The following is a 115,343-nucleotide window of genomic DNA, read 5'->3' on the forward strand; positions in this document are numbered from 1 at the left end:
AATAGTTGTATAAACCGGAGGTGTGTGACAACAGATTATGAACTGTAATTTCTGGGTGTACCTGTAAGTCTGAAGGCAGATAGAGGTTCGCTTTTTCATTGAGTTTTAACTGGCCTCTGTCGTATAGAAGCATTATTGCAAATGCTGTAAATTGCTTTGTGACAGAAGCAACATTGAAACGAGTATTCATGTTATTTTGTATATCATACTCAACATTTGCATAACCACGGCTAATTTCAAATAATGTTTTGCCGTTTTTTCGTATTCTTATTACTCCGGAAAAATCCCATAAATCAATTTCATGGTTGATATATGTATTTAATGTAGATGGAATATCCATTCTAACCCTCCTTAAATTCTGCTTTGATAAAGAGTTACATAAGCTTTGATAAAATTATTTGTAGTACCGGTCTAATCCATAGAAGTACCGGTAAAACATTATGGATTAACTCCAAGGAATAAATTCCCTCTGCAAGAATTATACCAGTAAGTAAAGGTTGAGTATACATCAAATTTAGTGTACAATGTAACGGAAGTTCACCGAAGGAGGAAGCCCGTGAGATACAAGATACGAAACAAAAAGGCAGTTCAATGTATACTAACGGTATTATTTTGCCTTGCGTTATTAACAGCAGAAATAAATATATCCGTTACCAGCAAGATTCATTCTGCTTCCTCCCATACTACGAAGGCAGGAGCTTTTACAAAAGCACCCTCCCATAAAACCGATTCCATATTCGAAGTAAAAGAAGTTGCTGGAGATGAGTTTACAGCCGGTATTTCTGCCGGGACCTTAAATACTTTTTCTCTTAAGGTTCTCCATTTAAAATATATTTTCTTAAGAGCAGTTCTCTTATTTATTCCCCTTATATTATTTACCCGCTTAACGGTCTTATTACAGGACGGTTACATAGGCAGAAGATTTCTGATGCAATTTATACACAATTCGGACGGCGAGAAAGGAGCAGCAGGTATTTAAACGGCAAAAAAAATTAAATAGGAAAAGAGGATAACAACCTATGAAGCCAGGTAAGAAAATGCTTGCTGCTATTTTTATAACCATAGCAGTGTTTATTTATATTGCAATTTTTGGAATCGGAAGTGGAGTCAAAGGTGTATTTGACATGCGCTACGGTATTGATATCAGGGGAGGCGTGGAAGCGATATTTGAACCACAGGGACTTAAGCGCAGCCCTACGGAGCAGGAACTGGAAACTGCCAGAGAGGTTATTGAGACCAGACTGGACAATCAGAATATTTCCGATCGTGAAGTTACCGTGGATAAGAGCGGTGGTTATTTGATTGTTCAGTTTCCCTGGAAATCCGACGAGAAGAACTTTAATCCGGAGGACGCCATTGCTGAGTTAGGTGAAATGGCAGAACTGACCTTTAAAGACCCTTCGGGGAATGTCCTCATTGAAGGCAAGAACGTGGAAAGTGCAGCACCGGAGAATGTTACCTCCGGAGTGACCAGAGGCTATCAGGTAGCACTGAAATTCGATGCTAAAGGTGCCAAGCTCTTTGAAGAAGCCACAGGAAAATTGTTAGGACAGAGGATGAGCATCTACATGGATGACGACCTGATCTCAAGTCCTATGGTACAGGTGAAAATAACCGGAGGAGAGGCTGCTATCACTAATCTTGGAAGTTATGCAGAGGCGAAGGAATTAGCCGGAAAGATCAATGCAGGGGCCCTTCCTTTCTCCCTGGCAACCACCAATTTCTCCACCATCAGTCCCACTTTAGGCAGTAATGCCTTAAACATCATGGTGGCAGCAGGAATAATAGCCTTCTTTGCAATCTGTGTATTCATGATAACCTTCTACAAGCTGCCGGGTGTACTGGCCTGTATTACCTTGGTATTACAAATGGTGATACAGTTGCTGGCCATATCTATTCCTCAATATACGCTGACGCTGCCAGGAATAGCAGGGATTATATTAACCCTGGGGATGGCAGTGGATACGAATATTATCATAGCAGAACGTATTTCCGATGAGCGAAAGAAAGGTATCTCAGTCAGAAGTTCGATTATTTATGGCTATAAACATGCCTTTTCCTCTGTACTGGACGGAAATATCACCACAGCCATAGTGGCAGTTATACTTATGATTTTTGGTTCCGGTTCCATGTTAAGTTTTGGTTATACCCTTTTAATTGGTATGTTGGTTAATCTCCTGATAGGGGTCACCATCTCAAAACATCTTATACAATCCTTTGTGGTATATGACAGGTGGAATAAGGATAAATGGTTCAGAATAAGAAAAGATAAGAAGGTCATTCCCTTCTACCAGAAAAAATATATTTTTGCCATAATCTCGGGTATAATAATTCTGGCAGGAGTTGCAGGATGTTTTACAAAAGGAATCAGACTGGATACCCAGTTTACCGGAGGTGCAGTATTAAGCTACTCTGTATCCTCAGAAGCCGATACAGAGTTGATTCAGCAGGCGGTTGAAAAACAGACCAACAGGCCGGTGACGGTTCAGATCAAAGAGGATAACCTGACCGGGCGTAAGAGACTTTCCGTAACCCTGGCTGGTAACGACGGAATGTCACCAGAGCAACAGGCAGAGGTGACGGAGGCTATTAACGGTACAATGGAAAAAGCAGACGCCAAATTGTCTGAAACCTTTGTAGTGGAGCCTTATATCGGTGCAAAAGCCCTTAAGAATGCAGGGATAGCAATAGCTCTGTCTACTCTATTCATTGTAATCTACGTGTGGATAAGATTTTCAGCCATATCGGGCTTGTCGGCAGGAATAACAGCCATGATTGCACTGCTTCATGATGCACTGGTAGTATTCTTTGCTTTTGTACTGTTTGGAATACCCCTTAATGATGCCTTTGTGGCAGTAGTACTTACGGTTATCGGGTATTCAATTAACGATACCATTGTTATTTACGACAGAATCCGTGAGAACAGAAAGCTCGACCAGAAACTGCCAGTTGTTAATCTGGTAAATGAAAGTACCACACAGACGTTGGGAAGATCCATCAATACGTCCTTTACCACAGGACTATGTGTCCTGATTATCTTGATAGCGTCCGTTGTGTTCCATATAGAGTCTATTATAGATTTCTCACTGCCGATGTTCTTTGGTATTTTAACAGGCGGGTATTCTTCAATCTGTGTTGCCGGAACCTTATGGGCGGCCTGGGAAAAACGTAAGGAAAAATAAATCTATCTTGACGGTAAAATCTGGTTGTGATATTATGTACAGAAATAGAAAAAGGCATGGAAGAGAATTAGTATATGTTGAAGGCGGTTCACAGAGAGAAGACAGAGGGTACCCTCAGGCTGAGAGTCTTTACCGAAGCAATATAGAAGAGGTCTTGGAGCTGTGGACTGAACAGGTTATCTCAGTAGGTTGCACCGGAATTTCCACCGTTAGAAGGAAAGCAGTATCGATTGTTATATCCGTACTGAGTGAGAGCAAGGAGTAATCCTTGAATTTAGGTGGTAACACGGACTATAGTTCGCCCTAAGCTGATTGTTTAATTGGCTTAGGGTTTTTTTATGTCTGAATTTCTTTGAAAGGACACATTAGTAATTCCAACAGCAAAACTTTAAAACTGTACTACGAAAGGAGTAAGCTATGTTAAACAAATTATTAGCTGATTTACTATTTCCACAAGTTACTTTTACATCAGAGGACATGGAAAGACGTTACCCGGAAAGAGGGGTTTCTGATGAGAATATAATAACCCGAATAGGACCAAGCCCTACCGGCTTTATCCATCTTGGAAATCTATACAATGCAGTAATAGCAGAGAGACTGGCTCATCAGAGCGGTGGCAGCTTTTATCTGAGAATCGAAGATACAGACAATAAGAGAGAGGTAGAAGGAGCTGTTGATATAATCATTTCAGCCATGAAGTACTTTGGTATTTATTTTGATGAAGGTGCTGTCATGGAGGGGGATAATGGCCAGTACGGACCTTACAGACAGCGCCAGCGAAAGGAAATCTATCAGGTGTTTGCAAAGCGGCTTGTGGCGGCAGGAATGGCATATCCCTGCTTTTGCCGGGAAGAAGAGCTGGAAGAAATAAGAGAAAAACAGAAAGAGTTAAAACAGAACATAGGATATTATGGAGAATGGGCAGTCAGCAGGAAATTATCCTATGAGGATATCAAGGGCAGGATTGAGAAAGGAGATTCTTATGTACTGCGGTTTAAGTCGAATCCAGACGCTAAGGATACTGTTACTGCTTATGACGCCATTCGGGGAGAGCTGAAATTTCCTGAGAACATCATGGATTTTGTACTCCTGAAATCCGATGGCATACCTACCTATCATTTTGCACATGTAGTAGACGATCATCTGATGAGAACCACCCATGTAATCAGGGGAGAAGAATGGCTGCCTTCCTTACCCATGCATATACAACTTTTTGATACCTTGGGGTGGAAAAGACCTGTTTACTGCCATACAGCCACACTGATGAAAATGGACGGGAATTCCAAAAGAAAACTATCGAAACGTAAAGATCCCGAACTGGCACTGGCCTATTACCAGGAGGAGGGTTATATACCGGAGGCTATGTGGAATTATCTGCTGACAATTCTTAATTCCAATTATGAAGAATGGAGAGCTGCTAATCAGGACAAGAATCATTTGGAGTTTCCCTTTACACTGAACAAAATGAGCGGCTCCGGGGCTCTGTTTGATATGGATAAGATGAAGGATATCAGTAAGGAGGTCTTAAGCCGTATGACGGCTGAGGATTTGTATAGCAGTTTTCTGGAATGGGCGAAAGTCTGGAATGAGGATTATGCGAAGGTGTTGATGAATAACAGAGAGCTCGCACTGAAAGCACTTGCCATAGGCAGAAATACTGCAAAGGTAAGAAAGGATCTGACTAATTGGAAACAGACCTGTGAGTTTATGAGCATGTACTTTGATGAAACGTTCAAAAGGGAAGAGGAACTTCCGGCAAATATACCGGCAGATGAAAGAGCGCAATTCCTGCGTCTGTATCTGGAGCAGATAGATTTTACCGAAGAGAAAGAGGAATGGTTCAATAAAGTAAAAGACATAACCCGGCAAATGGGTTATGCTACTGACAGAAAGGCATATAAGAAACAGCCGGAGGATTATAAAGGAAGCATTGTGGAGCTTACCAATCTGCTAAGGGTTGCTATAACTGGCAGAACGAATGCACCGGATATATGGGAAGTCAGTAGCGTATTAGGGAAAGAATGTGTAGTACAAAGAATAAAGACCGTAATTTGACGATTGAAATATGAAATTCGTTTCGTCATGTAGCTATATTAAGTTATTCGTAGCAGGATAAGGAAAGGTAAATTCATATTAATAAAGGAATAGGTGAAAATATCTGAAAAGGCTATTTTATCATACTGTAAATGATTGAAAGAGGGTATAGAACGGATTAGTGACATTCTTGGAATTGTTATTGGTTTGTATTAGTGTATAATTTATATATTAACTGCTTGCAGTAAACCAATGAAAAATAGTCAATATCAATTCGGCTTCAGAAAAGAGGTAAATATGGATTATAATAATATAATAGACAGAGATTTTCGTGGTTGTGTCTCCATATGCAAAGGAAATGAGTTATTATTCAGGAAAGCTTATGGCTACAGGGACCTTGCCAATGAAATACCAAATACAACAGAAACAAGCTTTGCCACAGCTTCAGCAGGTAAGGTATTCATAGGAACAGGTATCCTGCAGCTGATAGAGAAAGGGGAACTTAGTTTCCAGGATACCATCGGTGAACTCCTCGCGTTTGACTTAAAGCAAATTGATACCGGAATCACTGTGAAACAGCTGCTGACACATACTTCCGGAATTCCGGATTACTTTGATGAAAGTATAATGGAGGAATATGAAGAGCTCTGGCGGGATTATCCAAATTACAAAATACGAACATCTGCCGATTTGCTGCCTCTGTTTATAGACAAACCCATGATGTATGAAAAAGGTGAAAGATTTCAATACAACAATACGGGGTTTGTAGTATTAGGATTAATAATAGAGAAAGTAACGGGGAAACCTTTTGACATTTATTTGAAAGAATATATTTTTACCCCCAGCGGCATGGAGAGGACAGGCTATTTTGAACTGGACAGACTGCCTGCTAATTGTGCCGGCAATTATATCTGGGACGAGGAAAGAAAAGAGTATTATACTAATATCTATAGCGTAGATGTAAAAGGAACCGGTGCAGGCGGCGTTTTTACTACAGTAGCAGATGTTGAACTTTTCTGGAAGGCCCTGTTATCCGGAAAGCTTTTATCGCCGGAGATGACGGATGAAATGCTGCGTATTCAGAGTTCCAGTGAAGATGAGGATAACTATGGCTATGGAATCTGGATAAGTAAGAAATACGGTGACTGCATCCTCCCATATTTTACAGGAATGGATCCGGGTGTAACATTTATAAGTACTTATAAAAGAGATGAGGATCTGAATATAACCGTTGTGAGCAATTTTGGAGACGATGTCTGGAAGATTAAGAATGATATCCTGAATGCCATGACAGAAAAGATGTGAATAGTTTTTAGCTATGCAACCTGCTGGCAGGAAAGGGTATCATGATTCGCTATGAAACCTGTTGACAGAAAGGGATGAGAAATTGCTGCCAGCCCTGTTATTTCAAAGAAAAATATGTACTCCGCTTTGCCTTGGCTGCGGAGTATTTTTTGTGAATAAGGCTGCTGTCAAACCATTCGATAAAAGAGATTTATAAACTAATTACCCGCGTTTTATAAGATTTATAACTATATAGTACCGATTTGTTATGCTACAATACAAATAATTCCAACTCTGGAAAGAGTTTTCAAAAATAGTGATAATAAAATGAACCAAACTTGATCCTGTTACAATAAATAAATGAGAAGGTCAGATACTTCCGAATTTCATAGACAAAGGGGTACAGGTATGACAACAGAAGAACTGAATCAATTGATAACAGAACATGGGAAGCATGTTTACAGTTTTTGCTGTAATCTTACCGGGAATTCCGCTGAAGCAGAGGATTTGTATCAGGACACTATCTTAAAAGCTGTTGAGTTAGGCCACAGACTTAACAGCAGTGGCAATCCCAAAAGTTTTCTTATGGGTATCTCGGTAAAGATATGGCAGAATCATAAAAGGAAATTCGCAATAAGACAGAAAATAATACATCTGGAAGAATATGATGATAACCTTATGGAGTCGGAATCCCCAGATTACCAACCGGAGAAGGAGCTGCTCCGGAAGGAAACAATAGCTGCAGTACGTATTGCAGTTCAGGAACTGCCGGATAAATTAAAAACGGTATTGTATATGTATTATACGGCAGAAATGTCTATAGAAGAGATAGCCGCAGCCTTACATATACCCAAAGGTACCGTTAAAAGCAGACTGCATAAGGGGAGGACTTTATTAAAACAATGCCTGGAGGTATGGAATCATGAATGATATTGATAAACTCCTAAGAACTGCCCTTTCTCCTGCCAGATACCCTTCGGAGGAATTAAATAATAAGATTGTAAAGAAGGTTAAGGAGAGTGGCAATATGAAGAACAATTATAAGAAGATGATGATAGCAGCAGCCATAACCATGGTTCTATTGATACTGCCGGTAACTGTATATGCAGCATATCGGTATTTAAGCCCGAAAGAGGCGGCAAAAGAAATGGATGACAAGAAGTTAGGTGATGCCTTTGACAAAGAGGGCAAAGAGGTCATAAAGACTGTAACAGATGGAATGTATAAGATTACCTATCTGGGACATGTAACCGGAAAATCCATCAGTGAAAGAACCGGTTCTGCCTGGGAACTTCATCCGGATAGAATTTATGTGGCAGTTGCCATTGAAAGGGCGGATGGAGCTGATATCAAAGAGGATGATGGACACAGTATTTTAGTTACACCGTTGATACAAGGATTAAATCCCTGGAAATATAATATTGTAACCATGAACGGCGGTTATATGGAAAAGATTATCGATGGTATTCTCTACCGTATCACAGAGTGTGATAATATTGGTATTTTTGCAGATAAGGAGCTTTACCTGGCTGTATCGGATACTAACTTTTATAGTACAGAAGCCTTTGATTATGACGAAGAGACAGGTTTGATCACAGAAAAGGACAGTTATCAGGGGACGAATGTACTCTTTAAACTGGAGCTTGATCCGAAGGGAGCAAATAAAGAGAAAGCAGCTGAATATATAGAGAAATTTGAAAAGGAATGGGAATCAGGTGGAGACACGGAGAAATCTTCCGGAGAAAATCAGGAATTAAATAGTAACACGGAGGAAGATCCAAGGGTTCAGCAAGAGGAATTTTATGATAAGGAAAATAATCTGACTATCCGGATCAAAGATAATGATTCCGCTGCCTGGTCTGCCAGTGGGGAGAGCTCTAATAATATATTGAGTTATTCACTGGAGGTGGAAGGAGAAGGGGTAGAGAACCTGGATTTTTCTCTTAATAAAGGACAATTTTGCAATTATACGGAGGAGTATAAGCTTGGAGAACGCGATTATTATGGAAATACCTTAAGTGTTCCGTATAAAGAACAGAAAGAAAGAGCGTACAAGTATGCTATTGCAATTAAGGCAAAGTACACAGATTATGGGTATGAGGAGGAGTATCTGAAAGAACTGGGAGAAAAAGATATAGAACAGAGAAACAAATTATACTATGAGGTTTTAAATGAGGAGATCAACGCAACCATTATCGGGCTTGACATTAAGATGGAAGACGGCAGAGTTCTTCATAAGGAGATTAAACTGAAAAATGTATTGGAGAAAACAGAGAGATCTATCTGGATTGCTTTAACTGTTAACTAATAAAAAGAAAGACATTGGCAGATTCAAGCTGTCAATGTCTTTTCTGTAGCGCCCCTTTTTATTTATTCATTTCGGCAGGATCTAAAAAAAGTACTTTTGGTTAGGAAAGCATCGGAAGCACCGCCGCCATATGCAGTTTGAAATGCATCGGATGAAACTGGAAAATCGCTGGAAGAAGTAGTACCAACTACATAAAATGTTCCATTGCAGCCTACTGTTATTTTATTACCTGCATCTTCGTTACTTCCACCAAGATAATAGGATAAAACCAACTGATTCAGATCAGGTGTGAGTATCGTAACAAACGCATCGGAACTACCGCTTAAATGGGATGGCAATATCTCAGGCGTGATGGGGAAATCATCTGAGAGTGTAATTCCTGTAACATATACATTTCTCTGGGAATCGACATCAATACTATTACCATTTTCGATGTTACTCCCTCCTAAATACGTAGACCTTTTAAGTCTTCTTCCATCAGCTGAAAGGATTGAAACAAAGACATTCACATCACCGCGTAAAGTTGTTTGAAAAGCACCAGCTGTCACTGGAAAATTGCTGGACGCAGTAGCGCCAATTACTGCCGCTGTTCCATCTTCATTAACTTGAATGCCTACTACCATATCCACCAGAGAGCCTCCGAGATAAGTTGAATAGATAAGAGACGAGCCATCGCAGGCAAATTTGGCAATATATCCATCATCTACACCGCCACCATATTGGGTTTGAAAAGCTCCTGGAGTTACAGGTAATTCAATTGAATTTGTACCTCCGGCTATATATGCATGGTTCAAATCATCTAAACCAATAGTGGAACCAGATGTAAAATTATCTCCACCAAAATAAGAGGAGTATATTAAATATCTGCCATCTGGGGAAATTTTCGTTAAAAATGCGCTTGAGACTCCGTTTAACTTTGTTTGAAATGCATAGGGCGTAACAGGAAAATCAGTTGCATAGGTTGTTCCGGTTACATAAGCACAACCACAATCATCTACTTTGATACCTGCGGCTAGCGTAAATTTTCCCCCACCTAAATAGGAGGAATACACCAGGTAACTGCCGTCTGAAGATAATTTAGAAATATAGCCAATATCATCGTCACTGCTATTCTGTGTCTGAAATGCACAGGGTGTAACTGGAAAGTCCTTGGAAGTTGTATATCCTGTAATATAAGCACAACCACATTTGTCTAAACTAATATCAAAGCCTACATTTCTTTCGGAGCCACCCAGATAGGTTGAGTATATTAATCCAATTCCATCCGGAGCAAACTTTGTTACAAACACATTACTGGTTCCAATTGGGAAGGTCTGAAAAGCACCATCAGTTACTGGAAAATTATTGGAGAGGGTAGTACCAATGACATAAATATATCCGTGGCAATCAACAGCAATAGAACTGGCAGTATCAATACCATTGCCTCCTAAGAAGGTTGCATATTGAATTAGCGGATCAATAATTAACGGTGCTTCACAGTCATATTCACCCAAAATCTTGAAACCAATTTCTCCCTGACTATTCATTTGATATTCGCAGGTCACAGGTATATTTTCACCATTTAACTCTTGCCAGGCAACAGGAGAAGGATCAATCCATGAACCTTCTGCATGCTTAATGCATAAACCTTTATCATGGGTAAATGTAATACTTTGGACACCTGTCCATTTAAACCGTATTTTCTCAAGAAGTTCCGGTGAACGAAGCAGCCAATTATATTTAAGTCCATGTTCATCACCATAAAGCTCTAAGTCAATACCCTCCCACAGGTTCTTGTACTGTAACTTATCATAATTGGGTATATTTATATGATTTTTTTCTTGTAAACCACTATAAATATAGTTGAAATAACCATCGTTCTGATTCAGACCTATCGGTGTACTAAGAGCATCGGCATCTATAAAAGTTAGATCCAAAACCACCTTGTGGATAGAGGCTGCCTTTTCTTTTTTGCTATAAAATTGTGTTGTTATTTTATTATTCTGAAAGTAAAAATGGCTTCCATACATGGTTGTATAGAAATCAACACAAGGATCTATCTGCCCCATATTTGGTATAAATCTCAGTTTTTCATTATCTTTTTTTTGAATTGAAGATATCACAATATTAACCATACCTTTCTCAGAACATGCAAACATAAGCAGCAAGCACCGTATCAGGCAAGTGTGAGAAATACATATTTTTCATACTTATCCCAATAAATATTAAATTTAGTTGAAGCATCTATATTATTCAACTAATTAATTATATGCAGGTGGGATTGTTATGGATAATGGAATCAGATATACGGGTGTTTCTATTTTGCATTTCTACACAGGCGAAAAAAGCCTCTGCCAGGGGGTTTTAAGCGTAATTCCTTTTTTGAGTGTTGCAGGAAATTGAAGACTGGAATATACTGGTGTAGTAGCAATGTTATTGGAAAGGGGGAGATGAAGCATTTATACAATTTTATTTTTTACGATAGCCATCGTTTCTGAAATTGTCCTTTTATCACTACATGTAAATACAGTTTTGTCTATATTTATTATTGCGCTGCTATTACTGGCATGTGAAATTATAGTTGTTCTTATTAGAAATGTTAGGTTTCAAAGGGTCCTGGATTGGGATTGTGAGCCGGAGAAATATCTCAATATGATTGACCGGCTGGAGAGAAAATACAGGAGGAATAGAAGGGCAGCAGTGATACTGGATATAAACCGTGCAACAGCTTATCTTATAATGGGTGATTCTAACAAAGCACTGGAATATCTGAACAGTATAGAAGAGGCAGATTTATCTGAGAAGAATGACTCCTATTATGTCTATACCATTAACCGTATCCTGTGTTATTACGAATTGGGAGAGATAGAAAAGGCGGAAGCTTTATATGAGACGGAGTTGGTGCGATTGTGTCCATATGGTAAAAGGTTAAAGAAATCGGCAGAAATTCTTGTAGGTGAAAGATTTTACTTCTTACATAGGTATAAGGAAAGCTATGCCTGCCTAAAAAAGCTTCTGAATACGGACCTGCCTAAACGACAGTATTTAGGTGTTCTGTATCTCCTTGCACGAATGGATGATATCAACGGAGAGCAGGAACAGGCAATGACAAAATACAGGAAAATATCCAAACTGGGCAATAAGTTATGGATTGCTAAGGATGCTGGTGAAAGGCTAAAGAAATTGGAGGAAATAGTATAAAAATAGGTGGGGCTGTTAAAACAACCCCACTTCAAATTACATTTACTTGACCGTCAGATTCTTATATACTTTAACAACTTCAGATTTCATCTCATCCTGTTTGTTCTTAACTTTAGCATAGATGGCTAAAGCATCCATAATACGCTTCTGATCCGCTGGAGTAAACATACCGATAGCTCTGCCAAGCCCATCCAGGCTATTGACATTGACTTTAAGAGAGCCTCCTCCTGACAGAGGAATTGTCAGTACCTGTGATTCGTCACTCATATCCCCTAAACATAATGCATTATTCCTGTTATCACACTGAAAAGTTACACCATTATAAGTTATCTGTCCACTGGCATCCGCCAGATCCATATAAGGGGCTTTCCCTGCACCATTTATAAATGCTGGCATGGTTTTTTCTGAAGCTTCAATTTTTGTGCCTGCTGTTATTAGACTTTCAAAGGATTCTGCTGTTGAGGGTGTTTCTGCCCCTGCCGTCTCTCTTTTGGAAAAATAACTTGTAATTTTTCCATTTGTAGTTATGGTGTTTCCAAGTTGTGTTAATACATCCATCCTGATATCTCCTTTATCTCAAGTGTTTTTATAACAATGACGTTTTTTGTAAAACATACAAAAAAAGGCACTGCTATTATGAAATAAACAATACCTTCCGTGGTTAAGTAAAAGAAATTCATCCTATAATTTCCATATAATATATCGGACAGTAAAGTATATTACTTTATGTTTATCATGATGTTTCTTGTTTTTTTCTTTCAATCAGCAGAGGCCAGAGTAACGAAGAAAACTGTTGGCAGGCAGAATTATAAAACCAGTGTAAATAGTTTATTATATTTATTGTAAGTGTTGATGGGTGGCTTTTAATCATTGTTGCAGGGTTGGTGATTTTAATTGTTGCAACTAGGGTGTGTCTGAAAACTCATTGCACCATTCTGAATGCCCCACTTTGCGGTATTCTGCGTTGCAATATTGGGAACGTAGCACCACTACGCACCCAAAATCACGCCTTGTCTCCCACAAAGTGGAACATCCAGCCCGGCACAAGCAGTTTTCAGACACACCCTAGTTGAAATGAAAATATTTATATAATAAAATAAGCCTTATAAAAAAAGTGTAAGGGCTATCATTTGGGGTTACTAATTTAACAGGAAAGCTGGAATAAGATGAAAATACTAATAACGGCAGGGGGTACTACAGAGCCGATTGACAGTGTCAGAAGTATAACCAATACATCTACCGGAAAACTCGGGAGTCTGATTGCAGAGAAGTTTGATGCCATGCCGGAAGTAACAGGCATTTATTTTATTTGCGGCAGAAAAGCCCTTATCCCACAAGGAACCCGGGCAGAGATTACCTATGTAGATACTGTGGCAAGTCTGGAGAGTGCTATAAAAAGCATCCTTAAGAAAAAGGATATAGATATTATAGTCCATAGCATGGCGGTTAGTGATTATCGGATTAATAAGGTAACCTCAGCAGCAGCTCTTGCAAACTCTCTGAATGCCGGCTTAAAGGCATCGCTGTCCGGCTTGCCGGATATAACAGAGGAATATATGGTATCCTTAATGGAGACCTCTGATACCATATTAAATACTGACGGTAAAATCCGTTCAGATATAAATAATCTTATCTTAACCATGGAGCAAACTCCTAAAATCATTTCATTGTTTAAGGACTTAGCACCCAATGCAATTCTCACAGGCTTCAAGTTATTGGACCATGTAAGTCACAAGGAATTAATTGATACTGCCTATGGATTATTGGAAAAGAACAAATGCAGCTTCGTCCTGGCTAATGATTTAAAGGATATAACGGAAATGGGACATGTAGGTTATCTGATAGACCGTAAGAAGAACTATGGAACTTTCTTGACGAAAGAAGCGATAGCGGAAGCAATTGCACAAACGACGGTGAAACGTCTGGCAGTTATTCGAGAACTGTAAAAGGTCACTGATATATACGAGCTGCTTATAGCAGCTGCCCTTATAAGAAAGGAAGAAGGGTGGATTAATGAAAGAGATTATACTTGGAATAACCGGGAGTATTGCGGCCTATAAAGCTGCAGACATTGCCAGTCAGCTTACCAAGAAAAGTATTACGGTTAATACCATCATGACAAGATCTGCAACTCAGTTTATAACACCTCTGACGCTGCAGACTTTGACAAAGAATAAGGTCTATGTTGATATGTTTGAGGAAATAGCTTATCCGGATGTAAGGCATATTTCCCTGGCACAAAGAGCGGATTGTTGTGTTATTGCACCGGCTACCGCTAATATTATCGGGAAATTAGCTTCGGGCATTGCAGATGATATGCTCTCAACAGTAGTTATGGCAATAAAAAATAAACCCGTCATTATATGCCCCGCTATGAATACTGCCATGTATGAAAATCCCATAACCCAGGATAATATAAGGAAATTGATTTCTTATGGCTATCAATTTGTAGAACCAAAGGAAGCGCTGCTCGCCTGCGGAGATGTGGGGAGGGGTGCCCTTGCTGATATCGACACCATAATAGAGTCAATTTTAAAATCAGAGATATAAGGAAAGTCTGAGAATCAATGGATAAAAAGCAATGGATAAAAAGCAATGGATAAAAAGCAATGGATAAAAAACAATGGATAAAAAACAATATTAACGATATAGAAGATTTTAGGGGATTTGTTGCACTGTGCAGCCTAATATTAAATGGATTTTTACAGCCATAACAAGGAATATAAAGCAGTTTAAATTTTAAATAAACAAAGCAGAAAGAAAACAGGAATAAGAATAAAAATACCTGTATAATGGAGGAGGTAATGATTATGCAGATAAATATCGGTATAATTGGAGATTACGACGGGCGTCCTTCTCATTTGGCCACCCAGGAGGCATTAAAACATTGTGCCAGTCAGCTGGGGTTAGAAGCAGTATATACCTGGCTGCCGACGACGGAACTGGAGGACAGCTGCAAGGAGCTTAAGAAATATGACGGCCTTTGGTGTGCACCGGGAAGTCCCTATAAGAGTATGAACGGAGCTATTAAAGCCATAAAATTTGCCAGAGAAGAGGATTATCCCTTTATTGGAACCTGCGGCGGGTTTCAGCATGTAGCCATTGAATACGGCAAAAACGTATTAGAGATAGAGGCACTGCAGGATAAGGACTTTAACCTGTATGAGCCTAATGAGTACATAACCGCCTTGTCCTGCTCTCTTGTCGGACAGGCAAAGAATTTAAAGGTAGAGAAAGCTTCCATACTTTCTGACATTTATGAAAGTTCAGAAATAATTGAAAAGTATAATTGCAGTATGGAGTTGAATAAAGAATTTCAGAATCAGCTGGACCGAAACGGCTTTCGTGTAATTGGGGTGGATGATAAGGGGGAAGCCAGGATCATCACTATTCCCGGTAAAAGATTTTATCTGGCCACACTGTTCCAGCCTCAATTAAGCTCCTCAGCAGAGTCTCCTCATCCCATGTTATTGGCTTATTTAAGAGCAGTTATAAAATTTAAAGGTTAAACTGTTCTTTGGTAAGCGCATAACAGAGGTCGCCCTCAGGGGCTTTGAGAAGGTGAGAAAAGCGCTGCACATTTGTAACGGGGGATAAACCTGACTTTTGAAGAACACGTCCGGAGCCGGGATTGTTAAACCTGTGATAAGCTTCTACTTTTGTGATGGAAGTATTTTCAAAGGTATGCTTGATGAAAGCATCCAGAGCTTCTGTTACAATGCCCCTGCCCCAAAAATCTTTTCCGATGCAGTATTCTATTTCTGCGGTACTGATATCTTCATACATTCGGCAGAAGCTGATGTGTCCTATATTTTCATTGGATGATTTTAATATAATTGCCCATCGGTATTGTTGTTTCCAGGTGTCTAATAAATTACTTACTTCTTCTTCGGTAGTGAATGGAGGTTCTCCGTAGCCGCTCTGTACTTCCGGGTCAGCAATCCAGTTCTTAAGCATATCAGGTATATCTGTATTGGCAAAGCTTCGGAGGAGCAGTCTGTCCGTCAGTAGCTGAATCTTTTTGTCAAAATGAAAACTCATAATATACCTCTCCTTTTTCTTTTGTAACTTAATATTGAATCTAAATGCTGTTTAATATTGAAGCTTAATACCGGAAGCTTACTACTGGGAATAAAAACAGCTTTCAAAAAATACTGTACATTTTCAAACTATTATCTCATATCAGCTGGCGTTTAACAAGGAATTTACAATTTGCTTTAGCGAATAAATATTGTAATAAGCTTTACCAACCCCAAACACAATTTATTAAAAGGGCAAATATGTAATTGCGCAAAGTGGCGCAAAAATTAGAATTAAGAGGTCTAAATTTGAAGTATAGATAAAAAAATATAAAATTTGTTTCATAAAAAGAGAAAGTAATTTCCAGAAGTTATAGCAGTAATAACTATAAGAAAAAGTAATTGCGCAACATAAATTGCGCTTAAATGGAGATAAAACTGTGTATATTGCATAAAAAAATAAGCATAAAATATATAAATGTGACAATTGAATTAAGGGTAAATAATGATATAATAAAAACAGAACAACCGATTGAGCAAATTATATCGGGGAGGGACAAATGTCATTTCAAAATCAAGATGAGAAAGCAAATAGAAACTTATTATCCGGCAGTAAATTAACCATTGCCGATATTGCAGCAGAACTAGGAGTCTCAAAAACCACGGTATCCCGCGCCATATCAGGAAAAGGGAGGATTGGAAAGGAGACCATACAACGGGTTACCGAATGTATCGAGAAATATAATTATAGGCCCAGCGCCATAGCAAAAGGCCTAGCAAATTCCAAAACCTATAATATCGGAGTAGCTTTTCCGGCTGATGCCAATTTGAGCAGTACCCCTTTCTTTCAGGTCTGTCTTTTAGGCGTGTGTGAAGTGGCAGCAGCAATGGATTATGATGTGGTAGTGACCACTGTGAAAGAGACGGATATCAACCTTTTAAAGAGAATTGTTGATCATCATAAGATAGACGGAATGATCCTGACCCGAAATTTTATGAATGATATTGCAACAGAGTACTTAAAACAGAAAGGCATCCCGTTTGTACTGGTGGGTTCCAGTGCTGACGATACCATCGTACAGATTGATAACAATCATATGGAGGCCTGTGAAAAGCTTGTTTCCTTACTGCTGGCAGATGGAGTGAAGAAGGTTGCCCTCATAGCCGGAGATAAAAAACATATGGTTAACAAGTACCGCTGTGAAGGATATTTTAATGCTCTAAGAGCCCGGCAGGTGCCAATAGAACAGGAACTGGTATTTACGGACTGTGACAGTCCGGTGTTTATAGAACAAGCCGTGCGCAACATCTTAAAACGTCAGGTGGAATGCATTGTATGCACTGATGATGTAATCTGCACAAGGGTATTATCCTTATTGCGGGAGGAGGGGCTATCAGTTCCGGGAGATATAAAAGTGGCTTCTTTTTATGACAGCATGCATTTAGAGACCAATAATCCGCCTGTAACTGCTGTTGGAATTGATGTGAAGGGGTTGGGTACAATTGCAGGCAAACGTCTGATTGAAATTATAAACGGGGACACAAGTACACATAAGACTATACTGGATTACGAAATCCACTTAAGGCGTTCAACGCAGTAAGAGTCAGACAAGGACTGGAGGTACATAAGTTGTGAATAAGAACGGGTTTTTGCATAAGCTGAAGAAATACAGGGTATTTTTGTTGATGATACTTCCGGCGGTAATCTATACTCTGGTATTTAGTTATATCCCTATGGCAGGGATTGTCATGGCCTTTAAGAAGTATACTTACGCAGGAGGGATTTTCAACAGCCCCTGGAACGGACTGAAAAATTTTGAATTTTTCTTTAAATCAGGACAAGCCTTCCTGGTAACAAAGAATACGGTGTTGTACAACCTGATGTTCATTGCGTTTAATACGGTGCTTCAGATGACAGTAGCCATACTGTTGACGGAAATGAAAAACAAACATTTTCGTAAGATATCCCAGTCAGTTATGTTTCTGCCTTACTTTATTTCCTGGGTAATCGTATCCGTAATCGCATTTAACCTTTTAAGCTATGACTATGGCTTTATCAATGGAATACTTACAAAGCTCGGTTTGGGGAAAATTAATTTTTATACAACCGGTGCGTTATGGCCATTCATCCTGATCTTATTCAATGCCTGGAAGAGCGTGGGCTACGGCTCGGTAATGTATCTTGCGGCTATTATGGGAATCGATACTTCTATCTATGAGGCGGCTTCCATTGACGGGGCAAATGTCTTTCAGCGTATCTTTAAGATAACCATACCCCTTATGATGCCGACGGTAATCATACTTTTATTGCTTTCGGTAGGCGGAATCTTCAGAGGCAACTTTGATATGTTCTACAACCTGGTGGGTAAAAACGGTACCTTATACAACTATACAGATGTTATAGACACCCTGACCTTCCGAGCCTTAATTGCAAACAATGATTTCGGTATGGCGGCGGCAGCCGGTTTCTATCAGTCGGTATTATGTTTTATTACAATCTTGCTGGTAAATAAACTGGTTAGCGTTTACAACAAAGATTACAGCTTATTCTAGGAGGGACAGTATATGAATGAAAATACAACTGCCAGGGCAAAGAGAATAAAACGAGGACTGGATTCTAGAGTTCTTGCCTTCCTTTCCTACTTTATTAATGGTGTGGTTGCGTTATTTTGCCTGGTACCGTTTATTATGGTTATATCAGCTTCCTTCTCTTCGGAAGAAGCAATTAAATTAAACGGCTTTTCCTTATTGCCGCAGAACTTTACCTTAGAGGCGTATAGTACAGTATTTAAAGAACCCAGTGTTATATTAAGAGCTTATGGAGTAACCATTTTTCTTACGATTTTCGGAACAGTTGCAGGGTTATTCCTGCAGACTATGACAGCCTATGTATTATCCAGAAAAGAGTTCGAATGGCGAAATAAATTTTCCTTTTTCTTTTACTTCACCACTTTGTTCAACGGCGGTCTGGTTCCGTATTTCGTATTGATGACCAGGTATTTAGGGCTTAAGGATAATTATCTGGCCCTGGTGCTGCCCCTGCTGTTCAGTGTCTACAATCTGCTGATTATGAAAAGCTATATTATGGGGATACCGGAATCTTTAATAGATGCCGCGAAGATAGATGGCTGCGGGGAATTTGGTACCATGGTAAAGGTTGTAATGCCACTGCTTAAGCCCGCTATGGCCACGGTAGGTCTTTTTATCGCACTGGCCTATTGGAATGACTGGTATAATGCCATGCTCTATATCGGGAAGGATGAAATGCAGCCCTTGCAATACTTTTTATACGAGCAGGTTAATAATATAGAGGCCTATAAGCGGCTGGTGGAATCAATGGGCGGCGGCAGTACGGCAGCGGTATCTGCAATGTCAATGCCTACGCAGTCCTTAAAGATGGCACTGACAGTAGTAGTAACCGGACCGATTATTTTATTATACCCTTTTGTACAGAGATATTTTGTTCAGGGTATTACCATCGGAGCGGTAAAAGGATAATATAGATCCGTTTTGGATTTATATAGAAGGTATACAAGAAACTTATTAATGCAGAGGAGGATTACTATGAAAAAAAGAGTTTTATCCCTTATCATGATACTGACTTTAATTACAGCACTCTTTGCGGGCTGTGGTAAGAATGGTAATGCAGTGGGTACAGGCAAAGGAACAGAAACAGGCGGGAAAGATGCGGCAGAGAAGACATTTAACGGGGTGGATATTTCCAAGCCGGTTACATTAAAGATGTACCTGTTAGGTGACAGGACAGCGGACTTTGATAAGGTATATGCAGAAATCAATAAGAGGTTACAGGAAAAGCTAAATGCTACAGTAGAAGTAGAATTCCTTTCCTGGAGCGAACATGATAAGAAGTATTCTCTGTTATTCTCAGGCGGTGAGGATTTTGATCTGATCTTTACGGCAGCCGGCTGGGGACATTATGAGAATACAGTAGCCATGGGCGGTTTCTATGCGCTTACAAAAGACTTTATAAGTACTTATGCACCGGATATCATGAAGGTTGTTCCTGAAGTAGCCTGGAGCCAGGCAACAATAGATGACAGCATCTATATGGTACCCAATTATCAGAATGAATTTGGTAACAACGTAGTGGGGCTTCGCGGAGATTTACTTCAGAAGTATGGCTACAATGATATAACAAGCTTTGACCAGCTGCTGGAGTTCTACGGAAAGGTTGCGGCAGGTGAACCTTCTGTATCACCTTTAGGCACCCAGGCAGGTGGATTATATTACCAGTACCTGCTGGATAAAGGAATGGATACAGTAAGCGGTACTTCCACCAAGGAATTGTTCCTTTACAATACGGTAAATCCTGAGGATAAAACGATTACTTATGCACTTGACTGGGCTGGTTTTACGGATTACTGTAAGTTAGCCAAAGATTTATATGACAAAGGTTATTGGTCTGCGGATTCCCTGGCAACTACAGAGGAAAGACAGGACGGTTTCTTAAGCGGAACCTCTGCCTCTTTAATCTGGAATATCGGTACTACTGAGACTTATGTAGACCAGGCCAATAAAGAACATCCTGAATGGAAAGCACAGATTTTCGATACTTCACCCAGTGTTGCCAAAGCAGTTAATGCTTACATAAACAATGGTATGGCAATCAATGCAACCAGTAAGAACAAAGAACGTGCCATGATGGTATTAAATGAGTTCTATACTAATCCTGAAATTCAGGACCTTACTTCTTTAGGTATTGAAGGAACTCACTGGAAAGCAGAAGCGGATAACCAGTACAGTGTACTTGATGCAGAGTCTAATTATGGTGTAGATGCAAACTGTAACTGGGGATGGGTGAACATGACCATCAAGCGTTTAGAATACAAAGCAAATCCTGATGAGGTAGATAATAAAGTTAAGGCTATTAAAGATTCCTGGAATGCAAATATCAAACCAGAGCACATTTACGATGGATTTACCTTTAATAATGCAAATGTAAGTTCACAGGCTGCGGCTGTTGAAACGGTCTTAGACCAGTACTATACCCCTCTGGTATTGGGTATGGCCGGAGATGTGGATGCTGCCATCGCTGAACTTCGAAAACAACTTGATAATGCAGGAATACAATCAGTTTATGATGAAATCAAGAAACAGGCTGAAAGCTATGCAGCCGGCAATTAATTAAGGATTTGCTAAAAGTATAATGGGGACTGTAATTGCTCAGTCCCCATTTATACTATGGAAGGCAATAACAGCATCAATTTCTCAGAGTAACTTAAGTTCAGGAAAGCTGACACAAAAATATAAGAGTAAGTATCATTAGAGAGGGACTGGTTATGGACTTTATAAAAGGAATGGATATCTCTTTTTTGCCGGAGCTAAAGGAACTTGAAGCGAAATTTTATGATGAAGAGGGAAATAGGATAGAAGTTTTAAAATTATTACAAGAAAATGGAGTGAATTCCATTCGCCTTCGTCTCTGGAATGAACCTGAAAATGTACCTGAGTCTGGGGGTTACTGCAGCCTGGAACAGACCATTGCAATGGCGAAACAGATAAAACAGAATGGAATGAGTTTTTTTCTGGATTTCCATTATTCCGACTGGTGGGCAGATCCGGGAAAACAAGTTAAACCTAAGACCTGGGAGAAGCTTGGATTTCATGAACTGGTACAGGCAGTATATGAGTATACCAGAAATGTACTTCTTAAAATGCAGGAAGAAGGGGTACTGCCGGATATGGTTCAGATAGGTAACGAAATCAGAAGCGGAATGTTATTTCCGGAAGGAGAAGTACCAAATTACAGACAGCTGGCTCTGCTGGTGAATTCCGGAATACGGGCTGTCAGAGAAATAAACAAGGAAATAAAAATTGTGATTCATTTAGACCAGGGAGGCAGATATTATTATCTGCAAGAGTGGTTTGATGCCGTAATGGCTGAGGGACTTGAGCATTTTGATATTATCGGTGTGTCTTATTATCCTTTCTGGCATGGAAGCTTTACGGATCTTAAAGATTCCCTTGTAAAGCTGGTTAAACGTTATGGAAAACCCATTGTGGTTGCTGAAACAGCCCATGCCTGGAGAAATGCAGGGGATGGATTCTTTGGAGAACAGCAGGAGAGAATCGCTGGTTTTCCTGCAAGTCCCTGGGGACAGAAACAAGTATTGGATTTGGTGATGAATATAACCGCCTCATTGGAACATGAGATGGGGCTTGGCATATATTATTGGGAACCGGTGGTACTGCCTGTTGAAGGGAAAGGTGGCTGGTGGAGCAATATGGGAGTGTTTAATGAGAAGGGAGTAGCGTTGCCTGCCCTTGGCAGTTTTCGCTTTATCAGAGAGGATTTCAGACAGAAGGAAATTGCTAAAATATATGAACCGGAGAAAATACTTCATAAGCTTGGTGAAGAGGTAAAGTTACCGGAGAGTATCAAGGTGCTGTATTATGATGGTGAGAGTAATGAAGTGAAAGTCGCATGGGAGAAGTTTTACGCAGACCAGACAGGGGATTTTAGAATTAGGGGTAATATGGACTCAATTGGAAAAACAGTGGAAGCAGATATACAAGTTGTGGAATATTTTCAAACCAGTCATAATTACATAGGAAATGCAGACTTTGAAGACGGACTTCGGGGCTGGGAGATAAAGTGTGAGGACAGCCGGGTCAAAGTGGAACTGTTGCAGGAATTTGATGAGCCTTTTCCGGCTCCGCCTTCCAATTATATTTATGTGGAAAGCCCTGTAAATTTCAACTGGAAGCTGGAAAGAAAGGTGGAAGGGCTGACGCCTGGTAACTATAGTCTGTCGGTAGAATACAGAGGAACGAATACGACAGGTGTAGACGTAAGGCTATATGCCGGAGAGACAGGTTGTAATGATAAGGAACTGGTTATATATCCGACGGATGAAAATTGGGTAACCTATGAGCTGCCTGATATTAAGATAGAGAAAGACAGTGTAAAGCTTGGTATGAAAATGGTATCGCCTCCGGTATTTGGAAAAATACGAAAGCTGAAGCTAAGAAAAATGCAGATGAAATAGGATTAGGGTTGAAGGAAAATATGACTACAGAAAGGATGCCACGATTATGATTCCTTCAGCCTATATTACAGTGGCGGTACCGCAGGACAGCCTGAGGTATGCAAGGTAAGAAAAATGAGTAAAATTGAGTATGGATTTACTTCTAAGTATATGACGAAGGACGGTAATCCCTGGTTTCCGATTATGGGAGAATTTCATTATAGCCGTTATCCAAGAAAGTACTGGAAGGAGTCCCTTTACAAAATGAAAGCGGGAGGGGTTGAAACCGTATCGACCTACGCATTCTGGCTTCATCACGAAGAAGTAGAGGGAGAATATGATTTTACCGGACAGAGGGATTTAAGAGCTTTTGTAGAAATGGTAAAAGAGACCGGACTGTCATTATTCTTAAGAATCGGACCCTGGTGCCATGGAGAGGCAAGAAACGGAGGAATGCCAGACTGGCTTCTTAAGAAACCCTTTGAACTGCGTACCAACAACGAAGAATACTTTTCTGAAGTAAGTCGTTATTATGCAAAATTAGCGGAACAGGTTAAAGGACTTCTATATCAGGATGACGGTCCGATTATCGGGATACAGATAGAGAATGAATACGGTCATTGTGGCGGTTTACAAGGTGAGGCAGGAGAGGAACACATGAGACGCCTTACCGCTATTGCAAAAGAAGTGGGACTTAAGGTGCCTTACTACACAGCAACGGGCTGGGGTGGAGCTGTTACGGGAGGTTTGCTTCCGGTAATGGGTGGATATTGTGAAGCACCCTGGGATCAGCGGCTTACGGAAATCGAACCCAGTGGAAACTATGTATTTACGACAGAACGAAACGATCATAATATTGGCAGCGATTATGGATTTGGAACGGGTATAACCTTTGATATCTCCCGGTTTCCTTTCCTTACAGCGGAATTAGGCGGAGGAATGCAGGTTACGCATCATAGGAGACCGGTAGCACATCCTAAGGATATCGGAGCAATGTCCATGGTTAAGCTTGGCTGTGGTGTTAATCTTCTGGGATATTATATGTATCATGGCGGAACAAATCCCAAAGGGAAAGTTACCACTCTTCAGGAATCCAGAGAAACCGGATATCCCAATGACCTTCCGGTTTACAGCTATGATTTCTCAGCTCCTATAAGAGAATACGGGCAGATGTCCGGTACTTTAAAGGAAATCAAGCTGCTTGCCATGTTCATAAAGGATTTTGGAGCTGCTTTATGTGAGATGGAAACCTATCTTCCTAAGAGTAATCCCTTATTCCAGACAAATTTTAAAGATTTAAGGACATCCGTACGAAGAAACGGAAAAAGTGGTTATTTGTTTGTTAGTAACTATCAAAGAAGATATGTAATGGCAGAGCATAAAGCTACGATACTTGAGGCAGATACCGGTGAAGGGATTCTTCGTTATCCGGTGCGTGATATTGTGAATGAAGACTTCTTCTTCCTGCCCTTTTATATGCCGGTGGGAGATGGAGAGCTGAAATCAGCTATGGCGACACCTTTATGTATATTACATAACAGTGAGAAAGAAAGTTATGTTTTCTATACAGATACCGCTCCTGCATACGACTGGGTGCGTAAGCCTGCGAAAGCGGAGATTCTTACTATTACCAGAGAAGATGCTCTTAACTCCTGGAAAATAACCCTGGATAAGGAATATCTTCTGCTTACAAAAGGAGAGGTAGTGGAATCGGAAAACGGATACGTAATCCTGAGTCGAAACAGTGACCAGTTAAGAGCATATCCTGCGCTACCAGCGGCACCTTCCGGCTACCAGTATTCAGGTGAAGAAGAAGGTTTTGCGGTCTATGAAAGCCTTACGAAACAACCTTCTGCTGCAGTAGAATATAAACTCCTGAAAGAAGAAGCAGGCAGTAAGACCAAGGTATATGAATTTACACTTGATTATCCAATGGGAGCAGCAGACTGTTTCCTGCAAGTTGATTTTGGAGGAGATACTGCAAAGCTCTATATTGACGGTGATTGGGTTGACGACTGGTACTATACCGGACAGACCTGGGAAATCGGATTGAAGCGCTACGGATTCCCGGAGAAACTGCAGATTGAAATAGAGGCATTAGAAGAAAATGCTGAACGCTATCTGGAAAAATGGCCAGTGTTCAGGAATGGAATTGCCTGTGATATTCATCAGGTAGCAGTTGAAACTGAGTATGTGTATACTTTGAAGAAATAATACTGGTGATATTCTGAAACCAAATGTTTGAGTGCCAGAAATTCGATTAACAATTTGATAATTCTGGACTGACTGTAATAATTTTTGTACACATACAGGAGCGAGACAATAATTCACTTGTCTTTAACGCAGCAACAGGAGTTCATAAATTCTGTTGCAAGCATTAAGTATGGTTAAACAGGAATATTTCGAATTGTGATACAAACAATACGTGAAGAAAGAGGGTTTGAGACATCTATATTCAGATGTAATCAAGCCCTTTTTCCATATCAACTGTTAGTTGAATAAAATTCAAGCATAAGTTTATTGTAGTCTTGGGATGAATTCTATATACTGGGGTACAAAGAAAGCTTTCTTCATCAGATATACAGCTGTAAAAAGATAAATGTAATATAAAGGTGTACAGAAAAAAACGTGTTAGGTAAAGTACAGACGGGAGGATATATGGAGTTTCAGGAAAACGTAAGGAATATGATTATTTCTTTAAGAAAAGAAAAGGGTATTACCCAGGAGGTATTGGCATCAGCACTTGACATTAGTGTACAGGCAGTATCCAAATGGGAGACGGGAGGTTCACTTCCAGATATCCTGCAATTGCCAAGAATTGCACAATTTTTTGGGGTATCCATCGATTATTTGTTTTATGGGGATATACAGATAAAGGAAATGATAGCAGAAGAATTGCCAGATGACAATATTCTGCGTATCCTTCAATTCCAGGGGAACCGTATGATGGATGCGAGACGTTGGAACAGAGAGGAATATATCTACCTTAGGATACCCGATGAATTAATAAAAGAACAGGTGCTTAATTTTGAAATATGGGGTAATGCAAACATTGATGGATCGGTAAGCGGTTATGTAGAATGTGAAGGTGCAGTATGCTGCGGTAATATATACGGTTATGCGGAGAGCAGTGGCACTGTAAATTGCGGTAATATCGGGGGATATGTTGAGTGCGAGGGATCGGTTAACTGCGGCAATATTGGTGGTTATTTAGAATGTGGAGGAGGAGTAAACTGCGGAGATGTCGGCAGTTATGTGGAATGTGAAAACGATATAAGCTGCGGCAATATAAGCAGTTATGCGGAGAGCGGTGGTACTATAAGCTGCGGAGATATCGCAAATAATGTGGAATGTGAGGGGGATTTAAAGTGCAGCAACATCCACGGAGGTGTAGAATGCCAGGGAGATATCCATTGTGAAACAATTCTGGGGAACGTGGAATGTGAAGGTGGCATAACTTATACAAAAGCATGATTTGAATTGGTACAATAAGAATAGTTGAGAAATAACGAGGCACTTTGCTGAAAAAGCAAAGTGTTTTGTTATATTGCGATAGTCTGCAATAAGAATGATGATTAATAATATAAAGGATGTAAGCATAAATGGGGTGTGCTATAATGGAAAAGAATGTATTATACAATTCAAGCAGCCAGGTCCTTTTTATAATAAGGTATCTCGGTAATTATATGAAAGCAATGGTTTTCCGTAAGGTGGCGTGAAAGGATGAGCATATAACGACTGGTTGTATGGTTATAAGTATCTAATTTTAAACCTGAAAAGGGAATAATAGAGGGGATAACTTATGGAGATAGGTATTGGGTTAAGAAAAAAAATTGTTTTAATTATTACAATTCTTGCAGGTTCTTTCATACTATTAACAGGAGTATTGCATTTGGTCATTCGCCTGATTGAGAATGGAATAAGAAAAACAAATGGAGCTATCGGCAGTGCTGATGGACCTGTCAGTATACTTATATCTGACATTGGGGCCTTTGATTTTGTCATGTTATTGTGTCTTGGTATCACAAGCATAGGAATAATATATCTGCTATTATCTAGGAATAAACAAAAATAATATATTGATCGATGTTTATGAGTTATCAAGAGAAAATGTCTGTTAAAAGTTCTGAAGGAGAACATATGCTGGAAATCGTTTTTAATAATAGTGTAAAAGGCGCCATGAAATTAGCAATGCATTATAATTCTACCAATGTTCTAGGTGGTGTTTCAGCCATCGCTATATTTGGAGATACCACAAAAAAGAGTATGAAAAGTTTTCTGAGAAACGAAGCTGAAAAAAGAAAAATGGGAAAGGCACTGGGGGGCAGTTCTCAGGATGTGATCAGTCTCCCTTTTCAATTAGATATAGGAGATATCTCAGGAGAAATCCTGGACGATAAGAGGAAAAAGCTTCTGAGCTTCTTAAATACACGGACAATCCCTGCACCACCAGGAATGGAGGAGTCCTTTCAGGAGTCATTAAAACAAGGACTTGAGGCGGAGGGTAAAGATGCAATTAAAGATTATAAACGTCTCCTTGACTATGCGCAAAATGGCGGGGATATCCGGATATGGTGGAGTGATGCACCGTATTCAGCCTGTGGATATTATAGCGCAATCTCAATTCTTGAGAGATATAATTGTAAGATAACAGCAGTTAAGTTACCGAAGTATCTAAGTCTTAGTAAGAAGAATGTAATGACCTACTCAAGCTGGAGTGAAGTAGATGTTGGGTTTTTCTATTATTTTCTGCCTCATGAAAAGGAAATACCGAAATGGCAGCTTAAGGAAATTAGCAATGAATGGCTGCAATTAAAGAAGGAGAATGCTCCTCTTCGAGCCGTGGTAAACGGTACGTTAAATAGTGTACCAGAAGATTTTTACGATGGGTTCTTAAAAGCTTTAATACCGGAAGAAGAATTTACTATGGCACATCTGATAAATGAAATCTTAGCCAAAAAGAAACTTGGAGTAAGTGACAGGTGGTATCAGATGAGGATATATAATATGATTGAGAGAAAAGAGTTATGCATCATAAAAGATGCTACTGATGATTTCAGTAAGATATTAAAAAGAGTTTGAGGTAGTTCATGGTTGAATTTAAATTGTATGATGTTTTGGTGAAAGAAACTAATCTATGCTTTGTAGACATAGTTGCCCGTTATGAAGAGAATTGGGTTCTTTGCAGAGTGAAAGAACGGGAGAACTGGGAGTGTCCAGGAGGTCATATTGAAGCAGGAGAGACTGCCTATGAGGCAGCAAAAAGGGAACTTTGGGAAGAAACGGGTGCCTGTGAATTTATACTAAAACCTGTAGGTTTCTATGGTGTTAAAGGAAATGATGGATTGCTACAAAGTGATATGGAAATATACGGACAAATTTATTATGCAGAAATTAAGAAGCTCGGAACATTACCTGAATTTGAAGTGGAGGAAATACAGTTATTTGCCGAATTACCTGATAATTGGACCTATCCCTACGCACATCCTCTTTTTTGCTCTTTGACAGAAAATTTATATGTAAAAGCAAGAAAAATATTAGATTTAGAATAATAAATAGTGAATAAAGTTAAAATTGAACTGACAGAAACCTAAAACTGGCCTTTGATTCTATCTATACTATTTAACTATAAGTAAGTATTCTTTGTAGAGAATAACGATAGAGTATGAAAGATAATTTAATGAAAGGATGCCAATTGAAGGTGGAAATATTCGGATTTATGTGTAATATCAAAGGGGGTAATATATGAATGAACCGGTTTTGCAAACAAAGAGGCTTATATTAAGACCACTTACAGCAGACGATGCAGAGACTGCTTATCTGTGGCTTAGTGATGAACGAGTTACAAAATATATGCCTTATACTACATATACAAGTATTTCTGATGTTAGAGATTGGCTGGATAGTCTGAAAGAAGAGGATAATTTTCACTTTGGTTTTGTATTAAAAGAGAACGGTGTGCTTATTGGCAGCGGAGATATAGGTCTTAACAAAGGTTTTTGGGATTTTGGTTACAATATCCGGTATGATTACTGGAATCAGGGGCTTACAACAGAGGCAGCCAAAGCTATGATAAAATATGCTTATGATTGCCATGGCGCAAGAGACTTCAGTTCGAACCATGCCATTGATAATGAAGCCTCCGGAAAAGTTATGGAAAAGTGTGGACTACAGTTTTATAAATATGGTGAGTATCGTAAATTTGATGGCAGTGCAGTATTTCGTTCTAAGTTATATCAGGCACATTTTGAGGAACTAAGATTTACCTTATAGGTATAAATTATGGATGAAAGATATAAACGGTACTATAGTAAACACAGATCAAACTACAAATGAGGAGAACGAAACATGAAAATATTAGTTACCGGTTTTGAAGCTTTTAACGGGGAAACCATAAATCCATCAGAAGAGATAATAAAGAGACTTAAGAAATCTTACGCAGGAAATACAGTAGATACAGTAAAGCTGCCAGTTGAATTCAAAGGCGCTAAAGAGAGACTGGAGGAAGCCATTCACATGCGAAAGCCGGAGGTGGTGATTTCCTTGGGAGAAGCTGGTGGCAGAGAGTGTATCACCTTTGAAAGAGTAGCAATTAATGTAAATGACGCAAGGATTCCGGACAACAGTGGTTACCAGCCGGTGGATGCCAGTATCTGCGAAGAGGGCCCGGCAGCTTATTTTTCTACCCTTCCCATCAGAGAACTGATGAAGCATTTAGAAGATAAAAGAACGGTAACCCGCATATCGAATACTGCCGGTACTTATGTATGTAATCATGTAATGTACACTGCTCTCAGGCTGGCAGAACAGGAATATAAGGGGATGAAGGCTGGTTTTATACATGTTCCTTATATGAAAGAGCAGACCGAAGGTAAAGGACAAGCACCTTCTATGGAACTTGAAGATATGGTTAAAGTAATAGAAGACATTGTTGAATTCTTATAAGCAGAGAATCAGAAAAGTATGCAGATAGGAGCGAAATATGACTATAAGGGAAGTTATTGAAAGAATTGAAGCCAATTATCCACCGGTTGCTAAGGATACGGTAGATAGCGTTGTATTTGGAAGTACTGAGCAAGAAGTAAAAGGAATAGTAACTACCTGCTGTGCAACGGTGGAAGTGATTAGAAAGACGATTGAACTAGGTTTTAATCTAATCATTACCCATGAGCCTACCTTTTATATCCATGAAGACAATACCGATTACTTGTCAGGAGATCCTGTTTACGAGGAAAAATGCAGCTTATTAAAGGAACATCATATTACTATATGGAGAGATCATGACCATATTCATGCTAATAACCCAGACCTGATTTTTCATTCAGTCATGCTGGAATTAGGGTGGGAAGATTATTGTGTAGCATATACGCCTGACAGTAAAGCACCACTGGTATATGAAATTCCTGAGACAACTGTAGAAAATCTCTGCGAACATCTAAAGAGCAGGCTGAATCTTAAGACTACAAGAGTAATAGGGGAAAAGGAAGCAGTCGTATCAAGGATACTGTTTGCCGGTGGTGGATACTTACCATTAGATGATATCCTTACGACGCTTTTTATAAAATATAAGGCAGATGTATTAGTGGCAGGTGAATTGGTGGATTGGACAATCGCCTCCTATATCCGGGATGCATCTTTTCTTGGAAAAAACAAGGCTGCAATACAGGTAGGGCACTTTAGCAGTGAAGAACCGGGAATGAAACACTATCCGGTTTGGCTGAAAAAACTTTTAAAGAATGAGATACCGGTCACCTTTGTAGCTTCAGGGGATCCGTTTCATTCTATTTAAATGAGGGAGGTGGAAGTTTATTCAATACCAGAGTGGATGTAGATAATCACCTAAGTATTATCAAAGTTGGATAGATAAGACGGATCAAATGTTATTCATGTGCGTCCTATTATAAGCATTACGGTATTGCTTGGGGGTGGTGCCTTCCATCCTCTTAAACAGCTTCATAAAGTATTTTTCATCTTTAAAGCCCAGAACTTCTGCGATTTCTCTGATATTTTTATCGGAATCACACAGGAGTTCTTTTGCTTTTGCAAGCTTGAGGTTATAGATATACTGCTGCATGCTCATGCCCATGTGCTTCTTAAAGTACCTGGCAAGGTATTCTCTGGAATAATTAAACTCATGGGAGACATCCTGCAAGGATATGTCCTGCAGGATATGAACACGAATCCATTCCAGGATTTTTGGCAGTTTATCCGCAGGAAGAGAGGCAGTCTGCTGTGGCTTTAACTGTGTGATATTTTCCTGCGTCAGCTCTATTAGCAGGGAGGTCAGCTGATAATGGATGGCGAGTCTGGAGTAATAGGCAGAGGCTGATAAATGCAGCAGCTGATGAAAAAGAATGGTTAACCTGTCCGGGTTATCTGCTCTGAATACAGCAGGCAGCAGGCAGATGTTACCCAATCCTTCAAAGAAGCTGTTGTTGTTAATCAGTGATATCATTGCCTCTGCTTTGGCAGAATCCAGTAGTTCGGCCTTACTGTTAAAGGAGAAATGAAACCAATAAAAAGAGGTGCCCTTTTCTGAATAGTGAAAGCCTTTATGGGTAAGCCCTGGCAGCAGGAGCAGAGAATCACCAGAATCTAAAGTATATTTTGTTTCTTCCTGTTGGATATAAATTGGGCTTTTCAGATTTATAATGATTTCATAGTCTGAAATTATCCGTTGAGAATGTATCCAACGGGCATCTGCAGTAAAGTGTCCTGCAGATATAAAATTAACTGGTGCCGTTATGTCTGCTTTTAGATAATACATAGGTCAATATTTACCACCTTTTGTTTGACTTAACTACCGACAAAGTAATCGAAATGTGTCATACTCTTATTATAACTTAAGTTAAACAGGTATGCAACGATATTACCCCATGTACAATAATTGATTCAGGAGGTCAATAAATGGATAATTTCTATTATACTAGCCCCTCGGAGTTAAAGGCGGTAACCTTAAAGGAGGGTTTTTTCAAGGAATATACAAAACTTGTTCAGGAAGTGGTAATTCCTTATCAGTGGGAAGCACTGAATGACAGAATACCGGAGGCAGAGAAAAGTCATGCTATCAATAATTTCAGGATTGCAGCCGGTGAAGCAGAAGGGGAATTTGAAGGATTGGTATTTCAAGACAGCGATCTTGCAAAATGGCTGGAGGCAGTAGGTTACAGCCTTGCCAGCAAACCTGACAGCCAGCTGGAAGCCTGGGCAGATGAAGTAATAGAGCTTATTGAGAAAGCACAGCAGAAAGACGGCTATTTAAATACTTTCTTCACATTGAAAAGACCAGGGGAGAGATGGACCAATCTGTTAGAATGCCATGAGCTCTACTGTGCAGGACATATGATGGAGGCTGCTGTTGCTTATTATGAAGCCACGGGAAAACGTAAACTTTTAGAGGTAATGTGCCGGTTTGCAGACCATATTGATTCAGTTTTTGGAACGGAGGAGGGCAAACTCCATGGTTATGATGGTCATGAGGAAGTGGAACTTGCCCTGGTTAAGCTTTATAAAGTTACCGGAAATGAGAAGTATCTAAACTTGTCCAGGTACTTCATTGATGAGAGAGGGCAGGAGCCAAGTTTCTTTATCGAAGAATGGGAAAAGAGAGGTCGTGTACCTTTTTGGAATGTATATGAAGACCGCAAACCGGAGCTTTCCTATTACCAGGCTCATATACCAGTAAGGGAACAGACAGAAGCTGTAGGGCATGCAGTCAGGGCCGTGTATTTATATGCCGGTATGGCTGATATTGCAGCGTTGACCAAAGATGAGGAGTTAAAACAAAGCTGCAGAAGGTTATGGGACAATATTGTCACCAGGCAGATGTACATTACCGGAGGAATTGGTTCCACGCACAGCGGAGAAGCCTTTACCTTTAATTTCGATCTGCCCAATGACACGGTATACCAGGAGACTTGTGCCTCTATCGGATTGTTTTTCTTTGCGCACAGGATGCTGTTGATGGAAAAAGACAGCAGCTTTGCTGACGTAATGGAAAAGGCTCTCTATAATTCTATTATCAGCGGTATGGGTTTTGATGGAAAGAGCTTTTTCTACGTAAATCCTATGGAAGTGTGGCCGGAAGCAAGCGCTAAAAATCCTGAAAGAAGGCATGTAATGCCTGTGAGACAGAAGTGGTATGGTTGTGCCTGCTGCCCTCCGAATCTTGCCAGACTGATTGTTTCTTTGAAACAATATATCTATACTTATAATAATGAAGCGCTCTACACGCATCTTTATATCCCCAGCAAAACAGAGGTTCTTACTGGAGAAGATGTGTTTACTCTTGAACAAAGCACTGCGTATCCCTGGAACGGTGATATACGAATTATAACAGAATTTAAGAAAGCCAGAAATTACACCCTTGCCTTTCGAATTCCTGGCTGGTGCAGACAAGTTAAAATTACTGTAAATGGTGAAAATTACCCGCTGGAAGGAAATGTTGCAGGTGGATATGTTTCTGTAACAAGACGGTGGAAGGAACAGGAGGAAATTCGTATCAGCTTTGAAATGCCTGTTGAATTGATCCAGTCCCATCCTGAAGTGCGTGCCAATGCAGGGAAGGTTGCCCTGCAGAGAGGACCTTTGGTGTACTGTCTGGAAGAAGCAGACAATGGTGAGAATTTATCGGCTCTCTCAATTGATACGGAGTCTGAATTTGAAATAAAGAAGGAACCTGATTTAATGAAGGGAGCTCTGTCTGTTACCGGAAAGGGAGTGCGTATTCCTGATGACAAATGGGAGAATAGCTTATATCAACCCTACAAGAAACAGGAAAAGGATGTTGTAATCAAAGCTATACCTTACTTTTTGTGGGGGAACAGAAAATCTGGTGAAATGCTTGTATGGATGAATCATAAATAAAAGAACTATAATAATAGCGATATTATAACAAAATAATAACAGCTCATACTATATGGAGGTATTCATCCCTATGGTATGAGCTTTCTTCATATGAAAATTGATAATTTGGTAAATGGTTTTAATAAAGTATTTATGTAGAAAAATAAATTTATAAAAAGAGAAATTAATAAAAAAGAGAAAATAATAGGAAAAAGAAAAAATATATAAAAATGGATTGACAGTTCGTGTTACCTAACGTATAATAAGTAACAGATGTTAGGTAACGATTGTTACATAATAATATTTAGTTGAAATGCAAGTTATTTGGTTATAGCCATTAAGCCATTAAGCCATTAAGCCATTAAGCCATTAAGCTATTAAGCCATTAAGCCATTAAGCCATTAAGCTATTAAGTCATTAAGTCATTAGGCCATCAAGCTATTAAGTCATTAAGCTATTAAGCAATTAAGTCATTAAATCATTTAGACATTATTGTTTTTTCTTAAGTTAGGAATACACAACTATTTATTAGTGCAAAGATGGATTGGAAAAGAGGTGAGTAAATGCCCCCCAAAGTTAAGATAACAGAAGAAGAAATTATCAGTACGGCTATAGCTATCATCCGTGAAAAAGGTGCTGCTTATCTCAATGCCAGAGAACTGGCTGGTAAGTTAGGGTGTTCCGTCCATCCGATATTTCGTACCTTCGGATCAATGGAAGGACTAAAAGAAGCAGTCTGTAAGCAGGCCGAAGCACTTTACAATGAGCAGATGTTAAAAGCCCAGGAAGATGAAGAAAATGGATTTCTGGCCATAGGATTGGCTTATATCGATTTTGCCAGACAGGAAAAGAATCTGTTCAAGCTACTCTTTATGTCAGAGGCATTTTCTGAAGCTAGCGTTATGGAAATCGTCGATACCTCACAAGGGGATGATGAGATTATAGCAATGTTAAGCCAAAGAACGGGATTGAGTATTCCCTTGGCCAGAGAGCTGTTTGCAGGGGTATGGCTTACAACCCATGGGATAGCTGCTATGTTCGCAACCAACAATTGCCGTTTTAACAATGATGAAATCAAGAGATTATTGGGAAATTCATTTATGGGATTAATAATGAAACTAAAATCAGAAGAGAAATAAGGAGACACTAAAATGAAGCAGAAATTCTCACAGAAACATCCATATTTTACAGTAGTATTAGCAGGATTACTTTGTACCTTTATGACAGCCCTGGGCGTGGCTTTCTCCCAAATCAGAGAACTCGATACATTAGATACATATCTTGCAATTACTGGGTTTCTGGCAGCTTCTGTAATAATCGGTCTTATCATTATGAAAAAATCAGGCAGTGGACTTGATGCATACGGTGTTTGCAGAGGCAAAGCAGGTACCGGTAAAAAGGTAGTCTGGTATCTTCCGATCTTTTTAATTGAGATATTACCTGTTGCTGTTTATGGTTTTCAGGAACTTGACTCCGTTGTAACAACCGCTATCCTTTTATTATATACATTGGCAGTTGGTATAAATGAAGAGATTTATTTCAGAGGAATAGCGTTAAAGGTTCTGAAGATTAAAGGTAAAAAGAAAGCTGTAATCGGTGCTTCCGTAATTTTTGGTGTATTTCATGTAGTTAACCTGTTAAATGGCAAAAATATTTTATATATTATTCTACAAGTTGCATTTGCTTTTCTGGTTGGCCTTGTCCTGGCGGAAATCGTCTGCATCACTGGAAGTTTGATTGGTGTAATTGCATGGCACACAACCCATGATTTTATTGCATATTCCACCGGAGATGTGCTGGATACCAAAGGGCTGATTATTCTTACTGTTCAGGTGGCCGTCCTTTTGGGATTTTCCGTATACTTATGGAAATCAGCCGTTAAGGATGAATAACAGTAATTTAAGGAAAATTAGATAGCAGTTATTTAATAAAGATTAGATAACAAATTGTTTATAAAAAGAATAAATGTTCAAGATCATCTAAAAGAAACAAAACAGAAAAATAGAATTATTAAAAGATATAGTATAAAAGATATTGAAATGTGTAGTATTAAACGTCTTTTGCAATATAAAAGTATTCATAAGTATGAAAATACAGAAAGAAATAATTGTAGTTTATAGATTGACAAATACTTCAAAAAATATAGGATAAAAGGGAAGGACACGAAGTTCTCCCCTTTTTTAATGTCATAATATGGTTGACAATAGTACCATATAGTACTATGCTAAATATAGTGAGAAAATCGAAGGAACGCTAACATTCTGACTCTCAGTGTAAGAAAAAGGAAGTGGCATTTCATCAGTATTCATTTTATAAAAAACAATCAGAGTAATAAAAGGGAGGACATTATGGAGAAAGAAGTAAGGGATAGTATAATCAAGTTAGTAGAAAATAGCCGTGACGCAATTGTTTCATCCATTGACGAGGCTGGTTATCCAAATGCCAAAGCAATGTTCCGTGTGAAGAATGAAGGATTAGAGACCTTTTGGTTTTCTACGAATACCTCCTCCATTCGTGTTTCACATTGGACTAAAAACTCGAAAGCTTCTATTTATTTTCTGGATTCTGAGGGATTTCATGGTTTAATGCTGACCGGTGAAATGGAAATATGTTCGGATGCTGAGACAAAACTTGCATTCTGGAAACCAGGTGATGAAAAGTATTATTCCAAGGGACCGACGGATCCTGATTACAGCATTCTTAAGTTTACTGCTGTAAAAGGGAATTACTATCACGGTTTGAGGAAATACCTTTTCAAAATAGATGAAGTAAAGGAGTAGAGAGGATGCCTTATTGTCAGGTAGATGACTGCAGGATTTTTTATGAAGATATCGGTATCGGAGAACCTATTTTATTTCTTCATAGCGGTTACAGCAGGGGAATAATTGCTTTCTCCGGTCAGATTCAGCCCTTTTTCCAGCATTATCGCCTTTTGCTGCCGGATTTTCGAGGCCATGGGCGCACAGTCAGTGAGAATTGTAACTGGGATACCGCTGTTATAGCGGAAGATATGGCTGGGTTTCTAACGAAGATGGGTATTCAGAAGGCTCATTTAATCGGTTATAGTCTTGGTGGCGGTGTAGCGCTCCACCTGGCTGCCAGTTATCCACAGATGGTAAGAAGTATCGTTACAATCGGCTGTGGAGGAACTGCCGACCCTGCAGGTTCGCAGGATTATGAACCGGAAGCATTGTTACAGAGAAATGAGACGGGATTTATTGAAAAAATCAAAGCCCTCCATGGGGAAGCTTCTGGGGGAGACTGGAAGCAGCATATGTACCAAAGTTTAAGAGATTGGCGCATGTATCCAGCCTTAGCAGCAGAGGATTGGAGTAAACTGGATATGCCAATATTTTGTATTGCGGGAGAAGAGGATAGTTATGCCAGTGCTGATCGATTAAGGGAGATGCAAAAGAAATGTCCTCAGATTAAGATCTGGATAGTTCCGGGGTATGGGCACAGACCTCATATGCCGACAGATAATGTGAAAGAAGTGAATGAACGGATTCTGAATTTCCTGGGTGAAGTTGAAATGAGTAAATTGTAAGTATTACTGATGAAGTTCAAAAGTCAGTTTATATAGTGAGAAAAGCATGGTGTAAATCAGAGCACCATGCTTTTTTTATGGATGTAAATTTAAGTGTATAAGGCAAAAAAATAAGCAATGTAACATCCATTGCTCCACAAAAGTCCTATTTTTGATACAACTTAACAAAAGTCAATTATTTCTCAAGTAAATTGTATTAATAGCATAGCATGCAAATGGCAAGTTGTCAAGAAAAAATTAGGAAAAAGGAGATAAAGACAGCTATGGATTCTAAGCCAGTAGGGGTAGCATAGGAGGCGTTTTTCACTTTTTGACACTTCCTTCCTCCTAATATAAAATTAGTAAGCTTATGGAGCAAACACGTTAAAAAGAGAAGGAGGCGTATTCATGTCACAGATTGAACTTCAGGGAATAAGAAAGACTTTCCGCATATCAAAACGGCCGGAGGGCAGGATGGGAGTGTTAAAAGGGGCCTTTGTCCGGGAAACGAAAACCATTGAGGCCCTTAAGGATATCAGCTTTTCCATAGAAGCGGGGGAGCTGGTAGGTTATATCGGTCCCAATGGAGCGGGGAAATCCACAACAGTTAAGATAATGGGGGGAATACTGACACCGGATGAAGGGGATTGCGCCATTCTGGGTAGGACGCCCTGGAAGAATCGCCAGGCTCACGTATCCAGGATTGGAGTGGTGTTCGGACAGAGAAGCCAGCTCTGGTGGGATCTTCCTGTAACCGATACTTTTAGACTTTTAAAGAATATATATCGAATTGGCAATGGAGATTATACAGAACGAATGACGGAACTGGTGGAGACTTTAAAAATACAGGATTTTATGAACACTCCGGTAAGACAGCTTTCACTGGGACAGAGGATGCGCTGTGAGATTGCAGCTTCCCTGCTGCACAGACCGGATATTCTTTTTCTGGATGAGCCAACCATAGGATTGGATGCAGTATCCAAACTATCTCTTCGGGATTTCTTAAAGAAGGAAAATAAAGATCACGGCGTTACTATGATACTTACCACCCATGATATGGATGATATAGAAACACTATGCAATAAAGTTATGGTAATCGGACATGGAGAACTTTTGTACAATGGGAATCTGCAGGCGCTGAAGAGCAAATATACACCACTTCGCAGGCTGCAGGCAACTTTATGGGAAGAAAGAGAGAGAATCCCCATTGAAGGAACGGAGCAGATAACTGTAAACGGCCCCGTCTGGACAGTGTTCTATGACGGAGAGAAAGTAGCTGCACATGTAATTATTGAAAGGCTGTCAAAGCAGCTTCCATTAAAGGATATCAGCACTACAGAAAGGGATATAGACGAAGTTATTGCTCAAATGTATGAGGAGATGTGTTTATGACAGAGAAAATGATAAATCGAGTATTTATGTTAAGAGCATGTTTTTCTCTTTTTCATATTAAGACGGCGGAAAGTTTTCAATACCGGTTAGCAGGAATCGCAGGAGCGACTACCAGTATCATATATGCTGTTATAGAGATATTGGTGTATGGAATATTTTATAAATATGCTGAAAACTCGGCAGGGCTTTTAGCTGCTATGGACTTAAAGCAGGTTATAACTTATATATGGCTGGCTCAGTTTTTGTTTCTGATGCAGCCAATGAATGTAGATAGTGAAATTTTGGGGAAAATTACAAACGGTGATGTGGGAATCGAATTATGCCGTCCGTTGGATTTGTATTTTCACTGGTTTGCCAAAATAGCAGCCGGAAGGCTGGCTCCTTTGATCTGGAGAGGTTCGGCAGTCCTGCTGGCAGGCTTTTTCATGCCTTCTTCTTATCGGATGGCATTGCCTGTATCACCATCAGGTTTTCTGCTTATGCTGGTGTCACTGTTCAGTGCTTTTCTTTTATGTACCTCCTACGGAATGTTAGCCTGCGCTATACGGCTTAACATAAACTGGGGAGAAGGACCGGTATATATGATACTGCTCATAGCAGGAGTATTATCGGGCTCTTACCTGCCCCTTGTTTTATGGCCGGATGTGATGCAGAATTTTCTGGTTCTGCAGCCCTTTGCCGGTTATCTCGATATTCCTGTACGCTTTTACTTAGGATTACTGACAGTTGAAAATGGATTATGGGCTATTGGTATTCAGCTATTCTGGATAGTGGTATTTATTGCGGCTGGCAGAAGCCTGATGAACAGACGACTAAAAAAGGTGATTGTACAGGGTGGATAATTTAATACAACGAAAAGGCAGTACTGAAAATTCCAGAAGTGTAATGAAAAGCAGTACTGTAACATGGTCGACAGAAGAGCATTTATGTAAAATAAGGTCAGCGTTAATGCATGGGTGAAAGGAGTAAAAGTTAAGTGGAGAATACACAGGGCAACAGGAATTATTTTAGTTATAAGAAAAGGAAAGAGCGTAGTATTGTCAATAATCTCAAAAAAGATCTGATTTTGTATTTTCATTTAATACATATGAATTTCCTGACGGGTTTGCAGTATAAGGGGTGGCCGCTAATGATTTTCCAAACCTTGCTGGTAGTTATTACAGACCCAATTGGTCTTATCTTTATGTTCGCAAGATTTGGAAGTATCGGTGAATGGTCGGTGTACAGGATACTGCTTATCTATGCCATTGCCGTCACAAGTTATGGACTTGCCGAGAGTTTCTGCCGGGGGTTTGATTATTTTCCCTGGAAGATGATAAGAAGTGGTGATTTTGACCGGTTGCTGCTAAGACCCAGATCCTTAATGGCTCAGGTGGCAGGAAGTTACTTTCATTTGCACCGTTTGGCCAGGGTTGCAAGCGGGCTGGTAACAACTATTTACTGTTTACAGGCCTTAAAGGTAAGCTTAAGATGGCTGGATATCTGTATGCTCATTATGGCATTTATGGGAGGTTTCTTTACCTATACGGGAGTTTTTGTAATAACCTCCGGGATAGCTTTCTTTTCTATCAAAGGGCTTGATTGGATTTATATCTTCACCAATGTAAGCTATCAGGTTACCCGATGCCCGATGGATTATATGCCTGCAGCCTTAAAATATCTGTTTACTTTCTTTATGCCAATGCTTCTAATAAGCTATTATCCGGCAGCTTCCATCTGTGGGTGGACAGAAGACAGTTATTTCAAAGGGTTCCTGGCTTTGCCTGGGGGAACTTTCTTCTTCTTGTTGGCTTCTTTCGTATGGAGGTTTGGAGTAAGGCATTATAAGAGTACCGGCAGTTGATTTATATTATGGAGATATGAATTCTAAAGCGATGGAAATGGTCGAAATAATCTACTAAAATGATGAAATAATGCTGGACAAATTACCTTTCTTTTCAGACAGCACCGCAGGCGGGCTTTCTATATCCATGGAAAATAGAGTGATAATAAAAGGTAGTTTCTCATATAGACTGAAGCGATTATAAAGCGAATGGAGGGATGGTATGTATATTAAAAAAATTGATACGTTTCGTGAAATCGATGAAATCAAAAATATGCTTGTTAAGGATTTATCCTTAGGAAAGACCTTTGAAAAAGTAATTGAGTCCGGCAGTGGTGAAATATACCTAAGCTATGAGGAAAATGAGATTGCAGGCTTTCTTATGTTAAAAAGGGTTACTGCATTACAGGCAGCGATATCTGTGTTTATCAATGAAAAACACAGATATAAAGGAATAGGAACAGAACTGCTTCGTTTCTCAGATAAGCTTATTGCTAAAAGCTCATATGAAAGTGTGACCTGTGAATTTACAAAGGATACGGGAGTGGCACATTTCTTTGAGAAGAACGGCTATGACCTCTATTGTCATATCATTGAGATGGAAAGAAGTAATACCTTGGTTGCCCTAGAGGAAGGAAGCAAGGAACTGCTGAAGGATACAGGTATTGTTATAAGAAATTACAGAGATTCTGATTATTTTGGCTGGCATACAGTAAGTGATATTGGTTTTTATCTGCTAAGAGAGAGCTTAGGTATGAAACCTTCCTATTACAATCAGCTTTCCAAATCAGAGAGGGAAAGACTGGCGTGTGATTCGTCCAACCGATATGTAATGGAAGTGAAGGGTGTAATTGCTGCTGTTGGGGTTATCTATGCCAATAAGATTCACCTGCTTGCAGTACGACCTGATTTGCACCGACAAGGGTATGGAAGGCTTATGGTTTCTTTTCTGATCAATAAAATCATAAAAGTAAACAGCCCGGAAAAAGTAACCATAGATGTTCTTTTTGGAAACCCTGCAAAATACCTTTATGAGCAGCTTGGTTTCCAGGAGGTTAGTTGCCATAGTACCTATATCAAGTGTTATAAACCGGACAGCAGAAGCAAAGCGCCGGAGGGCTGTCATACAGAGAATGAAATACTGGAGGAACTAAGAAAATATGGTATGCTCCGAAAAGAAAAAGCTGCGTACATAAATACCTTTATATAACAGTCATAGGCAATTGTTGATACAATCATGTCATAGTAAACAAAAGGTGGATAAGTTAAGCGCATTAAATATCGCAAGCCTGTTGAATTCAATTTGGCTATGCTGAAATAACTGTACCTTGCTGAAGGTTTTATATTGAAAGAGGTTTTATATTGAAAGAGCTTTAATAACAGAAAGGCTCTATAAAAAGCAGGATAACGAAACCGTTAAGACGCGGTGTATCTTTCACTTTGCTATAGAGCCAAATCATATTTATTATCTGTTAATGGGTAGTAAGGCTGGGTTCTACAGGATTTCCGTCTATAAATGTCTTTACAACGTTGGTAAGGGATTCAAAAATTTCACCATCTGCCAATACGATATCAGCATCTTTTCCAACTTCCAGAGTACCGACTCTTTCTTCAATACCAATGTGTTTTGCTGGATTTATGGTAATTGCTTTTAAGGCTTCAAAAGGTTCCATTCCGGATTTTACAGCCAGGCCTGCACACATGGCAAGGTACTGCTGGGGAATTACCGGGCTGTCAGTGATAATGGAGACAGAGAGGCCTGCTTTCGCTAAAATTCCGGGAGTTGTAAAGGATTTATTTCTCAGCTCATATTTTGTTGCATGACCCAGGGAAGGACCAACTGCAACAGGGATGTTTTCTTTCGCTAACTCATCAACAATAAGGTGCCCTTCCGTACAATGCTCAATCGTAAGCTTTACCTTGAACTCCTTTGCAATACGGATTGCAGTAAAGATGTCATCCGCTCTGTGAGCATGAGCTTTTAGAGGAATTTCACGATTTAAGACCGGCAGCAGTGCTTCTAATTTCATATTAAATGCTGGTTTTTTAGAAAGGTCGTCACCGGCACTTATAAGCTTGTCGCGATACTCCATTGCCTGGAATAACATCTCGCGGAGCTTCGCAGCAGTTGACATACGGGAAAAGTTGTTCTTATCTTTATAACAGCGTTTGGGATTCTCGCCAAAAGCACATTTCATAGCAACCTTTTCTTTCAGTATCATATTATCAATGCGTAATCCGCTTAATTTGATTGCAGTGAAGGTGCCTCCCAGCACATTAGAGCTTCCAGGCCCGGTTGCTACAGTGGTTACGCCGCCTAAAGCAGCCTGGTTCAAAGTAACATCCATGGGATTAATTGCGTCAATGGCACGCAGATGAGGTGTCAGGATATCGTTCATTTCGTTGAAATCACTGCCTTCAAAGCCAATACCGTATCCATCAAGGCCAATATGAGAATGGGCATCAACAAGACCGGGATATATGTACAGACCTTTTGCATCTACAACGCTGGTACCTTCTTCCGGATTGATATCTGGCTGTATCTTTGTAATCTTACCTCCTACTGCTAATATGTCTGCTATGTAAGGCGTTTCGTTTACGGCATCATGAATGAGACCGCCTTTAATCAGTAGAGTATCCATAATAATTATTTCTCCTTCTTTCATCGATATAAGCTGAGGCTTATAATGATTGCTTTAAAAATAATATCACACTTTATTATAGTAATACTTTCTATAAATGAAGTCAAATGATAGGAGAAATTAGAAATTATTAAATTGCCACACTTACTCCAATGGATTTTATATTGGACAGGTTCTGCATAGTTTCTGAAAGGAATTGCATAGATTCGGTTAGGGTGTTTCGGTACAATAAGGTCAATACATATGAGGTGGAAAAGATATTCCAGAAAGGAAATTGCAATGAAAAGAATGATTTACAGAGCACAGATCAAAGAAGAGTGTCTTGCGAAGGCTAAGGAAGCTTTAAAGGCTGCCAGTACACCAAAGAGGCTCGTAAAGGAAGGTCTGTTGATGACCATAGGTGCTTTCTGCTGGGAGCAGCAGCTGTTTCTTTATTATGAGTGCAAAAAAGAAATTATTCAACCGGACACATTTTTACAGGTTGTTGAGCAATACCTTGTTGACTGGCCGGGAGAAAATCAAATGAGAAAATGGATTCCCATGATAGAGGTATTTCATTTCAATGAACCGGACAGTGAAGAGCACTGGCGGAGAAAGGCTCCCGTTGAAAGCAGAAAGGGAAGGGTGGCACATCTTAAACCTGAGATGATGAGCAGCTATATCTATTACCACTACCAACTGCAGGAGGAGAGAGCTTTTTACGGGCCGAAATACGAAATTATAGCCATGCATGAGAATCTTCTCTTTGGCTATCAAGAGTTCCCGGCAGTTGTAGAAGAACCGGTAACAGCCGGGAAATTAAGGACAAAGGGAACGCCTGAAAATTGGAGTGATTCCAGAATGGATCTGCATTTTGATCCCTGGGAGGATGGTCACCTATATTTCAAACACATAGAACAGGTATTTTCCTATTATGAGGATGAACTGTCTGAAAATACCTAAAGTTTTATTATTTATACATAACGTATTCACTGGCGGGTTTACGGTAACCTCTGATACGAAAACTGGATTTATCCATTTTACCCATCGTTATCATAAGTACAGGAATTTCATTTTCGGGTATATTAAATATTTCTTTTACCTTATCCTGATCAAAATAAATCATAGGGCAGGTATCCCAATCAAGGTCTTTTGCCAACAGCATGAAAAGCATGGCAGAAAGAGAGGCATTGCGAATAGCTTCCTCTTTCTGAAAGGGTCCACCGCCGTTCTCATACAGGGAGTAAATAGAAGCCAGCATGCTGTCATACTCTTCCTGGTCGATGATATTAAGCAGTCTGGAGCTTTCATAGATCTCCGCTGCTTTTTTATATGCATCCAGATCACCGGTTACTATGATAACCGCAGAAGCGGTTGAGACTTTGTATTGCCGGTAAGCTGCCTGAAATAATTCTTCAATTACCTGGTCACTTTCACCTATGTAATAATGAGCATGCTGCAGGTTAAAGCAGGAGGGTGCCTGAGAAAGATTTTCAAAGATTGCTTCAAAATCCTGTCTTGGTATTTTTTCACCTTTTATAAATTTATTGGCAGATCTGCGTTGGGTAACTATTTTCAAAAATTCATTCATCTTTTGTTCCTTTCTAGGGTCTTAGAATTAATACCGTAATGGTTATTTGTTTACTTTAAAAATACCTATCATGCTATTTAGATTCTCAGTCATATCATGAAGCAAAGTAACACTGTCAGCTACATTTTTCATTACAAGATTGTGCTGTTCGGAAGAAGAAGTAATTTCTTCAATAGAACTTGATACCTCCTCTGTCTGTTTTGAAAGCTCCTGTAGGAGCAGGGAAAGGGTCTCCTTCTTCTGATCAATCGCACTATTGTATTCTGCGATGCTGTTGATATCGCATACCAGATTTTTAAGTTCTTCCGCAATACTGTAGAAGGCGGTTTCCGTTTGTTCAACGTTATCACTAATCTTAGCTGCGCTTATAGCGCTTATTTTTACAAAACTTTCTGCGTTCTCTGATTGCTCTTGTACCTCTGTTACCATTTTACTGATATTTTCTACAGCCGAGGCAGTTTCATTCGCCAGCTTTCTAATTTCACTGGCTACAACGGCAAACCCTTTTCCTTCTTCCCCTACCCTGGCAGCTTCAATGCTTGCATTCAAAGCCAGCAGGTTTGTCTGTCCAGCTATCTGGGCGATTACAGTTACGATGGTACCGATATCCTGAGCCTGCTTGTTCATGGCAGCGATGGCAGCCTCTAGCTGCAGGGAAGTTTGCTGGTTTTCAAGGCTTACTTCCTTTAAAGCACCAACGGAGGCTATACCTGATTCCTTTAAGGAAAGAGTCTTCTCGGCGCTGCTTCTGGCAGTTTTGCTTTCATTAGCAGTTTCCCTGATATGCTCTCCCAGTACATTCATTTCCATTACACCTTCATAGATATCTTTTACCTGTTCATCGCTGGAGGAAGCAATCTGTACGATGGAAGCCGCTATTGCGGAGCTTGCTTCTGTTGCAGCATCATAGGAAGCTTTTAATTCAGCAGAGAAGTTGCTTAAGCTGTTGCTGGACTGATTCAGAGAGGTTGCAATTCCATGGAATTTATCGATAAGCAGATTCACACTGTCTCCCAAAAGCTTGGTTTCATCATTGGATTTTACATGGATTTTGCTTACGGTAAGATCGCCTTCCGATACCAGGTGCAGTGATTTTGCAATGGATTTAATGGGAGCGGTAATTCTTCTTGCAATTAATACAATAATAGATATGGATACAAGCAGAATTACAGCTAAAGCAACCAGATTGCTCTGAAATATCCTGTCCGGTCCCCTGAGCAGATCCGAATCATAAATTACAGCGGTAACAACCCAGTCCCATTGGGGAAAATATTTGGCATAGACAGTTCTGCTCTCTGATACGCTGCTGCTCTCACTGTCAAGAGAGTATTTCAGTTCACCACCACCATTCTTGGCAAGGGTTATAAGCTCTTGTATAATCAGACGGCCGTCCTGGGATTTCAGGTTATATTGATTATCTTTCAGGAAAGGATGGAATACCACGTCTCCCTTGGAATTGGTGATAAAGAAATAACCATTTTTACCAAGGCTTAATATTGGTTCCATAGATTCTGTATCAACGGTAGCGCTTGAGGTTCCGTCGGTATCAGAGGTATTTGCTGTTGCAACACCTGTCATAAATTCGTTGATGGTCAGCAAAGCCGCTTTTTTTGCCTCTTCTTCGGTCATCCAGGCATCATCACTGGTGGCATAAGTATAATCCTTCTTAATCTCATACAGGGAGGTTTCGATTGCATTCTTTAGCAGAATATGATTCGAACGATTGATTTCATAGCTTGCTATTGCATAATCGATAAGTGAGATAATTAACAGAGAGGCTATAAGGGTAAGAGATACACCTAGAATTAATTTCTTTGTAATACTCGTCTTCTGTGCTTTCATATGTACTTCCTTTGCTTGCTCGTGGCAATTGATTTTAGGGTCGTTATAATTTATTACTACTTAGTATTATATAATTACAATTGGTTTTTGTCAGCCAATTTTCTTTAATTGATTCAATTTTATCATATTAAATCGTATAATCAACTACTTTTTTCGAGGCGCCTGCATTTTTGGAGATACGTTATAAAAATTCCGTGGATTTTTATAACGTTTACCTATAAAATTGAAACCAGGAGTTAATTCAGTATCTTCTGTGATTTAGATTTGTTATAATAGAAATAATTAGTAATAGTCTCAAACCCTTGTTGAAACCTACTTTGGGGGTATTCATATATAAACTTAAGCTTCGAATCAGGCAGATTAAATAAGAAGGAGGTACAGAGTAATGTCAAAGGAAGCCTTATCTGTCTTTCACCCTATAACGGAAGAATGGTTCACACAGAAAATAGGTGTTCCCACGAAGGTACAGGAGGGGGCCTGGCCTGCCATAGCAGCAGGCGAGAATACATTGGTTTCAGCACCTACCGGTACTGGTAAGACTCTGTCAGCTTTTCTGGTATTTATCGACCGGTTAAAGCAAAAGGCAAGAGAGGGTACCTTAAAACAGGAGCTTCATGTTATCTATATTTCTCCGCTTAAGTCTCTGGCGGGAGATATCAGAGAAAACTTAAATAGACCTTTAAATGGTATCTCAGAGGTGGAGAGAAAGTCAGGATACAAAGAGAGTGTCCCTTTTGACATTAAGGTAGCCATACGCACGGGAGATACTACTTCCGCTGAGCGAAAATCTATGATTAAGACACCGCCCCATATTCTAATTACTACCCCGGAATCACTGTATCTGCTGCTTACCAGCAAATCCGGTCAAAATCTTTTAAAGACAGCCAAAGCCATTATAATTGATGAACTCCATGCGATGATTGATTCGAAAAGAGGAGCACATCTTATGCTTTCCCTTGCAAGGCTTGACAAGTTATGTACAGAACCGCTGCAGCGCATCGGATTGTCGGCGACCATAGAACCTCTTAATCTGGCAGCAGAGTATCTCTCTCCCGATGCGGTTACCATAGTAGCCCCCAAAATGGAGAAAAAGGTTGAAATAGTCGTAACGAGTCCGTTACCTTACGGAAAGAAAAGCTCCAAGGACCCGATCTGGGAGGAAATAGCCTTAACCATATTTGATTATTGCAGAGGTACCAAAAGTGTGATTGCCTTTGTAGAAGGCAGACGGTATGCAGAGAAATTAGCCTATTATATCAATCAGCTGGGCGGTGACGGGTTTGCTAGAACCCATCATGGCAGTCTGTCGAAGGAACAGCGTCTTGCAGTAGAGCAGTCCTTAAGAGAGGGTTCATTACGGCTCCTTTGCGCAACCTCCTCTATGGAACTTGGAATCGATGTTGGTGAAATAGATGAAGTCTTTCAGATAGGCTGTCCCAGTTCCATCTCCGGAACGCTTCAAAGGCTTGGAAGAGCTGGCCATAATCCTGGACGGGTAAGTGTAATGCATATCTTTCCAAGAGCTTCTGCCGAAGGCGTGTATTGCGGACTTACAGCTGAGGTGGCAAGACATGGCATGGTGGAATACGCTAAACCTCCGAGACTTTGCCTGGATATACTGGCACAGCATCTGGTTTCCATGGCTTCGGGAGAAGGTTATGCAGTGGATGAGGTACTTGAAATAACGAGCAGGGCTTATCCTTTTCGGGAAGTGGGTAAAGAAGAGGTGCAGGCAGTTCTTGCCATGCTGGCAGGAGACTATGAACATGAGAGAGACCTGCCTGTCAGGCCAAGAATCCTGTATGACCGAATCCATGAAAGGGTGGAAGGAGATGCCTACAGCAGAATGCTTGCCATATCTGCCGGAGGAACCATTCCGGATAAAGGCTTATATACCGTAAAGTCGGAAAGCGGAGTAAAGCTGGGGGAATTGGATGAGGAGTTTATCTTTGAATCTCGTGTAGGGGACAGGTTCCTTCTTGGTACCTTTACCTGGCAGATTACCGGTATTCAAAAGGATACAGTTGTAGTAACACAGGTAAATGCTCCTGGTGGAAGACTTCCCTTCTGGAAGGGAGAAATCAAAGGCAGGGGGTTAAGGACAGGCCTGGCCTTTGGTAAAATATTAAGACAGCTTATGGAGAGTTACGAAGCAGGTAAGTTACTGGAGAAACTCTTAAGTCTTGGCCTTAACCAACCGGCCGCCAAAGGAGCGGAGGAATTCTTAAAACGACAGATTGATGCCACCGGAACACTTCCGGATGATAATACTATTATTGTAGAACATTTTAAGGATATAAATGGAGGCAGCCAGATCACCGTACATTCCGTATTTGGACGGAAAGTAAATGGGCCTCTCGCGATTCTTGCCCAGGAAACGGCAGCAAGAATAACGGGTATGACAATTAGCTATTGCGATGACGATGACGGCTTTATCCTCTTTCCCTACGGTGAGGAGGAGCTGCCGGAGGGCATCCTCCAGAATATTAACGTTGAGACGGCAAAAGAGGTGCTGGAAGCAATACTGCTTGCGACTCCCCTCTTTCAAATGAACTTTCGATACAACTCAGCCAGAGCCATGATGATGGGAGTTAAGAAGAGCGGACGTACTCCTTTATGGGTCCAGCGGATGAGAAGTGCCGATATGCTCAATAGTCTGGTAACACGAATGGATCACCCTCTTATCCGGGAGACGAAGCGGGAATGTCTGGAGGATTACTGGGATTTGGATGGTACGCAGTTTCTTCTTGAAGGTATACGTTCAGGTCAGATCAAGGTCATAGAACTCCATATGGAACTACCCTCCCCTATGTCTCTTCCCTTTCGGCAGCAGACAGAGGCAGCCATGATGTATGATTATTCTCCAACTACAAAGGGAATCTACGCTGCTGCAGAAGGTGCGCTGAAACAAGCCCAGATGATAGAACCTGCCAAGGAAGACCTGGATATGATCTCAGTCAGGGAGAAATTGCCGGAGGATGAGAAACAGCTTCATTCATTGCTTATGATAGAAGGAGATTTGATAGCCGGTGAATTAGAGGTTCCCATAGAATGGCTGTTAAAGCTTTCAGAAAGCGGTCTGGTGCTATATATTGAACCGGGTTTATGGATTGCCGCAGAACAGGCGGAGGACTATGAACAGGCTTTAGAGCACAAGGTTATGGATAAGCTGCTGCCGATTGTAAGGAGGCTTCTCCGTTACCGTGGTGCTCACTCAAGTGAAGAGGTGGCAGAAAGATATTTTCTCTCTCCCCGGGAAGGAGAGGAAATCCTGACTGCGTTGTGTGAAAAGGAAGAAGCAGTTAGCAGAGAGGGTTTGTATTATCATGCCAGGCTTTATGACAGAGCTCGAAGAGAAACCATTAAGAATAAAAGAGCACAGATCAGGACCCAGAAAGCAGAACGGTATGCAGCCCTGTTGGCAGAGCGGATCCTGCAGCCGGGGACGAAAGAAGAACAGACCTTTAAGGCAATAGAACAGTTAAAGAATCAGTCTTATGCACCGGCTCTATGGGAGAGCGTATTATTACCGGGGAGGATCATCGAGTACCGGGAGGAGCTTCTTGATAAGATACTGGGACAAGGGAATTACTTCTATCAACTGGAGGAAAAGGAAGGGTTGAATTTTCATGCCTATGAGGACATTGACTGGGAAGCGGATCTGGAAGAACAGGTTGATTTGTCTAAGCAGGAAGAGATTATTTATGATGCATTGCTTAAGAGAGGAGCCAGCTTTATGCAAAGGCTCCGGGATTTATTAAGCGGAGATTCACCCTTTGACTATCTGCTTAATTTAGCAGGAAAAGGACTTGTCTGTGCTGACAGCTTTATGCCGGTAAGATGGTGGCTTAACCGGGATAAGCTTCAAAAAGCTTCCCCCAGGCAAAGAGTCGGAGTCCATGCCAAGGCTATGACTACCGGCAGATGGGAATTAATCAGACCTTTGAAAAGATTGAGCAAAGAAGAGCAGCTTAACCGTCTCTTCGAGGGAAAGCTTATTCTCTGCAGAGAAACTGTTCAGGGAATGACCTGGAGTGAGGCACTGGAGGTCTTAAGAATCTGGGAATATACCGGACAGGTACGAAGGGGATATTTTATAGAAGGTATGTCAGGGGTTCAGTTTATCAGAGAGAAGGACTTTGCAGGGGTGATGTATGCCCTTGAGAATCCAAAGGAGCAGCTTATCTGGATACCGGCTATAGATCCCTGTCAGCCTTGGGGAAAGTGCCTTGCCCACAGGGAGGGCAGAAGTTTTATGAATGTTCCAGGGACAATCGTAGCTTTAAGAGGCGGTGCGACTGTTGCAGTAATGGAACGGCAGGGGAAGATTCTGCGGATATTTGATATGGAAGCTGCGGATAGTCTGTTAGAGGCTTTTTCCAGGGATTTTCATAAGAAGAGGCTGTTTCCGCAGATAAACCGTCTTATTGTGAAGGAATACCCGGAGGATATGACGGATATTTTTAAAAAGTATGGATATAAAAAAGAAATACAGGATTATGTGTTGTACAGAAGCTAGTGTGAATTACGAATGGCGCAATTCACATCACCCCATGATTTATAGGTGCCACACTTCAATGGAAACTGTGTGTATATTAGAAAGCAATGTCCGAGAGTGATTGGAACACGTAAGGTGTGCATGGTGGCTGATGTGAAATAAAGGAATTTCAATTTCTTATTTAGGCAGTACCTCTTGCAACAAGAGGTAGACATAAATTAAAAAAGGACAGAGTGGGTATGGAATTTATAATTGAAGCAGGAAAGTTATCTGACATCGATGAAATAGAGAGGCTTTACAATGAAATGAATGATGCCCTGGAGGCTGGTATAAATTATCCCGGCTTTAAGAAGGGGATATATCCGGTAAGAGAAAATGCTGTTGAAGGGGTAGAGGAAGGTTATCTCTATGTGATAAGATGTGACGGCAGGATTGCAGGCAGCGTCATATTAAGCCATAAACCGGAGGAAGCCTATATTGCTGTTGCCTGGAACATAGAGTGTTCTTATGACAAGATCATTGTCATCCACACCCTGGCGGTCCATCCGGACTTTGTCAGGAAAGGAATTGGACATTCACTCATGAATTTCGCAGAACAGCATGCCAGAAAACAGGGGATGAAGGCAATTCGGCTGGACGTATACGAGAAGAATTATCCGGCAATCCGTTTGTATGAACGGTGTGGTTATGAGTATGTGGAAACTGTAGATTTAGGTTATGCCGATTATGGACTGCCCTGGTATAAGTTATATGAAAAGGTGCTGTAGGAGTTCGTAGAAAAACAATAAAACATAAAATAAATGTAAGTTATCTCTGCCGGATATAAAACCCGGTAACAAAGGTTTATATCCGGCAGAGATAAGTTGAAACTCAGCATATACAGTGTCGCTGTTTTCCATAAATGTACCCTGTTAAAAACAGTTGAAAATATAAAACAATTAATAGGGCAAAACGATACTTTAGTGTAAGCAGGGATTTAAGAAGCAGCAGCTCTCTGGGATTAGGATCCAGATACTGCATCTGTTGGAACTGTTCTTTTAAGGTATCCGTGACCTTTGCCAGATAAGAGAAATCAGACCATCTGGTGGGAATGAATTTTCTGGCAAAGATAAGCGGATTACCAGTTTTGAAATAGAAAAAGAGTAACAGAGACAGGATTATAAAAGTTAGACCGATATAGGCAAGAAGTTGCTTCCTGTTTTTTTTTCTGTAAATAATACAATGGTGCAATGCAAAATGCAGAAAGCAGAGAAGTATCAGCCATAAGGGCAGGAGAAAGGATGAAGAAAGGAGATTTCCGTAAAAATATCCGTCTATCAACGAATAATTGTCTGTCAGGCTGCTGCCTGCAAGAAAGGCAGCAGCATACATTTCTTCTTTTCCTTTGCCTTTTTCGGTTATTTTCAGCTCAATATTAGAAAAAGTATCGGCTCTTTTTGAGCTTTGCACCAAAAACACAGGAACAGAGCTTTTCACCACACCTCTGACAATATAGGTGCTGTTTTTATATAACAGCTCATTGTTAACAGCAGTAATGGTACCAAACAATTCGTAAGCTGTACCTGAATCCAGAACACAGCCATAAGCATCCTCCTGATAGACATAATTGCCGGACAACAGTGACATGGGTACGGTATCCCTCATATTGCCCCAAAGAGTTACTGCCAGGACTTTAGCTTTGCGTCCAAGATAGAGATTTGTAAGTTCTGCTCCTTCTTCTGATTTCCAGGCTGTCAGGGAGAGCAGGGTGCGGCTGTTAAAGGTTGGGTCGGATTCCTTTTCCTGTTCCAGCGCTTCGATCAGAGCAGCTTTGCTTATTCCGGTTTTGTGATCCCGGATACTGACACTGGAAAAGAAATCTCTATCATAGGAAGTATCCATAATACATCGGCTCATAAACCAAAGAAGCAGAAGGCCTGTTAGTAAGAAAAGCATCAGCATTCTATTCCGTTTCATTTGCCATCACCCGGTCCCCTTCTGAAATATCTTTGCTGCTGCCGGTAATTATAATGTCCTCGGAGGTAAAAGAACCACTGATTGCAGCAGTATTCCGGTCTTTTTCTTCAACAGTTACGTCCATACGGAAAGCAGTCTGCTCTATTCCAAGAACAGTAGCCTTTTCCTTGACCATAAGTACATAGGTACGGCTGCCTGCATCCTGCCGGATAGCCTGGAGGGGAACACAGCTGGGATATTCCTGGGAGGCTTTCTTAAGACGGTAGGTTAAGCTTCCGCCTTCTTTGTAATTTCCATCAGGAAGAAGTGCAGTAAAGGTAACCAGGCCTTCTTCGTCAGGCAGCCCTAAGGTCTCTATGGTAGAGGTAAAGGGCGTGTTCGAGTCATAACTTTTGATTTCGATTTCGTCGCCTTCGGAAAAATACTTCAGATTATCCTTATTCCCTTTCATGACCAGCTCGAAGCCACCGGTAAGAATGACCAGCTTCTCACTGCCAGTTAAAGTAATACCATAATCCAATCCGGAATTGCCGATGATACCTTGAACAGGAGAGTATACCCTGCCTTTTTGCGCAATTATTTTATTAAGCTTTGCAATTTCTTCTTCTTTTGAGCTGATATCCAGCTGAAGCATTGATTGATCTAAACTTATGGTAAGTTTACTGGTTTCTTCGTTACTTTGCTTTACCGTTATTTCTGCTTCAAGCTTCTCTCTCTGAAGCTTTACCGTCTCAAGTGTTCTTCTGGCGGTTTCTTCTGCTTTTTTGGCATCTTTTATATCTTTGCTGTAATCATAGCTGCCTTTCTTGATTGCCTGTATATCGCTTTCCAGAGCTTCTGCTTGTATTCGGGCTTTCCTTATCTTTTCGCCCCATTCTTTTTCTGCAGCTTTTGCATCTTCCTGGGCTCTGTCTGCTTTTTCTTTTGCCAGGCGGATATCAGTTTCTTTTATCGCCAGATGATCATATAGAAGCCGGTAAAGGGACTGATAGGAATCTTTTTGGCGGTTAACATAGCCGCTCTCAAGATCGCCCTTGTAGGTTAGCAGGGCAGTATCGAGCTTGCTGTCTTCAGCCTGCAGTTTATCAAGAGTTTCCTGCGCATCTTCAATGGCACGATTACAGGCGGTAACCTCACTGTTTCTTGCAGAAATCTGCTGCTGGTAAGCCTTACGGACACTGTCCTCAGCAGAATACTGATCCTGATAATCGATGGTGGCCTCCCATTTACGGGTAGTACTGACCAGATCTTCTTTTAGCCGGTTCAGGTTCTTTGTGGCAGTTTCTATCTGCTGCTTATGTTCCTTGTATTTATTGTCATAATAAAATTCAAAGACTGCCGTATAAGCTGATTCTGCGGCTCCTTCTTTTTTGCTCTTAACGGCATTGGAGTATACTGTTATAATATCCTCTAATTTAAGAATCGGCTCTTTTGCCTGTGTCAGACTGCTCTCGGTATCGGTAATATCACGATTTAAAGGACGTAGTGCATTGGCTTTTCCGGTTTCCAGTTCTTTTAAGGCGGCAACGGACTCTTCGTATTCCTTTGTCTTTTTTTCCTTTACGGACTCTTTGATCGTATCAAGTTCTGCTATTGCATCAGCCAGATCCGACTGAGCATTTTCTTCTTGCAGCAGGGCCGCCTCCAAATCAAGGTGGCTGTCCGTATTTTTGGAGGATAAGCTGTTCTTATCATATTGCAGCTTCAATTTTTTCAGTTCCAGTTCCCTGGCACTTAAAAGTTCTTTTAATTGGCTCGTATCATAGGTAAATAAGAGTTCCTTTTTCTCGACACGATCCCCGGTTTTTTTATTTATTTTTAAAATTTTATAACCTGCTTCCAGTTTCATATATTTCTCTGCATTTTCCTTAATGGTACCGGTACCGGACTGTTCATAGATCAGATTACCCCTCTTTGGAGAGAACACGGTTACCTGGGCAAGTGTTACAGAGGCGGCTGCTCTTGAGACGAAAGTAAAAATCAGCATAAATATGAAAAAACCGATAAGCAGTTTTTTGAGTTTCTTTTCCATAAGACTTCTCGTTCCTTTGCTTGATTGTATGAAATAATTAGCCCTTTAATCCGGTTGCAGCAATTCCCTGTTCCAGATAGTTCTGTCCGTACAGAAACAGTAAAAGAGCAGGTACCAGCATAATAAAAGAGGCTGCAAAAGCAAGGCCTGCCTTATCTGTGGTAATATCCGGCAGATACAGGGACAGGGGCCATAAGTTTTTCTTTCGAATGAGAAAGGTCAGGGGCTGTTCAATGGCATTCCAATATTCGATGAAATCCAGCACGATGGCCGAGATGATGCCGGAAGCACCGAGAGGAATACCGATTCTGGTAAAGATATACCCTTCACCAGCACCATCGAGCCTTGCGGCTTCCATAAGTGCCTCCGGCAGTTCCTTAAAGAACTTTACCATAATAAAAACCGGAAAGGTGGAGAAGATATTCGGAAGAATAACCGCAAGATGAGTATCGGTAAGCTTCATCCGAAATAATACCAGATAACTGGATACCATGGTCACCTGAAAGGGCAGTATCATCAGCAGGATATAAAGGGTAAACAAAAGTTTTTTACCGGGGAAGCTATATCTGGCAAAAGCCCAGGCGGCAGGTACAGCAATTATGAGCTGCCCTGCTAGTACTGGCAGGACCTGAATGCAGGAATTCCAGAACATAACAAAGAACTTCGGGGAATCTAAGAGAAGCTCTGCAAAAGGCTGAAGAGTAGGATAGAGGGGAAGAATCCCCCAGGAAGCCATATCCTCTGATTGGCCAAGGATTGGTCCTATCTTCTGAAACAATTCTCCCCTTCCCATCAGGGAGCCGCTTAAGAGCATCCACAATGGCAGCCAGACGAGCAGGACAGCAAGGACCAATAATATTGTTATTAGCAAATTTTTTAATGTTTTCATGGTCTGATCTATTCCTTATCAAATCTTAATATCAACAGTATGATTGCCATAAACAAGAAAATACTGAGAACGGCGGCAGCACACATCTTCTGAATGTCGAGGGCAGCAAACCAGTTGTTAAAGATATGCTGCAGCATATAAATACTCTCCTGAGGATAATTGCCTGAGATCAAATAAGCTTCCCGGAAGACCTTAAAGGAATTGACAAAGGACAGGATACCGATCATGAAAAGTGCAGGGGACAGGAGGGGAAGAGTAATATAGCGAAAGCGCTGGAAAGCTCCCGCACCATCTGCACCTGCCGCTTCATAAAGTGAGGTATCTATTCCGTTTAAACCTGTAAGCCAGAGTATCATGTCATACCCTGCATTCTTCCAGAGGTAGCTGAACACCAATATAGAAAAGGCCATATCAGTGTTCATAAAATCTGTTTTATCACCGCCCAGCTGCAGAATTATTCCATTCATAAGCCCGTTTTCGTGAAAGATTAATTTCCATAGAATTACCATTGAGGCAGTAGGAATTGCCATAGGAATTAATAAGGACGTCTTATAAAAATCCCTGTATTTCTTCCTGCTGTGTATCAGTAAGGCTAATACCAGGGAAATGAATAACAGAAGCGGCAGGCATACCAGGATAAATCTTGCGGTATTAGAGATAGCCTGTCTGAAAGCGCTATTGGTAAGGACCGTCCTATAATTGGACAGTCCCACAAAGTTATTGTTCATAGCGTCGTAAAAGGAACGTCTTACAACATCTATGAAAGGAAGCAGTACAAAGACTGTTATACCGGTTAAGCTGGGTAAGAGGAACAGCCAGGGAGTTATATGTTTATTCCTTCTCATATTATTCGGATAAGTAGGTATTTACTTTTGATTTCACTGCGTTAACGGTTTCCGCTAATCCAGTATCACCCTTTAAGAAGGAAAGAATCTGCTCTTTCAGGATATCATTTAACTGCTGGTTGATAGTGATTGGTTTGTTAACCTGTGTAGCTATTTGATAGAGGTTGTGACGATCTTTTTTATCCGGCCAGACAGCAGTGAAATCATTTCCTTCCTGATCACTATAGCCAACCATGATATCATCATTAACCTCATCGGTCCATTTCTTTAAGGAGGTGCTGTTAACAGGAAGGCCGTCATAGAGGTTTGCTGACTGTACCTCTTCTGTAAACAAAAATTCCAGGAAGGCTTTTGCAGTTTCTGGATTCTTACTGGCTTTGTTAAGACCTATAATTCCGCTTGGCAGGAAAGTGTTGTTCAAGGAACTATAGGCAAGGTTCGTTTCTTTTGCCAAAGCAAAGGGCATCATTGAGTCAGTTATATCACTGATCTGAGCGTATACGGCAAGTGTTTTACCGGCTGTTAAAGGAACATAGTTCATGGAACTCCGGAAAAGGTAAGACTCCGGAGCAACCGTTTGATCATATTCCTCCTTGGAAATTTTTCCAATGTTGTCTGTCAGTCTTTTTATGTTTTCGAGGAATTCTTTGAAGTCGTCCTCAGAAAGTTTGTTGTCCTTAAAGAAATCTTCTCCATAAAGAGCCAGAAAGTCATTAACCAGCTTCTCAGGAATATAGGAATCCATAAAAGGTTTGCCGGAGCCCTCAGCAGTATCGATCAGTGTACTTAGGCTGGATATTGAAGTCAATACTTCGGGAGGACCTATTATCAAGGGAATGGCGAAACGAATAGGCATCTGATAGATGGCCCCATCTTTTGTATAGCTTTCTGCAATGTTTGAAAGAAGGCGTCCATCCTCTGTCAAGGGTTTCAGGACATCCGAAATATCTGCCAGTACTCCCTTATCGATGTAGGACTGTGCAGGCAAGCCGTCCAGCAGAATAATATCTGCACCGTTACCGGCTAATAATTCTGTATTAAGCGCACGTATGTAATCAGATAAATTTCCACCTTCATTTCCCATAGCAACTACATAATTAATTCTGCTGTCAGGATTCTTCTGTTGAAAAAGCGAGATAGCCTGCCGGATAGTTGCATTTTCTCTCAGGGAATATAGAGTAATCTGATTTTGGGGAACAGCGGAAGCTTCTTTGTCGTAGACGTAGTGAATAAGGCTTAAGCCTATATTGCTTTCTGAGAATACACAGTAGTAATCCTCTGGGTCCAACTCTCCCACATAGACGTTCTCTATATAACGAGAGGGCATACTCATGGAAGTTATGGAGCCATCAACAGGAATTTCCCAGAGGGTACCCTCAGAAAGCATCCGGTGAATTCCTTCGGAATCGCCTGTTAATAGGGTTCCGTCACTTCTTAGAGCATAGGCTACACCGTTGGGTTGAAAAGTATAATCAAGGGTTTTTGTTATTTTGCCGGTTAAGGCATCATAAAAAATAATCTGAGAACTGTTATCACTCGCAGCTATAATGGTATTATCAGCGGCTATAAAGCTTTTCTGGCTGTCTATAGGAACAGTTCCAAGGGCTTTACCTTCCTGAGAATATAGTAAAAGAGTATTGGATTTCCACATATCGGAGAGCACAAGGGTGCCGTCTTTTAGCACCTGCATTTTTTCTATATAGGGATAAAAGGTTTGGTCGTCACCTGTGTAAGCTGGTTCTGTCAGGTAGGTCAATGGTATTTCTGCAGAGGTTAAACCGTTATCGCTGGATTTGTAAAGCTTGCAGCTAGAAGGATCGTTGTTATAATTAGTTAAGGCAGCATATAGATTCCCATCTTCACCGATACATAATGTATTTAGAGTATACCCTTTTAAATCCTTACTATTTAACCAACCGGCTTCCCCGGTCTCCCAGGTCTGATCAGCTTTTAAAATGTAGCGCTTGTAGCTTGACTTCTCGGTATCATAGGAATAAGTTTCAAATTGTTTCTCCTTATTTCGAACTACCCTCGTAGGGGTTTCGGAGGAAGGCATTTCAGGTAAAGCAACAGGGTACTCAATATATCTGCCTTTTTCTTCTTCTGTGGTTGCATCGGCTGATTTCTTAATTGTCTTGTTGTCCTCCTGTTTTGTACTGCTGCAGCCATAAAGAGAGGAGACGGCAAGGACTAGCAGGAGGAGGTAAGCGAGTAATTTCTTCTTCATTTTCATATACCTTTCTTTCTATAAAAGCTGAATATAAAAATCTGTTTTTATTCAACCTTATAAATTATCCGTTTCACAGACAGGATAGCAGGCAAATCTCTAAATAATCTTTAAAATAAAAACACTGTTAAAATAATACCCTGTAAGCCGGTAATGGTAATACCGATTTACAGGGCTTTGTTGTAAGGTCAATAAGGGGGAAAGAGGGGAACTAGAAAGGAAGGGAGAGAAGAAAGGTAGCACCGCCTCCCGGGGTATCGTTAAGGGTCAGCGCACCATCCTGCATTTCTGCAAGCTCCTTTGCAATGCTCAGTCCCAGTCCGTAATGGCTTTTATCCTGTCTTGAGCTGTCACCTCGATAGAAACGTAAGAATACCTCTTTTTTCTTACCCTCCGGTATACCGCTGCCATGATCTTCGATTTCTATAAATAGCCTTTTTTTCTTCGTATAGGCTCTGATAATAACAGTGTCACCTTCTCTGGAATAAGCGGCAGCATTATCGATAAGAACGGCCAGAATCTGCATTATCCGTTCTTTGTCACCCTGGATTCCGGGAAGCATTTCATCTTCCAGCAACAGCTTCAGTTCCATGGATTTTTCTTTCAGAAAAGGGTAGAAGAGGTCATAGGTTTCTATTAACAGGGTATCCATATCCAGAAGTTCCCTCTTTAACTGCCAGTGTTTGGCATCTGATGCGGCAAGTAACAGCATGTCTTCTATCAAACCTGCCATACGGCTGCATTCCTTATCTATATTGCCCAGATAGTGGGGAGAATTCTCTTCATCGATTCTGGCGGCTGAGAGACTGGCGCGAATAACCGCAAGTGGTGATTTCAGCTCATGAGAGGCAGCAGCTATGAATTCTGTCTGTTGCCGTCTGCTCTCTTCCACGGGTTTTAAGGACTTGCCTACGATCCAATAACTAACGAGGAATAAGGCACCGATACCAAGAACATCCGTGAGGATAAGAAATATTATTTGCCCTGGATTAAGAAAGGCGGAGATATCCAGTGGCTGAAGCAGAACCAGACTTCGAACCCCCTTTCCAACGGGTACTACAAATACAGCACCCAGATAACGTTCTCTGGAATTTCCTTTTATTTCATAGGTCCTGCTTTCCACTTCGCTTAAAGACACGGGTCTTGAAGCGGTATCTATTGTATCCTCCTCCGCAGCTTTTTTCAGCTTCTGTATGAGGATATTTCGGTCAGTAAGCGGAGCAAAAGCGCCATGAAATAAAAGAGGAATTCCATTATCCTCTATATGTATGATAAAATGATTTTTCGTTTCCAGCTGAGACAGCCATAGGTGGCTGAAGCTGTTGTCCATCTGTACATTTTTGGATACAGTGGAAAAGTTGCTCCGAAAATTAAAGTACTTATCCTTTATTAACTGCTGATTATTATTCAGCATGACAAAGAGTAGAGTGGCCGTCAGAATAAATCCTGTTGAAGTCGTATAGAGTAATATCAGCTTCTTTTTCAATGAATTAAGCATGGGTTTGATACTCCAATCGGTAGCCGATTCCATGGACGGTCTTTATGGAAACAGTGGTGTCCAATGCTTTTAATCGCCTTCTAAGGAAATAGATGTAATTATCTAAGTTACCTTCTTCAACGAAATCATTTAAGCCCCAGACCCGGTTAAGAATCTGCTCTCGGGTTAGGATATTATCTTTATTGAGCAGCATAAATTCAAGGAGTGCACCTTCTCTTTTGGACAAGGAAAGCTTCTTCTCGCCCTTTGCCGCTACATAGGTGGAGGCGTCTAAACTCAGATCGCCACAGGTAAGACACTGGGAATTTTCAATTTTTCTGGGTCGTCTTAAGAGCGCACGTATTCTTGCCATCAATTCGTCCATGGCAAAAGGCTTCACCAGATAATCATCAGCACCTCCGTCAAGGCCATCAATCCGGTCATTGATACCATTCATAGCAGTAACCATGATAACAGGAGTAGTAATCCCCTGTTCTCGCAGATCATTTAGCAGTGAAAGGCCATCTCTGCCCGGAAGCATTCTGTCCAGTACAATAACATCATGGGTAAATTTCTCTATATAATACATAGCATCAGCGCCGCTATTGCAGATATCCGTCTGGTAGCATTCTTTTTTCAGATGAACTTCAATAGCCTTACAGAGCTCGGCATCGTCTTCTATTAATAAAATTCTCATAAAACAAAAACTCCTTTCGTTGCTTTTAATTACCTGTAAAGCGGAATATTGTAAAATAGAAAGTTTAATAGTACATATTCCACCAATATTCCTCTTTCTTTAAATGGTAGATATAATTAACCTTATATTAGCATAAACTGGGGGAGATGAAAAGGAAGATTAGGGTATAATTGCTTTTGGTGACTACGAATAACCTTATAATAATAGCTGCTATTTAAGGGTAATCTAATAGTGCCTGATGGAATTAAATGCACGATACGAAACCTTGGCAGGTATTGAATTCCTGTTGATGCTCCGGATACAAAACTTCCTGAAACCATCGAAAATGTATTGTCCAAAAACATTTGATAGAGTAAAATAGAAAAGAAAGGCATGTAACTTTTGGAAGAATAAAATAAGTTGAGTATAGTTAAATGTTCAGCTTATATCTCATACAGAAAGGAGAATGAACTGGCTTAAGCCGGTTCTATAGTAAGATGAAAGATTACAGAAACGAATATGAAAAATGGCTGGGAATATCCACTTTAGATGCAGATTTAAAAGAAGAACTTAACAGTATCAAAGATAAAGAGGAGGATATCAAGGACCGTTTCTACTGTGATTTATCCTTTGGTACCGCTGGTCTTAGAGGAATACTTGGGGCAGGTACCAATCGTATGAACCGCTACGTTGTAGGAAGAGCAACAAAAGCACTGGGTAAAGTTATTAAGAAACAAGGAGAAGAATTTGCAAAAAAGGGTGTTGCAATTGCACATGACTGCCGTATAATGTCCCCTGAGTTTGCTGAAATGTGTGCCCTGATATTTAACAGCATGGGAATCAAGGTGTACCTGTTCGATTCCTTAAGACCTACTCCGGAATTATCCTACGCAGTCCGTTATTACGGTTGTGCGGCAGGGATTAATATTACCGCGAGCCATAATCCTAAAATATATAACGGCTATAAAGTATATTGGGAAGAGGGTTCCCAGATAAAGTCCGGTATAGCCAATCAGATACTGGAAGAAATCGGTAAGATGGATTTGTTTGAAGAAACACAACTTCCTGCAAAAGAAGAAGCTATAAAAGCGGGCTTGTTAAATATTATTAATAAAGAAGTGGATGAGAGCTTTTACGAGAAGACCATGTCCATCTCCCTAAGAAAAGAAGAGGTGGATAAGAATATTGGTATCGTCTATACTCCCTTAAACGGTGCCGGTAACATTCCTGTCCGTACAGTCCTGGACAGAATGGGGTACACTAACGTTCATGTAGTAAAAGAACAGGAACTGCCCGATGGTACCTTCCCGACCATAGATTATCCCAATCCGGAAGATCATGCAGCCTTTGCCTTAAGCGAGAAACTGGCTCTTTCTGTTGGGGCGGACGTATTAATCGCTACGGATCCTGACTGTGACAGGCTTGCAGTTGAAGTGGTTCACAAGGGAGCAATCGAAGCCTTAAACGGAAACCAGGTAGGGGTCCTTATCATCAACTATATTTTGACCTCCAGGAAGGAGAAAGGAACGCTTCCTGCCAATGCAGCAATGGTTAAATCCATTGTAACCGGAGAAATGGGAAGTGCCATAGCAGAGGCATATGGCGTGAAGATGTTTAACGTACTTACTGGCTTTAAGAATATCTGCGCACTGGCAAATGACTGGGATAGTACGAAGGAATATACTTACGTATTTGGATATGAAGAAAGTATCGGTTATAACATCGGCAGCTACCTAAGAGACAAAGACGGTGTGGCAGCAACCCTGATTCTTGCAGAGATGGCAGGTTACTATAAACGCCAGGGAAAAACTTTAATCGATGTATTAAACGAATTGTATAAAGAATATGGTTATTACCGTGAAAATACCATTTCTATTGTCCTGGAAGGTATTGAAGGACAGGAAAGAATCAAGCGAATGATGGTAGAATACCGTAAGAAGAATGCAGGTTCTATTGGAAGCTCCAAGCTGGTACAGGTAACGGACTATGAACTCTCAGAAGCTACCAATGTACTTACAGGTGAGAAGACATCCATTGAAACAGAGAAGACAGATGCTGTCCAGTTTAAGTTTGAGGATGGCTGCTGGTATACTTTAAGGCCCTCTGGTACAGAACCAAAGATTAAACTATATATCTATACGAAATCAGATACGCTTGAAAAGTCAGAGAGTAAATTAAAAGAGATCGAAACAGCCGTACTGGGTGTATTACACAGTATAAAATAATAGAAAGAACTGGACTGCAGGATATGAATATTCTGCAGTTCAGTTCTTTTCCGGGCACAGATTGCTGGAATCATGACGATTGATTTCAGAAGCTCCCAGGTTTCTTTGTTGGACTATAGTTAGAGATAGGAAAGGAATTACAATGCAGGGATATAATTGTATCATGGTATTTAGCACAGACAGTAAGGAACTGTTGTTTTGCAAGAGGAAAAAAGACCCTTATAAGGGATTATATAATCTGGTTGGAGGCAAGATCGAACCAGGAGAAGAAGGAATGACAGCTGCCTACCGAGAGTTACTGGAGGAAACGGGTATAAGTGACAATGACATCGAACTTTCCCATATGATGGACTTTACTTATTATAACCAGAATTGTTATGTTGAAGTTTATGCCGGTACCCTGAAGCGGGATGTTGAGTTACGAGAAGAGGCGAATCCTCTTGTATGGCTTGGAATTACGGAGAATTATTTTGACCTGTCCCGTTTTGCAGGAGAAGGGAATATAGGGCATATGTTAGAACAGGTGCTGCTTTATGGAAGGGGAGACAAATAGAAAGGGAAAGGGGTTCCGCAAATAGGCAGAAAGCAGAGAAAAAAGAAAGGAATATATTAGAAAAGAAAAAGAAAGGAAATACTTGATATTTGTATTAATTTGGGTATAATGGAGTTATATGGTAATTATTTACCCTATTATGTCATTAAATTCTGATAAAACAGCATGAAAAAGGCAAATCCTTCGAAAGGTGGAGACGCAAAGCCACGGGCCTAAGACTTTTGTTATGGCAGCCGGGTTACCATGATTACAATCCATGGCCTTGCTATGGATTTTTTTGTATATTCATCATGGGACTACTTTCATGAAAATCTGCAAAGGAGAAATTGTATGGAGAAATTTAGTGTTACAGTATCAGGAAATTCCCTAAAAATCGTATTGGATGGTAAATTCGGAGACGAAGATATTGCAGCTTTTGGTGCTGCATACCAGCAGGCAGTAAGTAAAATAAATCCTGCCCAGGTGAATCTGGAGCTGGATGCAAGAAACATGGGTGTTATTACACCGGATAAACAAGAGAAATTAAAGGGCTTCTTTGTCCTTTATAAGCAGACAGGTTTTAAAAAGGTTACACTTCGAATGGAAGACAGTGCTATACTTGCTATGCAGGTTAGAAGACTTGCAAAAGAGGCAGGTATTGCGGATTTTGAAATTATATAAGCTTTCAAAGCAGTTGAACTGTAGTTTTTTCCGGGAAAATGAAAATCCCGGAAGGAACTTAGTTCAACTTATATTTTTTTAAAGAAGTCTGAATAGGACATATCACACGCAGCTTTGTGCCAGAGGCCCAAACTTTGCATATGGGGAGAAAGGTATGGTATTAATATGGTTAAATTTAGACTTAGAGAGCTGGCAGTCAGCCATGGTAAGAAGGTAGTTGAAAACGAAGTTTATCTGGAGCATTTTCGTAAACGAGGAAAAGAAGTAGAACATTTCTTAAAAGATGTAATCGGCAGGGATAAAAGGTATATGTTTGAAGATGAGAGCGGCAGCACCTTAACCCTTTCGCTGGAGGCAGCTCATGAATTACTTGAAAAGACAGGCCTGACTGGTGCTGATATTGATATGATAATTCTATCCAGCCAGCTGCCGGAGTACACTGCCCCTCCTACTTCAATAAAAATACATGCAGCCATTGGCGGTAAAAAGGAATGCATCTGTTATGATGTGAATTCCAATTGCTGTGGCATGGCACTGGCCTTAGAGCAGGCAGCAAAATATATGGCACTGACGCCCCATGTAAACAGAACCCTTCTTGTCGGCTGTGATTATATTAATATGATGATAAACGAAGAGGAAGAGAATCTGTACGGACATTATGGAGACGCAGCCTGCGCTGTAATCCTTGAAAAGACAGAGGAGGACTGTGGTCTGGTAGATTCTGTTTGTACTGTCAAATCAGAGGGAGTGGATGTGGCTTTATTTCCTGGCTGCGGCTTCTCAAATATCTTCCATGTGGAAAATAAAGCAGACATGCTCATTGATTTTACACCGCCTACGGAGGATGTACCGGAATCTGCCATTGAATCCATTCAGACTCTTCTTGACAGAAACGGTTTAACGAAAGATGATATCAGAATGTTCTGCTTTTCGCAGTATGCACTTATAAATATAAGAAAGATCAGAGAACTTATGGATATAAAAGAGGAGAACAGCCTATACATAGGATATGAGTATGGTTATACCGGTACCAGCAGCCCATTTATCACTCTGTATGAGTCCATGGAACGAGGGATGGTAAAACGGGGAGATTATATTATTATCTGGACGATTGGCTGCGGATCCCAAAATATCGGTCTGTTATGTAAACTATAAGGAGCCAAATGTTTGGAGAGTTGCGAGACGACGTTGATAATATATAGGTTCAAGTGCTAAAAGTTTTGTTATTAAAGTACTGACCTTTTACCGTTCAAATGATATTTAAGGTGCGAAAGCACACAAGAGGGACACGGGTAATGCAATCTGATAAAAATGTGCGAACACACAGAGGGGAGAAAATATGTATATTACAAGGACTTTAGCGGAAGTAATGGAGGATAAATGTCTTCGATATAACGAAAGAGAAGCGTTGGTATTTCCAGCAAGGGAAGTAACTTATACATTTTCAGATTTACATAGGCTTACCAATCAGTATGCAAAAGGTCTGTTGTCATTGGGTGTAAAAAAAGGTGATCACCTGGCGGTGCTTTCATTAAATTCGCCGGAATGGGTAATCCTTGAATTGGCTGCCGCTAAAATTGGGGCTGTCTTAGTATGCTTAAATACAGCCAGCACGAAATCAGAGCTTCTTTTTGCACTTAAGCAATCAGAAAGCTCGCTTTTTTTTCTAACCAAGGGTTTCAAAGGGGTAAGCTTTATAGAAAGCTTAATGGAAATATGTCCTGAGCTGAAAGAAGCTCTACCCGGTAAGCTGTTCAGTGAGAATCTGCCCTGCCTTAAGACAGTGGTAGTGCTGGATGATACGGTGCTGCCGGGTACATATCTGCTGTCCGAAATGCTTGAGTTTGGCAAGGGAATAGAGGATGATTTATTGCTGAAAGCGCAGAGCAAGGTAAAGACCCATGACCCCCTTAATATATTTTATACCTCTGGAACCACAGGTAATTCCAAGGGTGTGGTACTCAGCCACTTTGTAACCGTTAATAATGCCATAGTCTCCGGGGAGAGGATGGAATATGATGAGGATGACAGGGTTTTGCTCAGCCTGCCCTTGTTTCATGTAATTGGTTTTGTGTTAAGTACACTTGCAGGTTTCTTTTATGGCGCGTCCATTGTTATGCTGGAACGGTTTGAAACCAAAAAGGTGTTAAGTGTAATATCGGAGCATAGCTGTACGGTCTTCAACGGAGTCCCCTCCATGTTCCAGTTCCTGCTAAACAATGACTTAAGCCAGTATGATCTCACAAGTCTTTCAAAGGGCTTTATTGCAGGTGCCTGCTGTAGCAGGGAGCTGATGCTGAAGATCATTGAGGAACTTGGAATTGATACCATCGCCAATCTCTATGGTCAGACAGAAGCTATTGGGATTACACAGATGGCAGCAGAAGATGATTTGGAGAACAGACTTCAAACCATTGGAAAGCCCCTGCCAGGTGTGAATATTAGAATAGCTGATATTACAACCGGAAAAGATGTTAAACCGGGGGAACAGGGAGAGCTACTGGTAAAATCAATGTATATCATGAATGGTTATTTTCATAATCCGGAAGTTACCGATAAAACCATTGATAAAGGAGGCTGGCTGCATACAGGAGATCTTGTGAGTAGGAACCCGGAAGGTTACATCACCATTGAAGGACGCATCAAGGACATTATTATCCGGGGAGGTGAGAATATTTCTCCGGCTGAGATCGAAGGTGTCTTAAAGCGTTCTCCGAAGATATTCGATGCAGCAGTGGTATCTGTTCCGGATAAACTGCTGGGAGAAGAAATCTGTGCCTTTATCGTTACTGCAGACGGGTGCACTATGGAGCCTGAGGAAGTAAAGGCCTTTGCTGCACAGAATATGGCTAAGTTTAAGGTGCCCAAATATGTAAAGTTCATTGCGGCACTGCCAGCCACCTCCAGCGGAAAGGTGAAAAAAGCAGTTTTAAGAGAGCAGATAAAAAAGGAATTTGAGGAAATCTATCAGGAGGCAGCAGTTGCCAGAGTATAGTATAAGGTAGCCATCACCTTATTAGAATTGTTTCAAAAAAAAGCTTGTTGATGAATGTTAATTCCATTTCATTAGCAAGCTTTTATTTGGTTATACGCTGCCTTGATTGTGGAATAAAAATTGTATGATAAAACCATTGACAAATAGAAAAGGATAAATTAAAATAGTCCCATTATGAAATCATATAATTCATATTAAATTAATATGATATGAAAGATGGTTATTTGCAAGGATGCAAAAAGCTTTAACAGGCAGATGCATAGCGTCTGCTTATTTTTGTGCCAGCCAGGCCTTTTGTTCTGGTGTAGCCGGCAGGTACAGATTAACTGGTGGGGAAGAGAGAGGTCGAAACGATGAACATGGATGTACTGAGGGAATATGCTCCCCTGTATCTGGAGGCAGCAGGGCTTACGGTAAGAATCGCACTAATAGGTATTGCCGGAGCTATTGCAGTAGGTTTCCTTTGCAGTCTTATCAGGTATTTTAAAGTACCGGTTTTAAGCAGGATTGCCGGAGTTTACATAGAATTGTCCAGAAATACCCCTTTATTGATTCAGTTATTTTTCCTCTATTTCGGACTTCCTAAGATTGGTATTCTTTTAAGCTCAAAAGCCTGTGCCATAACCGGTCTAATCTTCCTTGGAGGAAGTTACATGGCGGAAGCTTTTCGAAGTGGTCTTGAGGCGGTTCCCAGTATTCAGATGGAGTCAGCTTTAAGCCTTGGACTTACCAAAAGACAGGTAATTGGTTATGTGCTGTTACCCCAGGCTGTCTCGGTATCTGTTCCTGCTTTTGCAGCAAATGTAATATTTCTGATAAAAGAAACCTCAGTATTCAGTGCAGTGGCGCTGGCTGATTTGATGTATACAGCCAAGGTATTAATCGGAATGTCCTATAATACGGATGAAGCTCTGCTTATGCTGGTGCTGTCATATTTGGGGATATTGCTTCCTATTTCCGTTATTTTTTCACTGATAGAAAGGAAATTAAGATATGCAGGATTTGGGAATTAAGGTCCTTTTTGAAGGAAGAAATTTCATAAGGTTACTGGAAGGTTTATGGATAACCGTAGAGATATCCTTTGTGTCAGTAATTATTTCCATGGTGCTTGGGGTTTTATTAGGAATGATAATGACGGTCAGGAATCCGGTAATAAAAGTTATAACAAGATTATATCTGGAGTTTGTCCGCATAATGCCCCAGCTGGTGTTGCTGTTCCTGGTATATTTTGGCATTACCAGAGCCTTTCAGGTGAATCTTTCCGGCGAAGTGTCTGCGGTTATTGTATTTTCCTTATGGGGTACGGCTGAAATGGGAGATCTGGTAAGAGGCGCGCTTATCTCTATACCAAAGCACCAGTATGAAAGCGGCAAAGCGCTGGGCCTTACAGGAGGTCAGATTTACCGTTATATTGTAATTCCTCAGACGATCAGAAGACTGGTGCCTCTGGCCATTAATCTTACGACCAGAATGATAAAGACCACATCACTTATCGCATTGATTGGAGTGGTTGAGATTGTAAAGGTAGGGCAACAGATTATTGAAGCTTCACGCTTATCCGTACCGTCAGCAGCGTTATGGATATACGGTGTAATCTTCTTTCTGTATTTCCTTATCTGTTACCCGATTTCACTTGTGGCTGCAAGGCTTGAGAAGGCATGGAAGACAGTATAGAGAAGATAAGATAAAGCAAAAGACCGCAGATAATTAAGGTAAAAGAGGGGAGTCAGCAATGAGTCAAAAGGAAGAGATTCTTACAATAAAAAATCTAAAGAAAAGCTATGACAGCCTGGAAGTCTTAAAGAATATATCCCTTACCGTAAAAAAAGGGGAAGTAGTGGTTATCGTTGGGCCCTCCGGCTGTGGTAAGAGTACGCTGCTTCGTTGTATCAACGGACTTGAGGACATCCAGGCCGGCGAGATATCATTAGGGGCGGAAGTCATCAGCGGGAGAAAGAAGGATATGCATCTGGTACGCCAGAAGGTAGGCATGGTATTCCAAAGTTATGAGTTATTCCCTCATATGAATATCCTTGATAATATTGCTCTGGGACCTGTAAAAGCACAGCACAGAGAGAAGAAAGAAGTTGAGGCAGAAGCAGACAGACTCTTGGAACGAGTTGGACTCTCCGATAAGAGAAAGGCATACCCAAGGCAGCTGTCCGGCGGTCAGAAGCAGCGGGTAGCTATTGTCAGAGCCCTTTGTATGCACCCTGAGGTAATGCTTTTTGATGAAGTAACAGCAGCTCTTGATCCGGAAATGGTAAGAGAGGTACTGGATGTAATGTTAGAGCTTGCAAGAGAGGGAAGCACCATGGTTATCGTAACCCATGAGATGCAGTTTGCCCGTGCCATTGCAGACAGAATCATATTTCTCGATAAAGGAGAGATAGTAGAAGAGAGCAGTCCGGAAGAGTTTTTTACGAATCCCAAGACAGAAAGAGCCGGAAAGTTCCTCAATGTTTTTGAATTTGACGCTGTAAAAGGTGTTGAAGATAAATAAGGAATCAAATTTGGTTTGATTACCAGGGGGTTACACCCTGGGAGAGCTGATAGAGAAGATTGGAGCAATCCTATTCAAAATTAGACTTCCCAAAAGAGGAGAAAAGCTGAAGAAAAAAGAAGGAAAGGGCCACGAACTACTTCAGTTTAAAATGTGGCAATACCGCAGTAAATGCGGTATGAGGGTATTGGTATGAAAAATATCAAGAAATTAGCAGCATTACTATTACTATTTACATTAATAACATCAGCCCTTGCAGGCTGCCAGAGTAAATCTGACAAGGAAGGAACTGATTCAGCAACCACAACTGGAACAGCAAGAACCCTTGAGGAAATCAAAGAAAGCGGAAAGGTCATAATCGGTGTATTCAGTGACAAGAAGCCTTTTGGTTATGTAGATGCAGACGGAGAATACCAGGGTTATGATGTTTATTTTGGTAACCGTATTGCGCAGGATCTTGGCGTAAAAGTTGAATATGTATCAGTGGAAGCGGCAAGCCGTGTAGAATATCTGGTAACTGCAAAAGTTGACATCATCCTTGCTAACTTTACTGTTACACCTGACCGTGCTGAAAAAGTAGATTTCGCACTGCCTTACATGAAAGTAGCTCTTGGTGTAGTATCACCTGACAGCGCACTTATTACTTCCCCTGAGCAGTTAAACGGAAAAACTTTAATTGTAAATAAGGGAACAACGGCTGAAACCTATTTCACAGAGAATTATCCTGATGTAAAATTATTGAAATTCGATCAATACAGTGAAGCCTATGGTGCATTATTAGATGGCAGAGGTGATGCCTTTACCACAGATAATACAGAAGTACTTGCATGGGCTCTTGAGAACAAAGGTTACACCGTAGGTATAGAATCTCTTGGTAATCTGGATACGATTGCACCTGCCGTACAAAAAGGCAACACAGAGCTTTTAAACTGGTTAAATGAAGAAATCAAAACCCTTGGAACAGAGAATTTCTTTCACAAGGCTTATGACGAAACTTTAGCGCCGGTTTATGGTGACGCAGCAGATCCTGACAGTCTTGTTGTTGAAGGCGGAGTAATCGAATAAGCAACCTTTGTATGAGAAAATTATTCGTATTGAAGGTGCTTGGTAGAATGAAGGATATACTAATATGATTTTTTATTACTGCCGCAAGCTGGTTTACGATCAGCTTGCGGCAGTTTTTAATACGGTATCCGTTCCTGAACCCAGAAACTTAAGATAGCAACCAATGAAATAAACTGGACAAGTATTTAGAAGAACCTTAAAATAGGAACAGAAGAATTAAAAATAATACAGGGAGGTTTCTGATGAAGATATTGGTATTAGGCGGAACCAGGTTTTTTGGTATTCACCTGGTGAAGGATTTACTTGAAAAAGGACATGAGGTTACCATTGCCACAAGAGGAAAAATGCCGGATCCTTTCGGTGAAAGGGTAAACAGACTGAAAGTAGACCGGACAGATAAAAGAGCAATGAAGGATACCTTTAATGGAAAAGTGTACGATATGGTCTATGATGATATAGCTTATAGCTCCAATGATGTGAAATGTGCACTGGAGAATATCCGCTGCAGCCGTTATATCCTGGTGTCTACCATATCTGTTTATGACAGCTTTCATAAGGATATCAAAGAAGAGGAATTTGACCCTTATAAGGGAGAAATCATATGGTGTAACAGAGAAGACTTCACTTATAATATTATAAAGCAGCAGGCAGAGAAAGCGCTGTTTCAGGAGTATAAAGACCAGCCCTCCATAGCAGTACGCTTACCTCTGGTAATTGGGAAAGATGATTATACCGAGAGGCTCTTATTCTATGTGGAGCATGTGAAGAAGGATATCCCAATGTATATTGATAACCTGGAGGAGGAGCTGGTATTCATACATTCTATTGAGGCAGGGAAGTTTCTGTCTTTTCTCAGCGAAACGAATTATACAGGAATTCTTAATGCCAGCAGTCAGGGAACGCTTACTTTAAAAGAAATCATTACTTATGTGGAAGAAAAGACTGGTAAAACTGCACACCTTTCAAAAGAAGGTGAAGCAGCACCTTATAACGGTGCTGGAAATTACAGTATTCTTACTGAGCGGGCAGAAAAGCTTGGGTATTCTTTTACGAAGCTTAGAGATTTTGTATTTGATATTTTGGATTATTACATTGCATTGTAAAATTTCAGATAGGGCAAAATGCCAGTAGCCAAATTAAAAAAAGTGGTATACAATAGATGTAGTTATGATAATTATTACTATTACTATATATTGTATAAATTTATTTCTTTAGGAGGTTAGTGCCCATGGATATCATGATAAAAAAACGTAACGGAAATCTGGAGCCGTTATATGTAGAAAAGACCAAGAAGATGGTAGCTTATGCCTGCCAGGATCTTGCCGGCTGTGATCCGGCTGAGCTGGAGATGGACTCCAATATTCAGTTCAGAGATGGTATGAGCACAAAGGAAATACAAAAGATCTTGATTCAGACAGCCATTGAAAAGACCATACAGACCACCAGAGATTCCTTTGGCAATGAAATCAAGAAGACGAATATAGACTGGCAGTATGCAGCTGCGAGACTTTTGATGTCGGATCTCTATAAAGAAGCTGCTATTAACAGAGGTTATGAGCATTTCGGTTACGGAGATTTTTATGAGCTGGTAGAAAAACTGACAGCGCTAAAATACTATGGCACTTATCTTAGCGAAGAGTACAGCAAAGAAGAAATCATGGAGCTGGGTAATTACATAAAGCCTGAAAGAGACCTTCTATTTAATTACGAAGGCATGAAACTTCTGGCTGACAGATATCTCATACAAGGTTTTGACAAAGAGGTGTACGAACTTCCGCAGGAACGTTTTATGATAATTGCCATGCATCTGGCTATTCCAGAAAAGAAAGAGAAAGCCCGGTATGCAAAAAAATTCTATGATATCCTGAGTGAACTTAAGATGACTGTTGCAACACCTACCCTTGCCGCAGCAGGAACACCTTTTCACCAACTGAGCAGCTGCTTCATCTCTGTGGTAGGGGATAATTTATGGTCCATCTATGATGTAAATTCAAAGTTTGCCAGTGTTTCCAAGCACGGCGGGGCACTTGGAATATATATGGGGAAGGTCAGAGCCCTGAACAGTGAAATCAGGGGATATAAGAATACCTCCGGCGGAGTGGTTCCCTGGATAAGGCTATATAATGATACTGCAGTTGCAGTAGACCAATTAGGCAGAAGAAAAGGAGGAGCTTCTGTTACCCTTGATATCTGGCATCAGGACCTGTATGAATTCCTGGATCTTAAGACCAATAACGGCGATGACAGAAGAAAAGCCCATGATGTATTTCCGGCTTTAAGTATACCGGATCTGTTCATGAAGAGATTAGAAGAAAGAGGGGAATGGTCTTTATTTGATCCCTATGAAGTTCATAAGATAATGGGCTTTTATTTGGAGGACTGCTATGATGAAGAAGAAGGCGGAGAATTTACGAGACGTTACCTTGCCTGCGAGGAGAACAGTGCTATAAAGAGGACAACAGTATCCACTCTGGATATCATGAAGAAGGTCATGAAATCCGCCGTAGAAACGGGAACTCCTTTTATCTTCTACAGAGATACGGTTAACAGAGCCAATCCCAACAAACATGCAGGAATGATATATGCCTCCAATCTATGCCATGAGATAGCCCAGAACATGAGTGAATCCATGCTCTTTGAGGAAACGATTCAGGAGAACAAGGGGGAGATGGAGGTATCCGTTAAGATTAAGGCAGGTGATATGGTTACCTGTAACTTAAATTCCGTGAATTTAGGACGTGTTGACAGAGAAGATTTAAAGAATATTATTCCATTGCAGATTCGCATGTTGGACAATGTTATCACTTTAAACCAGTCTCCGGTTTCAGAGGCCAGAATAACGAGTGACAAGTACCGTGCCATCGGCCTTGGAACCAGCGGCTATCATCACTATCTGGTAAATCATAAAATTCATTGGGAAAGTGAAGAACATTTTGCCGAAGCTGACCTTTTATTCGAAGAAATCGCTTATCAGGCAATCAAGGCTTCCTGTGAACTGGCGAAAGAGAAAGGTGCTTATCCAGCATTTCACGGTTCCCAGTGGGAGACTGGTGAATATTTTGACAGCAGAGGTTATAACAGTGAGAGATGGCTTGTATTAAAGGAAGAGGTTAAGAAATACGGACTTCGTAACGGATATCTGACTGCTGTTGCTCCAACTGGCAGTACATCGAATATAGCTGGCACGACAGCTGGCATTGATCCTATCTTCCGCAAATTCTTTATTGAAGAGAAAAAAGGAAGCTTTACCCCAAAGGCAGCACCAGACCTGACAGAGGAGAATTTCTGGTTCTATAAGGAAGCTCATCATATAAATCAGCTCTACAGCATCAAAGCCTGCGGAATAAGACAACGGCATATTGACCAGTCCCAGTCCTTTAACCTTTATATTACACCAGAGGTTAAAGCAAAAGATATCTTAAACCTCTATGTGGAAGCCTGGAAGAATGGGGTCAAAACCATATACTATATTCGTAACCAGTCTCTTGAGATGGATGAATGCACAAGCTGCTCCAGCTAATACAAACATATAGCAAAGTATACAAATAATTTAGAATAAAAAGATAAACAATGTTTCTAATAGGTTTTTCAATATAAAAGATAGAAAATGCAGGAAGGAAATTACCATGATTAAGAAAAAAATCTTTAATGAATATGGTGTAAGAGGTACTGAAACACTGATAGAAGGAAATACAACAAATCTTAGAGAATGGAACAGAATAAAGTATACATGGGCTAAGACTTTTTATCGCACCATGCTGAATAATTTCTGGATACCCGAAGAGATCTCTCTAAATGAGGATGTGAAACAATTCCCTCTCTTAACCAATGGGGAGAGAAATGCATTTGACAAAATCATCTCCTTCCTGAATTTTCTGGATTCTATCCAGAGTGAGAACCTGCCGAACCTTTCCAGATATGTGACAGCTCCGGAGATTTCCTCCCTTCTTAACATACAGGCCTTTCAGGAAGAAATTCATGCCCAGAGCTATTCCTATATCTTGGACACAGTTACCAATCCCGTAACCAGAGATAAGATCTATGATGAGTGGAGGGAAGATAAGCAGCTTTTAGCCAGAAACAGATATATAGCAAACATTTATCAGGAATTTAATGAGAACCCCAACACAGAGAACTTTATCCGTACAGTAACAGCCAATTATATTCTCGAGGGTATCTATTTCTATTCCGGTTTCAGTTTCTTCTATACCCTTGCCAGACAAGGTAAGATGACAGCGACCAGTACAATCTTTAAATACATTAACAGGGATGAAATAACTCACCTGGTATTATTCCAGAATATAATAAAGGAACTTCGAAACGAGAAGCCGGAGATATTTACACCTGAAATTCTGGAACAGATCAGGGAAATGATGAGAACCGGTGTAGAACATGAGATAACCTGGGGACAATACGTTACCAATAACGAAATATTGGGGATAAATAATTCACTGATAGAAAAATACATTAAATATCTGGGCAATCAGAGGTTAAAGGCAATCGGCCTGGAGGAGCTATATCCGGAAATTACAGAGAATCCCATGGCCTGGATTGATGGTTTTTCAAGCCTTAACCAGACCAAGACGGATTTCTTTGAAGCGAAGGTAACCAATTATACGAAAGCGGCTGCTTATGATTTTGATGACCTGGAATAACAATTAGAAGCCCATTGCAGTTTTAACCGTATCGGAGAGTTCTTTGGTGGTCATTAGCTCAAGAAGTTTTAAGGCAACATATGGGCTTGTCTGAGGGCAGTAAGAAGTAATGATATTTCCATCAGTCACAACAGGTTCATTCATGACAACCGCACCAAACTCTGCCAGTTGTTTCTGGCGCCTGCCGCCGCTCAAGTGATAGGTGGTCGCTCTTTTTCCCTTTAGGATTCCACTCTTACCAAGGGAGAGGGCAGCCACACATATGGCAGCCACAGGTTTACCACTCTGATGGAAGTTACGGATTAAGTTAAGAAACCTTTCATCATAAGCTTCTTCATAAAAGCCGTAATCTTCAAAGCCGCCGGGAATAGCAAGAGCATCATAATCCTCAGGATTCACCCTGTCAATAACCGTATCTGCTATAACCGGTATGTGGAAGGTACTGATGACCTGCTCTGTAAATCCGCAGGTGTGGAGGGCAATATCTGAGCCAAAATCTTCCCGTGCCCAGCCAAATACGTCCACAAAAGCGGAGAATTCCATGGTTTCAAAGCCTTTTGCTAATAACAGTAATACTTTCATAAGTGCCTCCCTTTCCTGTATGCAGGTAAATTGTGTTATGGATGATTAGAGTATATATAAGATTGTAGAAGTTATCAATCCTTTTTACAAAAACCATGTTAAGTAAAATATTGAGCATAACGTCTTGCAGCCTTGAAGGCTGTAAGACGTTTAAATAGTTTATTATAGTGATATATATAGAAGAAAGGGTGAAAAGCAAATAATTTCACCACGCTTTTGTATAAGCGTATTTTCGTACGCAGATTGGAGATTAAGTTGATTAAAGTACTGTTTGTCTGTTTGGGAAATATCTGCCGTTCGCCAATGGCAGAATATGTGTTTAAAGATATGCTGGAACAGAAGGGACTTTCGGATAAATTTTTTGTTGCCTCAGCTGCTACCAGCAGCGAAGAGGTGGGGAATGGAGTTCACAGAGGCACCAGAAATAAACTAAAGGAAGCCGGAATTGATGCTTCTCAAAAAAGGGCGGTTCAGCTAAAGAGAGAGGATTATAGCCGGTATGATTATATCCTTGGCATGGAACAGAGTAATCTGACATCCATGGAGAGGATTTTTGGGGGCGACAAAGAAGGGAAAGTAAAGCGGCTCCTTGATTTGTCCGATAAACCCAGAGATATTGCAGATCCCTGGTATACCGGAGACTTTGATAAGACTTATGAAGACGTATGTGAAGGGTGTGAACGGTTGCTTGCTTATCTATGCAAAGAAATCAAATTATGACCAAATTGTTACGCAAAAGATGTCTCTATTTGTCTGTTATCGTAATATACATTTAATGAAAACGTAATTAAAATGCCAAGCATTTAACACCTTTCTATGTTATTATGGTATTGTATGAATGAGTTAGGATACAGTCAAATAGAATATACAAATAGAAGGTGTAAAGATGAATGAAGTGGTAAATAAAAAAATAAATAAAGGTACCAAAAGCAGCGATATAGCTAAAAAAGTACTTCTTTATGGTGGAGTTGCCATAGTCGTTCCAGTGATTCTGGTATATCTGTTTCTTTCATTTTATTATAAAGATCATTTTTATAATAAAACCAGCATTAACGGAGTAAATGTCTCTGGCATGACGGTAGACGAAGCGGAAGCAGCCATTAACGCAGAAGTTGAAGACTATGTACTGACTATAAAGGAAAGAAATGACCTGACAGAGAAGATATATGGAGAGGATGTAGGTCTACATACTGTATATGATGGAGATTTCTCTGAATTGCTGGCAGCACAGAATCCCTATGCATGGCCGTCTTCTCTAACGAAACAACATGATATAACTCTTAATGCGGCGCTGGAATATGACGAAGATCTGCTAAAAGAGTATTTTGAAGGATTAAAAACCTTCGCTCCGGATTATGAAATGGAGCCTACAGATGCCCATATTTCTGAGTATGGTGAAAATGGCTATGAATTAGTCAAAGAAGAACATGGTGCAAAGGTTGACCGGGATAAGATGTATGAAGTTGTGAAAGAAGCAATTATCAAGTTGGAGCCGGAACTGTCCCTGGAAGATGCAGAGGTATATCTGAAACCAACCATATATTCCGATAACGAAAACCTTAAAAAGGCCCTTACCAAGCTTAATAAGATGGCAGGAAGCCAGATTACCTATCAATTCGGAGATGTTACAGAAGTACTTGACGGATCAAAAATCAGTCAGTGGCTGACCGTGGACGATAAGATGAAAGTTCAGTTAAACGAAGAAGGCGTAAAAGAGTTTGTAGATTACATAGGAAAGAATTATAATTCCTTTGGAAGAACCCGTACTTTTAAGACCTCCTACGGTGATGTTATCGAAATAAAAGGCGGTGATTACGGCTGGTGGCTTGACAGAGCTACTGAAAAAGCAGATTTGCTGAACCTTATAAAAGAAGGACAGCAGCTGGTAAGAGAACCTGCTTATTTTCAAACTGCACAGCAATATGGTTCCGATGATATCGGAGATACTTATGTGGAGGTAAATCTTACAGCCCAGCATCTATATTTTTATAAAGAAGGAAAACTTATTGTGGAAACGGATTTTGTATCCGGTAATCTGTCAAGAGGCTGGGGAACACCTGTAGGTACATATCCGGTGCAGTATAAGGAAAATGATGCAACACTTACAGGGGAAGATTATTCTACTCCCGTTAAATACTGGATGCCCTTTAATAGAAATATAGGATTTCATGATGCAAACTGGAGGTCAACCTTCGGGGGTAAGATCTATATGACAAGCGGTTCCCATGGATGTATCAATATGCCGCCAAAAGCAGCTAAAACCATGTTTGAGAATATCAAACGAGGAGTAGCCGTAGTGGTATATGAACTGCCGGGAACAGAAAGCTATAACAAAGATAATAAAGAGAACCTGGTAACTGACCCTGCCGATAACAAGAAGGTAGATGACAGCCAGAATACTGATAACAGCAATAATGAATAAGGAACAACAGAATTGTATACTGATAAATATGAAAAGCTGTATGGTTATAGGCCATGCAGCTTTTCATATTGCAAAAATCATGGGCTGAATTATATCAGGGAAAAATTAAATGGGTAAATACTGGATTATCGAGCTATAATGTATACTAAAAAGCAAATGAAAAAGCAACAGCATTTCGATTACAAAAGTGGCTTCTTGAGTACAAAACCTGCATTTCGAATATAAAAGTGGCGTTTTGTTTACAAATATTCAGTTGTCGTTTACAAACATTGCATCTCATTTTACAAAGTGGCATCTCGCTTTACTATTAACCTTCCTGTAATAGTTCCTGTAATAGTTCTGTAGTTAGTTTTGTTGAAATGGTATTTAGATGTTGACAAAAAGTAAAGCATAGATTACAATTTGATAAGGAGGTGTTACGTTGATACGGAATCGAATTAAAGTCCTGAGAGCAGAGCATGATTGGACACAGGCCGATTTGGCTGATAGAGTAGGAATTTCCCGGCAGGCAATCATATCAATTGAGAAGTATAAATATACTCCCTCATTGGAATTAGCTTTTAAGATTGCAGAGATTTTCCATGTCTCAATCAGTGAGGTTTTTGAATTCAAGGAGGATGAAAACAATGAATAATCAAACTATTATTCTGGTATTTCTTTTAGTTACTACTGGTATTACACTTTTTCTCTATGTCTGGAAAGCAAAAAAGGAGATTGAATACAAAAAGGATGAACGCTGGCAGTTGCTACAGAATAAAGCGAATAACGCAGCAAACTATTCATTTAGTATTTTGATAGTAATAGTGGCAATAGGGTCTATTGTACCGCTATTTTACGATATACAGTTATCCTTTACCTTTAACCAGGTTTTAATTTATGCTATGCTTTTTGTTGGTTTACGCAATGGGATAGAATTGTTTGCCTTAAGATATTTTGATAAGCGGCTGTAACTTTCGAAACAAACAGAAGATGGAGAATATTTATGCTCATAAGCTGTACAGGACTGTTGAATTAATGAGCTAATTGATTTCTATAGCCTTAGAAGCTGTTTAACGATCTACAGCTTCTAAGATAGTGATTTTATACCTGTTTCTTTGAATAAAGATAACCTGCGAAGCACACGAGTCCGCAGAATACGATAAACAAGCTTACATATAAGGGATTGGAGATAAGCCCGCCAATTAGTATAATGGCAGAACCGGCAAGACCAAAGATAGGGCAGATAAAACCTTTGAAGAAACTGGTTACAACATTTGTCTTTTTCAGTTTAAGTACTTTGATATAAAGCACCATATAGCACATATAGCTGAAAACGATGGCTATTTCACTGATATCACTGCCTCCCAGGATTCCACTCTTCATGGTAATATAGTGCAGAAGCATCCATACTGCCGCAGTAATATAAGCGCAGATAGCGGAAGGTATTGAAATCTCGTATTTGGGATGGAGCTTTGCAATCGAATCGGAAGAAGGAAGCATCTTCTTGGCTGCAAGACTTTGAGGCATACGGATACTTCCAAGGGTCATACCGTTAACAACGCCAAGTACGGATATAATAATTAAAAAGAGCAAAATCCTTGTCCCCATGTTTCCAAGAAGAATTTCCCCGGCCTTGTTAACTGCTTCATTCCCGGTAGCCATAATGTATTCCGAGCCTAACATATTATTTAAACCTAAGAAATAGAGCAGATAAACAACCAGTACGGTCAAAGGCCCGATGATAAGTGCCAGTGGCATGTTTTTCTTAGGATTTTTCACTTCGTGGGTAATATTTACGGATACGATCCAGCCATCAAAAGAGAAGGCAATAGGAGCCAGGGCAGCAAGCCAGGCAAAACCGATGGGAGAACTATCAACCACAGCTGCTCCGGCAGGTAGCTCAATAGCTTGTCCATGATAGAAAAGTCCGGTTATAGCGATAACAAGGAGAGGTACCAGTTTTACAATCGTGGTTAGATTTTGTATATATCCACCCAGTTTATAAGAGAGGATGTTAACACCGTAAAAAAAGGTGAAAATGACAAAACCAAGCAGAACCTGCTGTTCTAGACTTGCATCAATTCCTAAAAAGGAAAAGATATAAATTGCTGAAACCCATGAAATGACAGCATTAATGGTAGGGAAATAGATAAAGGTCTGAAACCAGCCAAAACCATTGGCAGTCTTAACAGATATGAATTCCTCGAAATAGCTGATGATTCCGCCGCTGTTTTTGGTACGGACAGAAAGTTCCGTAAGGGTTAGGCTTCCGAAAATGATACTGAAGGCACCGATGATAAATACCAATACGCCAAGACCTACATTTCCGCCTGTGTAAGTGAGTACATCGTCACTTTTGAAAAAAATACCGGAACCGATTACTATACCAATTATCATGGCGGTAGCTGTAAACAGTCCGTAATGTTCCTGCTGCTTGCTTTTGTTTTCCATATAACTCCTTATATTTGTGCTATTTTTATAAATATACTGTACTATTTTAATATTATATATCAATTTTGTCAAAAGCTTTCTTCTAATGAAAACTTAATATTTTCATAAACAAAAATTAATTGCATTAACAAGTGGTTATTGATATGATTAACAAGAAATATTATCCAACTGATGACTAATTTTACCGGATATATTTATAAATAATTATTATATACTAAAAAATTTATAGATTTCTGCCATAAACTTATCAGATGGGTATGAATAAAGGGTAAGGAGAGAGAGAAAATGTCGTTGATTGTCAAAAACATAACAAAGAAATATGGTGACAAACTGGTCGTGGAGGATTTGAGCTTTTCCATCGAAAGACCAGGAGTATATGCCCTCCTAGGTACCAATGGTGCCGGTAAAACAACCTCATTGCGTATACTTCTGGGAATGCTGTCAAAGGACGGAGGAGAAATACTCTGGAAAGGAAATCCTCTTGATACGGTCAATGCCAATATTGGATATCTGGCAGAGGAGCGAGGACTGTATCCGAAATATTCCCTGTTAGATCAGTTGTTATACTTCGCAAATTTAAGAAATGTTCCAAAGAAAACTGCTTTAAGCAGACTCGAATACTGGTCAGACAGGCTGTCTGTGACAGAGTATGTATTCCCGCCCAAGGTAAAGGGAAAGAAGAATCCCAAGGCAAATAAAGCAGACCAGCTATCCAAAGGTAATCAGCAGAAGATTCAGTTGATGGCGGCGCTTATATCCGATCCGGAGCTGATTATATTGGATGAACCTTTAAGCGGACTGGATCCCGTAAATACGGAATTGTTCAAGGGAATTATCAGAGAAGAAATCGCAAAAGATAAGTTCCTCATCATGTCCAGTCATCAGATGCCGGTTATTGAAGAATTCTGTTCGGATATAACAATCCTAAACAGAGGTAAGGCAGTGCTTCAGGGAAATTTGAATACCATAAAGAAAAGCTATGGCAGGGTTAATCTCTTTGTTAAGAGTGATGTTGAGATTGCCTCTTATATTGAAAGCTTTGGAATAGAGATAACAAATAAGACACCGGGAGAATACCAGCTTAAGGTACTGGGTGAGGAGCAGGCTATGGCTTTCTTGACCAAACTGATTGAGGATAAGATTCCGATTGTTAAGTTTGAACTGAGGGAGCCTTCACTCCATGAAATATTCATAGAAAAGGTGGGAGAAGTTCATGAAGAAAAGTAGTGTAAGCGGTTGGAGGGATGTGTTTTCTTTTACCCTTAGAGAGACCCTAAAGAACAAGGCTTACCAGATTTCCTTTCTGATCATGGCGCTGTTAGCGTTGGTATCGATGCCGTTAGTTCAATATTTAACAGGAAATATAGCTACGGACAGTGAGGAAATCAGTGCTGTTAAAATGGTATATATACACAACCTTACAACGGTTACGGAACCGGATTTTACTTCTCTAAAAGAGGAGGCGGCGTACAGGGATGTGCAATTTGTAAATCTTACAGAAGATTATGATACTGTTGCCAAGCGGATACAGGAAACAGAGGACACATCTGTGTTACTTACAATAACAGAAGCAAACGGTGGTTATCAGTTACATTTTGAGAAAGCTGCCAAAGGACCTGTAAAGGATGGAGCAATGTCTGCTTTTGCTGATAAAGTATACACAGCTTTTGATAAATATCGCCTGAGCCAGGCTGGGGTCACTGAAGAACAGAACAATATCCTTCATACCAGAACGGAAGGAAAAACCCTGAGACTGGATGCTTCCGGCAATCTTACAGAAGAGAAGAACAGCGCGATTTCCATGAATGAATACTGGTTTATCTATGGAATACTATTCGTCTTGATGATGGTAACAATTATGGCAAGCTCACAGGTGGCTTCCTCCGTTGTAACAGAAAAAGCAAACCGGGTTGTTGAATATCTGCTGATATCTGTCAGGCCACTTGCACTGATGGTGGGAAAAGTACTGGCAATGCTTTCAGCTGTATTGATTCAGATAATATCACTCTTGTTAGTGGTGTTTGTTTCAAATCGCATATCAGCTGTTCTGGCAGGAGACCCCCAGGCTGGGGGTATAAGCCAGTTGGTACCAGCAAATATTTTTGAAAATATGAATATTATCAACCTTATATTAGGATTAATACTTATTGCCCTTGGACTGATCTTCTATGCTGTACTGGCAGGTCTTGCAGGAGCAACTGTCAGCAAGATGGAGGAACTAAACGAAGGAATGACTATGTTAACGCTTACGTCCATGGTAGGTGTTTATATTGGAATTATAGCAGCCAATATGCTGATGGGAAGTGGAAGCAACGGATTCGTAACTTTTGCGTTTTTGTTCCCTCTTTCTTCCCCCTTTATCCTGCCCGGTGCCATCCTGATTGGAAAAGCCAATTATATTATAGCTGGAGGAGCCATTCTTCTGCTTATTTTACTCAATATAGTAATGTTTAAATTTGTGGCTGGTATTTATGAGACGCTGATACTTCATAATGGAAACAGAATAAAGCCAAAGGATTTATTTAAACTGGGTAAGGGAGGTATAAAGGCATGAAATTTAATTTAAGAGGCTTTAAGGCAGTTTTTGGCTTCTCCTTTAAACAGTCTGCAGATACCCTAAGCTTTAAGGTAACAACTGTATTAGTAGCGATACTGCTTGCAGGAGCACTTATCCTGGTAAATATATTCGGTGCAAGGTCGGCTAAGCCGGAGGAGGATAGTGCTGCACCAGCACCCATCGTTGGAGAGATAACAGACAATTCCCAGCCCCTGTCAGCTGTGCTTACAGAAAATATTATAGTATTAGATGAGAGCGGACTTGGTCCCATTGATTTTGCTAATCAGCTGAAGGGCAATGCAGCTTTTGGGGCTGTGAAATTCAGCAGCTACGAAGGTTCAGATATCAAAGAAGCAGCAGAATCTTCTGATGTTACAGATAAAACACTTTTCCTTCATATAATCAAAGAAGACGGAAATTATCTCTTGGAAACAATATTTCCTCCGGAAAGTCTTATATCCGGCAGTGAAGCTGATTCAATTTTGAACCAGCTGATACAGGTCTTTGAGGCATTTAAGATGGAGAAAGCAGGTTTGGCAGAAAATCAGGTAAGCCTGTTTACACAGTCGGGTGGTTACACCGTTTCCAGCTTGGGAGAAGATGAAGATATAGCAAATATGGTTGTCAAGATGCTTGCACCTATGGCCTTCAGCTTTATCTTGTATTTCATGCTGATATTCTACGGCCAGCAGATCAGCAAATCGGTATCCGGTGAGAAGACTTCTAAATTAGTTGAGACCTTGCTGGTATCAGTAAGACCGGAAGCACTCATAGCTGGTAAAGTACTGGCAGTAGCAACCCAGGGAGTACTACAGTTTACAATCTGGATTATTGCATTGATCGGTGGACTTTACGGCGGTAACATTATAGCCGGAAGTATGTACCCCGGTTATACGAATCCGGTGATTACCTTTATAGACCTTTTAAAGGATACCATTGGTCAATCTGCATTATCCCTCCCGGCAATATTAATTTCAATCCTCTTCTTTTTCTTTGGGTTTCTATTTTACAGCTTACTGGCAGCTCTTGCCGGAAGTATGGTATCAAAACCGGAGGATGCAGCTTCAACACAGGGAATAATAATGCTCCCTATTGTAGTGAGTTTTATGTTAAGTTATTTTGTACCGCTTAGCGGAAACGAAAGTTTCACTGCAGTAGCCAGGTATATTCCCTTTACGGCACCGTTTATCGTACCGGTGGATCTGCTGACAGGAGTGGTAAGTATACCTCATGGATTGCTGTTACTGGCAGTTATGATACTGTTTACCGCAATAATGGTAAATCTGTCTGGGAGAATCTTCAAAGGACTTATCTTATACAACGGACAGAAGATAACTTTTAGAACCATTAAAGGAGTATTAAGCGGGAAGCAGTAAAGGGCGTTGAGTAAAAGATAAATGATTGGATAAAAGAATGGAAATAATGAAGTATATATAATTAGAATGTTAAGCTATCTTATTCGAAAGTAGTATAAGAATAGAGATAGAGAATTAAGGTATAAAACATATACATGTAAGTATGTGTATGTAAGTCCTAAGGTTATAAGCTAAGAATTTATGGAATACGGCACCTTATATCTAGTATATTAAGGTGCCGTAATTATTTGTTTATATTAAGCTTTTTGAAATGGATTACATTAATCAAATATCAAAAAATTCTCCAACAGTATCAGAAGCCTGTTTGGCGGTAACGGGAAAAGTATGATAATAGATTCTTTGTTTCTCTATAACCAGGGCAGACTAAGTTGGTTATAGACCTCTTTTTCCGTATAAGTATGAAGGTAATCAAAAAGCCTGTCGTTTCCGGTTACAATCCTGTTCTTACGGCAGACGGTATAAAAAATCTCCATCAGTTCTTTGTTGTTATCACTGGATAGCTCATAAGCGTAGCCATACTTCTTCTGATACTTTTCCTTCATTCCTGGAAAATGTTCCTCCAGTTTCTCATAAAAATATTCCCGGCTTCCTTCTCTCAGGGTAAGGCCCATTCCAAAGCATATAATTCCATAAACCTTTGCCTCAATGCAATAATCAAGAATTCCCATAAGATTCTCTTTTGTGTCATTTATAAAGGGGAGAATAGGATCCAGCCACACTACCGTTGGGATACCAATATCCCTTAATATCTTTAACACTTCAAATCGTTCTTTGGTTGTACTGACATAGGGCTCCAGGAGGCGGCAGAGAGCTTCATCGTAGGTAGTCAGAGTTATCTGTACCACGCATTTTGCCTTACGGTGAATGGAGGTCAGCAGGTCCAGATCCCGTAATATCAAATTAGATTTCGTTTGAATTGCAAGGCCATAGCCATAATGATCAATTGCCTCCAGACACCTTCTGGTATACTTTAACTCCTTCTCCAGAGGAATATAAGGATCTGTCATCGCACCGGTTCCAATCATTGCTTTCTTTCGTTTACGAGATAAGGCATTTAGCAGCATAAGAGGTGCATCCTTTTTTACTTCGATATCAGTAAAGGCATGCTCCATTTTGTAACAATGGCTGCGGCTGTCACAATAAATGCAGCCATGGGTGCAGCCTCTGTATATGTTCATTCCGTTTTGAGGAGAGAGTATCGATTTATATTCTTTAAAATGCATGAAGGAACCACCGTCTTTCGAATAATGATATTTATTATAACAGATTTAATGTGACAGCAGTATGTCAGGTTATCAGTAGTACAGACAATTAACTTACTTAAATTAAGCCGGTTTACAAACTTAGAGGTATAAGTTGTGCTTAAAACTTTACTTTCAGTATAAAATATAATATAATACAGATATAATTTTTAAATTATCAGATATATAAGAACTTTTAAGTTTTAGATTAAGAGTTTTGATTAAATTATCGAACATTTATTCACATACCATGTTTACAGTAACAGGATAAGTCAATAATAGGATTGTAATGCTACAGCCCTTGAGAAAATAAAGCGTATAGAAAGGAAGGGATTACAATGAAACTGATTTATGTAATAGTACGGAATGTAGACAGCACGAGAGTAACAGACGGGTTAAACAGCAAAGGTTTTTATGTTACGAAACTTGCTTCAACGGGAGGTTTCCTAAGAGAAGGTAATACTACCTTGCTGATTGGTACCGAGGAAGAGAAAGTGGATGAGGTAATAGAACTTGTGAAGAAGGAATGCGGACCCAGACAGCAGATTATTTCCAATCCTGTAGGATCTGCGGAGTTTTATTCTACTCAGGTTATGGTTAATGTTGGAGGAGCTATTATTTTCGTAACAGATGTTGATAGATTTGAAAGAATATAAGGAAAAGTCATAAAAAAATATTGCCTGATATGATAAAATTTAGTACAATTGGTGTGTTGTGGATAGGAATTATCCAAAGGAAAGGCACGTTAGGATGAGTATAGCAGACAACAAAGCAGATGACTACATAGATTACCATGAAATTATAGAGTGTATTACAGGAGCTTTGGATGCCAAGGACAAATACACTGCGAATCATTCCTGGAGAGTAAGTGAGCTGGCTAAGAAAATCTGTGAAATCATTGGACTGAGTAACAGTGATACCAATGAAATTCATATAGCAGCGCATCTTCATGATATCGGTAAGATTGGCATAGCGGATGCTATCCTCAATAAAGAGGGGCCGTTAACACCAGAAGAATGGGAAGTCATTAAGACGCATTCACGAATTGGATACGATATTTTAAATAAGTCAAAGCGTATGAAGCAAATCAGCGGAATTGTTCTTCATCACCATGAACGTTATGATGGAGGTGGGTACCCAGAGGGTATAAAAGGTAACGATATCCCCTTAGGATCCAGAATCATAGCCATCTGTGATTCCATAGATGCCATGACAACGGAGAGGAGATACCGTTCAATATTATCGCCTGAAGAGTGCTATAATGAGATTGAAAAAAACCTGGGCTTTATGTATGACCCATTCATCGGAAAGTATATTCTGGAACATTGGGAAGAAGCAATCATACCCTTTATCGGGTTGAATATTGAATAATTCTACTATATATTATTACAATTACATAATAGCAGTTTAACGACTGCTCTACTCTGTAAGGGGGGATTCATCTGACACCATGGTGCAATGAATCCCCCTGTGTTCTACTGCTGTGGAGAATACAATCTGTGTACTGGTACGTCCGAATTTCTGAATTTGACCAATGAAAGAATCAAGCTCCATAGTACTTGGAAAGGCTACTTTTATAAGCATGGCATAATGTCCGGTTACGCAGTTACACTCAATCACATTTGGACAGGATTTTATGAAGGGGTAGAATTCAACCTTTTGAATGGGTTCAACCTCAAGATTGATAAAAGCTGTTATATGGTAACCAAGTTTTAGCCAGTTTACCTCCGCATGATATCCTTTTATAATTCCGTCTTTCTCCAATTTTGAGATTCTGGCAGCAACGGCAGGAGATGATAAGAAGACCTGGTCTGCTATCACTTTAAGGGGTGTTCTTGCGTTTTTTTGTAAGATTTCCAGTATATGTTCGTCTACATGATCCATATGTATACCTGCTTTCATTAAAGTTATTCCTAACATTTCTTAATATTATAAAATAAAGAGACCTTTGATGCAAGAAAGAATCCGTTCAAACATTATATTATTAAGAAAAATTAAGAAGTTACGTAAAACGACAATAAATTACCTCAATAAATTTACAAACACTCCTAAGAAGAATCGAAATAAATAAGACCAAAATCATTATTTTATTTTGTCTATACCATTAATATTTTTTATTAATTCGAAAGTGCGCTACCCCTATTTACGGCTCTTAAAAATGGTGATATTCTCATTTCCATGAACTATTAGAAAAAGGTTAGAAAGTCTGTGTAATTTGCCGGAAGAAAATCAGGAACCGGGATTCAACCAGATGGATAACAGAGAATGACATTATGAAAGGGAAGGTTGACACAAATTATGAGAATAGAAGCCGATTCAATGGGGAGTATGGCTATACCAAAAGATGCTTATTACGGAGTTCAGAGTTTAAGAGGACGAAATAACTTTATAATGACAGGCAGACCTCTTAATCCGTTTTTTATATCAAATCTTGCAAAGATAAAGAAAGCCGCAGCGTTGACAAATTATGAAGGTGGATTTCTTCCGGAAGAAAAGGCAGGAAGTATTATAAAAGCCTGCGAAGAGATCATAAATGGAAGCTTCAGGGAGCAATTCATTGTGGATGCCATACAAGGCGGAGCCGGAACCTCGGCCAACATGAATGCCAATGAGGTCATTGCCAATCGTGCGATTGAACTTCTGGGAGGTATGAAAGGCAACTATTCTATTATTCATCCCAACGACCATGTAAATATGGCGCAATCTACCAATGATGTTATTCCAAGTGCCGGTAAGATGACGGTATTGGAACTGATAGTAAAAGCAGTAGCAGAACTAAAGAAATTAAGTGAAGCTTTCGCAAATAAAGCAGAAGAATTCGATCATATTCTTAAAATGGGCAGGACTCAGCTACAGGATGCCGTCCCCATGCGTCTGGGTCAGACCTTTCAGGCTTTTTCCACTGCAATAAACCGTGATATAGCAAGGCTTAAAGTAGCAGGAGAAGAGATGTTGACGCTTAATCTTGGCGGAACTGCAATCGGAAGCGGTCTCAATGCCAGTCCTTATTATTATTCAAATATCATCCCAAACTTAAACAGGCTATGTATGATTAATTATAAACAGGCAGCCGATATGTTTGATGCAACCCAGAACCTTGATGGATTTGTACAGGTGTCAGGCTGTTTGAAATCCTGTGCTGTCAATCTTTCCAAAATCAGCAATGACTTAAGGCTGTTATCCTCTGGTCCCAGAACAGGTCTTGGTGAGATTAATCTGCCGGCATTGCAGAATGGTTCTTCTATCATGCCGGGTAAAGTAAATCCGGTGATACCAGAGGTCGTAAATCAGGCAGCTTTTCAGATAATAGGAAACGATGCGGCGATAACCTGGGCAGCCGGCAGCGGTCAGCTGGAACTAAATGCTTTTGAACCGGTGGTATTCTATAATTTGTTTGAGTCACTGGAGCTTCTTCGTCAGGCAGCGTTTACCCTAACAAATCTGTGTGTATCTGGAATAACTGCAAATGAGGAACACTGCAAAGCACTGCTGGATAACAGTGTTTCCATTGCAACCGCACTCTGCCCTGTAACAGGCTATGAAGAAGCCGCAAGAATCGCAAAAACAGCCTTGAAGAAAGGTGTTTCAGTAAAAGACCTTGTAAGAGAAGAAGGAATAATATCGGAAAAAGAGATAGAAAAGATCTTTGATTTATTTCCAATGACCATAAACCCTCAAATCAAATATGAAAACAAGGAAATTTCTCTTTCATATTGAAGAATACCATAACCTGTGATACATTAATAAAGAAGCGAAAGCATAAACGCAACCATATAAATTCGCAAAATACAACACAGGAATGGAGACAGATATGGCAAACAGAGAGCGTATCATAAATAATTTCGTAAAGCTGGTATCCATCGATTCCCCCTCATTTGGAGAACGGGAAATGGCGGATGTATTATGGAAGGAGCTGTCAGATTTGGGCTTTGCCGTAACGGAAGACGAAGCAGGAAAAGTATATGGTGGAAATGCAGGTAATCTTTATGGTTATTTACCTGGTGAAATAGACGGACCTCCCATTCTGCTATCTGCCCATATGGATACAGTAGAGCCTGCCTTCAATAAAAAAGCCGTTGTACACCCTGACGGAACCATAACCAGTGATGGAACCACTGTACTGGGAGCAGACGATCTGTCCGGTGTCGTAGCTATCCTAGAGGCAGTTAGATCCGTAAAAGAAAAGAACCTGCCTCACCGCAGCATAGAAGTATTGTTTCCTATAGCAGAAGAAGTATATCTAAAAGGCTCAGATGTATTCGATTATTCAAAAATCAAAGCAAAAGAAGCATATGTACTGGACTTAAGCGGAGAAATAGGAACGGCAGCGTTAAAAGCGCCTACTCTGGTGTCCATAGAAGCAGTCTTTACCGGGAAAGCCGCTCACGCAGGATTTGCCCCCGAAACAGGCATACACGCCATAAAAGCAGCAGCGGAAGCCATAACTGCCATACAAATGGGACGCATCGATACAGAAACAACCGTTAATATAGGTTTAATAGAAGGCGGACTTGCCAGAAATATCGTACCGGAAAAATGCATCTTAAAAGGAGAAGTAAGAAGCCTTCGTCATGAAAAAGCCCTGGAGGAAACTGAGAAAATAAGAAAAGCCTTCCAGGAAGCCGCAGACAAAGCAAAAGCCGTACTAACCTTTGAAACCACCTTCGGTTGTCTTTCCTACGAGACGCTGGAGAGTGATCCGGTAGTACAGCGCTACGAAAGAGCATGCCAGGAACTATCTATAAAAACGAATTATATTGAAACCTTTGGCGGTAGTGATAACAACAATTTTGTACGCAACAACATTACAGGTATCGTAATGGCCTGCGGAATGAACAGTGTCCACTCTACCAAAGAATACACACATATTGATGATCTGGATAGCTGCACAGAAATAGTGATCAAATTGATAACCTCAGCTAAATGAAGAAATAATAATAAATATAAAAAGCTCAGAGCAAGCCGGAATTAAAGATTCCGGCTTTTTTTAAAGGCAGTTTTTCACAAGGGGACGGCAAATTACACAAAGCAGAAAAAACTCATGCTTCGATTCCAAGGCATAAGAAGCCCTAATTTCTCTGACTATTTTGTGCTGGACATATGATGAAACAGATAACTCGCTTCGCTCAAACAATCTGTTTTATCATATAGCACAAAATATTCAGAGAAAAGGTCTTCTAATGCCTTTCCATAGGCGCATTCGTTCTTTCTGCTTTGTGTAATTTGCCTGTGCTTTATAGAAGCAAGACTTTGACTTGCAAGTCTAAAGTGCAGATAAGATAAGAAGTATAAACTACATAGATATGATATACCAGTAATCTACAACTCATAATTTGGCATTGCTTATAAATAAATTGTAATGAATTCCAATCCAAGCATATCATCTTACATCCATTACAACGAACAGATAAGACAGGTAAAGCCAAGTAACCAGATGATTAGGGGGGCTGTTTGGCAGGGGTGCCTTGAGAGGTTCCTTATGACACTTAAATGGCAGCAACGATTCCTAGGTAAGTCAGTGCCACTGTCTGAGCTCATTAAAACTACGCTCCCACAACATACCAGCGAGTTTGGCACAGGCTTACCTGCCAGGAATCGTTGCTGCCATTTTAGTGGAATAAGGGTTCTCGAAGAAACACCTGCCAAACAGCCCCCCTAATCATCGTCCACAGCCACAACCTCCCGTCATACATACCACAACTTCCGTCTGATATTCCCAGCCCCCTATTGACTTTTGCCTTCAAAAATGTTACCGTGTCCCTTGATTGACAAAAAATAAGCATAAAGTGTAACACAGTTAACCTGTGTATAACTTCCATGTAAACATGGATAGCTGGAACAGGATGGATAAAAAATGAATGAATTAAATAGTAAACAAGAAAAACGAACCTTCTACAAATTGGTATTTTCACTGGTTTTTCCTATGGCATTACAGAATCTTATAAATGTTGGAGTAACCTCCACAGATGTAATCATGTTGGGAAAAGTAGGAGAAACATCCTTATCAGGAGCTTCCCTTGCTGGACAAGTACAGTTTATAATGACTCTCATATTTTTTGGATTAACATCAGGAGCTGCCGTACTGACCGCCCAATATTGGGGCAAGAAGGATACCGATACCATAGAAAAGATTATGGCCATTACAATGCGCTTTTCTATTTGTATTGGTCTAATATTCACAGCAGCAGTACTTATATTTCCAACACAGATAATGCATATTTTCTCCTCTGAACAGGGTGTTATTGAAGAAGGAGCAAAATATCTTAAAATAGTAGCTTTTTCTTATGTAATGGTTTCCTTTACCATGATATATCTTAATATCATGAGGAGTGTGGAGAGGGTAATAGTCTCCACTGTAGTTTATCTGGTTTCATTTATTGTTAACTTTGTTTTTAACTCTATATTAATTTTTGGTCTCCTCGGTTTTGAACCCATGGGTATCCGTGGTGCTGCTATTGGTACTTTAATAGCCAGAATTTCAGAAGTATTGGTGGTTAGCTTTTATGCCTTTAAGATTAATAAGACTATACATTTCCGGTTTAAGAATCTGATGGTTAGAGACAAACTGTTAAGCAGAGACTTTTTACATTATTCCATACCAGTCATGCTAAATGAACTTCTATGGGGAGCAGGCGTCGCTGCCTCGGCTGCCATCATCGGACATCTGGGACAATCTGTGGTAGCGGCTAATTCTGTAACACAGGTAACTAGGCAGTTTGCAACGGTTATAACCTTTGGCGTTTCCAATGCTACGGCAATAATACTGGGGAAAGCAATTGGTGAAGGCAAAGAAGAACTGGCAAAGCTGTATGCGAAGAGGTTGGTCAGGATAACGATCTGCCTTGGCTTTATTGGAAGTGTTATTATACTTATAGCCGGTAATGTTGTTGGAAACTATTTGAATTTAAGTGTAGAAGCTCAGTCCTATCTCAAATTTATGATGTTTGTCATGTCCTATTTTGTTATTGGACAGGCATTAAATACGACTTTGATAGTGGGGGTATTCCGGGCAGGAGGAGATACACGATTCGGTCTCATATTGGATGCATCAACCTTGTGGGGAGTAGCAATATTATTTGGTGCATTGGCTGCATTTGTCTTTGAACTACCCATAATTGCTGTATATATGATTCTTATGAGTGATGAGATTATTAAGATTCCGTTATCCCTCTGGAGATACCGTTCTATGAAATGGGTTAGAAATGTTACCAGATAAAGAGGCTGCATCGTATATAAATAATTTAAGAAACAGGATTTATACAGAAGAGAAGGTGCAGCATAAAGCTGCACCTTTTTTAGATACTTTAACAGACAGATGACTAAGAAGTCTCCGATTTAGAAACACTGAAACGTTACAATGTTGTTCAGACTGATTCGTTGATATATCCATCCAAAGCCTCTCCAGCGATAACCAATGGCTGTCTGCCTGCCTATAAAAGAAGGAAAGAACCAGTAACTGGTTCCGTTTACAAGCCAGACGTAGGTATTTCTGTCAATACAACCGCGCATACCCCGGGCTCCGTTTTTGAAAGCGGGTATGGGAGGGGTGAAATCAGGCGGTGTAATCAAGGGTACAGGGGGAGGTGGTCGATAGCCTTGACCATTAGCACGCTGCATGGCTGTAAGTTTCTTCTGGCAATATGGTTTTTGCATACTGTCCTTATTTGACGGGCTGTTATATTTGTGCTCCGGCTGCAAGTACATTCCCCTTTCTGTTTTATACTATAATTTATGCGAAAGATTCTTTTTGGTGTTAGCTTTCCACTTTTTCTCTAAAGTTTATTGATAAAATTTGTTTACTAAATAACAAAGAAGGAGTATAATTAATTGAGAGTGTGAATTATTTAGCAAAGTTTTTTGGCTGGAATTGGCAGGATAGGTACTGCCTCATTATATTTATTACCTGAGACTTGCCGCTGATTAGGCAGAGAGTAAAAGTACAGCAGTTCCTGCAAATCTTGATGATAGCTTAACAGAAGCAGTTAGTGGGCCTGAAACAAAGAATACCAAGCTGGCAGTAGCGGTATCCCAGTTAAATAATTCCTTTAAAATTACAAAGAAAGAATGTATATGTACTGATTAAAAGGGTTCGTCCCGATTGAAAAGGCATTGGAATCATATTATCAAAGAAGTATTGGAATACTTTTATCCGGCATTCTTTTCTTCTTAACATGAGAATCCTTATGTCTTTGGTCAAACACCTGGGACGTAAGGATTTTTTTAGGTTAACAGAGCATAATGGATTAGTTTAAGAAGGAATCATATTTCCTGATAGGAGGATGCCATGAAGGATTTAATAGACATCTTAAGAAAGACCAGAAACCTGAAAGAGGAAGAATTTGCAGCACTGATACGAGGCATGTCTGATGAGGATGGTCAGTATCTGAAAGAAAATGCTTTTCAAGTGAAGCAGGCGTTCTATGGTAATAAGGTATTTACCAGAGGCTTGATAGAATTTACGAATTATTGTAAGAATGACTGCTATTATTGCGGAATCAGAAAGAGCAATACAAATGCAGTAAGATATCGTCTGACTTTTGAAGATATCATGTCTTGCTGTGAACAGGGTTATGAACTGGGATTTCGTACCTTTGTACTTCAGGGTGGAGAGGACTTGAGATTTACGGACGAAGATATTGAAAAAGTCTGTCTAAGTATTAAAGAAAAATATCCGGATTGTGCTATAACCTTATCCATTGGTGAGAAAAGCTACGAGTCCTATAAAAGATACAAGGAAGCCGGAGCCGACAGATACCTGCTGCGCCATGAAACTGCAGATGACGAGCATTACAGCCTGCTGCATCCGGGCAGCTTAAAACTCGCGGAACGCAAACAGTGCCTGTGGAATCTGAAGGAACTGGGTTATCAGGTGGGCACAGGTTTTATGGTGGGTTCACCTTATCAGACACCGGAATGTATTGCCAAGGATTTAACCTTTATTAAGGAACTGGAACCTGCTATGGTTGGGATCGGTCCGTTTCTTCCCCATCATGACACACCGTTTAAGGAGTTTTCCAAGGGGTCTTATGAACTGACCTTAAGACTTATTGCCATTATCAGACTTATGATACCCAATGGCCTGATTCCGGCAACGACAGCCCTTGGTACAATACATCCCAAAGGCAGGGAAGAAGGCATCTCCTGGGGAGCGAATGTTGTAATGCCTAATTTATCCCCGGTCAGGGTAAGAAAGCAGTATGAACTCTATGATAACAAGATCTGTACCGGCGACGAGGCGGCAGAATGCAGAGCCTGTCTCCAGAGAAGGATGTTAACCGTTGGACATGAGATAGTAACCGCCAAAGGCGATTTTATCCCCCACACATTTGAAACAGTAGAAGGGAAGGAAGATATATGTACAATGTAAAGTCAAAAAAGGCAGAAGAATTTATTGATGACGGGGAGATTAAAGACACCATAACCTATGCACTTGAAAATAAAAGTAACAAAGAATTGATTGACAGTATTATCAAGAAAGCAGAGCTTATGCAGGGAATCAGCCACAGGGAAGCAGCCGTTTTGCTGGAGTGCGACTTAGAGGAAGAAAATGAAAGAATGTATCAGCTGGCGAAGGAGATTAAGAATAAGTTCTATGGAAACCGGATTGTTATGTTTGCGCCTCTTTATTTATCAAATTACTGTGTCAATGGTTGTGTTTATTGTCCTTACCATCACCAGAACAAGCATATTGCCAGAAAGAAGCTTACACAGGAAGAGATAAGGAATGAAGTTATCGCTTTGCAGGATATGGGACATAAGCGTCTTGCACTGGAAGCGGGAGAGGATCCGGTAAATAACCCGATTGATTATATACTGGAATGTATCAATACCATCTATTCCATTAAACATAAGAATGGTGCTATCCGCCGGGTAAATGTTAATATTGCGGCCACCACCCATGAAGATTACCGCAAATTAAAAGAAGCAGGAATCGGTACCTATATTCTCTTTCAGGAAACCTATAACAAAGAGAATTATGAGAAACTTCATCCCACAGGACCAAAGCATAACTATGCATATCATACCGAAGCAATGGACAGAGCCATGGAAGCCGGAATCGATGATGTTGGTCTGGGAGTACTCTTTGGTCTTAATCTCTACCGCTATGATTTTGTTGGTATGCTGATGCATGCAGAACATCTGGAGGCTGCTCTTGGGGTTGGACCTCATACCATAAGTGTTCCGAGAATACGTCCGGCTGATGATATTGATCCAGAGGATTTCACCAATTCCATCTCGGATGCCATTTTTGAAAAGATTGTAGCGGTGCTTCGAATTGCCGTACCTTATACAGGAATGATCGTATCTACCAGGGAATCCAGAGAAACCAGAGAAAAGGTGCTGCAGCTTGGTATCAGTCAGTTAAGTGGTGGTTCCAGAACCAGCGTGGGTGGTTATGCACAGGAAGAAGAGGAAGAGGATAATTCCAGTCAGTTCGATGTAGAGGATAAGAGAACCCTTGACCAGGTGGTAAACTGGCTGCTGGAATTAGGGTTTATTCCAAGCTTTTGTACTGCCTGTTACAGGGAAGGAAGAACGGGTGATCGTTTCATGAAGCTGGTGAAATCAGGTCAGATTGCGAATTGCTGCCAGCCCAATGCCCTTATGACCTTAAAGGAGTATCTGGAGGATTATGCCGGAGAGGATACAAAGAAAAAGGGAGAACAACTGATTGAAAAGGAACTTGAACATGTAACCAATGAGAAAGTAAAAGCAATAGCAAAAGATTATCTCGTTCAGGTTCAGGAAGGAAAGAGAGACTTCCGATTCTAGATTTTTATCAAGAAACAGTGAATTACACAAAAAAACAATTGCTTTGATACCAAGGCTTTGAAAGTCCTGATTCTCTGATATTTTGTGCTTGGTTATTATAAAACAGAAGTGTAGCATCAATCAAATAGTCTGTTTAATAATATAGCACAAAATAGTCAGAGAAGCGGGCACAAAGAAAAGAAACATAGACGGACTATAATTCCACTTTGTATTTTTCTCCAATGGCAATAATCTCGTCTAAGCTCAGTTCCTTCAGAAGTACATTTTCCGCATCATAATAGTTAAGTTTCTCTGGGGGCAGCGCATTCATAAAATCTATAAAGTTTACAACATAAGGTTCCTGCTCTTTTGAAAGTGACACCAAGGTTACATACCAGGCGCTGATAGCAGATTCTTTACCAGTACCCGGAAATTCTAAGCCAAAGGGTATCTTAGGAGAGGAGGGAATGATGCTTGGTGTAGACTCTGTGATTGCAAACATTCCGATAAAATCCTCTTTTCGTTTATAAATTGCCGGTTTGGCATAATACACGTCTATTGCCTGCATGTTATGTAGGTAATCACTGAAATCCTTTAAATCCTCTGCCTCTCTGAAACGTTCTTTCTCTTTTTCACCCAGTACAAGGGGCCATAAGGCGCAAAATATGGTTAAGGATTCCTGCTCTTCATCGTTGCAAAAATTCTTTAGTACTTCTAAGTTAAAGTTTCTATTGATTTTTCTGGATTCTTCTAATTCATTCTCATTCAGGATAGCTCCATCTATCTCCACTTTACAGTTGGTCCAATATCCTTTAATTCTTTGGATCAGATCGTATAAAGCATCGGTTTCCTCCAGGGTAGAGGGAAATGGAAGACGCAGATATACAGAATCTTTCTTCTGGGCATTCCAGTCAATACCGATACCCCGTGCTAATCTGTCCGGCAGATAGGCGACAAAACCTTCTTCCCCCAGTTCGCCTTCTATTAAGCGTAAACCATCGAATCTGCCATATTTTAATTTACCGCCAAGTAATATCTCCAAGGGCAGGTTTTTCTTAAAAAGTCCTTTTTGTGTGATTGTAACATCTACTCCCATAGTGTTAAGTTATCTCCTTTGTAGGTATTTATTTGCCTGAGATTACATCCATTGTAGCAGTTATAAAGTATTTACTCAATTAAAAATAGGAAATAAATAACCTAAGATTGTATTAAGATATGCTAAGTATTTCTGAAAAATAACAGAGGACCTGCTTTGAAAAAGGATTAGTAGAGATGGAAAAAACGGAATTTATCAAGATTTTATATAAATCAGTATATATAGTATATTATTTTTAAATATACCTTGACAGGTGAGGTATATATAAATATAATATAGTCAAGATAAGGAGGTAGCAACATGTCGATTACATCAGATGTAATTCGTGGCCATACCGAACCGATAATCCTGGCACATCTATTGGAGAGGGACAGCTACGGTTATCAGATTAACAAAGAAATTATGGAGAAGACCAACAATTTGTTTGAATTGAAGGAAGCTACTCTTTACACAGCATTTCGCCGTCTGGAACAGGCGCAGCTGATCACTTCTTATTGGGGAGACCAGGAAGTGGGTGCCAGAAGAAGATATTATTCCATTACGGATAAGGGCCGCCAGGCATATCAGGACTATAGAAAAGACTGGGAGAATGCCAAATTAATAATTGATACTTTATTAAAGTAAATGGAGGAAGAATAATATGGATGAGAGAATGAGAGCTCATATTGAGAAGCTTTTCGAAGAAGCACCCAAAACAAGAAAAGCATTTGAGCTGAGGGAAGAATTACTTGGTAATTCGGAAGAGCGTTATCAGGATTTGGTAGCAGAAGGTATGAAACCGGAGGATGCCTGTATGCTGGTCATTAATTCCATCGGTAATGTCTCGGAACTTTTCGAAGAGTTGGAGGATGTAAATCCTGATTACAGAACAATTCAGGAAGCGCAGTATAAAAAGGTTGTTTTGGTAAAGACGGCGGCGGTTGGGTTATATATCTTTAGTGTGGTTCAGTTTTTAGCCCTGGGACTGATGAGCAGTTATATGTATTTTCCCATTGATTTAACCACGATTGGTTTTATCGTTATGCTGTTGTTGGCTATCATACCAACCTGTATGCTTGTATATACAGGCAATATGTATCCGAAATATAAACGTAAGAATGATACGGTAGTTGAGGAATTCAAGGAATGGAAAAGCAGCTCCCACAAGAGCAAATCAGTAAAAACCGCGGTGCTGTTCGTAGCATGGACTTTCATATTAGTACTATATTTTGGTATAAGTTTTGCGACTTTTAGCTGGTATGCAACCTGGATTATATTCCTGGTAGGTGCCTGTGTACATGCAATCATTGAATTGCTTTATCGTTTGAAGGAGGATAAGCAGCGTTGAGACCATTTTTTAAAGTCCTGATCATTGTCTATGCAGCGATTGCTATCGGTTTGATAGGCCTGTTGATCTTTCTGATTCATACAGGGGGAATACGGACAACTAATTTTTCATTCGGGGGCAGACTTGAGCTGGCGAATACACAAACTACTAATCTGGAGGGAATAGAAGACCTAAAGGTTAAGTACAGCTCCGATAATGTTGTAGTTTATGAAAGTGACAGTGATGAACTAATTTTAAAAGAATATATGAGCTTTACTCCAAAAGAGGAGGAGCTTACCAAAATCACAAAAAGCGGGAAAGAGTTAAGGCTGGAGGGTAAGCGGGACAGCTGGAATGGCATGGTCTTAGGCTTTAACAGAAGCAGCCGTATGGAAATATATCTGCCAGCAGGGTATAAGAATAATATATATATCAGTACTGCCAGCGGTGACATAGAATCCGGACTGAATTTAAAGGTAAGGGAATTTGTGGTTACTACTACCAGTGGTGAAATCGTATTTAATGAAGTATCCGGAGAAAATTTAACGATCTCTTCTGCCAGTGGTGACATAGAATTTAATGCAATATCCGGAGAGAATCTAACAATCTCTTCTGCCAGTGGAAACTTAAAATTTCAGAAAGCAGAAGGTAATCGAATATTATCAACCAGCAGCGGAGATATTAAGGTATTCGGAGGCAGTGGTAATACAGTGATATCAAGTGTCTCAGGCAGTATCTATGTAGAAAATTCCATTGGGGATTTTGAAGCAGGCACCTCCAGCGGAGATATTAAAGTAGAAGGTACCATTGGCAAAAAAGAACTTCATTCAACCTCAGGAGAGATAAAGCTTGAGAATAGCGAAGGATATATTAAAGCATATACCTCCAGTGGAGATATCCGTATCAGTAATACCAATGGAGCAGGAGATTTTCATTCTACCTCAGGTCAGATAGAGGTTGATTTTAGTAAAGAGATTTCTTTCATTACAGACGATATCAATGCAGAGTCCTCCAGTGGGGATGTAACAATGCGTATTCCAGCTTCCTTGGCTTTTGAATTTAATGCCAGTACCAGCAGTGGTGATATCAGCTTTTTTAATGACCAGATAAGCTATAACAAGAATAAAAAGAAAGCAACCGCCACAGTGGGAACAGCGCCGCTGATTCAGTTAACAGTAGAAACCACCAGTGGTGAGATAAACATTAAAAGTAAATAGTCAAAAGAAGAGGCTGTTTCTTCATTAACAAGGCTACTGCGAGAAGTCCCTTGACTTTCCTTCACAGTCTGATAGACAGATTACCAAGTTGTTTGCTATAATCGTCCAAAACTGGTTCGATTTTAGAGATAAAGCTTGGTAATATGTTACAGGCAGTGCATTAAAGGAATTTCAGGGGGCTTCTTGCAGTTTTATATCATTATGGTAAATCATCGGGAACAGAGGTTCTTAAAGCAGATCTATTATAAGGAATGTCTTATATTTAAGCTGGAAAATTTATTTAATTGGGACAAATATATAAAAATTATCAATTAGAAAAATAATGCTTGCCTTAATTAGGTTAGTTATGATAATCTTATAATAAATTAAATGAAAATGAATATCAGTTGCAATTAATAAATATAATATATGAGAGATAGAGACTGACTAATTTGCTTCTGCTATAAAGTGAGTTCTGTTTGACAACGAAATCACTTTACCTGCTGAATGCAAAAGGAAAAGAGAGGTGATTTTATGAGCGTTGTTATAGTAGGAGGACATGACCGCATGGTCTGTACTTACAAGGAGATATGCAAAAAGCATAATTTTAAGGCAAAGGTATTTACCCAGATGCCGGCAAATTTCAGGACGCAGGTGGGAAGTCCTGATTTATTGATATTGTTTACCAATACGGTATCTCATAAGATGGTAGTATCAGCATTAAAGGCAGTAGAAAAAGACTCCACAATTGTGGAGAGAAGCCACAGTAGCAGTGCATGTGCCTTAAAGGACATATTATGTGAATATTGCAATAAATGCAATAAATAAAAGATGGAGGAATAAGTATGAGTAAGATTAATATCGTTTATTGGAGCAGTACAGGAAATACAAAAGCAATGGCTGAGAAGCTTGGTGAAGGTGTTACAGCAGGCGGTAAGGAAGCACAGGTTACGGAAGTATATCAGGTAAAGGCGGAAAGTCTGAAAGAGGAAGCGGTATATGCACTTGGCTGCCCCTCAATGGGAGCAGAGGTGTTAGAAGAAGATACCATGGAACCTTTTGTTGCAGAACTGGAGCAGTATGTATCCGGTAAGAAAATCGCTCTGTTTGGTTCATATGGCTGGGGTAATTGTGAGTGGATGCGTGATTGGGAGGAGCGTTTAAAGAATGCTGGAGCTGAAATAGTCGGAGGTGAAGGAATAACCTGCTTAAACGACCCCGATGATGATACTCTTAACGCACTGTTTGAGTTAGGAAAGAAACTGGCGGAAATCTAAATAAATGAAAGTGTGAGCCTATCAGCCTGGTTATACTTCAGGTAAGATAGGCTTATTTTTTTACCGGACCAGCTTATTTTTACCAGTTGGATGACCTTGTGCTTCCAACCGGGACATGGTAACATAGATAGTAGAACTACTGTTTGCCTAAAGCAAAACAAAGACACATTAATGAAATGATGATAAAGTGTAGTAACTATGGCATAAGTTTGCAATATATAAGGAAGGAAGGTTAGCAATATGAGTGAAGATACAAAAAAACAAACACGAAAACAATTCACCTTTGGGGGGAAGACCTATGGCTATTACAGTATAGACAGCTTAAAGGAAAAAGGATATCAGATAGATAAACTGCCCATAACCATAAAGATACTGCTGGAAGGCGCAATCAGGCAGTTGGATCATAAGCGTATAAAAGAGGAGCATATTCACAGCCTGGCCGGCTGGCAGAAGGATATGAAAGAGAAACTGGAAGTCCCTTTTATGCCTTCCAGAGTATTATTGCAGGATTTTACCGGAGTACCGGCTATGGTGGACCTTGCGTCTATGGGACAGGCGGTGGGAGGAGCACTTAACCCGGGAGTTAAGGTTGATCTGGTTGTAGATCATTCTGTTCAGGTAGACTCTTATGGTAAAGATTCTTCTCTTGCTGAAAATATAGAACTGGAATATGACAGAAACAAAGAAAGATATGAATTCTTAAAGTGGGCACAAAATACTTTTCAAAATTTTAGGGTAGTACCGCCCGGAATGGGAATTATCCATCAGGTGAACTTAGAATATCTGGCTTCAGTAGTGGAAGCCAGAGAAGAAGAATTGACAATATTATATCCGGATACCCTGGTGGGAACGGATTCCCATACAACCATGATTAACGGCCTTGGTGTCCTGGGCTGGGGAGTGGGAGGGATAGAGGCAGAGGCCAATATGTTGGGAGAGCCCTCCTATATGACAATGCCAAATGTAATCGGGGTAAGACTTACCGGAAAGCTAAAGGAAGGCGCCACTGCCACAGATCTGGCACTTTCTGTAACAGCTTTGCTAAGAAATATCGGTGTTGTAGGTCAGTTTGTGGAATTCTTCGGTGAGGGACTTAAAAATCTGACCCTTGCTGACCGGGCAACGGTTGCCAATATGGCACCTGAGTATGGTGCAACCTGTGGTTATTTTCCCTTTGATGAAGAAAGCTATCATTATCTGCTGCTAACAGGGAGAAAGAAAGAAGAGGCTGACAGGGTAAGAGAATACTTAAAAATCAATGGACTTATGCTGGGAGAGGGAGTAATACCGGAATACACAAAAGAAATTACATTGGATCTAAGTACGGTAACGGCTTCCCTGGCCGGTCCCAAAAGACCTCAAGATCTTATGCCCCTTAATAAAGTAAAGGAATACTTTAAGAGCTGCCTGACAGAAGCACCCGGAAACAAAGGATATGGTCTGTCAATAGAGGAACTGGATAAAAAAGTTAAGTTATCTGTTCTAAGGCCAGCATTGTCTGTGAAGCAGGAGGAAAAGCATACAAAGAAAGAAACAGTGGAGTTAAAAACCGGGGATATCGTACTTGCAGCGATTACCTCCTGTACCAATACCTCCAATCCCTATGTAATGTTTGGAGCTGGTCTAATGGCAAAAAAGGCCGTAGAATCAGGTCTTCAAGTACCTGCTTTTGTAAAGACTTCTCTGGCCCCCGGGTCTCTCATCGTAAGTGATTACCTGGATAAAGCATTACTGACCCCTTATTTAAAGGAGCTTGGGTTTCATACAGTAGGATATGGATGTACCACCTGTATTGGGAATTCCGGTAAACTGCTGCCGGAGATTGAGAAAGCCATATCAGAAGAAAACCTGCTCACAGCTTCGGTATTATCAGGGAACAGAAACTTTGAAGGCAGAATACATCCTCTGATCAAAGCAAACTTTCTTGCTTCCCCTATGTTAGTAATAGCCTATGCACTGGCTGGTACCATACTGATAGATTTTGAAAACGACCCAATTGGTGAGAATGCAGCTGGAAAAAGAGTATTTCTTAAGGATATTTGGCCATCTTCCGCAGAGATCCAGTTATTAATGGAAAGATCACTAAAGGGAGACATGTTTCTTAAGAGATATGAAAAGGTATGGCTTGGAAATGAAAAATGGGAAGAGCTGAAAGCCAAAGGCAAAGGCACCTTTGACTTTAAAGAAGATTCTACCTATATCAGGAACCCGCCTTATTTTGATAACCTGTCAAAGGAAAGATGCAAAATCAGCAATTTAAAAAGTCTCAGCGTCCTGGCTAAATTTGGTGATTCTGTAACCACCGATCATATATCACCCGCTGGTAATATCGGAAAAAACACGCCCGCAGGAAAATATCTTGCAGAGCTTGGGATAGAGGTAAAAGATTTTAATACCTATGGTTCAAGAAGAGGAAATCATGAAGTAATGATGCGAGGAACCTTTGCCAATATCAGAATCCGAAACCAACTGGCGGAAGGAAAAGAGGGCGGTTATACAAGACACCTTCCCAGCGGAGAACTCGTTTCCATCTATGACGCTGCCATGAAATATAAAGCAGAAGAAAAAGCTCTTTTAGTAATTGCAGGAAAAGATTATGGTATGGGTTCTTCCAGAGATTGGGCAGCGAAAGGAACGGCATTATTAGGTGTAAAGGCAGTACTTGCTGAAAGCTATGAGAGAATCCATCGGTCGAATCTTGTAATGATGGGCGTCCTGCCTTTTGAGTTTTTACCAGGAGACACGCCAGAAAGCCTTGGTCTTACAGGAGAAGAGCAATACACCTTTTGGATAGAAGAAAGAGAAGAAAATCTGGTAACAGTCACTACAGAAAAGCTTTCCTTTCAAGTGCGTCTAAGAATAGACTCAGCCGCTGAGTGGGATTATTACCGCAATGGTGGTATACTTCAAATGATAGCCAGACAAAAACTAGAAGATAGGAATAAGTAAAACTAAAAACCATATTTTCATAGGATTTCAGGTAAATTGAATAAACCGGAAAGAACGAATGCGCCTATGGAAAGGTATTAGTAGTCCTTTTCTCTGAAGCTTTTATGCTATATTATAAAGTAGATTGTTTGAGCGAAGCGAACTGCTTTATAATATGTCAAGCATAAAAGCTTCAGAGAATTAGGTCTACGTATACCTTGTAATCGAAGCATGAGTTTTTTCCGGTTTATTCAATTTGCCGTCCCCCTCCCCATAAAAAAAAGAAGCTGATTCTCCTCTATTATTCATACAGAATGATGTCAGCTTCTTTGTAATATATCATATTATTTCGTACTATACTGAGAATACTTTTTTGGTGAAATCCCTACAGCCTTGGTAAAAGCCTTCAAAAAATTACTATAATCATGAAAACCGCTGTATTCACAAACTTCGTTAACAGTCTTACCTTCTGCAAGAAGGGCTTTGGCTATCGTAATCCTTCTGGCAGTAATATATTTGTTAATCGTAGTTCCGGTAGCAGCCTTAAATATCCGGCAGATATAAGACTCACTTAAAAAGAACTGCTTTGCCAGGTGTTCTATCGTAATGGGTTCGTTGATGTTTTGATTTATGTATTCCAGTATCTGATCCACCTGCCTGCTGTAACGAAAATTCTCATCTTCGGTTTCCAGACGGCAATGAGCATAAAAGGCCTTGTTCACGAATAAGAGTAGTTCCGTAAAGGCTGTCCGCTCCAAGATATCCGTACCAAAACCTGCCGGGCTGGTAATTTTATAGATATAATACAGAAATCGCTGCTGCTGTTCTTTGTCTAAGGGAATTTTGTGGGAAAAGCCAGAGTCCCTGTAGGAAAAGCAGTAATTCAAATCTGTTGACGGAGTGGAAAGAGATTTGATAAAGTCCGGATGAATGGATAAAACAATACGTTCATGGACCATACTGTCTATCTGGGACAGATAATGGCTTTCGTAACTATTGATCAGAAAAACATCGCCGGGTTGAATATTGTAAAAACGGTTATCAATCAGAAACTGCCTGCCGCCGGATATGGAATAATATATCTCATAACAGTCATGGATATGCATATTCATAGGCTTTTCCTCATGATATAGATGAGCAACGGCAAAGTATTTCTGATTAATGCAAAAATCAATGGCTTCCTTACAGGAGGTATATTCCTTCATGACAGAACCTTCCTTTCATTAGAATTAACACAACAATGAGTAATTTAGTATATCGGAATCTATGAAGTTAGATACTTAATCACTATTATAGCAGTACTGTTCAAAATAAGCAAGTTTTAGAATAGTAAATGACAAGAATCAGAAATATCAGTATGTTATACTCTATATAAGCTGAATAAAGTTTTTAAGGTAGAATGCAATCTAGCATTCCTACACCGGTAAGAAGGAAAAGCTGAAATTCAACTTAATATTATATCAGCAATCAGCAACAATAATACTTAATCGTAAGATGCATATCTGAAATAGACAACATGTACCTGCACATCAACTTAACAGGTAACCAGACGATAACAATGATACCCGGAATAGAAAGGATGATATTATGGAACTTAGAACAGCAGCATCACCCAAAGACGTGAAACACTACACAACAGAAAGATTAAGAGAAGAGTTTTTAGTAGAGAATTTATTTAAAGCAGGTGAGATTACCAGCGTATACAGCCATATTGACAGAATTATTTTTGGAGCTGTTGTACCGGTTACATCTCTGACCTTAACTCCGGGTGAAGAAATCAGAGCAGAGTATTTCTTACAGCGCCGTGAAATGGGTGTAATCAATGTAGGCGGAAAAGGAAAGATTTCTGTTGATGGTACAGAGTATACCTTAGAGAACAGAGATGGAATGTATATCGGGATGGGAGCGAAGGAAGTGGTATTTAGCAGTGAAGACAAGGAGAATCCTGCCAAATTCTATTACAATAGTGCACCGGCACATAAGACATACCCTACGGTTCATATCAAACCTGAGAACTGCATCTGCGTTGAACTTGGTACTTTGGAGCAGTCCAATCACAGAGTTATTACAAAATATATCTTACCCGGCCAGGTAGAGAGCTGCCAGCTGGTTATGGGTCTTACCAGTTTGAAACCTGGCAGTGTATGGAATACAATGCCTTGCCATACACATGACAGAAGAATGGAAGCATACCTATACTTAGATCTTCCGGAAGATGCACTTGTATTCCACTATATGGGAGAGCCTGCTGAGACAAGACACATTGTAGTGCGTAATGAGCAGGTGGTTATATCACCCAGCTGGTCCATACATTCCGGTTGTGGAACCAGAGCATATTCCTTTATCTGGGGTATGTTAGGAGAAAATCAGGATTTCGACGATATGGACGGCGTTGCCATGTCAACACTGAAATAAGCAGTAAATTATGAAATCAGCTTAAGTATTTTCGTGTATAGAGTAGGAAATGAAATATACACTAACCCTATAAATACAGAGATTAATTCAGCAGCAATAAACTATAAGGAGGATTTACAATGAGTATTTTAAATACATTTTCATTAGAGGGAAAAGTAGCCCTTATAACAGGTGCTTCTTACGGAATCGGTTTTTCTATTGCAAAAAGCTATGCAGAAGCAGGAGCTACTATCTGCTTTAACGATCTGAAACAGGAATTCGTAGACAAAGGACTTGAGGCATACAAAGAAGCAGGAATCAAAGCACATGGTTATGTGTGTGATGTTACCAATGAGGCTCAGGTAAATGAAATGGTAGCAAAAATTGAAGCAGAAGTTGGTGTTATCGATATACTCGTAAATAATGCAGGTATCATTAAGAGAATCCCAATGGTTGAGATGTCAGCCGAGGATTTCAGAGCAGTAATCGATGTTGATTTGAATGCACCTTTTATCGTATCCAAAGCAGTTATTCCCAGCATGATCAAGAAAGGCCATGGAAAGATTATTAATATCTGCTCCATGATGAGTGAATTAGGAAGAGAAACCGTTTCTGCTTATGCAGCTGCAAAAGGCGGACTTAAGATGTTAACCAAGAATATTGCTTCCGAATATGGTGAGTTCAATATTCAGTGTAACGGTATCGGACCTGGTTATATTGAGACTCCTCAGACCGCACCACTTAGAGTAAAAGGAAATCCCTTCAATGATTTTATTATAGCAAAAACCCCTGCTGCAAGATGGGGAAGAACAGATGATTTAGCAGGTCCTGCAGTATTCCTTGCTTCTGATGCATCTGATTTCGTAAACGGACACATCCTGTATGTGGACGGTGGCATCTTAGCTTACATCGGCAAACAGCCAAGTTAATAGAATATACCCATAGAAAGGGCTGCTGCTTTTGCGGCAGCTCTTTTCGCCATTTCAGAATTCGATAACCGGAGGTTCATTATGCTTTTAACACTTAAAGTAGTTGATAAAGATGGAAATAGCAAGGCAGTTACAGAAGGTGAAGGAGATATCACTCTTGTTCACAGAGAGGAATACCAGAATGGGGACCAGATAATCCTGACCTCCTCCGAGAAAAATATCTTCCTGAAGGTTCAGGTGGATGATGCCTTAGGTTCTGCTTATGTATATATAACAAAGAATGAAATTGTCTATAAGATACCTGATACAGAAGGCAGACGTTCCCTTTCCCCTAAAACCTTTACCGGGAATATACATCTTCTTTCTGCCAGAGCAGCAGCAAAAGAGGAAATAGGGAACTATCGCAACCTGGCAGTAAACGTAATGGATCAGCATGGAGACACCGGCTGCTATCCACATGCTTCCGCTAATGTGGAGACCAGAGGTGAATCTGTATTTGCAGCAAAAAATGCCATAGACGGAGTGATTGAAAATCATTCCCATGGGGAGTGGCCATATTCCTCCTGGGGAATTAATATGAGAGAGGACGCTGAATTTAAACTGGAATTTGGCAGAAGTGTTCTGGCGGAGGAAATCCACCTTTATACCAGAGCTGATTTTCCTCACGATAACTGGTGGCAGAGGGTAACTCTAACCTTTTCAGACGGCAGCAACAGAGAATGGGAATTGGAAAAGAGTGATAAAGCGCATATATTAGTGCTGGAGGGTAAGAAAATAGAATGGCTTATGCTCCATAACCTTATCAAAGCAGAGGATCCGTCTCCTTTTCCTGCACTTACCCAGATCGAGGTATACGGAAGAGAGGTTTAACTGGACATTTTCTGCTTATAAAACTCTGAAAACTGCGCATATAAAAGCAAGAATAAAATATTGATAGAAAATGCTGAAAATTCAGGTTAGAATAGAAGCAGACTGATTATAAAGCGGAAAGAGGTATTTGCATGATTAAGGGATTTAAGATGAAACTGTATGAGGGACAGGAAGAGGAATACAAACGCCGCCATGATTTGTTATGGCCTGAAATGATTGATATGATACATGAATATGGCGGCAGCGATTACACTATATTTCTTGACCGTGAGACCAATACTTTATTTGGTGTGATAACCATAGAGGATGAAGAACGTTGGAGTAAGGGGGCAGATACTGCAATCAACCGTAAATGGTGGGATTATATGGCAGATATAATGGAAACCAACCCTGATAACAGTCCGGTGGCTGTGGATTTGGTAAACCTCTTTCATCTGGATTAATTGACATCGTTAAATTACAAAATCTATATTGAGCCTGGGGCTGCTGCATACTTTTTCCGGATATTTTAGTATGCAAAGGTTCCAGGCTGTCGTTTTGTAGAAGGATAATCTGCTTTTATGGGGGATTTTGAATTGTAAAACTTATCAGTGATACAAAAAAAGGGTTCAAAAAGATAGGAAAATATATTATAATACAATAGAGATATTTATATGGAAAAATATTACAAACAATACATAAACAAAGATTGTAGATACTTCTTACTTCGTTAATCTTAGGAAAACTTGAGATGCACACAAGAAATAATGGAATATTTCAGAAAGGAAAGCTATGTTACGAAGCTGCAAAACGTATTATAGCAGGGTAGCACAAGATGAAAGGAATCATATTAGCAGGCGGCTCAGGAACCAGATTATTTCCGGTTACAAAGGCAGTGTCCAAACAGATACTTCCTATCTATGACAAACCAATGATCTATTATCCACTGTCAGTTTTGATGCTGGCGGGTATCAGAGAGGTGCTTATCATCTCCACTCCCAGGGATCTGCCGGTTTTTGAAGAATTATTAGGAGACGGTTCAGAGCTTGGAATGAAATTTGCTTATGCTGTTCAAGAAGAACCCAGAGGGTTGGCAGAAGCATTTATTATTGGTGAAGAATTCATTGGAGAAGACAAGGTAGCTCTTATTCTGGGAGATAATATTTTCTATGGAAGAAGTTTTACAGGTACCCTGAAAAGAGCCGTTGAACGTAAAGAAGGTGCTACAATCTTCGGCTATTATGTAAAAGATCCGAAAGCCTATGGTGTAGTGGAGTTCAATGAACTGGGACAGGCTATATCAATTGAAGAAAAACCTGAAAAACCTAAGTCAAATTATGCGGTTCCCGGTCTATACTTCTATGATAATGAGATCATACAGATTGCAAAGACAATTAAACCTTCTGCCAGAGGTGAGCTGGAAATCACATCAGTGAACAATGTTTATCTGGAAAAAGGAAAGCTTCAGGTTGAGACCATGGGCAGAGGAATGGCATGGCTTGATACCGGCGGGCATGATTCTCTTCTGGAGGCTTCAAACTTTGTGGCTTCCATTCAGAAAAGGCAGGGACTTTATATATCATGTATTGAAGAAATTGCCTATAGGAACGGATTTATCAGCAAAGAGCAGCTGATTAAGCTGGCAGGTCCGCTTCTTAAGACCGAATATGGCAAATATCTGATAGATGTTTCAAACGGGTTATAACAAGCAGCGGGAGGAATAAGAAAGATAATGGGACAGTTTCAATTTACACCTTTAAAGATAGAAGGTCTGTTCATAATAGAACCAAAATGTTTCGGAGATAACAGAGGTTATTTTCTTGAGACTTATAATTACGAGGATTTCTGTAAGGCTGGAATAAAAGAGGTCTTTGTACAGGATAACCAGTCCCTGTCGTGTAAAGGAGTTCTAAGAGGACTTCATTACCAGAAGAATTTTCCCCAGGGCAAACTGGTAAGAGTTATAAAAGGAGAAGTATTTGATGTTGCGGTGGACATTAGAAAGGATTCCAAGACTTTTGGCCAGTGGCATGGAGAAATCTTAAGTGCAGAGAACAAAAAGCAGTTTTTTATACCGGGCGGCTTTGCACATGGGTTTCTTGTACTGTCTGATGAAGCAGAGTTTGTTTATAAATGTACAGATTTCTACCATCCGGAGGACCAGGAGGGTATCAGGTATAACGATCCGGACATTGGGATCGAATGGCCTGTTGAAGCTGAGCTGGACATAATCCTGTCAGAAAAAGATAAGATTAACGGCGGTCTTAAAAGCATATTGTAAAAAGAAGAGAGCAATCGCAAGAAGTATGCTGTCTGTTATGAAAGCAAACAGATCAGCTTAAAGGAAAGGTTAAGGACATATGGAACGCAGAATACTAATAACCGGTGCTAACGGGCAGCTGGGACGTGCTGTAAATCAGCTTTTAAAAGACAGGGAAGAATATTCACTGATAAATACCAGCTTATCTGAATCATCGGCATACTGCCCGATTAAATTAGATATAACCAATCCCATGGGAGTCATGAATCTGATACAGGAAATAAGACCGCAGGTAATTATTAACTGCGCAGCACATACACAGGTGGATTTATGTGAAAGTGATCAGGAGAGAGCTTATGCTATTAATGCCCTTGGCCCGAAGCATCTGGCAGAAGCCGCTCAGGCAGTGGAAGCGAGGCTGATACATATCTCTACAGATTATGTATTTAACGGTGAGAAAGAAGAACCTTATAATGAGGAAGATGCTACAGAACCCAAGAGCGTCTATGGTTCAACCAAGCTTGCCGGTGAGGAATTTGTAAAGAGTATCTGTGAGAACCATCAGATCGTTCGTACAGCCTGGTTATATGGAGAAGGAAAGAACTTTATCAGAACCATGCTCCGCCTGGCAGAAGAAGGAAAAGATATCAGAGTCGTCAGTGATCAGGTGGGATCACCTACCAGTGCCCTTGAATTGGCAAGAGCTCTGATTTTTCTCATGGACAGAGAGGAGCTTGGAATATTCCATGCAGCCTGCGACGGTGTTACCAACTGGTATGAATTTGCCCTGGAAATATTTCATATGGCAGATATCAAGGTCAATGTGGAGCCAATAACCACAGAAGATTACCGAACAGCAGCAAAAAGACCCGCATTTTCCGTCCTTGAAACAAAAAGGCTAAAAGAAATGGGCTTTTATATGAAACACTGGAAAGTTGCACTGAAAGAATATATGGAAATGCAATCCTAGAGAATTTGAAGGATTTCAGTTTCAATATCCTGATTTGCATGTGTGCCAGAGCACACAGAGAGGAGATAATATGAGAACATATCTGGTTACCGGCGGAGCGGGTTTTATAGGATCTAATTACATACACTATATGTTTGAGACTTACGGACAGGATATCCATATAATTAATCTGGATGATTTGACTTATGCCGGAAATCTTGAGAATTTAAAGGCCATCGAGAAGAATCCGAATTATACCTTTATCAAAGAGGATATCAGAAATAAAGAAGCTGTACTTAAAATATTTCAAAAATATAACATCGACAGAGTGGTACATTTTGCTGCTGAAAGCCATGTTGACAGAAGCATCCGTAACCCGGAGGTCTTTGTAAGTACCAATGTAATGGGAACCCTTAACCTGTTAACTGCTGCAAAAAGCACCTGGGAGACAGAAGAGGGCTACAAAGAGGATAAGAAATATCTGCAGGTATCCACAGATGAAGTCTATGGTTCCTTGGAAGAAGGGGATACCTATTTCTATGAATCGACTCCTTTGGATCCGCACAGTCCTTATTCTGCCAGCAAAGCTTCTGCTGATATGCTGGTAAAAGCATATATGGATACTTTCGGTTTTCCGGCAAATATTACAAGGTGCAGTAATAATTACGGACCTTATCAATTTCCAGAGAAGTTGATTCCTCTTATGATCAATAATTGCCTGAAAGGGGAAAAGCTTCCTGTATACGGTGATGGAAAGAACGTAAGAGACTGGTTATATGTAAGAGATCATGCCAAAGCCATTGATCTGGTTATGGAAAAAGGAAAACTCCATGAGGTCTACAATGTGGGTGGACATAATGAGAAGCAAAACTTAGAAATTATTGCACTGATCCTTGATACCTTACAGGAACTGCTGCCGGAAGGTGATGCAAGAAAAGCTCATATAAATGAAGAACTTATTAAATATGTTACAGATAGAAAAGGCCATGACAGACGTTACGCAATCGCACCGGACAAAATCAGGGATGAAATCGGGTGGGAGCCTGAGACTGCTTTTAAGGATGGCATACGCCTTACAATACAGTGGTATCTGGAAAACAGCCAGTGGATGGACAGGGTAACAAGCGGAGAATACCAGGGATATTACCAGGAAATGTACCAATAATTTCCTGCTGATGTCAACTTTAAGGCAAAAACATTACAGAATTATTACAAAATAGTAGAGAAAAGCTTGCAATCCTAATTTTGGTATGATATAATTGTTACATAATTATTAATTGATTATTATAGGACTTTAACATTTGACAAAAAAACCTGTAATAATTGTAAGAAAAAATTATGTGGCTGATGCCAACAATAAGGAGTCCTTATGAAATTCAGAAAGTTACTATTGTGTATGTTAGCTGGAATATTTTTAGCAGGTTTCGCTAATATATACACATATGCAGCAGAAGAAGATCAAAATATCGCAACTACAGCAGACACTACAAAAGAAACAGCGGAAGTACCCAGTACAGAAGCTGACACTGATAAAACAACTGTAACAGAGAATACGGAAACAGAAGTTTCCAAGCAGGAAGACACTGCGAAGGATACAACTGCAGAGGTTGCTACCGTAACAGAAGATAAAGAAGCACAGTCAGATAAAACAACTGAAACAGAGAAGAAAACTACTAAGACCACTGAGAAGGCAGCAGTTAAGAAATCAACAACAAAAGCTGCCACAAAGACAACTGCAAAGACAACAACAAAAACCACAGCAAAGAAAACTGCAGAAAAGAAAGTAACGGTTAACTACAGTAAATCAGAATTAAGATTACTTTCCACGTTAATTTACTGTGAAGCAGGCGGCGAAAGCTATAACGGAAAACTTGCAGTAGGCATCGTAGTAATGAACAGGGTAAGAGCTTCTGCTTTTCCTGATTCAGTGAAATCTGTAATATATCAGAAATACCAGTTTGGACCGGTAACAAACGGTGCCTTGAACAAAGCTTTATCTGAATACGATGCAGGCAAATTTACCTCTTCAAGAGAGAAAGAATGCATTAAAGCTGCAAAAGAAGCATTAAGTGGTGTTAAGAGTATTACAGTAAGCGGTAAATCTAAGAGTTTCGGAAGTTATTTGTTTTTCAGCGGAAGATTAAGTGGTTCCACTTATAAGCTGGGGAATCATCAGTTTAAATAAATATAAAATAGATGCTGTTATAATTGTCTGAGAAGGACAGTTGTAGCAGCTTTTTTGAGGCTCTGTGTCAATAGTTGGGGTGGGATTCTTTGAATCCCGCTCCATTGCTATATTTAGAGCTATTTTGGTAATTACATCTATAATTGATGTTTCTGGGCATGCCAAATAAGCCTCTTAATTTTACGTCGTCCAATCTAATCAAATAGAGCAGTGTATTATTCTTGTTCGAAAACGTTTGAAGTTTCGGACTCCAAAAGATATTCTCTTGAGTACCTTGATTTTATTATTATAGCCTTCGGTGGGGCCATTCGTGTATTTATACTTGAGGGCATTTAGTATTCCTTCTGACCAGTTTCGGTATGTCTTTGCACATTCTTCAAATTCGGGAATTCCTGATTTTTCAGCTGCCTTAACCCAATCCCAGAAAGCTGTTCGCTGATAGGAATATTTCTCGTTCTGGCAAATATCATAGAACCATTCCTTTAGAAAATGGGCTTTCCGTAGATCATCATTATAAAGTAGCATAAGATCACAGGCCTTTTTGTTCTCTTCCTTTAATTTTTTGTAACGAGTTAAAATTAGCCTACGGCTTCTCTTATAGTACTTTCTTAAGTTTGCAGGCATTGTTTTTTGGAGCCTTTTTCTGACGTTTTCAATGGCCCATGTAACGTATCTTATGAAATAATATTTATCAATGATAATGATTGCGTTAGGGAAGTATGC

The 115,343-nt window shown here is 40.1% G+C and carries 100 protein-coding genes, 1 riboswitch and 1 other annotated feature (2 of these 102 running past the window's edge); of the genes, 77 read left to right on the forward strand and 23 right to left on the reverse strand.

What is annotated here, in order from left to right:
* Positions 1–340, reverse strand: the 5' portion of a protein-coding gene (locus tag R2R35_RS15905; protein ID WP_317730815.1) for a serine hydrolase domain-containing protein. The gene continues 932 nt to the left of window position 1, outside the view; only the first 340 of its 1,272 coding nucleotides appear in the window; it begins with the start codon at positions 338–340; its stop codon lies off the left edge, out of view.
* 216 nt (positions 341–556) lie between these two features.
* Here R2R35_RS15905 and R2R35_RS15910 point away from each other — a divergent pair, with 216 nt between their 5' ends.
* From R2R35_RS15910 to R2R35_RS15935, 6 genes are all read left to right on the forward strand, one after another.
* Entirely contained in the window at positions 557–979 is a 423-nt protein-coding gene (locus R2R35_RS15910) for a hypothetical protein (RefSeq protein ID WP_317730816.1), read from the forward strand.
* A 40-nt stretch (positions 980–1,019) separates the two neighbouring features.
* Positions 1,020–3,182, forward strand: coding sequence for a protein translocase subunit SecF (secF, locus tag R2R35_RS15915; RefSeq protein WP_317730818.1), 2,163 nt, complete (start codon positions 1,020–1,022; stop codon positions 3,180–3,182).
* A 48-nt stretch (positions 3,183–3,230) separates the two neighbouring features.
* Positions 3,231–3,491 (forward strand) — a binding site (T-box leader).
* Positions 3,492–3,599: 108 nt separating this feature from the next.
* Positions 3,600–5,237, forward strand: a complete 1,638-nt coding sequence (gene gltX / locus R2R35_RS15920) for a glutamate--tRNA ligase (RefSeq protein ID WP_317730819.1) — start codon at positions 3,600–3,602, stop codon at positions 5,235–5,237.
* 276 nt (positions 5,238–5,513) lie between these two features.
* A complete protein-coding gene (locus R2R35_RS15925; protein WP_317730820.1) occupies positions 5,514–6,521 on the forward strand; it encodes a serine hydrolase domain-containing protein in 1,008 nt (335 codons plus the stop codon).
* Positions 6,522–6,908: 387 nt separating this feature from the next.
* Positions 6,909–7,430: an RNA polymerase sigma factor gene (locus R2R35_RS15930; RefSeq protein WP_317730821.1), complete on the forward strand. Its 522-nt coding sequence runs from the start codon at positions 6,909–6,911 to the stop codon at positions 7,428–7,430.
* Positions 7,423–8,808, forward strand: a complete 1,386-nt coding sequence (locus R2R35_RS15935) for a hypothetical protein (RefSeq protein ID WP_317730822.1) — start codon at positions 7,423–7,425, stop codon at positions 8,806–8,808. The genes R2R35_RS15930 and R2R35_RS15935 overlap by 8 nt, the downstream gene beginning before the upstream one ends.
* A 62-nt stretch (positions 8,809–8,870) precedes the next feature.
* Here the strand turns inward: R2R35_RS15935 and R2R35_RS15940 are convergent, their stop codons facing one another.
* Positions 8,871–10,922, reverse strand: coding sequence for a DUF7948 domain-containing protein (locus tag R2R35_RS15940; RefSeq protein WP_317730823.1), 2,052 nt, complete (start codon positions 10,920–10,922; stop codon positions 8,871–8,873).
* A 517-nt stretch (positions 10,923–11,439) separates the two neighbouring features.
* On the opposite strand from R2R35_RS15940, the gene R2R35_RS15945 reads away from it, so the two are divergent.
* Positions 11,440–11,988: a tetratricopeptide repeat protein gene (locus R2R35_RS15945; protein WP_317730824.1), complete on the forward strand. Its 549-nt coding sequence runs from the start codon at positions 11,440–11,442 to the stop codon at positions 11,986–11,988.
* 42 nt (positions 11,989–12,030) lie between these two features.
* Here the strand turns inward: R2R35_RS15945 and R2R35_RS15950 are convergent, their stop codons facing one another.
* Complete coding sequence (locus R2R35_RS15950) at positions 12,031–12,546, reverse strand: hypothetical protein (protein WP_317730825.1); 516 nt, start codon at positions 12,544–12,546, stop codon at positions 12,031–12,033.
* 350 nt (positions 12,547–12,896) lie between these two features.
* Between R2R35_RS15950 and R2R35_RS24740 the strand changes: the two genes are divergently transcribed.
* The 4 genes from R2R35_RS24740 to R2R35_RS15965 all read left to right on the forward strand — a co-directional run bounded on the left by R2R35_RS24740 (position 12,897) and on the right by R2R35_RS15965 (position 15,497).
* Positions 12,897–13,061: a DUF6783 domain-containing protein gene (locus R2R35_RS24740; protein ID WP_442872296.1), complete on the forward strand. Its 165-nt coding sequence runs from the start codon at positions 12,897–12,899 to the stop codon at positions 13,059–13,061.
* Between the two features lie 93 nt (positions 13,062–13,154).
* Positions 13,155–13,934 (forward strand): phosphopantothenoylcysteine decarboxylase domain-containing protein, encoded by a 780-nt coding sequence (locus tag R2R35_RS15955; protein ID WP_317730826.1) that lies wholly within the window; start codon positions 13,155–13,157, stop codon positions 13,932–13,934.
* Between the two features lie 67 nt (positions 13,935–14,001).
* Positions 14,002–14,538 (forward strand): phosphopantothenoylcysteine decarboxylase, encoded by a 537-nt coding sequence (locus R2R35_RS15960; RefSeq protein ID WP_317730827.1) that lies wholly within the window; start codon positions 14,002–14,004, stop codon positions 14,536–14,538.
* A gap of 260 nt (positions 14,539–14,798) precedes the next feature.
* Entirely contained in the window at positions 14,799–15,497 is a 699-nt protein-coding gene (locus tag R2R35_RS15965; RefSeq protein WP_317730828.1) for a CTP synthase C-terminal region-related (seleno)protein, read from the forward strand.
* Here the strand turns inward: R2R35_RS15965 and R2R35_RS15970 are convergent.
* The gene (locus tag R2R35_RS15970; protein WP_317730829.1) at positions 15,487–16,029 is read right to left on the reverse strand and encodes a GNAT family N-acetyltransferase; all 543 of its coding nucleotides are present in this window, start codon (positions 16,027–16,029) and stop codon (positions 15,487–15,489) included. The two genes, R2R35_RS15965 and R2R35_RS15970, sit on opposite strands and share 11 nt — an antisense overlap.
* A gap of 538 nt (positions 16,030–16,567) precedes the next feature.
* Here R2R35_RS15970 and R2R35_RS15975 point away from each other — a divergent pair.
* The 13 genes from R2R35_RS15975 (at position 16,568) to R2R35_RS16035 (ending at position 30,785) form a co-directional block, all read left to right on the forward strand.
* Positions 16,568–17,608, forward strand: a complete 1,041-nt coding sequence (locus R2R35_RS15975; RefSeq protein ID WP_317730830.1) for a LacI family DNA-binding transcriptional regulator — start codon at positions 16,568–16,570, stop codon at positions 17,606–17,608.
* Positions 17,609–17,639: 31 nt separating this feature from the next.
* Complete coding sequence (locus R2R35_RS15980) at positions 17,640–18,560, forward strand: ABC transporter permease (RefSeq protein WP_317730831.1); 921 nt, start codon at positions 17,640–17,642, stop codon at positions 18,558–18,560.
* Positions 18,561–18,572: 12 nt separating this feature from the next.
* Positions 18,573–19,505, forward strand: a complete 933-nt coding sequence (locus R2R35_RS15985) for a carbohydrate ABC transporter permease (protein WP_317730832.1) — start codon at positions 18,573–18,575, stop codon at positions 19,503–19,505.
* A gap of 66 nt (positions 19,506–19,571) precedes the next feature.
* Entirely contained in the window at positions 19,572–21,152 is a 1,581-nt protein-coding gene (locus R2R35_RS15990) for a DUF3502 domain-containing protein (RefSeq protein ID WP_317730833.1), read from the forward strand.
* 155 nt (positions 21,153–21,307) lie between these two features.
* The gene (locus R2R35_RS15995) at positions 21,308–23,017 is read left to right on the forward strand and encodes a glycosyl hydrolase 53 family protein (RefSeq protein WP_317730834.1); all 1,710 of its coding nucleotides are present in this window, start codon (positions 21,308–21,310) and stop codon (positions 23,015–23,017) included.
* Between the two features lie 114 nt (positions 23,018–23,131).
* The gene (locus R2R35_RS16000; protein ID WP_317730835.1) at positions 23,132–25,210 is read left to right on the forward strand and encodes a beta-galactosidase; all 2,079 of its coding nucleotides are present in this window, start codon (positions 23,132–23,134) and stop codon (positions 25,208–25,210) included.
* A gap of 444 nt (positions 25,211–25,654) precedes the next feature.
* Positions 25,655–26,470, forward strand: a complete 816-nt coding sequence (locus tag R2R35_RS16005; protein ID WP_317730836.1) for a helix-turn-helix transcriptional regulator — start codon at positions 25,655–25,657, stop codon at positions 26,468–26,470.
* Between the two features lie 328 nt (positions 26,471–26,798).
* A complete protein-coding gene (locus R2R35_RS16010; protein WP_317730837.1) occupies positions 26,799–27,071 on the forward strand; it encodes a hypothetical protein in 273 nt (90 codons plus the stop codon).
* A 65-nt stretch (positions 27,072–27,136) separates the two neighbouring features.
* Complete coding sequence (locus R2R35_RS16015; RefSeq protein WP_317730838.1) at positions 27,137–28,078, forward strand: DUF3658 domain-containing protein; 942 nt, start codon at positions 27,137–27,139, stop codon at positions 28,076–28,078.
* Positions 28,079–28,086: 8 nt separating this feature from the next.
* Positions 28,087–28,548, forward strand: coding sequence for an NUDIX hydrolase (locus tag R2R35_RS16020; RefSeq protein ID WP_317730839.1), 462 nt, complete (start codon positions 28,087–28,089; stop codon positions 28,546–28,548).
* A 193-nt stretch (positions 28,549–28,741) separates the two neighbouring features.
* A complete protein-coding gene (locus R2R35_RS16025) occupies positions 28,742–29,269 on the forward strand; it encodes a GNAT family N-acetyltransferase (protein ID WP_317730840.1) in 528 nt (175 codons plus the stop codon).
* 75 nt (positions 29,270–29,344) lie between these two features.
* Positions 29,345–29,941 (forward strand): pyroglutamyl-peptidase I, encoded by a 597-nt coding sequence (pcp, locus tag R2R35_RS16030; protein WP_317730841.1) that lies wholly within the window; start codon positions 29,345–29,347, stop codon positions 29,939–29,941.
* 37 nt (positions 29,942–29,978) lie between these two features.
* Positions 29,979–30,785 carry a Nif3-like dinuclear metal center hexameric protein gene (locus R2R35_RS16035; RefSeq protein WP_317730842.1) on the forward strand — a complete coding sequence of 269 codons (807 nt, stop codon included), beginning with the start codon at positions 29,979–29,981 and terminating at the stop codon, positions 30,783–30,785.
* Between the two features lie 84 nt (positions 30,786–30,869).
* Here the strand turns inward: R2R35_RS16035 and R2R35_RS16040 are convergent, their stop codons facing one another.
* Complete coding sequence (locus R2R35_RS16040; RefSeq protein ID WP_317730843.1) at positions 30,870–31,763, reverse strand: helix-turn-helix transcriptional regulator; 894 nt, start codon at positions 31,761–31,763, stop codon at positions 30,870–30,872.
* A gap of 140 nt (positions 31,764–31,903) precedes the next feature.
* On the opposite strand from R2R35_RS16040, the gene R2R35_RS16045 reads away from it, so the two are divergent.
* The 9 genes from R2R35_RS16045 (at position 31,904) to R2R35_RS16085 (ending at position 41,791) form a co-directional block, all read left to right on the forward strand.
* Complete coding sequence (locus R2R35_RS16045; RefSeq protein WP_317730844.1) at positions 31,904–33,862, forward strand: glycoside hydrolase family 127 protein; 1,959 nt, start codon at positions 31,904–31,906, stop codon at positions 33,860–33,862.
* Positions 33,863–34,404: 542 nt separating this feature from the next.
* Positions 34,405–34,980, forward strand: a complete 576-nt coding sequence (locus tag R2R35_RS16050) for a TetR/AcrR family transcriptional regulator (RefSeq protein WP_317730845.1) — start codon at positions 34,405–34,407, stop codon at positions 34,978–34,980.
* Positions 34,981–34,992: 12 nt separating this feature from the next.
* The gene (locus R2R35_RS16055; RefSeq protein WP_317730846.1) at positions 34,993–35,733 is read left to right on the forward strand and encodes a CPBP family intramembrane glutamic endopeptidase; all 741 of its coding nucleotides are present in this window, start codon (positions 34,993–34,995) and stop codon (positions 35,731–35,733) included.
* A gap of 456 nt (positions 35,734–36,189) precedes the next feature.
* Positions 36,190–36,621, forward strand: coding sequence for a pyridoxamine 5'-phosphate oxidase family protein (locus R2R35_RS16060; RefSeq protein ID WP_317730847.1), 432 nt, complete (start codon positions 36,190–36,192; stop codon positions 36,619–36,621).
* Positions 36,622–36,626: 5 nt separating this feature from the next.
* Complete coding sequence (locus R2R35_RS16065; RefSeq protein WP_317730848.1) at positions 36,627–37,388, forward strand: alpha/beta fold hydrolase; 762 nt, start codon at positions 36,627–36,629, stop codon at positions 37,386–37,388.
* Positions 37,389–37,775: 387 nt separating this feature from the next.
* Positions 37,776–38,759, forward strand: coding sequence for an ABC transporter ATP-binding protein (locus R2R35_RS16070; RefSeq protein WP_317730849.1), 984 nt, complete (start codon positions 37,776–37,778; stop codon positions 38,757–38,759).
* On the forward strand, positions 38,756–39,601 hold the full coding sequence (locus R2R35_RS16075) for an ABC transporter permease (RefSeq protein WP_317730850.1): 846 nt from the start codon (positions 38,756–38,758) through the stop codon (positions 39,599–39,601). Before R2R35_RS16070 ends, R2R35_RS16075 begins: the two co-directional genes overlap by 4 nt.
* A gap of 287 nt (positions 39,602–39,888) precedes the next feature.
* The gene (locus R2R35_RS16080; RefSeq protein WP_317730851.1) at positions 39,889–40,602 is read left to right on the forward strand and encodes an ABC transporter permease; all 714 of its coding nucleotides are present in this window, start codon (positions 39,889–39,891) and stop codon (positions 40,600–40,602) included.
* Positions 40,603–40,804: 202 nt separating this feature from the next.
* The gene (locus R2R35_RS16085) at positions 40,805–41,791 is read left to right on the forward strand and encodes a GNAT family N-acetyltransferase (RefSeq protein ID WP_317730852.1); all 987 of its coding nucleotides are present in this window, start codon (positions 40,805–40,807) and stop codon (positions 41,789–41,791) included.
* A 262-nt stretch (positions 41,792–42,053) separates the two neighbouring features.
* On the opposite strand, the gene R2R35_RS16090 is transcribed toward R2R35_RS16085, so the two are convergent.
* A complete protein-coding gene (locus R2R35_RS16090; RefSeq protein ID WP_317730853.1) occupies positions 42,054–43,223 on the reverse strand; it encodes an amidohydrolase in 1,170 nt (389 codons plus the stop codon).
* A gap of 279 nt (positions 43,224–43,502) precedes the next feature.
* On the opposite strand from R2R35_RS16090, the gene R2R35_RS16095 reads away from it, so the two are divergent.
* Positions 43,503–44,165 (forward strand): hypothetical protein, encoded by a 663-nt coding sequence (locus R2R35_RS16095; RefSeq protein ID WP_317730854.1) that lies wholly within the window; start codon positions 43,503–43,505, stop codon positions 44,163–44,165.
* Positions 44,166–44,172: 7 nt separating this feature from the next.
* Here R2R35_RS16095 and R2R35_RS16100 read toward each other — a convergent pair whose 3' ends face one another.
* Together R2R35_RS16100 and R2R35_RS16105 are read right to left on the reverse strand one after the other, a co-directional pair.
* Positions 44,173–44,793 carry a nitroreductase family protein gene (locus R2R35_RS16100; RefSeq protein WP_317730855.1) on the reverse strand — a complete coding sequence of 207 codons (621 nt, stop codon included), beginning with the start codon at positions 44,791–44,793 and terminating at the stop codon, positions 44,173–44,175.
* Between the two features lie 42 nt (positions 44,794–44,835).
* Entirely contained in the window at positions 44,836–46,635 is a 1,800-nt protein-coding gene (locus tag R2R35_RS16105) for a methyl-accepting chemotaxis protein (RefSeq protein WP_317730856.1), read from the reverse strand.
* Positions 46,636–47,020: 385 nt separating this feature from the next.
* Here R2R35_RS16105 and R2R35_RS16110 point away from each other — a divergent pair, with 385 nt between their 5' ends.
* Both R2R35_RS16110 and R2R35_RS16115 read left to right on the forward strand, forming a co-directional pair.
* Entirely contained in the window at positions 47,021–51,154 is a 4,134-nt protein-coding gene (locus R2R35_RS16110) for a DEAD/DEAH box helicase (protein ID WP_317730857.1), read from the forward strand.
* Positions 51,155–51,372: 218 nt separating this feature from the next.
* Positions 51,373–51,900: a GNAT family N-acetyltransferase gene (locus R2R35_RS16115; RefSeq protein ID WP_317730858.1), complete on the forward strand. Its 528-nt coding sequence runs from the start codon at positions 51,373–51,375 to the stop codon at positions 51,898–51,900.
* A 103-nt stretch (positions 51,901–52,003) separates the two neighbouring features.
* Here the strand turns inward: R2R35_RS16115 and R2R35_RS16120 are convergent, their stop codons facing one another.
* The 7 genes from R2R35_RS16120 to R2R35_RS16150 all read right to left on the reverse strand — a co-directional run bounded on the left by R2R35_RS16120 (position 52,004) and on the right by R2R35_RS16150 (position 61,256).
* Positions 52,004–53,089 (reverse strand): ABC transporter permease, encoded by a 1,086-nt coding sequence (locus R2R35_RS16120; protein WP_317730859.1) that lies wholly within the window; start codon positions 53,087–53,089, stop codon positions 52,004–52,006.
* Positions 53,076–55,121, reverse strand: a complete 2,046-nt coding sequence (locus tag R2R35_RS16125; RefSeq protein ID WP_317730860.1) for a hypothetical protein — start codon at positions 55,119–55,121, stop codon at positions 53,076–53,078. Before R2R35_RS16125 ends, R2R35_RS16120 begins: the two co-directional genes overlap by 14 nt.
* A gap of 37 nt (positions 55,122–55,158) precedes the next feature.
* On the reverse strand, positions 55,159–56,010 hold the full coding sequence (locus R2R35_RS16130) for a carbohydrate ABC transporter permease (RefSeq protein ID WP_033168437.1): 852 nt from the start codon (positions 56,008–56,010) through the stop codon (positions 55,159–55,161).
* 8 nt (positions 56,011–56,018) lie between these two features.
* Positions 56,019–56,855, reverse strand: a complete 837-nt coding sequence (locus R2R35_RS16135; protein WP_317730861.1) for a carbohydrate ABC transporter permease — start codon at positions 56,853–56,855, stop codon at positions 56,019–56,021.
* Between the two features lies 1 nt (position 56,856).
* Complete coding sequence (locus R2R35_RS16140) at positions 56,857–59,082, reverse strand: ABC transporter substrate-binding protein (protein ID WP_317730862.1); 2,226 nt, start codon at positions 59,080–59,082, stop codon at positions 56,857–56,859.
* A gap of 211 nt (positions 59,083–59,293) precedes the next feature.
* On the reverse strand, positions 59,294–60,580 hold the full coding sequence (locus tag R2R35_RS16145; RefSeq protein WP_317730863.1) for a sensor histidine kinase: 1,287 nt from the start codon (positions 60,578–60,580) through the stop codon (positions 59,294–59,296).
* Positions 60,573–61,256: a response regulator transcription factor gene (locus tag R2R35_RS16150; protein ID WP_317730864.1), complete on the reverse strand. Its 684-nt coding sequence runs from the start codon at positions 61,254–61,256 to the stop codon at positions 60,573–60,575. The genes R2R35_RS16145 and R2R35_RS16150 overlap by 8 nt, the downstream gene beginning before the upstream one ends.
* Positions 61,257–61,732: 476 nt before the next feature.
* Between R2R35_RS16150 and R2R35_RS16155 the strand changes: the two genes are divergently transcribed.
* The 12 genes from R2R35_RS16155 to R2R35_RS16210 all read left to right on the forward strand — a co-directional run bounded on the left by R2R35_RS16155 (position 61,733) and on the right by R2R35_RS16210 (position 75,891).
* Positions 61,733–63,460 carry a phospho-sugar mutase gene (locus R2R35_RS16155; RefSeq protein WP_317730865.1) on the forward strand — a complete coding sequence of 576 codons (1,728 nt, stop codon included), beginning with the start codon at positions 61,733–61,735 and terminating at the stop codon, positions 63,458–63,460.
* A gap of 142 nt (positions 63,461–63,602) precedes the next feature.
* Positions 63,603–64,013, forward strand: a complete 411-nt coding sequence (locus R2R35_RS16160; protein ID WP_317730866.1) for an NUDIX hydrolase — start codon at positions 63,603–63,605, stop codon at positions 64,011–64,013.
* A 163-nt stretch (positions 64,014–64,176) separates the two neighbouring features.
* Positions 64,177–64,259, forward strand: a riboswitch (cyclic di-GMP riboswitch).
* A gap of 84 nt (positions 64,260–64,343) precedes the next feature.
* Complete coding sequence (locus R2R35_RS16165) at positions 64,344–64,673, forward strand: hypothetical protein (RefSeq protein WP_317730867.1); 330 nt, start codon at positions 64,344–64,346, stop codon at positions 64,671–64,673.
* A gap of 165 nt (positions 64,674–64,838) precedes the next feature.
* Positions 64,839–65,828, forward strand: coding sequence for a 3-oxoacyl-[acyl-carrier-protein] synthase III C-terminal domain-containing protein (locus R2R35_RS16170; RefSeq protein WP_317730868.1), 990 nt, complete (start codon positions 64,839–64,841; stop codon positions 65,826–65,828).
* A gap of 184 nt (positions 65,829–66,012) precedes the next feature.
* Positions 66,013–67,668: an AMP-binding protein gene (locus R2R35_RS16175; protein WP_317730869.1), complete on the forward strand. Its 1,656-nt coding sequence runs from the start codon at positions 66,013–66,015 to the stop codon at positions 67,666–67,668.
* A 353-nt stretch (positions 67,669–68,021) separates the two neighbouring features.
* Entirely contained in the window at positions 68,022–68,681 is a 660-nt protein-coding gene (locus tag R2R35_RS16180; protein ID WP_317730870.1) for an amino acid ABC transporter permease, read from the forward strand.
* Positions 68,662–69,342, forward strand: a complete 681-nt coding sequence (locus tag R2R35_RS16185; RefSeq protein ID WP_317730871.1) for an amino acid ABC transporter permease — start codon at positions 68,662–68,664, stop codon at positions 69,340–69,342. Before R2R35_RS16180 ends, R2R35_RS16185 begins: the two co-directional genes overlap by 20 nt.
* Positions 69,343–69,400: 58 nt before the next feature.
* On the forward strand, positions 69,401–70,171 hold the full coding sequence (locus tag R2R35_RS16190; RefSeq protein WP_317730872.1) for an amino acid ABC transporter ATP-binding protein: 771 nt from the start codon (positions 69,401–69,403) through the stop codon (positions 70,169–70,171).
* Positions 70,172–70,363: 192 nt separating this feature from the next.
* Positions 70,364–71,236 (forward strand): cysteine ABC transporter substrate-binding protein, encoded by an 873-nt coding sequence (locus R2R35_RS16195; RefSeq protein WP_317730873.1) that lies wholly within the window; start codon positions 70,364–70,366, stop codon positions 71,234–71,236.
* 242 nt (positions 71,237–71,478) lie between these two features.
* Positions 71,479–72,339, forward strand: coding sequence for an NAD-dependent epimerase/dehydratase family protein (locus R2R35_RS16200; protein ID WP_317730874.1), 861 nt, complete (start codon positions 71,479–71,481; stop codon positions 72,337–72,339).
* Between the two features lie 125 nt (positions 72,340–72,464).
* Positions 72,465–74,756 (forward strand): ribonucleoside-diphosphate reductase subunit alpha, encoded by a 2,292-nt coding sequence (locus R2R35_RS16205; RefSeq protein ID WP_317730875.1) that lies wholly within the window; start codon positions 72,465–72,467, stop codon positions 74,754–74,756.
* 106 nt (positions 74,757–74,862) lie between these two features.
* Positions 74,863–75,891 carry a ribonucleotide-diphosphate reductase subunit beta gene (locus tag R2R35_RS16210; RefSeq protein WP_317730876.1) on the forward strand — a complete coding sequence of 343 codons (1,029 nt, stop codon included), beginning with the start codon at positions 74,863–74,865 and terminating at the stop codon, positions 75,889–75,891.
* A 3-nt stretch (positions 75,892–75,894) separates the two neighbouring features.
* Here the strand turns inward: R2R35_RS16210 and R2R35_RS16215 are convergent, their stop codons facing one another.
* Positions 75,895–76,473 carry a DJ-1/PfpI family protein gene (locus tag R2R35_RS16215; protein WP_317730877.1) on the reverse strand — a complete coding sequence of 193 codons (579 nt, stop codon included), beginning with the start codon at positions 76,471–76,473 and terminating at the stop codon, positions 75,895–75,897.
* A 255-nt stretch (positions 76,474–76,728) separates the two neighbouring features.
* Between R2R35_RS16215 and R2R35_RS16220 the strand changes: the two genes are divergently transcribed.
* The 4 genes from R2R35_RS16220 (at position 76,729) to R2R35_RS16235 (ending at position 79,845) form a co-directional block, all read left to right on the forward strand.
* Positions 76,729–77,193: a low molecular weight protein-tyrosine-phosphatase gene (locus tag R2R35_RS16220; RefSeq protein WP_317730878.1), complete on the forward strand. Its 465-nt coding sequence runs from the start codon at positions 76,729–76,731 to the stop codon at positions 77,191–77,193.
* A gap of 166 nt (positions 77,194–77,359) precedes the next feature.
* On the forward strand, positions 77,360–78,895 hold the full coding sequence (locus tag R2R35_RS16225; protein WP_317730879.1) for a L,D-transpeptidase family protein: 1,536 nt from the start codon (positions 77,360–77,362) through the stop codon (positions 78,893–78,895).
* Between the two features lie 421 nt (positions 78,896–79,316).
* The gene (locus tag R2R35_RS16230) at positions 79,317–79,529 is read left to right on the forward strand and encodes a helix-turn-helix transcriptional regulator (RefSeq protein ID WP_317730880.1); all 213 of its coding nucleotides are present in this window, start codon (positions 79,317–79,319) and stop codon (positions 79,527–79,529) included.
* Complete coding sequence (locus R2R35_RS16235; protein WP_317730881.1) at positions 79,522–79,845, forward strand: hypothetical protein; 324 nt, start codon at positions 79,522–79,524, stop codon at positions 79,843–79,845. Before R2R35_RS16230 ends, R2R35_RS16235 begins: the two co-directional genes overlap by 8 nt.
* 130 nt (positions 79,846–79,975) lie before the next feature.
* Here the strand turns inward: R2R35_RS16235 and R2R35_RS16240 are convergent, their stop codons facing one another.
* A complete protein-coding gene (locus tag R2R35_RS16240; RefSeq protein WP_317730882.1) occupies positions 79,976–81,325 on the reverse strand; it encodes an APC family permease in 1,350 nt (449 codons plus the stop codon).
* 285 nt (positions 81,326–81,610) lie between these two features.
* Here R2R35_RS16240 and R2R35_RS16245 point away from each other — a divergent pair, with 285 nt between their 5' ends.
* From R2R35_RS16245 to R2R35_RS16255, 3 genes are read left to right on the forward strand one after another with little or no spacing between them, the layout of a single operon-like run.
* Positions 81,611–82,552, forward strand: coding sequence for an ABC transporter ATP-binding protein (locus tag R2R35_RS16245; RefSeq protein ID WP_317730883.1), 942 nt, complete (start codon positions 81,611–81,613; stop codon positions 82,550–82,552).
* Positions 82,539–83,879 (forward strand): ABC transporter permease, encoded by a 1,341-nt coding sequence (locus R2R35_RS16250; protein WP_317730884.1) that lies wholly within the window; start codon positions 82,539–82,541, stop codon positions 83,877–83,879. Before R2R35_RS16245 ends, R2R35_RS16250 begins: the two co-directional genes overlap by 14 nt.
* On the forward strand, positions 83,876–85,258 hold the full coding sequence (locus R2R35_RS16255; RefSeq protein WP_317730885.1) for an ABC transporter permease: 1,383 nt from the start codon (positions 83,876–83,878) through the stop codon (positions 85,256–85,258). Before R2R35_RS16250 ends, R2R35_RS16255 begins: the two co-directional genes overlap by 4 nt.
* A gap of 347 nt (positions 85,259–85,605) precedes the next feature.
* Here R2R35_RS16255 and R2R35_RS16260 read toward each other — a convergent pair whose 3' ends face one another.
* Positions 85,606–86,481: an SPL family radical SAM protein gene (locus tag R2R35_RS16260; RefSeq protein ID WP_317730886.1), complete on the reverse strand. Its 876-nt coding sequence runs from the start codon at positions 86,479–86,481 to the stop codon at positions 85,606–85,608.
* A gap of 356 nt (positions 86,482–86,837) precedes the next feature.
* Here R2R35_RS16260 and R2R35_RS16265 point away from each other — a divergent pair, with 356 nt between their 5' ends.
* Positions 86,838–87,155 (forward strand): cyclic-di-AMP receptor, encoded by a 318-nt coding sequence (locus R2R35_RS16265; protein ID WP_033168410.1) that lies wholly within the window; start codon positions 86,838–86,840, stop codon positions 87,153–87,155.
* Between the two features lie 94 nt (positions 87,156–87,249).
* Complete coding sequence (locus tag R2R35_RS16270; protein WP_317730887.1) at positions 87,250–87,870, forward strand: HD-GYP domain-containing protein; 621 nt, start codon at positions 87,250–87,252, stop codon at positions 87,868–87,870.
* A gap of 48 nt (positions 87,871–87,918) precedes the next feature.
* Here the strand turns inward: R2R35_RS16270 and R2R35_RS16275 are convergent, their stop codons facing one another.
* Complete coding sequence (locus R2R35_RS16275) at positions 87,919–88,383, reverse strand: Lrp/AsnC family transcriptional regulator (protein ID WP_317730888.1); 465 nt, start codon at positions 88,381–88,383, stop codon at positions 87,919–87,921.
* 414 nt (positions 88,384–88,797) lie between these two features.
* Between R2R35_RS16275 and R2R35_RS16280 the strand changes: the two genes are divergently transcribed.
* The 3 genes from R2R35_RS16280 to R2R35_RS16290 all read left to right on the forward strand — a co-directional run bounded on the left by R2R35_RS16280 (position 88,798) and on the right by R2R35_RS16290 (position 93,715).
* Positions 88,798–90,216, forward strand: a complete 1,419-nt coding sequence (locus tag R2R35_RS16280) for an aspartate ammonia-lyase (RefSeq protein WP_317730889.1) — start codon at positions 88,798–88,800, stop codon at positions 90,214–90,216.
* Positions 90,217–90,310: 94 nt separating this feature from the next.
* On the forward strand, positions 90,311–91,426 hold the full coding sequence (locus tag R2R35_RS16285) for a M20/M25/M40 family metallo-hydrolase (RefSeq protein WP_317730890.1): 1,116 nt from the start codon (positions 90,311–90,313) through the stop codon (positions 91,424–91,426).
* A gap of 927 nt (positions 91,427–92,353) precedes the next feature.
* Entirely contained in the window at positions 92,354–93,715 is a 1,362-nt protein-coding gene (locus tag R2R35_RS16290; RefSeq protein WP_317730891.1) for an MATE family efflux transporter, read from the forward strand.
* A 119-nt stretch (positions 93,716–93,834) separates the two neighbouring features.
* Here the strand turns inward: R2R35_RS16290 and R2R35_RS16295 are convergent, their stop codons facing one another.
* Positions 93,835–94,152, reverse strand: a complete 318-nt coding sequence (locus tag R2R35_RS16295) for a hypothetical protein (protein WP_317730892.1) — start codon at positions 94,150–94,152, stop codon at positions 93,835–93,837.
* Positions 94,153–94,783: 631 nt separating this feature from the next.
* Between R2R35_RS16295 and hydE the strand changes: the two genes are divergently transcribed.
* Together hydE and hydG are read left to right on the forward strand one after the other, a co-directional pair.
* On the forward strand, positions 94,784–95,866 hold the full coding sequence (hydE, locus tag R2R35_RS16300) for a [FeFe] hydrogenase H-cluster radical SAM maturase HydE (RefSeq protein WP_317730893.1): 1,083 nt from the start codon (positions 94,784–94,786) through the stop codon (positions 95,864–95,866).
* Positions 95,854–97,272, forward strand: coding sequence for a [FeFe] hydrogenase H-cluster radical SAM maturase HydG (gene hydG, locus R2R35_RS16305; RefSeq protein WP_317730894.1), 1,419 nt, complete (start codon positions 95,854–95,856; stop codon positions 97,270–97,272). The genes hydE and hydG overlap by 13 nt, the downstream gene beginning before the upstream one ends.
* A gap of 193 nt (positions 97,273–97,465) precedes the next feature.
* Here the strand turns inward: hydG and R2R35_RS16310 are convergent, their stop codons facing one another.
* Positions 97,466–98,347 (reverse strand): DUF4299 family protein, encoded by an 882-nt coding sequence (locus R2R35_RS16310; protein WP_317730895.1) that lies wholly within the window; start codon positions 98,345–98,347, stop codon positions 97,466–97,468.
* A gap of 300 nt (positions 98,348–98,647) precedes the next feature.
* On the opposite strand from R2R35_RS16310, the gene R2R35_RS16315 reads away from it, so the two are divergent.
* From R2R35_RS16315 to acnA, 6 genes are all read left to right on the forward strand, one after another.
* Positions 98,648–98,971, forward strand: coding sequence for a PadR family transcriptional regulator (locus R2R35_RS16315; protein WP_317730896.1), 324 nt, complete (start codon positions 98,648–98,650; stop codon positions 98,969–98,971).
* Positions 98,972–98,987: 16 nt separating this feature from the next.
* The gene (locus tag R2R35_RS16320) at positions 98,988–99,674 is read left to right on the forward strand and encodes a permease prefix domain 1-containing protein (protein ID WP_317730897.1); all 687 of its coding nucleotides are present in this window, start codon (positions 98,988–98,990) and stop codon (positions 99,672–99,674) included.
* Positions 99,671–100,870 carry a DUF4097 family beta strand repeat-containing protein gene (locus R2R35_RS16325; protein ID WP_317730898.1) on the forward strand — a complete coding sequence of 400 codons (1,200 nt, stop codon included), beginning with the start codon at positions 99,671–99,673 and terminating at the stop codon, positions 100,868–100,870. The genes R2R35_RS16320 and R2R35_RS16325 overlap by 4 nt, the downstream gene beginning before the upstream one ends.
* 513 nt (positions 100,871–101,383) lie before the next feature.
* Positions 101,384–101,677 carry a DUF2325 domain-containing protein gene (locus R2R35_RS16330; protein WP_317730899.1) on the forward strand — a complete coding sequence of 98 codons (294 nt, stop codon included), beginning with the start codon at positions 101,384–101,386 and terminating at the stop codon, positions 101,675–101,677.
* A 17-nt stretch (positions 101,678–101,694) separates the two neighbouring features.
* Positions 101,695–102,126, forward strand: coding sequence for a flavodoxin (locus R2R35_RS16335; RefSeq protein ID WP_317730900.1), 432 nt, complete (start codon positions 101,695–101,697; stop codon positions 102,124–102,126).
* Between the two features lie 240 nt (positions 102,127–102,366).
* Positions 102,367–105,075 carry an aconitate hydratase AcnA gene (gene acnA / locus R2R35_RS16340; protein WP_317730901.1) on the forward strand — a complete coding sequence of 903 codons (2,709 nt, stop codon included), beginning with the start codon at positions 102,367–102,369 and terminating at the stop codon, positions 105,073–105,075.
* A 323-nt stretch (positions 105,076–105,398) separates the two neighbouring features.
* Here the strand turns inward: acnA and R2R35_RS16345 are convergent, their stop codons facing one another.
* Positions 105,399–106,259 carry an AraC family transcriptional regulator gene (locus tag R2R35_RS16345; protein ID WP_317730902.1) on the reverse strand — a complete coding sequence of 287 codons (861 nt, stop codon included), beginning with the start codon at positions 106,257–106,259 and terminating at the stop codon, positions 105,399–105,401.
* Between the two features lie 382 nt (positions 106,260–106,641).
* Here R2R35_RS16345 and kduI point away from each other — a divergent pair, with 382 nt between their 5' ends.
* The 9 genes from kduI to R2R35_RS16390 all read left to right on the forward strand — a co-directional run bounded on the left by kduI (position 106,642) and on the right by R2R35_RS16390 (position 114,620).
* Positions 106,642–107,469, forward strand: coding sequence for a 5-dehydro-4-deoxy-D-glucuronate isomerase (gene kduI, locus R2R35_RS16350; RefSeq protein WP_317730903.1), 828 nt, complete (start codon positions 106,642–106,644; stop codon positions 107,467–107,469).
* Positions 107,470–107,588: 119 nt separating this feature from the next.
* A complete protein-coding gene (locus R2R35_RS16355; RefSeq protein WP_317730904.1) occupies positions 107,589–108,377 on the forward strand; it encodes a gluconate 5-dehydrogenase in 789 nt (262 codons plus the stop codon).
* Positions 108,378–108,458: 81 nt separating this feature from the next.
* Positions 108,459–109,247 (forward strand): carbohydrate-binding protein, encoded by a 789-nt coding sequence (locus R2R35_RS16360; RefSeq protein WP_317730905.1) that lies wholly within the window; start codon positions 108,459–108,461, stop codon positions 109,245–109,247.
* Positions 109,248–109,378: 131 nt separating this feature from the next.
* The gene (rhaM, locus tag R2R35_RS16365; protein WP_317730906.1) at positions 109,379–109,690 is read left to right on the forward strand and encodes an L-rhamnose mutarotase; all 312 of its coding nucleotides are present in this window, start codon (positions 109,379–109,381) and stop codon (positions 109,688–109,690) included.
* 371 nt (positions 109,691–110,061) lie between these two features.
* A complete protein-coding gene (rfbA, locus tag R2R35_RS16370) occupies positions 110,062–110,931 on the forward strand; it encodes a glucose-1-phosphate thymidylyltransferase RfbA (protein WP_317730907.1) in 870 nt (289 codons plus the stop codon).
* Positions 110,932–110,958: 27 nt separating this feature from the next.
* Positions 110,959–111,507, forward strand: coding sequence for a dTDP-4-dehydrorhamnose 3,5-epimerase (gene rfbC / locus R2R35_RS16375; protein ID WP_317730908.1), 549 nt, complete (start codon positions 110,959–110,961; stop codon positions 111,505–111,507).
* A 79-nt stretch (positions 111,508–111,586) separates the two neighbouring features.
* Entirely contained in the window at positions 111,587–112,456 is an 870-nt protein-coding gene (gene rfbD / locus R2R35_RS16380; protein ID WP_317730909.1) for a dTDP-4-dehydrorhamnose reductase, read from the forward strand.
* A gap of 70 nt (positions 112,457–112,526) precedes the next feature.
* Positions 112,527–113,600, forward strand: coding sequence for a dTDP-glucose 4,6-dehydratase (gene rfbB, locus R2R35_RS16385; RefSeq protein WP_317730910.1), 1,074 nt, complete (start codon positions 112,527–112,529; stop codon positions 113,598–113,600).
* 204 nt (positions 113,601–113,804) lie between these two features.
* Positions 113,805–114,620, forward strand: a complete 816-nt coding sequence (locus R2R35_RS16390; RefSeq protein WP_317730911.1) for a cell wall hydrolase — start codon at positions 113,805–113,807, stop codon at positions 114,618–114,620.
* A 198-nt stretch (positions 114,621–114,818) separates the two neighbouring features.
* Here the strand turns inward: R2R35_RS16390 and R2R35_RS16395 are convergent, their stop codons facing one another.
* Positions 114,819–115,343, reverse strand: partial view of an ISL3 family transposase gene (locus tag R2R35_RS16395; RefSeq protein ID WP_317730912.1) — the end only. Its footprint extends 651 nt past the window's final position; 525 of the gene's 1,176 nt are visible here — the last part of the coding sequence; its start codon lies beyond the right edge, outside the window — the gene reads right to left on this strand; the stop codon is at positions 114,819–114,821.

It is taken from the genome of Anaerocolumna sp. AGMB13020 (assembly GCF_033100115.1).
In the GTDB taxonomy this organism is placed as follows: Bacteria; Bacillota; Clostridia; order Lachnospirales; family Lachnospiraceae; genus Anaerocolumna.

Coding starts and splice junctions, on each gene's coding strand:
- secF (WP_317730818.1), top strand. CDS start 1,020: ATGAAGCCAGGTAAGAAAATGCTTGCTGCTATTTTTATAACCATAGCA.
- gltX (WP_317730819.1), top strand. CDS start 3,600: ATGTTAAACAAATTATTAGCTGATTTACTATTTCCACAAGTTACTTTT.
- R2R35_RS15925 (WP_317730820.1), top strand. CDS start 5,514: ATGGATTATAATAATATAATAGACAGAGATTTTCGTGGTTGTGTCTCC.
- R2R35_RS15930 (WP_317730821.1), top strand. CDS start 6,909: ATGACAACAGAAGAACTGAATCAATTGATAACAGAACATGGGAAGCAT.
- R2R35_RS15935 (WP_317730822.1), top strand. CDS start 7,423: ATGAATGATATTGATAAACTCCTAAGAACTGCCCTTTCTCCTGCCAGA.
- R2R35_RS15940 (WP_317730823.1), bottom strand. CDS start 10,922: ATGGTTAATATTGTGATATCTTCAATTCAAAAAAAAGATAATGAAAAA.
- R2R35_RS15945 (WP_317730824.1), top strand. CDS start 11,440: ATGATTGACCGGCTGGAGAGAAAATACAGGAGGAATAGAAGGGCAGCA.
- R2R35_RS15950 (WP_317730825.1), bottom strand. CDS start 12,546: ATGGATGTATTAACACAACTTGGAAACACCATAACTACAAATGGAAAA.
- R2R35_RS15955 (WP_317730826.1), top strand. CDS start 13,155: ATGAAAATACTAATAACGGCAGGGGGTACTACAGAGCCGATTGACAGT.
- R2R35_RS15960 (WP_317730827.1), top strand. CDS start 14,002: ATGAAAGAGATTATACTTGGAATAACCGGGAGTATTGCGGCCTATAAA.
- R2R35_RS15965 (WP_317730828.1), top strand. CDS start 14,799: ATGCAGATAAATATCGGTATAATTGGAGATTACGACGGGCGTCCTTCT.
- R2R35_RS15970 (WP_317730829.1), bottom strand. CDS start 16,029: ATGAGTTTTCATTTTGACAAAAAGATTCAGCTACTGACGGACAGACTG.
- R2R35_RS15975 (WP_317730830.1), top strand. CDS start 16,568: ATGTCATTTCAAAATCAAGATGAGAAAGCAAATAGAAACTTATTATCC.
- R2R35_RS15985 (WP_317730832.1), top strand. CDS start 18,573: ATGAATGAAAATACAACTGCCAGGGCAAAGAGAATAAAACGAGGACTG.
- R2R35_RS15990 (WP_317730833.1), top strand. CDS start 19,572: ATGAAAAAAAGAGTTTTATCCCTTATCATGATACTGACTTTAATTACA.
- R2R35_RS15995 (WP_317730834.1), top strand. CDS start 21,308: ATGGACTTTATAAAAGGAATGGATATCTCTTTTTTGCCGGAGCTAAAG.
- R2R35_RS16000 (WP_317730835.1), top strand. CDS start 23,132: ATGAGTAAAATTGAGTATGGATTTACTTCTAAGTATATGACGAAGGAC.
- R2R35_RS16005 (WP_317730836.1), top strand. CDS start 25,655: ATGGAGTTTCAGGAAAACGTAAGGAATATGATTATTTCTTTAAGAAAA.
- R2R35_RS16010 (WP_317730837.1), top strand. CDS start 26,799: ATGGAGATAGGTATTGGGTTAAGAAAAAAAATTGTTTTAATTATTACA.
- R2R35_RS16015 (WP_317730838.1), top strand. CDS start 27,137: ATGCTGGAAATCGTTTTTAATAATAGTGTAAAAGGCGCCATGAAATTA.
- R2R35_RS16020 (WP_317730839.1), top strand. CDS start 28,087: ATGGTTGAATTTAAATTGTATGATGTTTTGGTGAAAGAAACTAATCTA.
- R2R35_RS16025 (WP_317730840.1), top strand. CDS start 28,742: ATGAATGAACCGGTTTTGCAAACAAAGAGGCTTATATTAAGACCACTT.
- pcp (WP_317730841.1), top strand. CDS start 29,345: ATGAAAATATTAGTTACCGGTTTTGAAGCTTTTAACGGGGAAACCATA.
- R2R35_RS16035 (WP_317730842.1), top strand. CDS start 29,979: ATGACTATAAGGGAAGTTATTGAAAGAATTGAAGCCAATTATCCACCG.
- R2R35_RS16040 (WP_317730843.1), bottom strand. CDS start 31,763: ATGTATTATCTAAAAGCAGACATAACGGCACCAGTTAATTTTATATCT.
- R2R35_RS16045 (WP_317730844.1), top strand. CDS start 31,904: ATGGATAATTTCTATTATACTAGCCCCTCGGAGTTAAAGGCGGTAACC.
- R2R35_RS16050 (WP_317730845.1), top strand. CDS start 34,405: ATGCCCCCCAAAGTTAAGATAACAGAAGAAGAAATTATCAGTACGGCT.
- R2R35_RS16055 (WP_317730846.1), top strand. CDS start 34,993: ATGAAGCAGAAATTCTCACAGAAACATCCATATTTTACAGTAGTATTA.
- R2R35_RS16060 (WP_317730847.1), top strand. CDS start 36,190: ATGGAGAAAGAAGTAAGGGATAGTATAATCAAGTTAGTAGAAAATAGC.
- R2R35_RS16065 (WP_317730848.1), top strand. CDS start 36,627: ATGCCTTATTGTCAGGTAGATGACTGCAGGATTTTTTATGAAGATATC.
- R2R35_RS16070 (WP_317730849.1), top strand. CDS start 37,776: ATGTCACAGATTGAACTTCAGGGAATAAGAAAGACTTTCCGCATATCA.
- R2R35_RS16075 (WP_317730850.1), top strand. CDS start 38,756: ATGACAGAGAAAATGATAAATCGAGTATTTATGTTAAGAGCATGTTTT.
- R2R35_RS16080 (WP_317730851.1), top strand. CDS start 39,889: ATGATTTTCCAAACCTTGCTGGTAGTTATTACAGACCCAATTGGTCTT.
- R2R35_RS16085 (WP_317730852.1), top strand. CDS start 40,805: ATGTATATTAAAAAAATTGATACGTTTCGTGAAATCGATGAAATCAAA.
- R2R35_RS16090 (WP_317730853.1), bottom strand. CDS start 43,223: ATGGATACTCTACTGATTAAAGGCGGTCTCATTCATGATGCCGTAAAC.
- R2R35_RS16095 (WP_317730854.1), top strand. CDS start 43,503: ATGAAAAGAATGATTTACAGAGCACAGATCAAAGAAGAGTGTCTTGCG.
- R2R35_RS16100 (WP_317730855.1), bottom strand. CDS start 44,793: ATGAATGAATTTTTGAAAATAGTTACCCAACGCAGATCTGCCAATAAA.
- R2R35_RS16105 (WP_317730856.1), bottom strand. CDS start 46,635: ATGAAAGCACAGAAGACGAGTATTACAAAGAAATTAATTCTAGGTGTA.
- R2R35_RS16110 (WP_317730857.1), top strand. CDS start 47,021: ATGTCAAAGGAAGCCTTATCTGTCTTTCACCCTATAACGGAAGAATGG.
- R2R35_RS16115 (WP_317730858.1), top strand. CDS start 51,373: ATGGAATTTATAATTGAAGCAGGAAAGTTATCTGACATCGATGAAATA.
- R2R35_RS16120 (WP_317730859.1), bottom strand. CDS start 53,089: ATGAAACGGAATAGAATGCTGATGCTTTTCTTACTAACAGGCCTTCTG.
- R2R35_RS16125 (WP_317730860.1), bottom strand. CDS start 55,121: ATGGAAAAGAAACTCAAAAAACTGCTTATCGGTTTTTTCATATTTATG.
- R2R35_RS16130 (WP_033168437.1), bottom strand. CDS start 56,010: ATGAAAACATTAAAAAATTTGCTAATAACAATATTATTGGTCCTTGCT.
- R2R35_RS16135 (WP_317730861.1), bottom strand. CDS start 56,855: ATGAGAAGGAATAAACATATAACTCCCTGGCTGTTCCTCTTACCCAGC.
- R2R35_RS16140 (WP_317730862.1), bottom strand. CDS start 59,082: ATGAAGAAGAAATTACTCGCTTACCTCCTCCTGCTAGTCCTTGCCGTC.
- R2R35_RS16145 (WP_317730863.1), bottom strand. CDS start 60,580: ATGCTTAATTCATTGAAAAAGAAGCTGATATTACTCTATACGACTTCA.
- R2R35_RS16150 (WP_317730864.1), bottom strand. CDS start 61,256: ATGAGAATTTTATTAATAGAAGACGATGCCGAGCTCTGTAAGGCTATT.
- R2R35_RS16155 (WP_317730865.1), top strand. CDS start 61,733: ATGAAAGATTACAGAAACGAATATGAAAAATGGCTGGGAATATCCACT.
- R2R35_RS16160 (WP_317730866.1), top strand. CDS start 63,603: ATGCAGGGATATAATTGTATCATGGTATTTAGCACAGACAGTAAGGAA.
- R2R35_RS16165 (WP_317730867.1), top strand. CDS start 64,344: ATGGAGAAATTTAGTGTTACAGTATCAGGAAATTCCCTAAAAATCGTA.
- R2R35_RS16170 (WP_317730868.1), top strand. CDS start 64,839: ATGGTTAAATTTAGACTTAGAGAGCTGGCAGTCAGCCATGGTAAGAAG.
- R2R35_RS16175 (WP_317730869.1), top strand. CDS start 66,013: ATGTATATTACAAGGACTTTAGCGGAAGTAATGGAGGATAAATGTCTT.
- R2R35_RS16180 (WP_317730870.1), top strand. CDS start 68,022: ATGAACATGGATGTACTGAGGGAATATGCTCCCCTGTATCTGGAGGCA.
- R2R35_RS16185 (WP_317730871.1), top strand. CDS start 68,662: ATGCAGGATTTGGGAATTAAGGTCCTTTTTGAAGGAAGAAATTTCATA.
- R2R35_RS16190 (WP_317730872.1), top strand. CDS start 69,401: ATGAGTCAAAAGGAAGAGATTCTTACAATAAAAAATCTAAAGAAAAGC.
- R2R35_RS16195 (WP_317730873.1), top strand. CDS start 70,364: ATGAAAAATATCAAGAAATTAGCAGCATTACTATTACTATTTACATTA.
- R2R35_RS16200 (WP_317730874.1), top strand. CDS start 71,479: ATGAAGATATTGGTATTAGGCGGAACCAGGTTTTTTGGTATTCACCTG.
- R2R35_RS16205 (WP_317730875.1), top strand. CDS start 72,465: ATGGATATCATGATAAAAAAACGTAACGGAAATCTGGAGCCGTTATAT.
- R2R35_RS16210 (WP_317730876.1), top strand. CDS start 74,863: ATGATTAAGAAAAAAATCTTTAATGAATATGGTGTAAGAGGTACTGAA.
- R2R35_RS16215 (WP_317730877.1), bottom strand. CDS start 76,473: ATGAAAGTATTACTGTTATTAGCAAAAGGCTTTGAAACCATGGAATTC.
- R2R35_RS16225 (WP_317730879.1), top strand. CDS start 77,360: ATGAATGAAGTGGTAAATAAAAAAATAAATAAAGGTACCAAAAGCAGC.
- R2R35_RS16235 (WP_317730881.1), top strand. CDS start 79,522: ATGAATAATCAAACTATTATTCTGGTATTTCTTTTAGTTACTACTGGT.
- R2R35_RS16240 (WP_317730882.1), bottom strand. CDS start 81,325: ATGGAAAACAAAAGCAAGCAGCAGGAACATTACGGACTGTTTACAGCT.
- R2R35_RS16245 (WP_317730883.1), top strand. CDS start 81,611: ATGTCGTTGATTGTCAAAAACATAACAAAGAAATATGGTGACAAACTG.
- R2R35_RS16250 (WP_317730884.1), top strand. CDS start 82,539: ATGAAGAAAAGTAGTGTAAGCGGTTGGAGGGATGTGTTTTCTTTTACC.
- R2R35_RS16255 (WP_317730885.1), top strand. CDS start 83,876: ATGAAATTTAATTTAAGAGGCTTTAAGGCAGTTTTTGGCTTCTCCTTT.
- R2R35_RS16260 (WP_317730886.1), bottom strand. CDS start 86,481: ATGCATTTTAAAGAATATAAATCGATACTCTCTCCTCAAAACGGAATG.
- R2R35_RS16265 (WP_033168410.1), top strand. CDS start 86,838: ATGAAACTGATTTATGTAATAGTACGGAATGTAGACAGCACGAGAGTA.
- R2R35_RS16270 (WP_317730887.1), top strand. CDS start 87,250: ATGAGTATAGCAGACAACAAAGCAGATGACTACATAGATTACCATGAA.
- R2R35_RS16275 (WP_317730888.1), bottom strand. CDS start 88,383: ATGGATCATGTAGACGAACATATACTGGAAATCTTACAAAAAAACGCA.
- R2R35_RS16280 (WP_317730889.1), top strand. CDS start 88,798: ATGAGAATAGAAGCCGATTCAATGGGGAGTATGGCTATACCAAAAGAT.
- R2R35_RS16285 (WP_317730890.1), top strand. CDS start 90,311: ATGGCAAACAGAGAGCGTATCATAAATAATTTCGTAAAGCTGGTATCC.
- R2R35_RS16290 (WP_317730891.1), top strand. CDS start 92,354: ATGAATGAATTAAATAGTAAACAAGAAAAACGAACCTTCTACAAATTG.
- R2R35_RS16295 (WP_317730892.1), bottom strand. CDS start 94,152: ATGCAAAAACCATATTGCCAGAAGAAACTTACAGCCATGCAGCGTGCT.
- hydE (WP_317730893.1), top strand. CDS start 94,784: ATGAAGGATTTAATAGACATCTTAAGAAAGACCAGAAACCTGAAAGAG.
- hydG (WP_317730894.1), top strand. CDS start 95,854: ATGTACAATGTAAAGTCAAAAAAGGCAGAAGAATTTATTGATGACGGG.
- R2R35_RS16310 (WP_317730895.1), bottom strand. CDS start 98,347: ATGGGAGTAGATGTTACAATCACACAAAAAGGACTTTTTAAGAAAAAC.
- R2R35_RS16315 (WP_317730896.1), top strand. CDS start 98,648: ATGTCGATTACATCAGATGTAATTCGTGGCCATACCGAACCGATAATC.
- R2R35_RS16320 (WP_317730897.1), top strand. CDS start 98,988: ATGGATGAGAGAATGAGAGCTCATATTGAGAAGCTTTTCGAAGAAGCA.
- R2R35_RS16330 (WP_317730899.1), top strand. CDS start 101,384: ATGAGCGTTGTTATAGTAGGAGGACATGACCGCATGGTCTGTACTTAC.
- R2R35_RS16335 (WP_317730900.1), top strand. CDS start 101,695: ATGAGTAAGATTAATATCGTTTATTGGAGCAGTACAGGAAATACAAAA.
- acnA (WP_317730901.1), top strand. CDS start 102,367: ATGAGTGAAGATACAAAAAAACAAACACGAAAACAATTCACCTTTGGG.
- R2R35_RS16345 (WP_317730902.1), bottom strand. CDS start 106,259: ATGAAGGAATATACCTCCTGTAAGGAAGCCATTGATTTTTGCATTAAT.
- kduI (WP_317730903.1), top strand. CDS start 106,642: ATGGAACTTAGAACAGCAGCATCACCCAAAGACGTGAAACACTACACA.
- R2R35_RS16355 (WP_317730904.1), top strand. CDS start 107,589: ATGAGTATTTTAAATACATTTTCATTAGAGGGAAAAGTAGCCCTTATA.
- R2R35_RS16360 (WP_317730905.1), top strand. CDS start 108,459: ATGCTTTTAACACTTAAAGTAGTTGATAAAGATGGAAATAGCAAGGCA.
- rhaM (WP_317730906.1), top strand. CDS start 109,379: ATGATTAAGGGATTTAAGATGAAACTGTATGAGGGACAGGAAGAGGAA.
- rfbA (WP_317730907.1), top strand. CDS start 110,062: ATGAAAGGAATCATATTAGCAGGCGGCTCAGGAACCAGATTATTTCCG.
- rfbC (WP_317730908.1), top strand. CDS start 110,959: ATGGGACAGTTTCAATTTACACCTTTAAAGATAGAAGGTCTGTTCATA.
- rfbD (WP_317730909.1), top strand. CDS start 111,587: ATGGAACGCAGAATACTAATAACCGGTGCTAACGGGCAGCTGGGACGT.
- rfbB (WP_317730910.1), top strand. CDS start 112,527: ATGAGAACATATCTGGTTACCGGCGGAGCGGGTTTTATAGGATCTAAT.
- R2R35_RS16390 (WP_317730911.1), top strand. CDS start 113,805: ATGAAATTCAGAAAGTTACTATTGTGTATGTTAGCTGGAATATTTTTA.